General features: G+C 48.4%; 96 protein-coding genes, 7 tRNA genes and 1 pseudogene. 62 read left to right on the forward strand and 42 right to left on the reverse strand.

Going from position 1 to position 89,675, the window contains the following annotated elements; genetic code table 11:
• The 4 genes from NFS31_RS11315 to NFS31_RS11330 all read left to right on the forward strand — a co-directional run.
• The coding region (locus tag NFS31_RS11315) for a transposase (RefSeq protein WP_251494957.1) at positions 1-626 on the forward strand (626 nt) is incomplete at its 5' end.
• Between the two features lie 2 nt (positions 627-628).
• On the forward strand, positions 629-772 hold the full coding sequence (locus NFS31_RS11320) for a hypothetical protein (RefSeq protein ID WP_251494960.1): 144 nt from the start codon (positions 629-631) through the stop codon (positions 770-772).
• An 85-nt stretch (positions 773-857) separates the two neighbouring features.
• Entirely contained in the window at positions 858-1,748 is an 891-nt protein-coding gene (locus NFS31_RS11325) for a DUF3881 family protein (protein WP_251494963.1), read from the forward strand.
• A 425-nt stretch (positions 1,749-2,173) separates the two neighbouring features.
• Positions 2,174-2,247 (forward strand) — tRNA-Arg (locus NFS31_RS11330).
• Between the two features lie 213 nt (positions 2,248-2,460).
• Here the strand turns inward: NFS31_RS11330 and NFS31_RS11335 are convergent.
• Both NFS31_RS11335 and NFS31_RS11340 read right to left on the reverse strand, forming a co-directional pair.
• Positions 2,461-3,888 (reverse strand): site-specific integrase, encoded by a 1,428-nt coding sequence (locus NFS31_RS11335; protein ID WP_251494966.1) that lies wholly within the window; start codon positions 3,886-3,888, stop codon positions 2,461-2,463.
• 20 nt (positions 3,889-3,908) lie between these two features.
• A complete protein-coding gene (locus NFS31_RS11340; protein ID WP_251494970.1) occupies positions 3,909-4,118 on the reverse strand; it encodes a helix-turn-helix domain-containing protein in 210 nt (69 codons plus the stop codon).
• Positions 4,119-4,880: 762 nt separating this feature from the next.
• Between NFS31_RS11340 and NFS31_RS11345 the strand changes: the two genes are divergently transcribed.
• The 14 genes from NFS31_RS11345 (at position 4,881) to NFS31_RS11410 (ending at position 21,455) form a co-directional block, all read left to right on the forward strand.
• The gene (locus NFS31_RS11345; protein ID WP_251494972.1) at positions 4,881-5,084 is read left to right on the forward strand and encodes a hypothetical protein; all 204 of its coding nucleotides are present in this window, start codon (positions 4,881-4,883) and stop codon (positions 5,082-5,084) included.
• 11 nt (positions 5,085-5,095) lie between these two features.
• Positions 5,096-6,301, forward strand: a complete 1,206-nt coding sequence (locus NFS31_RS11350) for a hypothetical protein (RefSeq protein ID WP_251494974.1) — start codon at positions 5,096-5,098, stop codon at positions 6,299-6,301.
• A 311-nt stretch (positions 6,302-6,612) separates the two neighbouring features.
• Complete coding sequence (locus NFS31_RS11355; protein WP_331482596.1) at positions 6,613-7,968, forward strand: YqaJ viral recombinase family nuclease; 1,356 nt, start codon at positions 6,613-6,615, stop codon at positions 7,966-7,968.
• 36 nt (positions 7,969-8,004) lie between these two features.
• The gene (locus NFS31_RS11360) at positions 8,005-8,178 is read left to right on the forward strand and encodes a hypothetical protein (protein WP_251494977.1); all 174 of its coding nucleotides are present in this window, start codon (positions 8,005-8,007) and stop codon (positions 8,176-8,178) included.
• A gap of 4 nt (positions 8,179-8,182) precedes the next feature.
• Positions 8,183-10,459 carry an SF1B family DNA helicase RecD2 gene (recD2, locus tag NFS31_RS11365; RefSeq protein ID WP_251494980.1) on the forward strand — a complete coding sequence of 759 codons (2,277 nt, stop codon included), beginning with the start codon at positions 8,183-8,185 and terminating at the stop codon, positions 10,457-10,459.
• Positions 10,460-10,526: 67 nt separating this feature from the next.
• Positions 10,527-12,110 (forward strand): hypothetical protein, encoded by a 1,584-nt coding sequence (locus tag NFS31_RS11370; RefSeq protein ID WP_251494983.1) that lies wholly within the window; start codon positions 10,527-10,529, stop codon positions 12,108-12,110.
• Between the two features lie 53 nt (positions 12,111-12,163).
• Entirely contained in the window at positions 12,164-13,783 is a 1,620-nt protein-coding gene (locus NFS31_RS11375; protein ID WP_251494985.1) for a YodL domain-containing protein, read from the forward strand.
• 79 nt (positions 13,784-13,862) lie between these two features.
• Positions 13,863-14,825, forward strand: a complete 963-nt coding sequence (locus NFS31_RS11380; protein ID WP_251494988.1) for a Cas9 inhibitor AcrIIA9 family protein — start codon at positions 13,863-13,865, stop codon at positions 14,823-14,825.
• A 12-nt stretch (positions 14,826-14,837) separates the two neighbouring features.
• Positions 14,838-16,853: a PcfJ domain-containing protein gene (locus tag NFS31_RS11385; RefSeq protein WP_251494991.1), complete on the forward strand. Its 2,016-nt coding sequence runs from the start codon at positions 14,838-14,840 to the stop codon at positions 16,851-16,853.
• Positions 16,854-16,928: 75 nt separating this feature from the next.
• On the forward strand, positions 16,929-17,252 hold the full coding sequence (locus NFS31_RS11390; RefSeq protein ID WP_251494994.1) for a hypothetical protein: 324 nt from the start codon (positions 16,929-16,931) through the stop codon (positions 17,250-17,252).
• A complete protein-coding gene (gene ligA, locus NFS31_RS11395) occupies positions 17,253-19,268 on the forward strand; it encodes an NAD-dependent DNA ligase LigA (RefSeq protein ID WP_251494997.1) in 2,016 nt (671 codons plus the stop codon). It begins immediately after the preceding gene.
• Positions 19,269-19,362: 94 nt separating this feature from the next.
• Entirely contained in the window at positions 19,363-19,989 is a 627-nt protein-coding gene (locus NFS31_RS11400) for a hypothetical protein (protein WP_251495000.1), read from the forward strand.
• 142 nt (positions 19,990-20,131) lie between these two features.
• Positions 20,132-21,046: a ParM/StbA family protein gene (locus tag NFS31_RS11405; protein ID WP_251495001.1), complete on the forward strand. Its 915-nt coding sequence runs from the start codon at positions 20,132-20,134 to the stop codon at positions 21,044-21,046.
• 4 nt (positions 21,047-21,050) lie between these two features.
• Complete coding sequence (locus tag NFS31_RS11410; RefSeq protein ID WP_251495004.1) at positions 21,051-21,455, forward strand: hypothetical protein; 405 nt, start codon at positions 21,051-21,053, stop codon at positions 21,453-21,455.
• 14 nt (positions 21,456-21,469) lie between these two features.
• On the opposite strand, the gene NFS31_RS11415 is transcribed toward NFS31_RS11410, so the two are convergent.
• Positions 21,470-21,814, reverse strand: coding sequence for a helix-turn-helix domain-containing protein (locus NFS31_RS11415; protein ID WP_251495006.1), 345 nt, complete (start codon positions 21,812-21,814; stop codon positions 21,470-21,472).
• Between the two features lie 159 nt (positions 21,815-21,973).
• Here NFS31_RS11415 and NFS31_RS11420 point away from each other — a divergent pair, with 159 nt between their 5' ends.
• Entirely contained in the window at positions 21,974-22,312 is a 339-nt protein-coding gene (locus NFS31_RS11420) for a hypothetical protein (RefSeq protein ID WP_251495009.1), read from the forward strand.
• An 86-nt stretch (positions 22,313-22,398) separates the two neighbouring features.
• Here the strand turns inward: NFS31_RS11420 and NFS31_RS11425 are convergent, their stop codons facing one another.
• Positions 22,399-22,650, reverse strand: coding sequence for a helix-turn-helix domain-containing protein (locus NFS31_RS11425; protein ID WP_251495012.1), 252 nt, complete (start codon positions 22,648-22,650; stop codon positions 22,399-22,401).
• A gap of 124 nt (positions 22,651-22,774) precedes the next feature.
• Between NFS31_RS11425 and NFS31_RS11430 the strand changes: the two genes are divergently transcribed.
• Entirely contained in the window at positions 22,775-23,065 is a 291-nt protein-coding gene (locus tag NFS31_RS11430) for a hypothetical protein (protein ID WP_251495014.1), read from the forward strand.
• A 165-nt stretch (positions 23,066-23,230) separates the two neighbouring features.
• Here NFS31_RS11430 and NFS31_RS11435 read toward each other — a convergent pair whose 3' ends face one another.
• On the reverse strand, positions 23,231-23,668 hold the full coding sequence (locus NFS31_RS11435) for a DUF3879 family protein (RefSeq protein WP_251495017.1): 438 nt from the start codon (positions 23,666-23,668) through the stop codon (positions 23,231-23,233).
• Between the two features lie 256 nt (positions 23,669-23,924).
• Here NFS31_RS11435 and NFS31_RS11440 point away from each other — a divergent pair, with 256 nt between their 5' ends.
• From NFS31_RS11440 to NFS31_RS11575, 28 genes are all read left to right on the forward strand, one after another.
• Positions 23,925-24,578, forward strand: a complete 654-nt coding sequence (locus NFS31_RS11440) for a hypothetical protein (protein WP_251495020.1) — start codon at positions 23,925-23,927, stop codon at positions 24,576-24,578.
• Complete coding sequence (locus NFS31_RS11445; protein WP_251495021.1) at positions 24,571-25,245, forward strand: hypothetical protein; 675 nt, start codon at positions 24,571-24,573, stop codon at positions 25,243-25,245. The genes NFS31_RS11440 and NFS31_RS11445 overlap by 8 nt, the downstream gene beginning before the upstream one ends.
• Before the next feature lie 31 nt (positions 25,246-25,276).
• On the forward strand, positions 25,277-26,290 hold the full coding sequence (locus tag NFS31_RS11450; RefSeq protein WP_251495024.1) for a DUF5104 domain-containing protein: 1,014 nt from the start codon (positions 25,277-25,279) through the stop codon (positions 26,288-26,290).
• Positions 26,291-26,302: 12 nt separating this feature from the next.
• The gene (locus NFS31_RS11455) at positions 26,303-27,583 is read left to right on the forward strand and encodes a hypothetical protein (protein WP_251495027.1); all 1,281 of its coding nucleotides are present in this window, start codon (positions 26,303-26,305) and stop codon (positions 27,581-27,583) included.
• A gap of 36 nt (positions 27,584-27,619) precedes the next feature.
• Positions 27,620-28,126 carry an immunity 42 family protein gene (locus NFS31_RS11460; RefSeq protein WP_251495030.1) on the forward strand — a complete coding sequence of 169 codons (507 nt, stop codon included), beginning with the start codon at positions 27,620-27,622 and terminating at the stop codon, positions 28,124-28,126.
• A gap of 81 nt (positions 28,127-28,207) precedes the next feature.
• A complete protein-coding gene (locus NFS31_RS11465) occupies positions 28,208-28,624 on the forward strand; it encodes a DUF7674 family protein (RefSeq protein WP_251495033.1) in 417 nt (138 codons plus the stop codon).
• 462 nt (positions 28,625-29,086) lie between these two features.
• Positions 29,087-30,205: a hypothetical protein gene (locus NFS31_RS11470; protein WP_251495035.1), complete on the forward strand. Its 1,119-nt coding sequence runs from the start codon at positions 29,087-29,089 to the stop codon at positions 30,203-30,205.
• A gap of 108 nt (positions 30,206-30,313) precedes the next feature.
• Complete coding sequence (locus NFS31_RS11475) at positions 30,314-30,991, forward strand: hypothetical protein (RefSeq protein WP_251495038.1); 678 nt, start codon at positions 30,314-30,316, stop codon at positions 30,989-30,991.
• A gap of 28 nt (positions 30,992-31,019) precedes the next feature.
• Positions 31,020-31,613 (forward strand): hypothetical protein, encoded by a 594-nt coding sequence (locus NFS31_RS11480; RefSeq protein WP_251495040.1) that lies wholly within the window; start codon positions 31,020-31,022, stop codon positions 31,611-31,613.
• 48 nt (positions 31,614-31,661) lie between these two features.
• Positions 31,662-31,916 (forward strand): hypothetical protein, encoded by a 255-nt coding sequence (locus tag NFS31_RS11485; RefSeq protein ID WP_251495043.1) that lies wholly within the window; start codon positions 31,662-31,664, stop codon positions 31,914-31,916.
• Between the two features lie 5 nt (positions 31,917-31,921).
• Complete coding sequence (locus NFS31_RS11490; RefSeq protein ID WP_251495045.1) at positions 31,922-32,368, forward strand: Imm70 family immunity protein; 447 nt, start codon at positions 31,922-31,924, stop codon at positions 32,366-32,368.
• Positions 32,369-32,425: 57 nt separating this feature from the next.
• The gene (locus NFS31_RS11495) at positions 32,426-32,962 is read left to right on the forward strand and encodes a hypothetical protein (protein WP_251495048.1); all 537 of its coding nucleotides are present in this window, start codon (positions 32,426-32,428) and stop codon (positions 32,960-32,962) included.
• Between the two features lie 38 nt (positions 32,963-33,000).
• Positions 33,001-33,318: a hypothetical protein gene (locus NFS31_RS11500; protein WP_251495051.1), complete on the forward strand. Its 318-nt coding sequence runs from the start codon at positions 33,001-33,003 to the stop codon at positions 33,316-33,318.
• 57 nt (positions 33,319-33,375) lie between these two features.
• The gene (locus NFS31_RS11505) at positions 33,376-33,753 is read left to right on the forward strand and encodes a hypothetical protein (protein ID WP_251495053.1); all 378 of its coding nucleotides are present in this window, start codon (positions 33,376-33,378) and stop codon (positions 33,751-33,753) included.
• A gap of 84 nt (positions 33,754-33,837) precedes the next feature.
• Positions 33,838-34,719, forward strand: coding sequence for a DUF4299 family protein (locus NFS31_RS11510; RefSeq protein WP_251495055.1), 882 nt, complete (start codon positions 33,838-33,840; stop codon positions 34,717-34,719).
• Between the two features lie 14 nt (positions 34,720-34,733).
• On the forward strand, positions 34,734-35,495 hold the full coding sequence (locus NFS31_RS11515; protein WP_251495056.1) for a hypothetical protein: 762 nt from the start codon (positions 34,734-34,736) through the stop codon (positions 35,493-35,495).
• Between the two features lie 38 nt (positions 35,496-35,533).
• A complete protein-coding gene (locus NFS31_RS11520; RefSeq protein ID WP_251495057.1) occupies positions 35,534-35,824 on the forward strand; it encodes a hypothetical protein in 291 nt (96 codons plus the stop codon).
• A 21-nt stretch (positions 35,825-35,845) separates the two neighbouring features.
• On the forward strand, positions 35,846-36,616 hold the full coding sequence (locus tag NFS31_RS11525) for a hypothetical protein (RefSeq protein ID WP_251495059.1): 771 nt from the start codon (positions 35,846-35,848) through the stop codon (positions 36,614-36,616).
• Positions 36,617-36,653: 37 nt separating this feature from the next.
• Positions 36,654-37,571 carry an SMI1/KNR4 family protein gene (locus NFS31_RS11530; protein ID WP_251495061.1) on the forward strand — a complete coding sequence of 306 codons (918 nt, stop codon included), beginning with the start codon at positions 36,654-36,656 and terminating at the stop codon, positions 37,569-37,571.
• A 10-nt stretch (positions 37,572-37,581) separates the two neighbouring features.
• Positions 37,582-38,463, forward strand: a complete 882-nt coding sequence (locus NFS31_RS11535) for a hypothetical protein (protein ID WP_251495063.1) — start codon at positions 37,582-37,584, stop codon at positions 38,461-38,463.
• Positions 38,464-38,484: 21 nt separating this feature from the next.
• Positions 38,485-39,690, forward strand: coding sequence for an MraY family glycosyltransferase (locus NFS31_RS11540; protein ID WP_251495065.1), 1,206 nt, complete (start codon positions 38,485-38,487; stop codon positions 39,688-39,690).
• Positions 39,683-40,918: a tetratricopeptide repeat protein gene (locus tag NFS31_RS11545; protein ID WP_251495068.1), complete on the forward strand. Its 1,236-nt coding sequence runs from the start codon at positions 39,683-39,685 to the stop codon at positions 40,916-40,918. Before NFS31_RS11540 ends, NFS31_RS11545 begins: the two co-directional genes overlap by 8 nt.
• 29 nt (positions 40,919-40,947) lie before the next feature.
• Positions 40,948-41,604 carry a hypothetical protein gene (locus NFS31_RS11550; RefSeq protein WP_251495071.1) on the forward strand — a complete coding sequence of 219 codons (657 nt, stop codon included), beginning with the start codon at positions 40,948-40,950 and terminating at the stop codon, positions 41,602-41,604.
• A gap of 25 nt (positions 41,605-41,629) precedes the next feature.
• Positions 41,630-42,313, forward strand: a complete 684-nt coding sequence (locus tag NFS31_RS11555) for an SMI1/KNR4 family protein (RefSeq protein ID WP_251495074.1) — start codon at positions 41,630-41,632, stop codon at positions 42,311-42,313.
• A 140-nt stretch (positions 42,314-42,453) separates the two neighbouring features.
• Positions 42,454-43,152, forward strand: coding sequence for a hypothetical protein (locus NFS31_RS11560; protein ID WP_251495077.1), 699 nt, complete (start codon positions 42,454-42,456; stop codon positions 43,150-43,152).
• Positions 43,153-43,164: 12 nt separating this feature from the next.
• Complete coding sequence (locus NFS31_RS11565) at positions 43,165-44,550, forward strand: hypothetical protein (RefSeq protein ID WP_251495080.1); 1,386 nt, start codon at positions 43,165-43,167, stop codon at positions 44,548-44,550.
• A 46-nt stretch (positions 44,551-44,596) separates the two neighbouring features.
• The gene (locus tag NFS31_RS11570) at positions 44,597-46,039 is read left to right on the forward strand and encodes an SMI1/KNR4 family protein (protein ID WP_251495083.1); all 1,443 of its coding nucleotides are present in this window, start codon (positions 44,597-44,599) and stop codon (positions 46,037-46,039) included.
• Positions 46,040-46,104: 65 nt separating this feature from the next.
• Entirely contained in the window at positions 46,105-46,629 is a 525-nt protein-coding gene (locus NFS31_RS11575; protein WP_251495086.1) for a hypothetical protein, read from the forward strand.
• Between the two features lie 350 nt (positions 46,630-46,979).
• Here NFS31_RS11575 and NFS31_RS11580 read toward each other — a convergent pair whose 3' ends face one another.
• On the reverse strand, positions 46,980-47,354 hold the full coding sequence (locus NFS31_RS11580; protein WP_251495088.1) for a helix-turn-helix domain-containing protein: 375 nt from the start codon (positions 47,352-47,354) through the stop codon (positions 46,980-46,982).
• 488 nt (positions 47,355-47,842) lie between these two features.
• Here NFS31_RS11580 and NFS31_RS11585 point away from each other — a divergent pair, with 488 nt between their 5' ends.
• A complete protein-coding gene (locus NFS31_RS11585) occupies positions 47,843-48,259 on the forward strand; it encodes a sigma factor-like helix-turn-helix DNA-binding protein (RefSeq protein WP_251495093.1) in 417 nt (138 codons plus the stop codon).
• Positions 48,249-48,431, forward strand: coding sequence for a helix-turn-helix domain-containing protein (locus NFS31_RS11590; protein ID WP_251495096.1), 183 nt, complete (start codon positions 48,249-48,251; stop codon positions 48,429-48,431). The genes NFS31_RS11585 and NFS31_RS11590 overlap by 11 nt, the downstream gene beginning before the upstream one ends.
• A 119-nt stretch (positions 48,432-48,550) precedes the next feature.
• Here the strand turns inward: NFS31_RS11590 and NFS31_RS11595 are convergent, their stop codons facing one another.
• From NFS31_RS11595 to NFS31_RS11735, 29 genes are all read right to left on the reverse strand, one after another.
• On the reverse strand, positions 48,551-48,970 hold the full coding sequence (locus NFS31_RS11595; RefSeq protein ID WP_251495099.1) for a DUF6075 family protein: 420 nt from the start codon (positions 48,968-48,970) through the stop codon (positions 48,551-48,553).
• 59 nt (positions 48,971-49,029) lie between these two features.
• On the reverse strand, positions 49,030-49,404 hold the full coding sequence (locus NFS31_RS11600; RefSeq protein ID WP_251495102.1) for a DUF4313 domain-containing protein: 375 nt from the start codon (positions 49,402-49,404) through the stop codon (positions 49,030-49,032).
• A gap of 25 nt (positions 49,405-49,429) precedes the next feature.
• Positions 49,430-49,963, reverse strand: a complete 534-nt coding sequence (locus NFS31_RS11605; protein WP_251495105.1) for a decarboxylase — start codon at positions 49,961-49,963, stop codon at positions 49,430-49,432.
• 34 nt (positions 49,964-49,997) lie between these two features.
• Complete coding sequence (locus tag NFS31_RS11610) at positions 49,998-50,546, reverse strand: hypothetical protein (protein WP_251495108.1); 549 nt, start codon at positions 50,544-50,546, stop codon at positions 49,998-50,000.
• The gene (locus tag NFS31_RS11615) at positions 50,536-50,964 is read right to left on the reverse strand and encodes a DUF6809 family protein (RefSeq protein WP_251495110.1); all 429 of its coding nucleotides are present in this window, start codon (positions 50,962-50,964) and stop codon (positions 50,536-50,538) included. The genes NFS31_RS11610 and NFS31_RS11615 overlap by 11 nt, the downstream gene beginning before the upstream one ends.
• A gap of 62 nt (positions 50,965-51,026) precedes the next feature.
• Positions 51,027-54,077 carry an N-6 DNA methylase gene (locus tag NFS31_RS11620; RefSeq protein ID WP_251495113.1) on the reverse strand — a complete coding sequence of 1,017 codons (3,051 nt, stop codon included), beginning with the start codon at positions 54,075-54,077 and terminating at the stop codon, positions 51,027-51,029.
• Positions 54,078-54,098: 21 nt separating this feature from the next.
• Positions 54,099-54,998, reverse strand: a complete 900-nt coding sequence (locus NFS31_RS11625) for a hypothetical protein (RefSeq protein WP_251495116.1) — start codon at positions 54,996-54,998, stop codon at positions 54,099-54,101.
• A gap of 106 nt (positions 54,999-55,104) precedes the next feature.
• The gene (locus NFS31_RS11630) at positions 55,105-55,362 is read right to left on the reverse strand and encodes a hypothetical protein (protein ID WP_251495119.1); all 258 of its coding nucleotides are present in this window, start codon (positions 55,360-55,362) and stop codon (positions 55,105-55,107) included.
• Between the two features lie 47 nt (positions 55,363-55,409).
• Entirely contained in the window at positions 55,410-55,952 is a 543-nt protein-coding gene (locus tag NFS31_RS11635) for a sigma-70 RNA polymerase sigma factor region 4 domain-containing protein (RefSeq protein WP_251495122.1), read from the reverse strand.
• A 103-nt stretch (positions 55,953-56,055) separates the two neighbouring features.
• On the reverse strand, positions 56,056-56,895 hold the full coding sequence (locus tag NFS31_RS11640) for a hypothetical protein (RefSeq protein ID WP_251495126.1): 840 nt from the start codon (positions 56,893-56,895) through the stop codon (positions 56,056-56,058).
• Between the two features lie 55 nt (positions 56,896-56,950).
• Positions 56,951-58,021: a DUF932 domain-containing protein gene (locus tag NFS31_RS11645; protein WP_251495131.1), complete on the reverse strand. Its 1,071-nt coding sequence runs from the start codon at positions 58,019-58,021 to the stop codon at positions 56,951-56,953.
• Between the two features lie 33 nt (positions 58,022-58,054).
• Entirely contained in the window at positions 58,055-58,867 is an 813-nt protein-coding gene (locus NFS31_RS11650; protein WP_251495133.1) for a hypothetical protein, read from the reverse strand.
• Positions 58,868-58,994: 127 nt separating this feature from the next.
• On the reverse strand, positions 58,995-59,405 hold the full coding sequence (locus tag NFS31_RS11655; RefSeq protein WP_251495134.1) for a single-stranded DNA-binding protein: 411 nt from the start codon (positions 59,403-59,405) through the stop codon (positions 58,995-58,997).
• A 337-nt stretch (positions 59,406-59,742) separates the two neighbouring features.
• Positions 59,743-60,231 carry a hypothetical protein gene (locus tag NFS31_RS11660; protein ID WP_251495136.1) on the reverse strand — a complete coding sequence of 163 codons (489 nt, stop codon included), beginning with the start codon at positions 60,229-60,231 and terminating at the stop codon, positions 59,743-59,745.
• 6 nt (positions 60,232-60,237) lie between these two features.
• The gene (locus NFS31_RS11665; protein WP_251495137.1) at positions 60,238-60,933 is read right to left on the reverse strand and encodes a hypothetical protein; all 696 of its coding nucleotides are present in this window, start codon (positions 60,931-60,933) and stop codon (positions 60,238-60,240) included.
• A 53-nt stretch (positions 60,934-60,986) separates the two neighbouring features.
• Entirely contained in the window at positions 60,987-61,565 is a 579-nt protein-coding gene (locus NFS31_RS11670; protein ID WP_251495139.1) for a sigma-70 family RNA polymerase sigma factor, read from the reverse strand.
• Positions 61,566-61,581: 16 nt separating this feature from the next.
• The gene (locus tag NFS31_RS11675; RefSeq protein ID WP_251495141.1) at positions 61,582-61,995 is read right to left on the reverse strand and encodes a zinc-finger-containing protein; all 414 of its coding nucleotides are present in this window, start codon (positions 61,993-61,995) and stop codon (positions 61,582-61,584) included.
• A 51-nt stretch (positions 61,996-62,046) separates the two neighbouring features.
• A complete protein-coding gene (locus NFS31_RS11680; protein WP_251495144.1) occupies positions 62,047-62,265 on the reverse strand; it encodes a hypothetical protein in 219 nt (72 codons plus the stop codon).
• A gap of 308 nt (positions 62,266-62,573) precedes the next feature.
• The gene (locus NFS31_RS11685) at positions 62,574-62,795 is read right to left on the reverse strand and encodes a DUF6133 family protein (protein WP_251495147.1); all 222 of its coding nucleotides are present in this window, start codon (positions 62,793-62,795) and stop codon (positions 62,574-62,576) included.
• A 359-nt stretch (positions 62,796-63,154) separates the two neighbouring features.
• Positions 63,155-64,033 carry a hypothetical protein gene (locus NFS31_RS11690; protein ID WP_251495150.1) on the reverse strand — a complete coding sequence of 293 codons (879 nt, stop codon included), beginning with the start codon at positions 64,031-64,033 and terminating at the stop codon, positions 63,155-63,157.
• On the reverse strand, positions 64,030-64,962 hold the full coding sequence (locus NFS31_RS11695) for a type II secretion system F family protein (RefSeq protein ID WP_103242139.1): 933 nt from the start codon (positions 64,960-64,962) through the stop codon (positions 64,030-64,032). Before NFS31_RS11695 ends, NFS31_RS11690 begins: the two co-directional genes overlap by 4 nt.
• Before the next feature lie 3 nt (positions 64,963-64,965).
• On the reverse strand, positions 64,966-66,438 hold the full coding sequence (locus tag NFS31_RS11700) for a CpaF/VirB11 family protein (RefSeq protein ID WP_331482597.1): 1,473 nt from the start codon (positions 66,436-66,438) through the stop codon (positions 64,966-64,968).
• On the reverse strand, positions 66,371-67,243 hold the full coding sequence (locus NFS31_RS11705) for a hypothetical protein (RefSeq protein ID WP_251495153.1): 873 nt from the start codon (positions 67,241-67,243) through the stop codon (positions 66,371-66,373). The genes NFS31_RS11700 and NFS31_RS11705 overlap by 68 nt, the downstream gene beginning before the upstream one ends.
• A 28-nt stretch (positions 67,244-67,271) precedes the next feature.
• Positions 67,272-68,177, reverse strand: coding sequence for a Flp pilus assembly protein CpaB (gene cpaB, locus NFS31_RS11710; protein ID WP_251495156.1), 906 nt, complete (start codon positions 68,175-68,177; stop codon positions 67,272-67,274).
• 115 nt (positions 68,178-68,292) lie between these two features.
• Positions 68,293-68,778: a prepilin peptidase gene (locus NFS31_RS11715; protein ID WP_251495159.1), complete on the reverse strand. Its 486-nt coding sequence runs from the start codon at positions 68,776-68,778 to the stop codon at positions 68,293-68,295.
• Positions 68,753-70,450: a DUF8193 domain-containing protein gene (locus NFS31_RS11720; protein ID WP_331482598.1), complete on the reverse strand. Its 1,698-nt coding sequence runs from the start codon at positions 70,448-70,450 to the stop codon at positions 68,753-68,755. Before NFS31_RS11720 ends, NFS31_RS11715 begins: the two co-directional genes overlap by 26 nt.
• Positions 70,451-70,614: 164 nt before the next feature.
• Complete coding sequence (locus tag NFS31_RS11725) at positions 70,615-71,184, reverse strand: DUF6550 family protein (RefSeq protein WP_251495163.1); 570 nt, start codon at positions 71,182-71,184, stop codon at positions 70,615-70,617.
• A 236-nt stretch (positions 71,185-71,420) separates the two neighbouring features.
• Positions 71,421-71,936, reverse strand: a complete 516-nt coding sequence (locus tag NFS31_RS11730) for a hypothetical protein (protein WP_251495166.1) — start codon at positions 71,934-71,936, stop codon at positions 71,421-71,423.
• An 8-nt stretch (positions 71,937-71,944) separates the two neighbouring features.
• Positions 71,945-72,445 (reverse strand): DUF4320 family protein, encoded by a 501-nt coding sequence (locus NFS31_RS11735; protein ID WP_251495168.1) that lies wholly within the window; start codon positions 72,443-72,445, stop codon positions 71,945-71,947.
• Between the two features lie 323 nt (positions 72,446-72,768).
• On the opposite strand from NFS31_RS11735, the gene NFS31_RS11740 reads away from it, so the two are divergent.
• From NFS31_RS11740 to NFS31_RS11775, 8 genes are all read left to right on the forward strand, one after another.
• The gene (locus tag NFS31_RS11740) at positions 72,769-73,650 is read left to right on the forward strand and encodes a hypothetical protein (protein WP_251495171.1); all 882 of its coding nucleotides are present in this window, start codon (positions 72,769-72,771) and stop codon (positions 73,648-73,650) included.
• Between the two features lie 442 nt (positions 73,651-74,092).
• A tRNA-Lys gene (locus NFS31_RS11745) sits at positions 74,093-74,165 on the forward strand.
• 43 nt (positions 74,166-74,208) lie between these two features.
• Positions 74,209-74,463: a helix-turn-helix domain-containing protein gene (locus tag NFS31_RS11750; RefSeq protein WP_120423387.1), complete on the forward strand. Its 255-nt coding sequence runs from the start codon at positions 74,209-74,211 to the stop codon at positions 74,461-74,463.
• A gap of 52 nt (positions 74,464-74,515) precedes the next feature.
• A tRNA-Glu gene (locus NFS31_RS11755) sits at positions 74,516-74,588 on the forward strand.
• A 4-nt stretch (positions 74,589-74,592) separates the two neighbouring features.
• Positions 74,593-74,665: transfer RNA gene (locus tag NFS31_RS11760), tRNA-Glu, on the forward strand.
• 2 nt (positions 74,666-74,667) lie between these two features.
• Positions 74,668-74,792: transfer RNA gene (locus NFS31_RS11765), tRNA-His, on the forward strand.
• A gap of 1 nt (position 74,793) precedes the next feature.
• Positions 74,794-74,876 (forward strand) — tRNA-Tyr (locus tag NFS31_RS11770).
• 6 nt (positions 74,877-74,882) lie between these two features.
• Positions 74,883-74,967 (forward strand) — tRNA-Ser (locus NFS31_RS11775).
• 70 nt (positions 74,968-75,037) lie between these two features.
• On the opposite strand, the gene NFS31_RS11780 is transcribed toward NFS31_RS11775, so the two are convergent.
• A complete protein-coding gene (locus NFS31_RS11780) occupies positions 75,038-76,366 on the reverse strand; it encodes an AAA family ATPase (protein ID WP_016300346.1) in 1,329 nt (442 codons plus the stop codon).
• Positions 76,367-76,559: 193 nt separating this feature from the next.
• Between NFS31_RS11780 and NFS31_RS11785 the strand changes: the two genes are divergently transcribed.
• From NFS31_RS11785 to NFS31_RS11800, 4 genes are read left to right on the forward strand one after another with little or no spacing between them, the layout of a single operon-like run.
• Positions 76,560-77,570 (forward strand): nucleotidyltransferase domain-containing protein, encoded by a 1,011-nt coding sequence (locus tag NFS31_RS11785; RefSeq protein WP_251495173.1) that lies wholly within the window; start codon positions 76,560-76,562, stop codon positions 77,568-77,570.
• Positions 77,567-79,288: a ThiF family adenylyltransferase gene (locus tag NFS31_RS11790; protein WP_251495176.1), complete on the forward strand. Its 1,722-nt coding sequence runs from the start codon at positions 77,567-77,569 to the stop codon at positions 79,286-79,288. Before NFS31_RS11785 ends, NFS31_RS11790 begins: the two co-directional genes overlap by 4 nt.
• Positions 79,267-79,764 (forward strand): Mov34/MPN/PAD-1 family protein, encoded by a 498-nt coding sequence (locus NFS31_RS11795; protein ID WP_016300343.1) that lies wholly within the window; start codon positions 79,267-79,269, stop codon positions 79,762-79,764. Before NFS31_RS11790 ends, NFS31_RS11795 begins: the two co-directional genes overlap by 22 nt.
• Complete coding sequence (locus NFS31_RS11800; RefSeq protein ID WP_016300342.1) at positions 79,748-80,749, forward strand: SAVED domain-containing protein; 1,002 nt, start codon at positions 79,748-79,750, stop codon at positions 80,747-80,749. Before NFS31_RS11795 ends, NFS31_RS11800 begins: the two co-directional genes overlap by 17 nt.
• Before the next feature lie 87 nt (positions 80,750-80,836).
• Here NFS31_RS11800 and NFS31_RS11805 read toward each other — a convergent pair whose 3' ends face one another.
• From NFS31_RS11805 to NFS31_RS11830, 6 genes and pseudogenes are all read right to left on the reverse strand, one after another.
• Positions 80,837-82,435 carry a S1 RNA-binding domain-containing protein gene (locus tag NFS31_RS11805; RefSeq protein WP_251495178.1) on the reverse strand — a complete coding sequence of 533 codons (1,599 nt, stop codon included), beginning with the start codon at positions 82,433-82,435 and terminating at the stop codon, positions 80,837-80,839.
• Positions 82,436-82,505: 70 nt separating this feature from the next.
• Positions 82,506-84,491: a VirD4-like conjugal transfer protein, CD1115 family gene (locus NFS31_RS11810; protein ID WP_251495198.1), complete on the reverse strand. Its 1,986-nt coding sequence runs from the start codon at positions 84,489-84,491 to the stop codon at positions 82,506-82,508.
• 23 nt (positions 84,492-84,514) lie between these two features.
• Positions 84,515-85,636, reverse strand: a complete 1,122-nt coding sequence (locus NFS31_RS11815; RefSeq protein ID WP_251495180.1) for a hypothetical protein — start codon at positions 85,634-85,636, stop codon at positions 84,515-84,517.
• A 144-nt stretch (positions 85,637-85,780) separates the two neighbouring features.
• Entirely contained in the window at positions 85,781-86,443 is a 663-nt protein-coding gene (locus NFS31_RS11820; protein ID WP_251495183.1) for a DUF6100 family protein, read from the reverse strand.
• Between the two features lie 67 nt (positions 86,444-86,510).
• A complete protein-coding gene (locus NFS31_RS11825; protein ID WP_251495186.1) occupies positions 86,511-87,038 on the reverse strand; it encodes a DUF5697 family protein in 528 nt (175 codons plus the stop codon).
• Between the two features lie 103 nt (positions 87,039-87,141).
• Positions 87,142-89,604: pseudogene (locus tag NFS31_RS11830) on the reverse strand (VirB4 family type IV secretion system protein); the annotation flags it as partial.
• Between the last annotated feature and the right edge of the window lie 71 nt (positions 89,605-89,675).

An 89,675-nucleotide genomic window follows, 5' to 3' on the forward strand; every position in this document is an offset into this window, starting at 1 on the left:
TCCGATGGATTGGCTGCGATGCGGCATACGGGAATGACCATGCCTTTCTTGACGGGCTGAAACTGCCGGAAGGGGTATGGTATTTTGCGGCAACAAACGCAAAAGAGCAGGTATTTCCCGAATACCCTCAGATGTGTTACCCGGAAACGAAAAGGGGCCGCCCCAGAAAACATCCGGTATTGTCCACTAAGCCGGTATCGGTACGTGAAATCGCAGAGGACAGTTCCGTCCCCTGGGAAAGCGTTGTACTGGCAGAAGGAGCGAAGGGTCCGATCCTTGCAGAGAGGAAATATATGCGCTGTTATTCCTGCCGTAAAGACGGGAACCGCAGTTATGTGAAGCCGGGGCCGGAAATATGGCTTTATTTAAGGAAATATGCAGATGGGGAAGTAAAATATTTCGTTTCCAATGCCCCAGGAGGTCTGGCTGTCCAGGAACTGGACAGGGCAGCAACCTTAAGATGGCCCATTGAACAATGCTTTGAAGAATGTAAAAGCAACCTGGGAATGGGACATTATGAATGCCGGAGTTACCAGGGCTGGAAGCGTCATATGCTGTTTGTGATGATAGCGCATCTGTTTACGATTTATATACGGGAAATCTTTAAAAAAAAGAGATTCCATTGACCATGCCGATGGTAGTAAAGCTGATGCATGGAATTATAACCTATACAGTTACGAATATGAAAGCGATTGTATGTTACTACATACGCAGGAACCATTGTGCCTATCTGGCTCATAGAAAGACCACGCTTTCAAAAAGTTCGCTGTAGTACTAGGAATTGGTATAACAAAATTTGTGGCGAATGTATATAATACAGAAGAAACGGAAATTTTTGATAGAGGGTGAAAGAGAGAATGCATAAATTTTTGCGTGCTGCGGGATTCAGCATGTATCAGAAAAAGAGAGATATTAATATTTTGCTCCGTTGTCTTTCAAAGGAGGCGCGCTGCTCCAGGTGCTTCCAGATTGACAGGGAGACGAGTATTTATGAGTTAAAGACAGAAATTGCGGACGGGATTGGTATCGCAATGTATGGGGAGTTGGATGATAAGGATGAACTGGAGATCGAGTATTATTATCCATATCTGCTCAATAAAGAGGTAACTTCAAAGGCGGATTGTTCGATTCAGCGCCATACGGAAAAGGAGACTTATGCGGGGCTGCTGGATGAGTATAAGGTGGGGATCTCGCTTATTTTCTATTTGCTGAATCCGATTGAATACCGGGAGAGGCTGATGAAGGGGGACAGCAGGGCCAGAGTGGAATCGGCCAGTCTGTCTGCTTTTTCGGTGTATGGAAAAGTACTTCTGCCTGTCAATAAAACGGCAAGGCAGATTGAAAAGGCCAAGGTGGCGTCGCGTAACCGCGATAATCTCCTGGAGGCCGCTAAAAATGGCGATGAAGATGCCATGGAGTCGCTGACGATTGAGGATATTGATCTTTATTCGCAGGCTTCGCGCAGGGTGGTGAAGGAGGATATCTATTCGATTGTGGATACTTGTTTTATGCCCAGCGGAATTGAGTGCGATCAGTATTCTATTTTGGGGGAGATTAAAGATGTTGCGCTGAAGAAAAACAGGATTACCGGGGAGGAAATCTATGATATGATGCTGGAATGTAATGATCTGTATTTCAGGGTTGGGATAAATAAAATGGATCTTCTGGGAGAGCCGGCTATGGGAAGGCGGTTTAAAGGGAAGATATGGATGATGGGCACTGCGAATTTCAGGGACAGGAGAATTTGAGGATTGCGGGAATTTGTTGGGGGGATTATTGGTGAAGGTTTGTATGTGGATTTGGTGTGAAAATATGGATTGAAAGTTGGTATGAAATATAATATAAAAATTTATATCATATTTTTAAATTATACTTGCTTTATTTTGAAAAATAGATTATAATAATTCCGATATGGTTTAATTGAGCTTGTGAAATAAGAGATTTTTTTATAAAGTTTTTATTGTTCTGGGGCGCATGGTTTGGTTGAATAGAGTGATCGTTTCCTAGTTATCCCGCTCATCAGAGTCCGTGGAGGTAAAAAAGCTCTTTTCATAAACTTCATATCGTTCGAGTCCTCGTAGCTCAGCTGGATAGAGCACACGCCTCCTAATATCCCGGTCATCAAAGTCCGTGGAGGGTAAAAAGCTCTTTTCATAAACTTCATATCGTTCGAGTCCTCGTAGCTCAGCTGGATAGAGCACACGCCTCCTAAGCGTGGGGTCGGAAGTTCAAATCTTCTCGGGGACGCTGAAATGCCGTAACTTCAAGGGTTGCGGCATTTTTGTTCCTTCAGGGATTCCAACATAACCTCCTTTCGTGGCTGCATTTTCAATCTGCCGCCTGTGGGGATAGTCCTAAAAGGAATCGAACCCCCTGGCGGGAAAAACAAGGTCTGCTAATCATTTTGCTAATCTTTACTTTTATGTACTCCCGTTGCATCCCATGTTATCCTGTGTCGTATCATGCACCGAGCATCTTTTTTGCAAGCTGCGTCATGATCTGGTCGCCGTACTGTTCGATGAATTTCTGAGTGAAAGCGTCCATCGCCTGCGGGGAAGATTCCAGCTGTTTCATCATAACGTCCGGGTTGGGCACGGAGTCGCCCTCTCCCTGGAGGCTGCGCTCCACGGGGCACATATCGGGGTTGGCGTAAAAAGCCGTCTCAAATTTCTGTGCGTTGATCTTGCGGTCTTCGTCCAGGATATGCGCATAGATTTCCGTGATCATGTCAATCTGTGCATGGCCGGTATCTCCCTGGGTGGCTTTGAGATCCCCTTTGTTCAGTTTCAGCTTGTAGGTCGTGCTGGAGTGGCGCAGGGAATGGAATACCACATTGGGCAGGCCGGCAGACTTTTTAAGGCGTTCAAACTGGTTGCCGATGATGCGGTCCTCGCAGGGCCTTCCCGTTTCCTGAGCCAGTACCAGGTTGTAGTCTGTATAGTCCGACCCCATGAACTCTTTCAGCCTGTCCTGCTTTTCTTTCCAGTCGCGCAGGATAAGGGCAAGGGTTTTGGGAAGCCATACCTTACGGATGCTGCTTTCTGTCTTTGGTTTTTTCAAGACAAGCCTGGTGGATGATTTGCCGCCCATCAGCCTGGGGAATACAAAAAGGATATCCTTTTCCCCAAGTGCGTCAATCGCCCTCTGGTCAACACGGGTAAGTTCCTTTTCAATCCATACATATGCGTTATCGTTTGCAATGTCTTCATCTGCGATGTGGAGGCAGTCCCAGGTCAGACCGGTGATCTCCCCCATCCGCATGGAGCAGGCAAAAGCCAGATTGATTGCAATGTAGAGTTTCCCATCCTGGCAGTTGTCGAGAGCCTGGCGGATGGTATCCGCCGTCCAGATTGCCCGGACTTTCTTTTCCCGTTTCGGCAGGTCGGCATCCTCAAACGGATTTTTGCCGATGATATCCCACCGCACTGCCTGATGGAAAGCGCACCGGAGGAGCTTGATAATCTTTTCGATGGTGCAGGGCGTCACATACTCCGTTTTTGCATGACGATACGGAGTGTTTACAGGGGCTGTTTTCTGGAGCTGCTGGATATATTTATCCACAGTCCTTTTGTTGATGTCCTGGACAACAAGGTTTCCAATCAGCGGATTGATATAGTTGTTGATCAGCGCCGTATTGCTGGCATAGATCGAAAGGCCCCATTTCTTTTCTCCATAAAGATCAACAAACTCCTTTAAGAAATCTTCCACCGTTGTTGTATTGGGCGGGATAAAAGTTCCGTTATCAAGTTCGGCTTCCACCGCTGACTTCCTTTTCCTCGCCTCCGCTTTGGTGCTGAATGTTTCCCATTTCTGTCTTTTCTGCCCTTCCTGATCTGTATAGGTATAGACAACGGCATGTTTTTTTCCTCTTTTTTGAATTGATGCCATATATGCAGGCTCCTTTCCTGTTAAATGTTATTATCTCCATCAAGCCATTCGTCAAAGGATTTTCTGGAGATTCTCAGCTTTTTGCCAATACGAACTGTTTTGAATGCATTTGCAGAGCACAGTTTGTAAATGGAACGTTTGCTTACGCCGAGAATCTCTGCCGCTTCCGCAACAGAATAACTCCTTTTTTCCGAATCGGCATTTGGAATAGCGTTTCTATGTTCAGCCACAATGTCCTCCTTTCTGTGTGGCTGGAAAGAGCCTACGGTTTCTTACACATATATAACTTACGATTTTCAGCCAGCCACTGCAACAAAAAATAAAAACAACACGTTCTAATTCTAAAAAAATCAGTTTTTGTTTCCGCATGACACCCTGGGCCACTTCCTGCGCCGGAGTTCCCGCCGCGTATTTCCAGGCCGTGCTGTGCAGCGATTAAGCAGGGGCAGGCTTTTTACGGCAGGCCTGTCCCATACACCTGTATAACTCCCAGTACCATGCTGTGAAATTGTCAATGTACACTCTATGGCATCTTTTTCTGAATGACCTATACAATAATAAAATAGGGTGGAAATCATATATTTCTGCAAGAATCGAAAATTTTTTTAAATTTCTTTTAAACCATATACAGTTTCTTTTCATTGACTGATTCCATATCCTGTGCTACACTTCCATTGTAATTGATTTTTGTGCGAATTCATTTATGGAAATACAGCCGGAAACGTCTGTATGCGGTTTAGCCCCGCATTGCACACGCTGTTAAGTTTGTATGATTGTGCCAGCAGTATCACTACGTCCTGTGAGTGATATACCGCTGGTTTTTATTTTGGAAAATTTAATTATCTCTTTTCAGAGCAGGAATGACACGGGTTCACAGGAAACTGCGGACGCCAGGAATAAGAAAGTCATTCCTGCTTTTTTGCTGCCTGAAAGCCGGAAGGCATATAAGGATACAACAACATTCACAAGGAAGAAAGGAAGGTGGAGAGCGATTGCAGAAAGTAAGATGGCTGGATCAGGACTGTAACAAATGCGGCAGGCAGCTAAACAGCTGGGATGCCCGGTTATCAAAAACCCTGGCGTACAAATACCCGTGCTGTGAATCCTGTATTGCCGGGGAATATGATATGTCGGCAGAAAGGCTGCGGGATCGCATGGAAGACTATTTTGGTATGCGTCCCTGCCAGGGACTGTAAGGAGGAACAGAATGAGAGAAAAAGAACATGAGGAATACAATGCTCTGACAAAACGGCTGCTGGAGGAAGGATATAACGCAGAGCACCATCCGGACTATGTAAGGGTTGACGTACCCATGTGGCAGGAAAAGACCCTTGATAATTATGATGGGGGCTTTACCTATGAACGGCGGTGGATATTTGAGCAGACCTTTAAGACGCCCTGCGGCCTGCAGTGCAAAGGGCTCCAGTGCCACAGCAACATGAGTTACATGGGGATTGAGTGGACTTTTGAAAATGATATGGCTACCATCCACTGCCCTTATGAAAAGAAAGAATGTAAGCTGAAACATGAATATCTCCAGGAGCATGGCGTACTCCGGTATGACTGCGAGGTCCATATGACGGGGGAAGAATACTGTTATGAAGGGAGTGTGGAGCATATCCTGAAACTGCATGACGATGAGATACGGAGGCAGGAGATCAGCTTCGGACTGCAGAAGAAAGGACGTGTCTGCCGGGAGCATATGCGGTTCAACCGGGATACGCTGGAATGGGAGATGAACTATGACCCTTATGACTGCGGACGGAACAGGTGTGCAGGGATGTGCCCGGTTCTGGGGCATGAACTGGATAAGAAAAGGGGGAATGTATTTTATGATGTAAAGATATCCTATCTCAGAAATGACCTGAACGGCACGCTGTTTGAAGGACAGGTGGACACCCGGATCATCAAAGGAAAAAAGCTCTTTGACCATCCGGTAAGCATGGATATCTGTAAGATATGCGCCAGGCTCTGCCAGGACAGGATAAAGGAGAAAGTGCGGAACCACTATTTTACGGAACTCTTTTTTTCTGAATACCACGGCCGGTATTTTTCCTTTGAGATCCAGAACGTCCGTGCAGAGCGCAGGGAGAGCCGGGATCTGATGCAGGACCTGGAAGATATCCGAAATGGAATCCAGATCGTGCATGCTTCCGATATGGAAAAACGGGATTCAGAGGATAAAAGGGAGAGACGGCGGCAGTCACGGGAGTCCGCAGTCAGGCGCCTGGAAAAGAAACTGTTGGAGAACGGATATGAGAGCCTGGAGGAATACAGCACAGAGCGGCGCCATGCAGACAAATGGCTGGGGCCAGAAAGGATAGCGGAACTGGAAAAGATGCGCCAGCTAAAAGAAAAAGAGAAAAAAGAGCAGCCGGTACAGCTCTCGCTGTTTGATCTGGAAGTTTCATAAGATACAGGAAGATTTTACAGGATGCAGTGTATCTCATTAGATGATGTATAAAATAATTTTAAAAACACTATATATAGTATTGATTACTTGACTAAATCAATATCTTGTGCTAAACTGTCCTTGTAATTGATTTTTGTGCGTACCCGTATGGGAAATGCAGTCCGTTCAGACTGTATGCGGAATACTGTCCGCATTGCACACGCTGTTAAGTTTGTATTTTTGTGCCAGTAGTACCATTATGCCCTTTGGCTGGTGGTGTACTGGCTTTTTTATGTTAAGGGATTACTTTCCCTTTGAGAGCGGAAATGACTATGGTTCATGGAAATCCATGGACGCCAGGGATTTGGCAGATGGTCATTTCCGCTTTTTACTATTCTGTTGCCCAAACGCCGATTAAGGCTTTGAGGATAAAACATTTTAGAAAGGCAGGTAGAACGTATGAGTACAAGAAAGAAACAGGCCGGCAGGAGCTGGCAGAAACAGGCGGCAGGATACCCTTTCAGGGATATCGCTGCACAGAAAGCAGACAGCCAGTACTGGAAGAACTGTACCAGGATCCGGACAGTAAACTTCACGCACAGGGCCAGAAGGGGGGCGTGACCATGCCCGATACAAACATGGAAAGGGAAAGGCACAGCCCACAGGTGCTTGTGGATACGGAAGACCTTACCCGGGAAGAATGGCTGGACTGGCGCCGCCGCGGGATCGGCGGCAGTGACGTCTCTGCCATTATCGGGATCTCCCCTTTCCGTACCGCACGGGATATCTACTATGACAAGCTGGGTATTGCGGCGGTGGAGGAAGACGAGGGGAACTGGGTGGCCATGGAAATGGGCCATCTCCTGGAAGACCTTGTGGCAAAGATCTTTGAGCGCAGGACAGGGCTTGACATCTATCAGATCAAAAAGATGTTCCGGCATCCCCTTTATCCGTTCATGCTGGCAGACGTGGATTACTTCATCACCATGCCGGACGGGACGAAAGCCATCCTGGAGATCAAGACCACCAACTACAACGCAAAAGACCTCTGGTGGAAGGACGGCAGGGAGGCCGTGCCGGTCTACTATGAGGCACAGGGCAGGCATTACATGGCCGTGATGGATATTGACCGTGTGTTTTTCTGCTGTCTGTACGGCAACACGGAGGATGAAACGATTATCCGGGAGATCCACAGGGACATGGCCTATGAGGAAGAGATGGTATTTCTGGAACAGGAATTCTGGGACAGCTATGTGAAGAAACAGGTCCCGCCGCCCTACCTGGAGGACGGGGATGTGATCCTCGCCAGCGCCAGGCAGTATTGCGGCCGGGCAGACAAGGATGCCGATGCCATTGTCCTTAGTGGGACCATGCCGTCTACCCTGATGCGGTATATGCAGCTCCAGGAGCAGAAGAAACAGTCGGATAAGTATTCCAAAAAGCTGGAGGCCGATATCCAGAGGCTGAAAGCGATCCTGGCTGCGGAGATGGGGACCAGCTGCAGGGCTGTCTGCGATATGGGCGGGAGCCGGTACACGCTGACATACAACCCGGTCCGCAAGATGATGGTTGACAAGGACAACCTGATGCGGCTGAAACTGCAGTACCCGGAGATTTACGAGCAGTTTGTAACGGTATCGGAATTCCGGACCTTCCATGTAAAGGTCAGTTCCGTGGATGCCGCCTGAAAACAAAGAAAATGGCAGAGAAAGGGTAAAGTGAACATGAAAAGAAAAACATGGATACTGGGGGGCATAGGGGGATTTTTCCTGCTTCTCCTGATAAGGGATGCATTCCGGCTGATGCGCCTGGGATGTTATCTGGTACTGTATCCCCTGCTGGGCGCTGTCCTGGCAGTCATTGCGGGCCTGCTTATGTTATGGCTTTTATGGAGGTGAGAGAATGGGCATTATAGCAACGTATGACGGGAAGATCTTCCACAACCCGTCAAATAAATTCTGCATTGTCATTATGAAGACCGAAGATACTTCCGTCCCGGCACAGGCGAGGGATAAGAGACGGTATGGGGACCACCTGATTCGTTTCACCGCCGTGGGCTATGAGATCCCCATGACGGATGCCGTGGAGCTGGAACTGGACGGGGAATGGGTAAACGGGAAGTACGGCATGCAGCTCCAGGTGGAGCAGTGGCGTGAGGTCGTACCGAAAACAAAGGAGGGCGTGCTGAGTTATCTTGGTTCCGGCCTCATCAAAGGGATCGGGGAGAAAACGGCCGCTGAGATTGTGGCAAGGTTCGGCACCAATACGCTGGACGTACTGGAAAAGAACCCGGAACGGCTTTTAGAAGTCCGGGGGATAACGGAAAACAAACTGGAAGACATCCGGGCTTCTTTTGCGGAGAGCCGGGCGCTGCGGGATATCATGACGCTTCTGGCGCCCTTTAAGCTGACGCCGAAGACAGCCCTGAAGATCTACCAGTATTTCGGGCCGGCCTGTCTGGATATTTTGAAAAAAAGCCCTTTTGAGCTGTGCCAGATGCCGGGCTTTGGGTTCCGCAGGGTGGACGCCATTGTAAGGAAGACCGATAACCGTCCCCGTGACCCCATGCGGATCAGGGGCGCGCTCCACTGTACATTGGATGAGGCGAAAGGGAAACAGGGGCACCTGTTCCTGGGAAGGGAAGAGCTGCGCAAGGCAGCGTTTAAGATGCTGAATGAAAAGATCCCGCTTCCGGAAATGCGCGTGCGCCCGGAGGAAGTGGAGCAGGAACTGGACGTCATGATCTTAAGCGGCTCTGTGGTCTCCATGAGGGACAGCATCTACCATCCGAACGCCTTTGCGCAGGAGGATGAGACTGCCAGCCGGGTCGCAAGGATGCTGGCGGAGGAAAGGCCGCCGATGAAGGATATCTCTGCTGTCATTGAAACAGTCAGGGCGGAGCAGGGGCTTCGGACTTCCGGGAAACAGGAATCCGCAGTGCGGACAGCATTCCTTTATAACCTGTCCGTGATCACCGGTTCACCGGGTACGGGCAAGACGACCGTGCTGAAGATTATTTTGGAGGTTTACCGCAGGATTTATCCAGACGGGAAGATTGTCCTGATGGCGCCTACGGGCCGTGCAAGCCGCAGGATGGCGGAAAGCACCGGGTTTGATGGGGCGTGTACCATGCACAGCGGGCTCGGCCTTGTCAGTGAAGAGGACGAGGGCAGCCGGACAAAAAAGGAAGACAGCCTGGATGCGGATCTGGTCATTGTGGACGAGTTTTCCATGGTGGATATGTGGCTTGCGGGCAAGTTCTTTTCCGCACTGAAGAAAGGGGCGAAGACTGTCCTGGTGGGCGATCCGGACCAGCTGCCCAGTGTAGGCGCGGGGAATGTATTTAAGGAGCTGATCCAGTGCGGCCTTGTGCCAGTCACGGTGCTGGATGAGATCTTCCGCCAGGCAAAGGACAGCCTGATCGCCCATAACGCACGGTTCATCCATGACGGCAGCACCAAGCTGTACTATGGGAATGATTTTCAGTTCCTGCCCTGTGGCAGCCAGGCGGACGCGGCAGCGGCCATCATTGACAGATACTGTCAGGAGATTGAGGGGAATGGGATCGAGCATGTGCAGATCCTCTCGCCATTCCGGACGGAAGGGGCGGCATCCTCAGACCATCTGAACGCTGCCATCCGGGAGATCGTGAATCCGTTCCGGTCCGCAGAGGACGAGGTCCGTATCGGGCCAAAGACGTTCCGTGTGGGCGACCGGATCATGCAGACCAAGAACACGGATAAGGTGTCCAACGGCGACCTGGGATTTATCCGCTATGTGGAGGATACGCCGGAAGGGAAACGGATCGGCCTGGACTTCGGGGAGGACCGGAGCCTGGAATACAGCACGGAGGACCTGGTGAACCTGGACCTTGCCTATGCGACTACCATCCATAAGGCCATGGGCTCCGAGTACGATATTGTGCTGATGCCGGTGCTGAAAGCACACTACGTCATGCTCTACCGGAACCTTCTGTATACCGGGATCACCAGGGCAAGGAAACGGGTAGTGCTGGCAGGCGAAAAGAGCGTGCTGTTCATGGCCATCCACAAGAATGAGATCAGCAAAAGGAATACCCTTCTGGGAGAGCGCATCCGCCTGTATTACAAGGCTTATGCGAAAAGCGCCGGGATTGCGGTGCCAGAGTTCCTGGAAGAAAAACTGAAGGCAGCAGGTTAAAAATGGGATGCAGGTGCAGAAATCGCACGGGGTATCCCTTATTTATTTAATGAAAGGAGTTTTATCCATGAATAAGAATGAACAGACAGCAACCATGTATGAGAGCATCCCTGCGGTGGCAGAGCTTAACAAAGTGCCGGGGTTTAACCCGCTGAAACTGCTCCGCCGCATTATCTCCCCGGAAAACGGGGAGGAAATGCTGCAGCTGGATCTCCGCTATAAAAAGTTATGGTTCCGGCTTGCGAACCCCAAAGGCCGTATCCGCCTGAACGCCCTGCGCATCACGGAGCAGATGGCGATCTATGAGGCACAGGTCTTTCTGGAGCGTACGGATGAAAACCCCATTGGCAGCTTTACTTCCAGCTGTACGAAGGAAGAGGCGCCGGGAGGGCAGTATATCCAGGCGGCGCAGCATGCGGCTATGGATGAGGCGTTATCCGATGCAGGCTTTGGCATCCAGTTTGCCGATGTGGGCATGGACGCGAAAGGGAGCCATTACGGGAGCAGGGTTCCTTTCAATGGAATCTCCCAGAAGAAAGAAACAACTGCTTTGGCTGGCACAGCTGCGGTTTCCACAGAAGGGAAACAGCCGGATACGGCACCTGCCAGAAGTACGGTCACAGCGTTCCCGGCTGCAGCGGAAAAGAAAGAAACACCGCAGCAGGAAAAGCCGGCACAGACCTCCGGGCTGCCCATTCAGGGCGCAAAGGTGGCGGTAAATACTGGGCCTGCGGGAAACAGTCCGGCACAGCGCACAGATGCAGAGACAAAAGTTCCCCTTGAAACAATGACAGGGAATGGAAAGCCTGCAGCAAGTCTTCCGGCTGGTTCCCAGGGCGGTACAGAAAGCCTTCCGGCAGGCCCGGAAGAAAGCTTCGGAACGCTCCCGGTACAGTCCGGTGTCACGAAGAAGATGGAAGGGCAGCCTTTGTCTTCCACACAGGAACCGTCAGGACAGCCCTCTGCAGGATCAGCGCAGACCGTGGAAGCAGGTGGAGAAAGTAAAACGGAACCGTCAGCCAGGGTCCAGGAGCCGGCTGAAAACAGCAGTCTGCCGGTTGGACCGCAGACAACAAAGGTTCAAGGAACGGCGCAGCCTGCCGGAACCGGGGAACTGCCTGTAGGGGCAGGGGAACCGGAATCCCTTCCCGTACAGAAAAGCGCAGGAATGCCTGCGGCGGGAGGAACGGGGAACAGCCTTCCTGTTTCCGAAAGGAAGGATATGGAGGAAGATACAGGGAAAGCGGTACAGGGCATGATGGCGCTGTTAGGCGGGCAGAATATTTCCGCAGAGACGGCCACATCTTCCAGTGGAAATGCCGGAAGTGTTGAAAATGTGGGAGCCGGTTCCCCGGCATCAGAAGTCCAGGAGCTGCCTGTTTCCATGGAAACGGCACAGGAAAAAACAAACGCCCGATATACCCCGGATATGCCTGTGGAGGAGATCGTCAAGCTGATGACCTTTGAAGAAGCAGGAAAGGTGGTAGTGGATACCGGCGTCTGCAAGGGGCAGACCATTGCGGAAGTGGCAGAACGGCGCCCGCCCAGCCTGAAGTTCTATCTGTACGGCGGTTACAGGGGGGATAACAATATCCTCCGCGCGGCGGCCCAGATCATGCTGGATTCCCTGGCTGTAAAAAAAGCCGGGTAAAGGCAGGCAATGGAGAGCGCTAAAGGAGACAGCAAGGAAGGAGGGTGCAGGCAATGGGCTCGTTTTCACAGGATTTCCCGTTTGGGATCATGGATGTGGTGGAGCTGCTGCATTTGCGCATCCGGCGCAGGCAGGCGGACAGTGCCTATACGGACTGCCCGTTCTGCGGCGACCGGAGAGGAAAGATGAATGTCAACTTTGTCAAGAACGTGTGGCGGTGCAACTACTGCGGCGAATACGGGGGGATGCTGAACCTGTACGCAAGGGTCAACAATACCACCAATTCCGAAGCCTATCAGGAAATCTGTGACGCGCTCCAGGCGGGGGATACTTCCTGGGGATATGGGCAGGCAGAGAACATAAATTCCGACGCTGGGGTTCCGTCAGGGAGCCTTTGCGCCGGCAGCCAAAAGGAAACCGGGATTTCCCAGGCGGAACGTGTCGGCCCCCAGGAAATACACCAGACCTATTCCCTGCTGCTGGAAATGTTGTCCCTGACTTCCGCACACCGGGCGCACCTGCGCTCGGAGAAGCGGGGGCTTTCGGATGAACAGATCGACAGCCTGGGATTTAAGAGCACCCCGCCCTATTTTCTGTGCCGCTCCCTGACAGAGAGGCTGATTAAGCAGGGCTGTAAGGTGGAGGGCGTTCCGGGGTTTTATCTTCATGAGGGCGGATACTGGACCGCAAAGTTCAGCAGCCGTACAGCGGGCATCCTGATACCGGCCATCGGCATTGACGGGCTGATCCGGGGGATGCAGATCCTCCTGGACGTACCCTTTAAGGACAAGGACGACCCGCCGGAGAAAGCCGGGACGAAATATATCTGGCTTTCCTCCTCCACGAAAAATATGGGGGTCACATCCGGGAGCCCGGTGCATTTTATAGGGAACCCTTTTGCCCGGACCATCTATGTCACGGAGGGAATACTGAAAGCGGATATTGCCCATGTGCTGTTAAACCGTTCTTTTGTAGCGGTGGCAGGGGCAAACAATGTGGCGCAGCTGGGGCCTCTGTTCGCTTTGCTGGCACAGAACGGCACGGAACTCATTATCGAGGCCCACGACATGGACAAGTACAGCAATGAGATGATCGCAAAAGGAAGCTCCAAAATCTACCTGCTGGCAAGACAGCAGGGCATGGAGTGCCGGAGGCTGACCTGGAATCCCAACTACAAGGGGATTGACGACTGGCAGCTTGCGCTCCGGAGAAAAAAACAGCAGAAAGAAGGTGGAGACCAGAATTTACAGAAAGGCCGGGCGTTTTTTTGTCAGGAGGGAAAAGAACTGTCAAAGGAGACCTTGGATTTTCCCCACTGCAGATACAGGTTCCGCATTTACCAGCTTTGCTTTGACGCAGGCCAGGAGACCATCCCATTTGCTTTTAAGGGAATCCGGGATCTGCACAAAGCCGGGTATGAGCAGCCACCGGCTTCGGAATACCGGCTGGTGTGCGATTCGGAGCTTGCCTGCCCGGAAGAATGGAAAGATACGGAAATACTGGAACAGATTTCGGCATATTACGGAAACCAGGTGCCGGAAGGCTACAGAGGACGCCCCCTTGCATCTTCGGATGTGGTGGAACTGGACGATGGAACAGGCCGCCGCTATTTCTACATAGACGGCAGGACATTTGAACCTGTGCGCTTCTCCCCCTTTCTTGCGAAAAAATGAAAGGATGGAGGCGGACAGCGGCAATGGCATGGAATGGGATTACCCGCTCTATGCCTTTTTTGACGAAAGGAGAGCAGATATGAGTAGTGCATTTGAGGATATGAACATGGAAGTGTGTATGGAAGAAACCCCTTTTGAGGAGGCAGGAGATCCCGGAAAGGGAGAAAACGGGCTGCCCGATGGTTTTATGGACAGCATGGATGCGTTTGGGGAGAACCCCTTTGATTCAGACGGGCAGGAACCGGATGCGGCTTCTCTTCCGACCCAGGAAGAAACTGTTTCAGATGGAGCGTGGGAGGACGCAGAAGAAAGCGACGGCCCGGAAACCGATGGAGAAGAAGAAACTGGGGAGCCGGAAAATGAGAGAGAAGAAAACTCTGATGCGGAAGAGCAATCAAAGGATAAAAAACGTGCGGAGCATGAGGCGGCAGAGGCCAGACGGAAAGCGGAATGGGAGGCCAGGCAGCAGGCAAAGAAGGAAGCCGAACAGGTACAGCTTGCCAGACTGTCTTCCCTGAGTGACGAAGAAGTGACCGCACAGGCCATGAAACGTGTGGGAGCCGATACGGAAAGGCTTACCCGCCGGAATATGAAGGAGTGCGTATCAGAGTATATCCAGACTTTATGCCTGGAGGACCCGGATTTTTCCAGACTGACCATGCATCCCCGCAAGACCATGATCCACTGCTTTTTCTATATCAACCGGAAAGCCAGGGAGTTTGTGGAGCAGGAGATGAAGGATAATGATATCAAGCCGGAAAACGGCGTTTATGGAAGTGACGTGCCGGATGATCTGTGCTATCAGTGGGCGGAGGAATATTTCCGTGATCCGGACGCAAAGGAAGATCAGGAAAAGGAGGAGAAGTTTGTTCCCAAGGCATATAACGGAAAATCCAATGGGAAGGCCAAAAGCACAAAAACTGCGGGAAAGAAAAATACAGGGAAAGAGAAGAATGGGAAAAAGGAGGAAAAGAAACCGCAGGAGAAAGGAGCAGATGGCGGGCAGTTTGAACAGATGACTCTGGCAGGCATTGCAGGATAGGGGGAAATGCAGATGAAGATAAATAAAAGAGAATGCCGGAAATTTGCAGATCCGGGGTTGAAAATGAACCGGAATCACGGGCTGCTCCATGCGGAGGAAGTGAAGTACATTGTGCGGACAGCAGTGAAAAATATTGGTAAAAAACGGCTTCTGGTATTGTATATCTATCTGCGGGAGCAGGCGGCAGCAGGTAATTTTAAGCCTGTCTGGACCATGTTTCAGAGCAGGACAGAGTACGTCACTTTATGCCGCAGAGAGGATGGAAGCACCCGTTGGAGTGCGGCCGCCTTTTGTAACCTGCAGAGGGATTATGATTTCAGTAGGCGGTGTGCCTTTTATATGACCGGCGATGAGGAACGTGTGACAAAGTTTTGTAAACGAAAAGTCGCTAAAGGCTTTACCAGCCTGTATTTTTTGCAGAGTGACATCAGCGAAAAAAGACAGCGGGAGCGGAAATTAAAAAAGGAAAAAGAAATCCGTGAGAGAATGAAGGCAGTCCCTGCCCTTCCCAGAAATATCAGGAAGATGATTGACCGGGAGATTATGCCGCACTATCTTTTTTATTCTTATAACAGAAAGAGGACGGATATGGAGGGATTCTGCAGCGCATGTAAAACCGAAGTTCTTGTGACAGGCGTGAAACATAATGAAAAAGGGGTATGCCCTGCATGTAAGGCGAAGGTAACCTTTAAGAGCCGTGGAAAACGTGGGATGATCATTGACCGGGATACACTGCAGGTCATTCAGCGCACTTCCGGAAACGAAATTGTAGTGAGGTTCCTTAAAAGGTATTCTCAGTATGGGGATGAAAGGAAACCGTATATAAGTGTTTATGAGAACGCCAGGACATTCCTTTCCTGGGATGATACCGGGAAAACTTCCGAAGAATGCTATTATTACAGCTATGGAAACAGGAACAGCCTTACCCCGTGGCAGCCGGGCAGCCGCCCCGTATTCAGCAGGTGGCAGTACAGCTTTGAAGCTGACCAGACAGGTTTCCTATATGAGAAAAACCTGGATAAAGTGTTAAAAGGATCGCCGTGGCAGTATTCCCAGTTAAAAGAATTCTATCTGGCGGAAAAGGAACCCCTTTATGCCATCAGTTATCTGGTGCAGTACAAACGCTATCCTATGCTGGAGTATCTGGTAAAGCTTCATCTGTACCGCCTGGCTGAAAGTGTTGCGTTTGGCAATCATTATTATAGTTCAGATTCTGGTTTTAATCCAAATGGGAAGAATTTAAAGGAAGTGCTGGGGTTCGATAAAGCCCATCTCCCTATGCTGCAAAGGGTAAATCCGGGGCTGGGCCAGATGAAACTGATCAAAGCGCTTATTCATGCGAATGTGGAACTGGATGAAGAACTGCTGCGCTGGTGTGGAGATTATAGTATCAGCAGGCCAGAAAATATACTTGTTCCATTAAAGCATATGACTCCCTATAAGCTGGTGAAGTATGTAAATGAACAGTATGCCAGGTTTTGTAAAAAGAGCCCCTATCAGAGTAGCGGGTATTACCAAATGGAAGATATCCTGACAGATTACCGGGATTACCTGTGCATGAGCGAAGGGCTGGAATTAGATCTGAAAAACAGTTTCGTCCTTTTTCCGGCTGATTTAAAGAAAGCCCATGACAAGGTGAATGATGTTTCGGACAAAGAGCAGGCCCTGGTCTATGACAGGCAGATACAGAAACAGTTTGAGGAGATGAATCAGCAGTATCATTTCGTAAAATATGGGTTTGCGGTATTCCTTCCCCATACTGCAAAGGAGATTCTGGAAGAAGGGCAGAACCTGCACCATTGTGTAGGAAGCTATGTAAAGAAGGTTGTTAAGAGGGAAAGTACCATCCTGTTTGTCCGGAAAGCCAGTGAACAGAGTAAATCTCTCTGTACCGTTGAGATTCAAAATGGAGAATTGGCGCAGGCCCGTTGTTATGGCAATCAGGCCCCTTCCCCCGCAGTCAGGAGATTTCTGGATGTATGGGAAAAAGAGATTCTGCATGCCCCCGCACTTGCGGTTGCTGCGTAGGTAAGAAAGCGGATGTCTTTATGGCATCTGCTTTCTTTTTATAAAGTTAAACATTGAAACGAAAAGGAGATAAGTATGGTAAAAAATCTGAGCCAGTTGAAAAAGACTTTGAAGAAGGGAACCTGCTTCGAGATCACCGCCCACTGCCGCCCGGAATACGTGGGACAGAAACGGAAGGTCACGGTGGCAAATACCCAGGGGTTTTACAGTATCGTGCCGGAGGAACCGGGCTGCAAGGTCACCCTTGCCAACAACGGGAAGGGGTCTGTCCTCTGGTGGAGCAACGCCCCGTTCTGGGAATTTGAGAACGGGATCTGTAGTATATACTGCAATGATAAAGAACACACGGAAAAGTTTTTAGTTATGTCATTCCGCATCACAGGACAGGAGGTGGCTTAAATGGCACAGAACGCATGGGAAAAAATACAGGCGCTGACCGCACAGTTAAACCGGTACAGGGATGAATACTATAACAGCAATGCCCCATCCGCATCGGATGAAGTCTACGACAGAATGTATGACGAGCTGGCAGCATTGGAAATGGAAACAGGGATATGGATGACGGATTCCCCTACCCGGACTGTGGGGTTTCAGGCAGTCAGTGATCTTAAAAAGACAGACCATCCGATTCCGCTGCTCTCACTGAACAAAACGAAAAGCGTAGAGGAATTGGTTTCCTTTGCAGGGGAGCATCAGATCCTTTTGATGTTAAAACTGGACGGCCTGACGGTCAAGCTGACTTACGAGGACGGGAAACTGATTGAAGCTTCCACCCGTGGTGACGGGGATACCGGAGAAGTAATCACCCACAATGTCTGCGGCATTTCCGGGATACCACAGCACATTCCCTACAAGGAACGTCTGGTGGTGAGCGGGGAGGCTTTCATCCGTCCCAATGATTTTTTGAAGCTGCAGGAAACTCTGACGGACAGCAATGGTGAGCGTTACAAGAACGGAAGGAACCTGGCTGCCGGCTCCGTGCGCCTTCTGGATGCGGCAGTCTGCCGGGAGCGGAAAGTGATGTTCATGCCCTTTGCCGTGGTGGAAGGGTTTCCGGAACTGGAAACAAAGTCCCAGAAACTGCGGAAACTTCCGGAACTGGGTTTCCATGTCTGCAAATTTGTCATCAGCAAGCGGAAACTGACCTGCCAGGAGATGGCGGACGGCATTGCAAAGCTGCGACAGTTCGCAGAGGCCAGTGATATCCCCATTGACGGGATCGTGGCATCCTACAATGACATAGCCTTTTCCCGGTCTTGCGGCAGGACAGGGCATCACTACAAAGATGGGATGGCCTTTAAATTCGAGGACGAACTCCACGAAACAAAGCTGCTCTCCATTGAGTGGAATCCTTCCCGTTCCGGGGAGATTTCGCCGGTGGCGGTTTTTGAGCCGGTGGTGATAGACGGATGCGAGGTATCCAGGGCAAGCCTGCACAACCTTTCCTTTATCGAGGGGATGGAGCTGATGCCCGGCTGCCGGATACTGGTCAGCAAGCGGAACATGATCATCCCCCATGTGGAGGAAAATCTGGACCGCGGCCGCTTTGTCATGGGGCAGGCCGTACCGGAAAGGTGCCCCTGCTGTGGGGAGCCTGCCCGCATCCACGAGAGCCGTTCCGTGGAGAATGGGAAAGATAAGATTACTAAGACTCTGTTCTGCGACAACCAGAACTGTGAGACCAGGCGCCTGCGCCAGTTCGTGCATTTTGTCAGCCAGAAAGCTATGAACATCGAAGGTCTGTCCGAGGCCACTCTGGAGAAATTCATTGGAAAAGGGTGGATTCACACCTACATGGATATCTATGGGCTTGACAGGCACAGGAACGAGATTGTAAATATGGAAGGCTTCGGGGAGAAATCTTGGCAGCGCCTGTGGGATGCCATCCAGGGCAGCAGGAATACCACCTTTGAGCGGTATCTGATTGCAATGGATATTCCTATGGTGGGAAATACGGCCAGCCGGACCCTTGCCGGGGTGTTCCACAGTGACCTGGAGGAATTTGAGGACGCGGTGCATCACCAGTATGATTTTACGCAGCTCCCTGATTTCGGGGATACCCTGCACAACAATATCCATGAGTGGTTTTATGATGAAGAAAATCTGTATGTATGGGAGGTATTACAGCAGATGTTACATATCGAAAAAAGGACAGCGGAAAATAATACGGCCGCAGTAAGGGAGAATCCTTTTGTGGGGATGAATGTCGTAGTGACCGGAAAGGTGGAACCCTATACCCGCAGCGGCATCAATGAAAAGATTGAATCCCTGGGCGCCCATGCCGGGAGTTCGGTGAGCAAAAAGACGGATTACCTGGTCTGCGGGGAGAATGCCGGGAGCAAGCTGGCAAAGGCAAGGGAGCTGGGGATAACAGTTCTGACGCCGGCCCAGTTTTTCCAGATGGCAGGCGAGTGAAATACCCCTTAACAGGCTGCGGCCAGAAACAAGTAAATCATAGCATACGGGGGAGAGAAAAGAGGCTCTCCCCTGTTTGGAAGGAGGCTATAAGATGAATAACAGGACGATGATAAAACTATCCGCATCCGAGGACTGCATTACCCTGCGGACGTTCTCTAAAGATTGCCACTCTCCCCAGGGCTTTGTCCTTACGGAGAAAGAATTGCTGGAACTGGAAGAAAGAAGATATATGACGGTATCTGATATCCGCTCCTTTGCAAAAGTGTCATTACGGAAGTCTTTCGAGCAGGCGGAGATTCTGGAAATAGAATTTACCTGGCTCAGTGACGCAGGGGGAGGGAAGGTGTCCGGCAGGACGGAAACAGTACGGCTTTCCTATGAGAAATTTAAAGCTTCCATAACGCAGAGCCGGGAGAATAGCATGCAGATAAAGATGCTGTCCTTAGAGGAAAACGGCAGGCCAAAGATTGAGTTCCAGAGCAGAAGAAACCTGAAAGCAGTGGCGGAGACAAAGGCATTGCGGAAAAAACTGGGGAAGTTCCTGGCAGACCATTTCCTGAGATGGAAAGGCAGCAGGCAGATCACGGTGTATGATGATTTTGAACCGTACAGCTTTTTCTTCCAGGAACAGACGCCCTATGGGAACGGTATCTGCGGAGGTGTTATCCTCCACGGCCGGGAGAATCTGGAAAAGGCGTACTATGGGATACATACCTGACCGGATGGACAGGACAAGTTAAGGTGTAAAAAACAGGATACGGCAGAAATAATGCTGCCGGTCCTGTTTTTTTATTTTTGTTGGGAAATGCGTATCTAATGCGTAAGTAATAAGTATAAAGAAAAAAAGGAGATGAAAAACTATGTTAATTGCAATCGACCACGGGAATAAACAGATGAAGACGATCCACAGCAGGCCCTTTGTGTCTGGGCTAATGGAGAGCATTACCAGACCATTCGGCAGCGACATCCTGGAATACCAGGGGAAGTTTTACACGCTGTCAAACCAGAGGATTCCTTATAAGAGGGATAAGACAGAGGACGACCGCTTTTTTATCCTTACCCTGTTCGGAATTGCGGAGGAACTCCATTTAAAGGAGAGGTATGGGGAAGAAGTGGTGCATGTCTCTCTTGCAGTGGGGCTTCCGCCAGCACATTACGGGGCGCAGAACCAGTCCTTTATACGGTATTTTTCCAACAGGGGCATTGTAAACTTCCAGTACCGTGACAACCCGTATACCATCTATATTGAGGATGTGCGCTGCTATCCCCAGGCTTTTGCGGCGGCCGTGACCATGATGGACAGGCTGCTGGACAAGCCGAGGGTGCTTATCGTAGATATCGGCGGGTTTACGGCAGATTACCTGATGATGCGTTCCGGACGGGCGGATCTGAGTATCTGCGATTCCCTGGAAAACGGAGTGATCCTGCTCTATAACCGGATTCGGACGAAAGCAAACTCAGAATTTGACATCCTGCTGGAAGAAACGGATATTGACGGTATCTTAAAGGACGGTGAGAGCACCTATGCCCCGAAAGTTTCCTCCCTTGTGGAAAAGCTGGCGCAGGATTTTGTAAATGATCTGGCAAACAGCCTGCGGGAGCGCATGCTGGATCTGATGTCCGGCATGGTGGTATTTGTGGGCGGCGGCGCCATCCTTCTGCGCCGGCAGATTGAAGCTTCCGGGAAGGTGGGAAATGCTTTATTTGTGGAGGATATCAATGCCAATGCAAAGGGGTATGAATTTCTCTATAAGATGGAAACGGCAGGCAGGTGAGCTTATGGGTGGAAAGAAAGACCGGGAGCGGTTCAGTATCAAATTTAATGAAAATGATCCGGCCCATGACGCCGTGATACGTCTGCTGGAAAAACAGGGGCCGCGCAGCAAGGCGCAGTTTCTTGTGAATGCGGTCCTCCACTATATCAACTGCCCGGAAACACCGGATATTGCCATTCCCCAGACCATAGACAGGGCGGCAATCGAAGAAATCGTTGCGGAGATTCTGGCAGGGAAAGGAGATATAAGGCAGAACAGCTCCAGGTCAGATGCAGGCAGGGAGCATATGGAGGAACGGGGAACCATAGAACCAAAAAGGAGAACAGAGAAAGAAGAACCTCAGAAAGAAATGGATCAGGCAACCTTTGCGCTGATTGCAGATACCATGTCGGCGTTTCGGAGCAGCTAAAAAGCACAGGGAGGTCATTTTCCGCTCTGTGCTTCCCTTTCTTCCAGTGCCAGGATAAAACTGTTGATAATATCCTCCAGATGGCGGTATTGTATGGGAGGAAGGTCTGAAATTTTGGTGAGCAGTATGGAGTGGTCACTGGCATTTGTTTCACCAAGGAGCAGGTAGTCGGTGCTGATGTCAAGGGCGGAACATACCCGGATAATATTTTCCGGGCGGAGCGCTTTTTTGCCGAGTTCTGCCGAGGAAACAGTCTGCGGGGTGATGCCTGCTTTTTCTGCCAGTTCCTCCTGTGTCATGCGGAGCTGTTTCCTGCGGCCCAATATGCGGTTGCCGATCTGCCTTAATAAGTCATCCATTCCCTTGCCTCCTTGCTTGCTATGGACTAATTTTATCTGCTATGGCATAAATAATTAAGCGGTTATAGTTGATAAAACTCTCCTATGATATGTATAATGAGCAGTAAGGGTAAAAATATAAGGAAATGTGGAAAATATAACAGAAAAAGGAGAAGTGAAATGTTAAATGATGTATGGATGAAAATTGCCCAGTTTTTAGGAACTTTGAACGGGGAGAATGTAAAGCGTGAAAGCTATGTGCTTACCCCGGAATTTGAAGCGGCTCTGGAGGCATGGAAGGAAACGGAGCAGGAGTGGGAAGTGTTTCTGGAAACCCTGCCTGCAGAAGAGCAGGAGAAGGCAGAGGAAATGAAAGAGCGCCTGGAAGATTTTGCGTCTGCCCAGGAGAAGCGTGCCTACATTCAGGGCTATGCGGACTGCGTGCAGGCACTGTACCACATGGGGCTTCTGAAGGAAAATGAAGGGCTGAAATGGGCGGAGAAGATGGATATACATTGAGAAATGCCTATGGAAAAAAGGGGATTAAACTAAAAACGGCATAAGGAACAGGATACCATCTATAGACAGGCAGTGGCATCCTGTTTCTATTTTTCTGCCCCATCAATCAGATAAGCATAGCTGACGCCCAGCACCTGTGATAAGGCCCGAAGTTCAATATCTGTTACATACCGTTTGTTGGTTTCAATACGTGTAATTACATTTTTGTCCATGTCATAACCGGCAAGCTGCAGCTTATGGGCAAGATCCCTCTGAGAGAGTCCCTGCTGTCTGCGGAGTTCAATGAGCCGGCTGCTGACCAGATTCTTTTCTCCTGATGATCCTGTTGGTTTTGGCATAGTATCCCTCCGTCTGTCGAAAAGTGTCGAGAAGTTTGTCTCACTTTTTGCACCGCCACTATTGATTTTAGTTGAATTCCATATTAAAATCGGTTGTAAAAGTGAGACAAAAGGAGGATGTAATATGTTGAAGGAACAAATTTTTGATAAGATGAATGGATTTTTGACAGAAGGATTACTTTCGCTGCTGGAACCGTGTGCCATTGAGGATGAATTTGCCGAGGGAAAAGAGTGCTGCCTTCTGTATGAAGGCATCTATCGGGCAGAACGGAATCTTTGCGAGCGTTTTGGGGAAGATGAGAATGAAGATGTGGAAACTATTTTAAACAGCATGGAAAAGATCGCCAGAATACTCGCCATGAAGATGTATGAATATGGAAAAAATGAGTGTATGGTCAAGGCTGCTAACCAGTAATAGAAACATGGAATGGATCAGTAATGGTTCATTTAAAAAGAGCAGAAAAGGATATGGCCTGTCATAACAGGGGCTTTATCCTTTTTTAGTGCAGCGTTAGCTTAAAATAAAAAGGGGCAGCACCAAGAATGCTGCGCCCCATTCAGATATTTTGTTCCAAAGAAGTTATATCAGTATATCCACGCCCTGCTGATAACCGTCCAAAATGCTGGTGTCAAAAGGTTTTCCCCAGTCCCAGTCCGGGTCCTGTTGGTGGACGTATTCGCCCAGACGGGCAGCCTCGCTGTGAAACAGCTCATTCAGTGTCCAGGATGCACTGAGCCGTTGTTCCGGCGCCAGAGACATGGTGTAGTCCCGGATGACCTGGCTGATGTCCTCGCCATCGCTTACCCCGTAACCATTTTTCATGTGGTCGAAAGCCATCTGCCTGACTTGCTGTGCCACATCATTGTCCACGGGAACGATTTTCCGGTAATCACCTGCATTGTTCAGACTCATGCCGGGTGTGCTGTAGGGATTGACATGAGCTTTGCCCTGTGTTTTTTGAGAAATTTCACTAATCCGTTGATGCTGCTGATTTTGTACGATCTGCGTGATTGTCATAGAATAACCTTCTGTCTGATGTCTGTTAATATAGAAAACATGGCACTGCCGGCCTTTTGGGAAATTTTTAGTCTTATTTGTTATATCGGTATTTTGTGATAGAAGTTAATCATTCTGTCAAAAACAGAAACGGGAATGCTGTAAAGAATATCAAGGCACGCATGTAAACAGGGATTGTTTATGCCAGCTGGAAACATGCCCTGAATTGTGATAGAATACGGTATAGTAAAAAAGCGGATGTGAGAGGTGAGAACAGTTGAAAAACAAAAGGGATATGATCGGGATTTTTTTGATCTGCGTTATGATGATTTCTTTGGGATTGGCGTTTGATCCGGAGAAAGACCAGAGGTATCTGCCTTTTTTGATAGATATGGCTTTTGTGACGCTGATGTTCTTTCTTATGAAGATCAACCGGTTCAACTTGAAAAGGCAGCATAAGACCTTTTTCTTTTTCTTTGCTTCACTGGCGGAGATGCTGTGGCTCGGATGGGTTGGCGTGACATTAAACTGGCCGTTCACTTTGGGCTTTATGGGAGCGGTCTGTGCTGCATGGTTTCTGATAAACCTCGTCTATATCTATCTGCGCCAGAGGCGGGTGGTGGTCCGGTGGAACGCAGCCTATTCAGCCTGGAAGTCCGGGGGCAGCGCGGAGGAGTATCTGAAAGAGATGGAACAATGCGAGGCAAAGATACAAAACGATACGGGCATCATGCTTGTATATGGTGGCATTCCCTTGAACGATTATATCACGGTACATAAGATCTATTTGTTGAAAGAAATGGGACGGGATTGGGAATGCCTTGAACTTCTGAAAAGCACTCTGCCCAAAATCAAGAACCTGGAGGTGCAGAAAGCCCTTTCGGTAGCAGAAACGGAAATCACAAAGAAGGAGGCCGGACAACATGGATAAGATCGGGCAGCTTATTGAGAGCGGCTTTTTCGGCGGGATTGTAATTGCCGCTACATTTTCTGGAGCTGCTGTTTTTCTTTATCTGATTTATCGGTTGATAAAGTTCTTACAGCCCAAAGAGGTGCGGCAGGAAGAGCAGCGGATTCTTTCCCACCGTTTTTATAAGGTTTCCGGGCGTGGCAGGGTTTCTTATCTCATACTCTGCCTGGAAGAAGCCCTGTTGTTTTATGGACAGGATTTTTCCGCCTGGGAACGGATATTGCGGGAATTGTGGTCTGTCACGAGCCGTTCAGAGGGTGACTGGATTGGAACCTGGTTGGATTCCGTGGGGGAGCTGCTGTCCGACCGGATACTGACAACCGCCCCGCCATTTTCTGATGATATAAGAGAAATCCGGGACCTCTATACACGATTCGGCACAAAAATGATTCTTGTGAATGCTTTAATGGAGAATGCTTATACAATGGTCTGTGAATGGTCGCCTGACACGGTTGCCCATAATCCTGATTCGCTCCATTTCATAGATGAGGCGGAGGAAATGATGGAAAAATGGGGTGTGCCGCTCCCGGCAGATGAGGCCGTCCGGTTTCTTTTAACCCAAAAGGACTTTTCCCTTGGGAAGCCTTTTGACGGCCTGCGCCTTTCACATCTGTCAAAGGAATCTTGAAACAAAGACAAACAACCGTGGAGGAACTCTGATGAATACCAAACGATTTAGAATGATCATCCCACTGTCTCTTTGTGTGCTGCTCTGTGGCTGCCATGGCAACCTCATCGGAAACCTTTTAGCATCCGAACACACGGAGCTGCTTGTGGATGGGGAATACAAGCCGTTCAATGTTCCGAGAAACACAATGGAGGCGTTAATGAAGCTGGTAGAGGCGGAGGATGCTGATACCATTTATGAGGTTTTTTCTCTGGCTGTACGGGAAAATACAGAGGGACTTTACGGGCAGATTCAAGAGTTTATTCGCTTTGCAGAAGAAAATGTAACCGCCTGGGATTTTTTGTCGGGAACCGGCAAGGGGGATCGGCATAGCGGTGTTGCCACTATGACACGGGCCTCATTCTATACATTCAGCACAGACAGTGGAATCTATCGGTGCGACATTGGCGAGGTGCTGAAAGACACGGTAGAACCAAATTTAGTGGGCTTTTCTGATATAACGGTTTATCCCAATGAGTTATCCTGGGAATATGCGCCTAAAAAGCCAGTGGGCATTTACATTGTATACCGGATGGAGGATCAGCCGCAGGGAGCCATAGGAGGGCCGTATACCATGAAAAGGCTGGTAGAGCTTGCACAGGCGGGTGACACAGACGGCCTCTGTGAGTGCTTTTCTCTGTCGGCTAAGGGAACTGCGGAGGACATGCCGGAAAAAGCGCAGGAGCTGGCGGAGTTTCTGCGTGAACGCATGGCTTCCTGGGAGCATTACACCTGGACGGAGAATATAGAAATGTTAGATGGGGCAAAGGCTACCACACGGGAAATGTTCTTCTATCTGCATACAGACAATGGGCTGTACCGCTGCGATATCCGGGAGGTTCTGGAAAGCAGAGACCCGGCAGATGTCGGCGTTTCCAGCATTTCTGTTTTTCCCGCGCTGTACCCTGGGGAAGATCCAGAATATGAGGACGAAGCATACAAAGAATATTGTACCTGGGGACGAGACAACGCAGGTATTTTCATCGTGTACTGGCAGGATAACTAAGGGGGCTGTTATATGTCAAATGATTACAATACATCTCACAATGAAATCAGTCCTGAATTACAGGGAAGCATCCTGTGGGGCATTTTAGGAAGTGTCATCGGGATGATTGTCTGCATCCTGGTGATGCTGTTATGCTCCCTGTGCCAGATGGAAAGTTCCGGTATCATGCTCCAGCTTTTTGCGGGGCTGGTGATCGGGTGGTTCTACCGTCTGTTCCATGGGTGGCGTTCTAAAACTGCCGCCTATGTCACCGTGGGAGTCTGTACGGTATCGGCCAGCGTCCTCTGGGGAGTGCTGCTGGCTCTTCTGCCTGTTTTCGTTTCTCCGGATCCATTCACCGCGGCGGATTGGGGCAGGCTGTGGGGGAAGATCTGGGAGTTGCTGCTCTTGTGTGCAGGTCTGGGGATGATCGGCTTTTTCTTTACCAGAAAAAGCCTGCTGGCTTATGCGGACTGGAAAAGAGGCCCCTGGCATGTCGCATACGCAGGTGGAAATGGGTATTCCTACAATCTGCTCCCGGAAAAACTTCCTGCTGTCAATCCGCCAGCGTACTTTGCCTTACACAGCCGCTTTGCATCGGGAACCCGGCTCATCGTGGAAGGCAGCAGCCTCCGGTGGAGGAGGCGGCTCCGGAAAGACCGTATGTTTTCCGTCCGTGATATCGCCGGTGTGGTGCTGGGGCCGGGGAATGGCTGTAATGTACTCTATGGCAAGGACTATCAAGTGCTGGCTAAGTTTGCGAGCAGCATGGAACACGCGGACTTGATGTTCCTCTGGCTGCTCCAAAAGAAAGTCTTCATAGTCAATGCGCCTGCCGGATGGCGTTCCCCGGCTGAGGACAGCCCTGAGCCAAAACCAGTGAAATCTTCCATTCCTCAACAGCAATTCACTCTCCGTTTGAAACGCTCTGCCCGAATTGGATTTGCGGGAATGGGATGGTTCCTTTTATTGATTGGACTGGCTCCTTTCCTTGCAGTCATCTTTTCTACTGTGACCATAGCAGAACGGTCGGCGTTAATTATTGTTGGGCTGGTCACAATGGGGATAGGTATTGTCTGTTTACGGACTGGGACGGTGTGCCAAGTGGAAATAGACGGAGAACAGGTTCGGGTGGTTTCTCGGTTCGGGCGGACTAAGGAGTTTTCAGTAAAGGAAGTGTCCTCCGTTTCAAAAAGTTTGGGCTGGATTGTTTTGTATGACAGAGAATTTAATACACTGGCAAAAATTGATTCTTATCTGGAAAATCTTGATAAGCTAAAAGAGTATTTTGCGTTTTATGGGATAAAAATGTGATCCGGGATTTTATAAACATTTTGGGCGGAGGTGGCTATGATATCAGGAAATCCTTATAAATTTGCTGTTTTGAGCGGGGTTATAAATGAATGGAATCTTGATGATACTTTTGGGAATGGAGTTCTGCTTATCTGCATAAATGGTGACATCTATCCAAAAGAGATTGTAACAGCTACTCTCCGATGTGAGATTGAATACCTGAGACAGAAGTTAAGGAACGTTACAACAGACAAGCGGTTATATGTCTTGCCTCCACAACAGGCTTTTGCGGAAATTTACGATATTACTTTCCCAGAAGACACTCAAAATGATAATAATGATTGTTTTAATATAACCCCAGCTGCAATATCAGACTGTAACTGTTTTGTTTTTGCAGTCCGCGATGAAATAAATATAAGGATTTTAGCAAGTAAATTGACTTATGAAACGGAAAACTCCAGGCATAAATTAGAAAACATAAGCATAAGTGAAACTTTTCTTACAGCTGGAGAATTGGAGGAAGTGACAGCAGGTCTGGAAAGAATGCAACAGCCAGAGATGTAGACACGCTAATCGGATTTTGTTCGGACAGCTTAAACCTTTATCCTGTCCGGAACGTTGGAACAAAATGAAGAGGTAAAGGATATGTACTCTTATTCTGAAATAGTGAATGAGTTATTAAAGGAATTTCCAGAGATCAGCAGGCGTTATGCAGAAGAACTGGCATGGATTCAGGATACATTTCAGGATCAGGAAACCAGGGGGCAGACGATTTATTTTGACCGATGCTTCTGTGATTATATTGGCCGTCTGCTGGTGAGCGAGCGCCAGGATAACGTCAAGATAAAAAAAGTTTTTGTTTTTTTAGAGGACATGGCCACAAGTGAAGATCAGGAAGTTAAGAATCTGCTGCAGGTAACGGTTTTGGAATATCTCCGCAGCTGGTATCTGTTACAGAGGGAATCTGAGAAGTTGATGCAGCCAGAAACAAGGAAAATGTTTGATACTGTAAAAGGTTATCTGGAAGAGCCGGCAAAGGATGAAATCCCCGATCTTCTTTGAAACCAGCATTTATCTTACTGTTTCTTGTATCCATTCGGCATGAAATCATCATAAGATGGACGGTATATCGTTTTAATGCTTTACAAATCGGAAAATCCCTCCCTCTTGCGAGAACAGCAGATTTCTGCTATAATTACAATATATTTTTTAGAAAAGGAGCTTGACAAATATGATATCTTGTGTCATTCTTAAGCAAGCAAGCAAGCAAGCAAGCAAGCAAGCAAGCAAGCAAGCAAGCAAGCAAGCAAGCAAGCAAGCAAGCGGAGCGGTGCTATAACTATATAGCCCCGCATATTTGTTATGCTCAATTTTATACCGTCAACAGTGGCGCTCTTATGCCCGCAGGGAACTGCGTGGCGGGGAGCGCCTTTTTGTTTTGAATATAGGCGGTGTTCCATCAATTTGTCTGGAACGTAAATGCCTATATTTCAAACAGTCGGGAGGTAACAAAAATAGTAACAAATGGTTAAGAAAATATTTGCTGTTGGGATGGCCTGCCTGCTGGCTCTGTCGCTTGCGGGCTGTTATGAATACCGGGGTCCCTATACCAGAGCTGATGTAGAGGAATACCTGACAGGAAGATACCCGGATGAAACGATCAATATCCGGCAAGAAGGGCTTCAGACCTGGGAATGTTGGTTTGATGGATTGCCGGATGCGGTTTTCCAGGTCTGGGTAGGACAGGGCGGGGGCGATCCGGTGCCAATGCTCTATTCCCGGCTGGTTTCTGATGAAGCAGAGGTGATCCCAGCATATTATCTGGAGCAATATCAGAACGAGGGAGGCAGCTTAGACGCCTGGGAATTGTATGACGAAATTCTGGATACCAAATATACTTCTATCGCTGATGTCACCCCGGCTTTAGAACAGTTGTCCGCTTTTTACGATTGGATAGAGGGCAAGCCTCTGGCACAGTTGATGCCAAAGGGACAATTTAAGTTCCAGCCGGAACTGCCCTGGCGGACCTACTCTCCCCAGTTCCACAACTTTGAGGAGATGGTTGTCCATGGGCCGCAGGATGAACCGGAGGCGGTTCAGGAAGCCCTGGAGGATTCCGTAAAGAAATATTACGCCTTTTACCAGCTGCCCTGTGATGAATTTTCCCAGACAGAGTTGGAAGAATACGCAGTCAACGCCTGGCCTTGGAGTCCGAAGCCCAGAGTCCGACAAGGGGAGGTAGTTTTGCCGCCGGAGCTGTTTACCGGCATCGGCCTGGAAAGCGGCGTTATCAGCTATGGCGGCCTTTATACGCTGCTGGTCCGTCTGGATTTTGATGTGAAAGGAACGGCGGAGCATTTTACTGTCACCGGCGCAGATGGACATTCCTACGAATTTTCCTACAGCTTTTGGGAGGAAAAGGAGATGGACTGGGCCAATAACGAGACGATCACCCTGCCGGTATGGTATCATCTGCGGGACGGCTACCCTGTTGGAGTGGAGGACGAAACCGGCTGGATGTACCGGGGACCGGTGATTGGCCTCAAAGGAGGCTGGAACATTGACACCCATGACGGACACTTCCATTTTTATATGCCGTTTTTTGAAATTACCGGATTTAGTGCGTCCTGGGATAATGACTGACCTGTATCTTGAAATCTTAATCCTAAGATATGGTCCGCAAGGCCAGTATCATGGCGTTGACACTGGTGATTATTATACATGCATAAAGGATATGGAGCTGTGACAAATATGAAAAAATGCACAATAGGACTGTTTTCAAAAATTGTCACATTTCTGGTCTTTGCGGTTTTGTTTGTTCCACTGACGGGTATTGCCTTCTATTTTGCATTTATCTATCCACAGACACAACATAAGGAACGGCTGATATTTCTGGCTGGTTTAGTCATGTGTGTTGATCTTTTGGGTTATGCCATTTACCGTATGTTTTATTTGGGTCTGGTCTGGACGGAATATGATATGGAAAAGGCTGTTTTCCACTATTCCCGCAAGGAAGAATACCGGTTCCGGTGGGAGGAAATACCGGGGATCCATGTGCAGGCCGAGCGAGCGGGCGGTGGTTATATTTTTTATATCCAGGGAAAGAAGAAGCAGAGAAAGATTCCTTTGAACCGGCTTTCAAGAGGTTATAAGGATTTTGAAAAAACGCTGGAACTGACGGGAGTGCTGCACCGAATCGGCGCAAAGACGCAGGAAGAATTTAAGCGGGATGCGGAAAAGGTATTAGAACAGTATCAGAAATACCGGGAGACTTACCCCAATTCCGTACAGCCGAAGCCCGAAGGTGACTGTGTTGTGTGTCCGGACTGCCAGGGAAAGGGGCTGCTCCTTAAAAAACTTCCGTTGCTGAAGGTAGATGTGGGAAAGATCTGTAAGACCTGCGGCGGCTCTGGCTATCTGCCCCAATAATCACCATATTAAAAGACAGGGAGGATGAATGATGGGAATTTTTGATAAGTTCAAAAAGAAAAAGGAAGTAAAAAGACCAAACTTGATTGTCTTTGAAAAAGGAAATGTTGATAATGACTATGCGAATTTTGAATTGAAGATAAAGCCCCGGATTTCCATAGATGAGGATTTTCCACAGGAGGCATATCAGCTCCTTGCAGGGAGGCGAAAGGAAATGCTGGGGCAGATTGAAGAGATTATTTTCAGGAATTATCTTGATGAAACCAGTGAAGACCTTTCCTCGGAGGTTGGCTGTTTCCCCGATATCCGTTATTTTACGGGGAATTATTATGTTGTGTATGAGAGTTACGGTTTCACTTACCGGGACAAAAATTACCGTCCTTACCACATTAAAAACGGACAATATAGAAATGTAAGCTATAAAGGTAATGAACGACAGGAAAGCTATCTCCCCTTGGACAGCGATGAGATCACAAAGTATTATAACATTTTTATCCAGGTTGGGCTGACCGGAATGGAAAGCGGCCAGGAAGAAGATTATATGAGCCTCGATCTGGTTACGGAAATTGCTTCTCTGGAGGATGAGTTTGAGTTTGAAGTTTTATCTCATGGTGTAATGTAAATGAGAATAATCAGAATATAAATCTCGATTAAAAGGAATATATGAAGAATGAAAAATCAATATACTCGCTGGCAAACAAGAAGGAGAAGTCTTCCAGATCAAAAGAAAAGTGGGAATGGCTGGATACTTGGAAAGTCATGTTTAGCACTGCACTTAACATATCAAATATATAATCTTGCTGAGGAGGCGGAACAGCAAAAAGCGATTCTTCGGCTGATTGTTCCTCGGAAATGCAAATTAAGTCTGGAGTTAAAAGACTTTTTGAATGAACATAAATATGTAAAGGTAATTAGGAGGGATTAACTGGAATGGGGCTATATTTATGTATATTTGATGAAGATGGAGAAGATATTTGTGGAGTAGAAGTTGGACTATATAGATATTTTGAGGAATTTAGGAATTTAATTTCCAAATATACAAATAAAGGTTTAGGCTCCAAAATTCTTAAGCGCAAGAGCAAATTTACATTACCAATGACAACTTTACTAAATCATTCAGATTGCGATGGCAGTTGGAATGTTGATGAGTGCGTCCAGTTAAAAATGGAATTACAGGAAATTAAACAAGTATTTATGAATGAACCACCTGATTTATCAATAATCGAATTAAAGCAGGATATTTTTAAATTTTATGGAATAAAACCTGAAAATTTGTTTGAATGCTTTATTGATTCTGATTGTGAGTTTCTAATCGACAGGTTAATTGGATTATGCGATTTGGCAATTCAAGAAAACCGGTCGATTATGTTTCAATAACACGAAAGAGCCAGAAATAAGCATAAACATCAAGAGCACCACAAGGAGTATTTGACGATGAAAAAATGTATACCTCGTACATCTGACCGTATCATTACGGTTTTGGCAGCCATTGTGTGTGCAATCGCAGCATTTTTCGCTTTCCGTGAATTGCTCAATGGCGGACAGCCTCCGGTGGTATTTTCTGCTATGGGCATTTTACTTGGCAGTATTGCCATACATACGATCTGGCGCATGATCTATATGGGCAACTGGGGATTCTTCTACGATGATGAAAAAATCATTTTTGCATTGTCCCGTAAAGACCGGCGGGAGTTTCGATGGGAAGAACTTCAAAATTCAAAGACGAATATAGTTTATCCCTCCTCTCCTGCTGCATGGTATTTTTACTTTCAGGATGAAAAGAAAACAAGGAAGATTGCTGTTACGCCCCGCATGGCAGGCTACAATGAATTTGTAGACATGCTTAAGAAAAAAGGATTTCCCGCCCAAAGTCCTGGCGCTTTCAATTTTGATAAAAATGCCGCTAAGGATATTTTCCATGAGGTATTTGGAGAGGATTTTGGAAAAAGCAGCAAGAATGAGAGCAAATAAATATAGTTAAATATAAATCGGAAATTGAGGTGCATATAATGATTTTTCAAATGGCAAGTACATCAGCTTATGATGAGAATGAAGTTCAAGTATGTATTCTCGCTGAAAAAGGAGAAACAATTAGAATTGGAGACATTATTGCAATCCCAATGAATGACCATACTTTTGAACAACGTGAGATAATGGCTATGTATAGGGATAGAAAGAAGTGGGAAAAGGGTAAAGGCTTATTCTCTGAAATAAAGGAAGGTGAATGGGCGGAATGTATCATTCATAATATCCATTCAGGAAGGATTCATACAATCAGCGCGCCCTATGATGAAGACTTGTTAAAAGATGGTTGGGTATGCGGTTAAATGGAAGTGGGAGCAAGAGTAAGTAATTTTTCACACAACACAAGGAGGAATACATCTATGCTGCATTGGATTGCAATTATACTCGGAATTGCCTTTACACTTTTTCAACTTTTTTATGGTTTTATAGTAATATGTAGTTTGATAGAAAATACAGGATATAAAATCCTTAGCATTGTTTTTGGCATCTGCCATGCAATTTCACCGGTTTTGTTCGTATTCTTTGGCTATCAGTGCCTTTTGCGTAAGATAGCGCAATATGGCGTATTAAAAGCAGGTATCGGTATGGTTGTTTGTTTTACCATATATTTTGTTGCAGTTTCAGTTTGGAATAGGATTGTATTGGGGTATGTTCCTGAAACATGGAAGATAGGTCTTTTGACAGTGGCACAAGTGATTGTTTCAGCTATATTTATTTACGGCTTTTTATATTTTTAAGCAACATAACGAATATGCTGCATAGCTGTTAGATTTTTGATTCAAATATGTTTGTTTGCATAAATAGACGAGGGAGATTTTGCTATGGCATTTACTTTGCAGATCAGACAGAAGAAACTATTCGGAAAGACGATACTTGATATCCCATCGCTGGCTCACGCCTGCGGCTTTTGCTATGGTTCCAATAATGATTTTTATATCCTTCAGGAAAATGAGCAGAGCCAGGGAACCGCTGTTTTTTATAATCCTGAGCGTATAGGACGGGGGATCTTTTTTAATGGCGGCAAGGCCAGGGAAGGATATTATGAGATAAGCTATAATATCCCTACCACCAAGGCAGAGATTATGGATTTTACCAGGCTTGCAGGTGAGATGGAAAGGCGTCTGGGTAGAGTGGAAATGTACTGTGTGGAGGAAGATAGGGCTTTCAGCATCAGGGAACTGGAGCAGGGGATTGAGAATTTTGTCATGTTCAATCGGAAGTCACTGAACCAGTTTTGCGGGAATAAAGAATTTGGGAGCCATATCCTTACGCTGGCCAGGTGGCCTTATACGCTGACAGTGGACAAGGTAGCCGCATGGGAGGCATGTACAGATCTTTCAGACTTCGAGCAGACGCTGCATGATATTCAGGCATTGGATGTCTATTACGCAAAGCCGAGGCTTCTGCAGAAAAACGGTACAAAAGAGATAGGAGCCTTTTATGTCTTGACAGAAGAATGTGAGAGTGTTTTTCCTGTCCGTGTTGACGGGTTCCTGAATCTGAGTAAACTGAAAATAACAGAAGGGTTCGTCCAGTTTGTACTTTACAGTGAGAAGCGTGCGCTGGAGGGGATGTTCCCTTATGGGAGTTTTATTGAGGAAATGAGAAAGCATGATGGTGTCCGGCAGTTCGATGCGGACCATATCCTGATCCCGCCTATGACAAAAGCGGATCTGGAAGAACTGGCCGGGAAACTGCACTGAAAGGGAAGAACCATATGGACGGGGCATGGAAAGAAAAGCGGGAAACAGAAAAAGGAATCAAAGAATATATACAGGCCAGCGGCATGGGCCTGAGTAAAAAAGAAGAACAGGATTTTAAAGCCCTTGTTCTCCAGAACGAAGAAACGGCCAGGAAAGTATTCCGGGATTCAAACCATGTAGGAAAAGGGTATATTCTGATCTTCTTGAATTCGGAAGGAAAAGGCATCGATATTGCAAAAGAGGAGGCAGCAGCCTGGACTTGCCAGATGGAATTTATAAACAGCAGTGCTGTAGAAGAGCAGGCGTTCCGGTCCTGGCTTTCAGGAGAAACAGACGTAATGCCGGAAAGAATGCCTGCGAATAAATACATCATGGGATTTCCGTACAGAAAAAATGTGGAACTCTGTTATTTATCAAAGGTATGCACGTTTACAGAAAGGCTCGTGGCTTATGGGATAAAAAAGGGATATGTGGATATGGTACGGGGGCCAGTGAGGGAGATGTTGCGCGAGCTGGGAGCCGCTTACGCACACTCTTTTCTTGCGCATACAGTCCAGACATATCAGTTATCAGAAGAAGATATTATACAGATGTATTCTGCAGTCTATGCAGGGCCGGGAAAAACGAAAGTGGAAAAGGAGTTTTACCGGAGCTTTGTCTGTACATGGCTGGAGCAGGATAAAGACGGGTATATAGCGGCCATTGAAAAGATAAGTAAAGATATGCGGAAAAAGATATTTGCTGTGTTAAAAAGAGAGAACCTGTATACAGCATAGATGGTTTTTAAGGATATCGTGTGTGGAAAGGAAACGGCATGAAAATATTTGAAGGGTACGGCCTGTCGTTGCATAAAAGGGAGAATAATTATTATATCCGTTATATGGCTGGAGAAATAGTATCCTGGCTTGTTGAGATTAACATTACTCCAGAGGAGGCAAGGCAGGTACAAATCAGTGCAAGCCAGGCAAACGAAATAATATATAAATATCAAAACCAATGTTATGTTGAAACAGGAAGCTACTGGCGGAAAAGTGATTTCCTATCCCCGGAGGAAATGCGTCGGGAAGGATATCTGGTTTCAGAGGGAACACAACCTCTGGTTTAGAAAAATAAAGGGAGGGAATTTATGAAATACACTCTTGATACAGAGTTTTCATCACTGAACGGGCCAAAGGCGGCTAACTGGATGATGGACTTTCAGGATATAGCCCACGATGCTTTTGCGGACAGCAACAGCCATTCCCGGCTTTTGGGAAATCTTTTAATTCTGGAACCATATATGCACACACTTCGCCAGGGCCTGGCGAATCAGGGCAGGACGCTTCCGACTATTCTTCAAAAGGCGATTGATCCACTTTGGGACTATCTGGAGGGAAAGAAAGCAGTCTCTGATTTTCAGGACTTTGCCAATAACCTTTATGCCGCTACCCTTGATTATAATGTGGGGGAAGAAATAACCGAGGCACAGGCAGAATTTTCCAGGAACTTCGTAGATATCCCCTGGGGAAAAACCTGTGAATGGCAGATACTCACATGGCTTTCTACTCTTTTGATGGAAGTGGCCGCCACCTGCGGCGGACGGCTGGATTTTGAAGAATTTGAGGAATATGAACAGGAAATAGATTTTTCTGAAATGGATGAAATGCTGAATATGTTAGCGGATGCCAGCATTGAGCTTACTGGTACGCCACTCCAATCCAATAAAGCAGTAGACGTGATGAACGCATGGGAGCAGGTTTCCCAGACACCGCTGTTCCGGCAGGTTATAGAGCGCATTCAAAACGGGCTGAAAGCCGCATTGTCTGCTGTGCCGGAGCAGTATCCGGCTCTGCGGGAAGAATACCGCCGGTATACGATTCTTCCGAAAGAATATGCTGCAAAGCTGTTAGAAATTTGATTCATGGTATCAAAAGCAGGTGAAGGAGAACTTGTTTATGTTTTTAAAAAAAGAAAAACCTAAATTTGAAGTACGCCCGTTGTACTCAATCCGTGAGGAACTGGAACTGATCAGGGAGTTTTGCTGGCAGCCCAAACTGGAGGCAGGCAAGATCTACACTGAGGAAGAAATAGACGTAGTAGAAAAGCGGCTGAACTTTAAGCTGCCGCAGCCTCTCCGGGAACTTTACCTGGTACTGGGCGACTATATGTGCGATAAGAAAGATACCTGGTTCTGCCGCCCAGAGGAGCTCCATTGGAGCGGTAAGTATCTGTTGGTGACAGCCATGGAGAGAACCAATCGGGGCTGGGGAATCTACGGAAAAGACCCCTATCTCTCGGTGTATAACTGGCAGCGAAGCGGAGTCAACAGTTATGGCGAAGAGAAGGATGAAAAACCGAAATCAGAGGTGGTAAGAAAAAGCGCATACAATCAGTATTTCTCGAAAGCCTGCTTTTATTGGGATATTTTTATTATCCAACATGTGCTGGATAAGGTTTTGTGGGACTGGTGGAAGCTGCACAAAACCCGGATGACAGAGGAAATGTCTCCTTTTTACATCGGCTGCCTTTTGCCAAGACCTGCAGAAGAAATACGGAAAGTCCGTAAAAGGATGGAGGAATGGCTGATTCCCATTTCGTTAAAGTCTGAGCTTATTCGCGTAGAGCTGTACGGAAAGAATATGGGGCCGGAAGATTATATCGTCTATGCTTATACGGATCCGGAGAAAACCCTGCTGATCCTGTCCTTTAGCGCCCAAGAAAAATATGGGATGATCACTAAGGAGCCTGTTCCCTATTCCTTTGCAGAACAGGTGGAAGAAAAAACCGGGATGCTGTTTTGGTCCTGGAATGGGCAGGGCCGGGAACGGACGGAAGAAAAAGAAAAGGAGATGCAGGCGGCGGGCCTGTTTTAAAGGTGAAACTATGTACGCGATTGAAAAAGAATTAAAGATACTCCGGCAGTTCATCAGCCCGAAGTATATGGACGGTTTGAAAAAATGGAAATGCTATTCGGAGGATGAAATCCTGGCGACAGAAAAGCGGCTCCATGTAAAGCTCCCCGTTCCTATCCGGGACATTTACCGGCACATGGCAGACCTGTTAGTCACCAGCGGTTATCTGCGCCCATTGGAACTTCTCCACTGTGAGGGAAACTATCTGGGATTTTTTCTTTCTCCCGGAGAGGGAGATATCATTGGGATACAAAAGAGAAAAACTTCCGGCGACTTATACACATGGGAAGAAAATGACCCCAAAGAAATGGCCTGGGAATATGAGGACGAGCTGGAAACCGCCTGCGAAGCGGGGGACGATGATGGAAAGCGAAAGGCTGTGGCGGCTTATCAGAGTTATTGGAAAAAGCGGAATATCCCTTTCATCCATGCTCCTTTGAACATCCGTAAGCAGGACTGGGGCCTCCGATTTAACCGCAGCCTGGACGGATATGGATTATTTCTGGTAATCCATGCGATTCAGGAATGGGAAGAAATGACGCGGGACGAACATACTCATGAACCAACCTGCCTGTTCAGTGACTTTTTCCCTGCAAAGTTTTCAAAGGAATATTTCCAAAACATAGCAGATCGGATAAAGGATGATTTTATCCCCCTCTCGGATCATTCGGAACTGATAGATCTGGGCGATTTCCCTTTGCAGATGGCATATGTCCACAAAAATCAGGAAGCCTTGCTGGTTTTGGGTATAGAGCCAGTCTGTTTTATGCTGCTGACAAAGACGGCCGCAGGGAGAGGCTTGCTTGAAAGGGTTCAGGAACAGACTGGCCTGGCCTTTCATGTGGGCTTTTAGAAACAAGCCGTCAGGGGGCAGATGATGAGAAAAAATAACAGAACAGGAAAACGGCTGCGGCTGACACCTCTTATATTGGGAGGCTATGCTGTATTTCTGGGTTTTGGTCTGATAGTGATCGGGCTTGCTGAAATGAAGGAAGTGATCGGCATTGTCCGGCTCCTGATCGGGCTTGGCATGGCGGGCTTTGGCCTGCTGGGGATATGGGACGGGGTACGTGATCTGGTGGGGCCGGATCAAAGACATAAGCAGGCGCCGGCCAGCCAGTTTATCCTTACGGACATATCCGGAAACAGGACATCCAATGTTACGGCGGAGGCTTTACAAAAACAGATGGAAAGCCTGATGAGAAGTGATAAAGGGGGCGTTTTCAAACTTCAGATTCTGCCGCCTTTTGCTGTACAAGAGACAGGGAATATAAGCCAGATTTTCTGCATGTATCACCAACTTTTTAGATTAACAGTATTTTTGGACGAATCGAAAGGCGGATATGAATCGTACTATAAAAGCACAGGGTTTGACGAGGCGAAAGACTGGTTTGAAAAACTCCTGGCTGGCGGCGCTGATCTTTCGGGGTGGAAAAAAATAGAGAATGGATATGACGAGGAAGAGGAAAGCAGCGGGGAAGAGGACGCCGAATGGGAGGAAAACAGTATCTGTCCAGGCGAAACAGAGGACAGCCTGGAAGATACAGATGAGGCAGCAGAACCGGTTGCTGATTTTAACAAACCGGACTCTTTGAGAAATACAGAAGAGATTAGGGCGGGGAAAAGCGAAGCCGATACCCGGCAGACGGAGGAACACATAAAATCTTTCTGGCAGCAGCTTCAAAGGGAACAGAAAGGCCAAATGCGGAACTGGCGTCAGCTTCTGGTGATTTTTGGGGAGAGCTGGCATGATGAACACACCTTTTTCTCCGCCAGGGATGTGGAACTGGCCATTGACGGCATCCATGAGGGGAAATACACAAAGGTATTTCTGGAATGGGGAACACAGGCGCTTGATTTCTTTCCCGGCGTTCAGAATGACCTGATGGTGATCTGGTGCACCAATAACACAGGAAAAGGGAATACCAGGTTTCTGGCGAAAGAAGGAACCGTGACGCAGGTGAAATTCTGGCTGGTCAACTATTTGAAGTCTGGTATTTTTGAAGAAATGAGCGGTTGGGCTGATATTACTGACCAGATAGAAAAAGCAAACAGAAAGGGAAAAAAGAAACATGGGTAAGTATTTTAGCGATGTGGTGGATAAGGCCATTGAAGACCTCTATTATTGCTGTAATAACGACAAGGCAAAAGCGGCGGCGGACGCATTATTGTCTGCGGCAAAGGACGGGGATGGGGACGCCTGCTATTTCCTCTCCCGCTGCTTTTCCGGCCCATGTTACAGCTGGGAATACCACCCCTTTGAAGAAAACGAGGCGGCGGCCTATGCCATGCTCCATCAGGCCATCTCCCTGGGCAGCGCCGCTGCGGTTCTGGGGGCGCTGCGTATGGATTTGCTGACACCGGAGTTTAAGGAGATTATGCCCTTTGACAGTATAAAAGAAGCATGGGATGTAATCTATGAAAAAGCCGAGAACGGATGCGCATTCTGCCAGTACATGATTGGGAACACCTATTATTATCTGGACATTATAGAGATTGAAGATCATAAGGAAAGTGACTTCGCAAATAAGGGAGCCTGGAATGCATGGAAACAGCAGCAGATAAAACAGTGCCTGCCCTGGTTTGAAAAGTCATTTTCCGGAGGCATGATTCTGGCGGGGCGGAATTACTGCCACTATTATCAGTATGGCCGGGGAGAATACATTCCGCCGGAGCCAGAAAAGGCAGTTTCTATCACACGCCAGGGCGCAGAAAGGGGCTACCCGGAGTGTATGTATGCCTACGCCCATTATCTGGCCTATACAGAGGATAACGATAAAGACGCTCTTCCCTGGGCGCTGAAAGCGGCAGAGGCAGGACATCTCTGGAGTTGGCATATCATAGGGGATATTTACTGGAACGGCAGGGTGGTGGAGCGCAGTTTGCCCTATGCCCTGGAGTGCTACAAAAAGACTGCCAGCTATGGTAACGACAGCTATGCCTGCCGACAGTTGGGACGTTTGTATTTCAACGGCTGGGGTACGGCTGTGGACTATGCGCAGGCGGTTCAATGGCTGGAGAGAGATAAGGAGCCGGAAGGTATCAAATATGATCTGCTGGGAATCTGCTATCTGCTGGGGCGCGGCTGCCAGCAGAACCCGGCGCGGGGAAAAGCATTTTTGGAGAAAAGTCGGGATTCACCCTACAAAAGCTATGGTCTGGGAATGATGTATGCTGAGGGAATCGGCGTACGGGAGGATATAGAAAAAGGTGTTGAGTATCTGAAGGCGGCAGGAAATTACGGGCCGGCAATCGAGGCGCTGAAACATTACAAGAAAAGCCTGTTTGGAGTCTGGCGGAGAAAATAAGAACATTTAGAAAAGGAGGCGGATTGTCCATGAGCTATTCCTTAATGATTGCGCCTTTCGATTTTGCTAACCATAATAAAATTGCAGCGCAACAGTTTTTTGATAATTACGCATTTTTTGAGCTGACACCCAAACGAGCTAAGGAATATTTTTTGTGGTTTAAGAATGAAATCCCTAACCGTATCACTATGCTCTGGGAATATATGAAAGAGGAACGTCCGGAAAGCCAGCCTTTTGATTATTCGCCGGAATCGTTGATTCCGTTATGGGATTGGTATGAAACAAAAATCAAACAGATTCCCCAGACGAGGAAAGAAATTGAGTACAATGTTTCAAGATATCCGAAGTGGATGGAGGAAAATGTCCGAAAAATAACCATGAAATATACAGATGAAACATTATCCCTTGCGCTGGATATTTCTATCTATCTTGGGGAAACAGTCATAAAGAATTATCCCAATCTGTATTGGGGGCATTTTGCGAGGCCGAAGCGGGAACTCTTTGTCAATAAACCTGTGATAATGAAGTTGAAAAGCAAGCTAAAGTATTTTCCTCCCAGCCAGACTGTATTTGTGTGTATGATAAAATCCGGAAAAGACCGTGACAAGAACCGAATATATGACTTATACCGCTATTGGGAGGATGAATTTGATCCAATAAACCCCAGTTACTGGGATAGTTGGTAACTATGATTTATCAAAGGAGGCTTTTATGACAGCAGCAAAAAAGTATTTGGAGACATTGAGAAAACGTGAACCGCAATTATGGGAAGAACCATTAAAAGAATCTGTCCTTACGGAGAGTGATTTATCAGAGATTGAGAAAGGACTTGGATATAAGCTGCCAGCGCTCTACCGTGAATTTTTGTTAAGCTATAAAATGCCAGGTGACATTACTGTACTTGTTTCTTTTTGCGGAGATTCCTTTGCCTGTTCATGGAGCAAAACCTTTTCACGGGAGAAAAATGGCTATGTTCCCCGGCCCGAATTTGACATTGGCCCAACGGTTGAGTTCGAGTGGCATAATATTCAGGGAAACAGCGGAACAGAATTTTTGAAGAACCTCCAGCAAGAACAGAAAACACAGGATGATTGCCCTTGCTTTTTGGAGGCAGGATTTATCGGGCTTGGAAAGGTTTACGGATATCTGGTGTATCTGGATGTGGTAAACGGCGGCGTTGTCACGATACATGAAGAGGGCGTATATGACATGATGGGCGCCGGGGTAAAATGGAACAGCAAATCGGAAGTAAGGAAGTATATGGAAACACGGGAACTTTATATCTGTAAGGACTTTCATGATTTTCTCCGTTTTGCCTGTACTGGTGACTTTCTTGACGAGGATGAAGCAAGATTCCCCACACAGGAGGAATTAGAGCAGGATTATTCCTGTTAACAGATTGGAGAACTTCGGCATGCCACTGATCATTCCAGGAAAACCGCAAATAGATTTTTTCCTGCGGACGACAAACAAATTAGTTCCGGAATTTCCGATCCGGGAATTGTTCGGAAAGAATCTTCCAAAGGAGTTAGGACATGGATTATGAGCAGTTTATCACAGAGATACAGAAATATTGGGATCTGCGTAAAAAGGGACTGAAAAAGCAGGCAAACAGCTTTCTGTTCTCATTTACAAAATCTTTTAAAGAAAATGTGCCGGATGCGGATGCAGAAGCTGTTTTGTTTCAGTTTTGCAGAGAATACCTGGACGAGATGAAATTTCCGGGGGATGCGTTTCCCAGACGCCACCTGCCATTTCAATTAACAAAGCTGCTTGACGATTATTTAAGCCGTGAATGTGAGAAGAATCAGATGCCGCAGATGCGGTGGGCATACCAGATTTTTGGAAACATTTACAATCCCCACGATCCAAAGCTGGAACATGATTTTTATCCCATCCTGGAGCGTGCATACATGCATGAAAAATGTGATCCGCAGACGGTTCAGCTCTATTTCAGGGAGCAGCTTGATTCCTTATGGTGGGGGCAGCATCATTTTCCGGAGAGCATCCGCATTACAAAAGAGGAATTTGAAAATATTGTAGGTGTAGCAAAGAAAATCCTTTCAGAAAAAACAGTAGATCCGCAGCTTGTGGAAGAGTTTGAGTATTACATGAAATTGTATCAAATCTATTTTGAATGGCAGAACAATAACAGGAACGGCGATTTTTACGAGTTGTGCAGGAAGGAAGGACTGGCGTTTGAAGGAGTCCCCGTGATTTATTATAAAAAATAGGAAGGCGGCGCCATGATATCAGAAGAACTGAAAAAAATCAAATCGTTTGGCAGCAACATGGAAAGCTCCGTGACACCGGAGGATATTGCGGACAAGGAAAAAGAACTGGGGGTTATGTTGCCCCAGGCTCTGCAGGATTTTTATTTTACCTTTCATGAAAATGATCCAGTTTTTTCGGCAAAGAACCGGTTTATTCCTTTGCATGAGCTGAAAAGAACGAAGCGTCACCTTATCGGTTCTCAAGATGTTGAAGTAATTACATTCTATACTTACGGGATCTGGGGAGTTGGAATCAGGAAGGAAACCAATGCCCAGGACATCCATGATCCTTATACCTATACATATTACAACAATCCGAAAAACCAGAAACAGAAACAGGCATCTATATGCAGATCGGGTTATCGGTTATCTTCCTCTCTAATGGGGTGGGTTAGCGCACAACAACTTTTCAGCCAAAACAGTATTGGCAGGATCGATCCCAAAGGACTTGCATACAATGACCGGAACGCTGTCTTAAAAATTTTTCATATGTTACCCATCGGACAGGCAGAAAACAATATAGGGAGGGCCTGTTCAACGAAGGATTCTGCTCTCTATGGGTTTATTGATTTTGGAATGCGGTGTGTATTTGTATCTGCGGGCAGTTCCGGCCTGGTTAAAGACTTTATGGAGAATATCCATGTGGGATTTGAATGGTATAAACTGGATGGGAAATTTATTGAGAAAACACCGGCCCCACATAAATCAATCAGGAAGAGGGCGCTTTTGAGTATAGAACCAGCCATGGAAACACTGAATCATTTCATAGATATGATAGATTTGCAATCGCAGGAGCAGGAAATTGTGGAGGCGGAACAGCGGATCAGAGCTGCCATACCTGAACCGCTGAAAGAATTGTACCGCCGCATTCCGGGAAATTATCTGAATGCCCCGAATTGCTTTATTTTACCGGGGCGCCTTAAAAATGAAGAGGGAAAAATACCGTTTTTATCAGGCGGTCAGGGCGTATTTGATTATGCCTTTGAGCATTTATCGCCGATTGTTTATCGTTCGGAAATGGATGGTTCGTGGAGCGAATATGGCATGATAGATGGATTTGTTATAACGCAATTAGCCTGGAACATTATGAACAGAGAAGATCTGGGCATTGTTTTGGCAGAAGTCCCGGAATATTCAAAACAATCTTTAAGTACAAGGGGAGCATTAGGGAAAGTTTTAGTACCCTACTTTCAGGATTTGACAAGGGAGAATATGCAGCAGCTGTATTGCTCTCCTGAAAATGATATCATTGTTCTCTATGATAAGCAGTTGAAAACCCTGTATGCAGCAGCTGTTGGTGGAGAACCGCTGCGGAATCTGGAGAAAGTCACTAAAATAAAGTTGAGTTGGCTGACATAGAAATGCTTTTAAAATATTTTTCAGGAACAGATGGAGGTACATTGCGGTGATACAGGCGGAATTATATAGGATAAAGTCTTTTGGCAGCGATATGAAAAGTACGGTTACATTGGGGGATATTGCAGACAAAGAAAAGGAACTGGGATTTACGCTGCCCCAGGCTCTGCAGGAATTATATCTAATCTTTCATCCAGATGATCCTGCTTTTACGGAAAAGGGAAATCTGATTCCACTTGAGGAATTAAAAATTTACAAACGTGTCTATTGGACAGATTCCATCATTACGATCCTGCCTTTTTGCCGGCATGAACGGTACGGCTATGGCTTTGAAGTAAGCCGGTATCACAAAAGCAAGGGTACTATGAGCCGCAATGATCCGGAAGATCCGCAGATGTGGGGGCTTTATGTGCTGCCGGAAACACGCAAGGAAGAAAAGCATTTGGAGGGCCGTGAAGTGCCGTGCAATCAGTCAAAACTCTCTCAATGGATCATGGAATGGCTAGGATACCAGCAGACCTTGGCGCAGCCCAGCGTGGCAGCCGTCAATAAGGATAAGGTGGAAAGTTATTGGAAAAAAATGTGGGAGCATCTTCCGAATACGTTTTATCATGTTCCTCTGGAGCAGCTTTCCAGCCACAGAACAAATTTTAGCGTAAACTTTGTGGAGGAACCATCCAGGTTTTTATGCGGAAGTATTCTTTATTCAGGGACGGCCTATTTTGCTGGCAGGTCCGATAAGGAACTGGAACAGCTTATGAAACAGATGGGATTCAAATATGTCTGGATGAAAAGCCAGGACGGGCATCCTGTTTTTAATTCGGCTCCACCCCAGCCGCCGCAGGAACGGGAACTGAAATCCATTGCCCCGGTATTACAGTTTCTCTGCAAATTTGCCGGGATTGAGGGAAAGGGGGCGAAAGAGGAAAGTATCCGGCGGGCAGAAGCCCGTCTGGGGGGTTCACTTCCACTGCCATTGGAAGAATTTTATCGTTGTCTGCCAAGTAGATTTTATCACAGTTATAACGTGGTTCGTCCTCTTTCCGGATTGAAGCAGACAAAGGATGGAAAACTGAACTTTCTCACAGAAAATCAGGTGGTGTATCACTGGGCGGCGGAATTGAACAGCCCGTTTCTATACCGCCGTGCCAATGACGGTGTAGGCCAATGGAACACATATGGTATTTTAGATGGTTTTCTTGCAGCGGAATTTTTGTGGATGCTGGCTTGTGATGAAAAATTGAATCTGGTCCTTTGGGAGCTTCCAGATTTTGAGCCATCAATGTTGTCTGAAGGCGGGAAGTTGAGTCCATACCTGTCTTCCATTGCAGGTATTACGGATCAGATCGCCGCAGGCAATACCCGGAGGCTTTACCAGGCCATGGATGGGCAGGCTGTTGGGCTTTATGACAACGAAGAAGGTACGTTTTGGTTTGTGGCAAAGGATGAAACGGTGCAGGAACGATTGGAAACAATGATTGATATTTTCTAGTAAGGAGGTTTTTATAACAACAGCAAAAAGTATTTGAATTTATTGAAAGAACGTGAAGTCTAATTATGGAAGCAATCCAGATAAAACAAACAGATAAAAGGAGAGATTTTATTATGCTGACAGTACTAATTGTTACATTGTTTTTTGTAGGTGGTATAGCGCTCATTGTTTGGTATTTGAAATCATTTTATGCTGAACGTGATAACCGGGCAAAAAAGGCGGCGGAACACCGTAGTAAACATGGCGGAGAAAGCATTTTAGAGTGGAACGGAAACCTTGCCGATGGTGCGCCAGATGCAGAGTTTGGAAAATTGATTGTGGAGGTTCCGAAAAAACGGGGAGATGGTGCAGCCCGTTTTTATGAAAAGGGCATGGTATTGGAAAAGAAGCGGCTGCCCTACTCGGAAATTAAAGATGTGGTGTTTGTAGCTGCCACATCAGATAAAAAGTTCACTTTGAAACAGGCTGCAAGAGATATGGGTGTTTTATGGATATACCCCAAAAAGGGAACTACGATTGGACTAAGGGAAATGAATTATCAATTTGATAATGAAATCATGGAGAAGATCAAACAAGGGCTTGGTTTTTAAGTAGAGTTTTTCCATAGTGTAATAACTGCTAAAAAATACATACTGATGGTAGAGATAGCATTTTTTATCCAACAGAAAGATTTGAACAATCGGCCTTCACATGGGGCATGGAAAACGGCTTATTATAGAAAAGAATGTGATATGCAGCCCGACATAAGAAAACCGACATAAACAAAGGAGAAGATTACGGCCTACAAAACAGGCACAAAAGGGGAATTATAAATAAAGGTACACTTAGCTGAAACTTATAAAACAACAGGAATGAAAACAAAGTTTTCATAAGGCATGACACAGAAAAGCCAGCGGCACAGATACCAGTCTGATCTGCTGGCTTTTCTGTTTTTTACATACTACGTTTGTTTGCTTTTTGTATCAGGATACATAACAGAGGCATTGTTCTCTGCAAGGGCGGAAGCCGTGGCCACCAGGACGGACAAGGCTTTTTCATCACAGAGCGGGAGCAGCCTTAAAAGTGCCTGATATGTAGAGGCAGTCCGGTCATGGCTGTCCTGGAAAATGCAGTCATCTGCAGAGATATCCAATGTCCTGCAGATATGGTAGAAATTTTCAATGCTTGGGGAACAGCGGCAACGTTCCAAATCCTTCTGAAAGGATAGGGAATGTTCCAGTAATTCTGCACATTGCGCCTGGGTCAGATGCTTTTTCTTTCGGGCTTTCTTCAAGGCGGCGCTGAAAACTCTGGCATCATTGATAGATAAAGACATTGCGGTCACCTCCTAATAGTAGTGTATTGGCATACCTTATAAAAGTAAAAATGGTATAGACATGCTAAAAAGTAGAGCAATAAACTACTAGGCATCCAGACATCTGGTGAACAAAAAAAACATGGTTCATCAGGGTTTTGTTTGGGTGCCTTTTTGCGGCCATGGGAGAGGTACATGGTCTGTAAGTGGGGAATTTTCATAAGCTGGGCACCGGCGGGGGGATTGCGTTAAAAAAATCATAAGCTTCCAGTGGGCATCCTACACCCTCTATAGTAGTTTTATACGCTACTTTTCGGAGGAAAAGGCCCATTTATATCAAAAGAACGATTATCTATGCAATAAAGCAGATAATAGTTCTTTTCTTATTGTATTAAAAAAATTAAAGCAGATAAATCTGTTTTTCCGCAGGAAATCTATTGTCAGATGCCGGTCACCTCCAATTCCAAACTTTTTGCAGCAAAAAGTCTGGAATTGAAGGAGGAAAAGCCATGTGGCAGAAAAATAACGGAAAGAGTGAAACGGAGATCTTACAGAATCAGTTTACGGCATATCTGGCAACCGCAGTACAGCGCCGCAGGAACGATTATTTACAGCAGCTGGACAGGCGCCGGCAGATTGAGAGCCTGACCGAAGATTTCCTGTTTATGCCGGAGTGTGGTGTAGAACAGGATATGCTTCTGGGGCTGCCTGTTCTCATGCAGCTGGAGGACAGTGCGCTTCTCTGTGCGCTGAAGGAACTGAGCGAGAGGGAGCGTTACATATTCCTTGCAAGGGCGTTGGATGGGAAAGGTTTTGAGGTTCTGGCAGAGGAAACGGGATTGGGATATAAAGGCGTATCAGCGGTTTATTACCGGACGGTACAGAAGATCAAAAGAAAGATAGAGGTGATGAAAAATGAATTTTAAGGAAATGCTTTTGCAGGCGAAAGCCAGCAGGGAGTCAGCAATCATGGCTTTACTGGAGATGTATAAGCCGCTTCTGGTCAAGTATGCGATCATCAATGGAAGGTTTGATGAAGATCTGTACCAGGAGTTATGTATCACACTGTTAAAGTGTATCCAGTTATTCCGGATGTAAGGAGCAGGCGGCAGGAGAGGGGGATTTTCCCTCTCCCTGCTGTCTGTCCTTTTGATTTCTGTACCTGTGCAGGGCGGCTGTATGCCCGTGGCCGGGTATCCAATGGCTTTGCATTTTTCTTATGCAGATGCTGTATACTCCGGATAACGGATTTGAACCGCCTGCCAGAAGTAGGGGGCATAGGAACAGCAGAATAAATCCTCCGCTGCATATCGTCTGCATTCGTCCAGCTGCTCCTCTGGGGCCTCATAATCATGAACACTGGGCGTGTGGTTACAGTACAGGCCGAAAGCCATTCTGATGACCCTCATGCTTCCACTGGTCTGCCAGCCCTCCCGAAGACATTCCGTTTTTACGCTGCCTGTGGCAAAATCATAAATACGGTCAATGTTGCGTCTGGTATCACTGCTGATTCCAAGGCAGTAGCAGAGAGCGTTATGATAAACGTCTGCCTGCCTTACCCTTTTGAGGCTTTCATAATAGAAGCTTTTATGTTCTTCACAGATAAAAAGGATATTTTCTTTATTAGGTTCACTCATAATCTGTCTCCTGTTCTTTCATGTAATCATGGACATACCGGTTGTCACGGCAGTGGCTTTTATGAACCATATCTTTTTTTCCAGCCATGAAGGTAAGCGCAGTACCCTTCCGGATCAATTTCCTGTAATCTCTCTGGGCGGAACCGGTATTCTGGGTATCGACAGTATCCGCTCCCGGCATATGTTCCGGTGGGAACCGCCAGCCCATGCCGTATGATCCACGCCAGGATTTCTTCGCCGTTATTGTTGGTGTCGATAAAGGCGCAGTTTTGAGGCCGGACAGAATCCAGATTGACGGTCAGGACATTCCAGGGTTCCGGTTCCCCGTTCTCCCAGGAAGTCATAGTGACAGCAAGGTTCCCTTCCATATAGGAAGTGATTTTCAGCTCAATCTTATAGGTGGTTCCATATTTCTCCAAATCAAATGTTTTCATATTGTTTCCTTTCTGTGTGCCTGTATTATGCTGCTGTTTTTGGCTTGTCCTGTGCCGGGAGGAGGATTACCCCTTTTTCCACCTCTGCAGGCGTCCATGCGTTGTTTTTCCACATACAGCCGCTTGCCACATTGTAAAACTTCGGGGCTTTGGGCGGATTCCCAAAGCATTCATCATCCAGATACAGGCAGATATGTCTGTCATAAAAAGGGATAAGGGCCTGGCGGATCTGTTCTTTCAATGACAGGGCAAGCTGGTCGATTTCTGTAATGTCCTGCCGCTTAAAGGCAGCCGCAGAAATCTTTTTCAGGATGCCGGACTGGTCAACGGTTGACTGAATCAATGGCTGTGCTTCCTCCATAAAGTCCACACGGATACGGATATTCTCCAGTGTGACCTGTTTGACATAGGCCGTGGCCGTGGCGCTGATGTTCTGCCGCAACTCGTCAAAAGGCTTTTTATATTTCGTCTTCAATACTTCCAGGGATACTGCGTCAAGGTTTCTTTTTAAAAGGTCAAGATATTCTTCCAATGCATTTCGCAATTCGCTGCTTTTCATATGGATACCTCCAATCCTGTAAAATATTGTTTTCCTAAAAATCGTCCTCCCAGGGGGACAAGATATCTCCGGCTGGGGATGGGGAACTTTTTTCTGTCTCTGTCGGCTCTGGCTGTTTTGCTTTTGCGTCCTCTGCTTTTTTCTCTGCTGCATTTTGCTGTCTGCGGATAGTGAGTGCCAGGGCTTCTTCCCCAACATCATCCGAACGCTGTTTCTTTGCCCGCTTTTTACGGCATTTTTCCACAGCGGCAGCATAATCGTAGCCGATGGCAGTCTGGAATTTCTCCGCAATCTCCCTTAATTTTCCGGCCTGGTACTCATAGGTGGCCTTGTGGAAACCGGTCAGGTGCCACTGTTCGCACACCAGATCCAGCATACGGGTGTAGTCCATAAGGGCGTTGATAGTCTTTAAGATGTCGCCATAGCAGGTTTGCAGTTCGTGGGAGCCATCCAGATCCACATAGGAGAGTGTAAGTTCCTGTTTCAGATATTCCTCTACCTCCATGTGGTGTGCCAGCACCGGCTCATAGATTTCCCTGGGAAACTCCGGCATGTTTGTGGATGCAGTGTTCTCATTGTTCATCCGGTTCACCTCCTGCCTGTGGCGGCAGAGCGGTAAGCCCGCTGACGATCATCTGGACGGCAGTGCGGTATCCACAGCAGTAGGATTGTTCTGCTATGGCGCTGTCTCTTTCGGAAACTGCCGTCTGGTACTGTTCAAAAAGCCTTTGGGACTGGCCCAGGGCAGGCAGCAGCGCTTTTTCTGCCTCTTTGACGTTCTGATCCAGCCTGGAAGGAACCGTAACGCATCCGTAAATGTCAGGCTCATAGTTCCCGTAAAACAGGTTATGTAAAAAGTCAGGCTCCCCAGTTTCTGCCAGCCGTATGGCAGCAGGGACAGGTTTTGAAAGGGCCGTGGCAATATCCCGGAGGGCTTTAATCAGTTCTGGAATCTGTTGGTTGAAAAAGATAGTACCCATTTTTGTTTCGTGAAAATTCATCTGTGATCCTCCTTTCGCTGTTCTGCCCGTGTGATAGGGCAGAGTGCTGTTTCTGCGGTACTTCATGCAATCTTCTGCTCGCCCCAACGGATTTGGAGCGCTCCGTTTTCATCCCGCTCCTGACGCATCAGGAGGGAGAGAAGGTCATAATCCACACTGAACCGGTCATAAATCTCATCCAGGTCTACATCCTGTCCCTTCATAAACAGGTTCAGTTTTTCTTTTGCCAGCACCATCTGCATCAGGTTGGATTCAATACTTCCGGCATAGGTGAGGAAGTAAATGTCCTTTTGTTCCGTTGAGGTATACCGGATGAACCGGAAATAGAACTGGCTCATGCCGGAGTTGTTGTAATGCAGTTCCGGTATGATGACTTTGTTGACGTAATCAAAATTGACGCTGGATGGGAGGCTCTGCTGGGTGCAGAGAAGTATCCCGTTCCCGCTGTCCTGCAGTGTCTGGCGAAGCGCCCGTCTTTTGGCAAAGCTGGTGTTGGCACCGGTTACCACAAACAGGGGGCGGTCCGGCAGGTATTCCCGCAGTGCCTTTTCATAAGATTCCAGTACGGTAACGTGCCGCACTCCGATGGCAATGATCTCATTCTCCCATTCGGCAGCCATCTCAACAGCGGCCATGACCTTTACCGGGGTATCTCCCGTGTATTCCTGTACCGTATCCGGGGCGGCGCTGATGCGCAGGAGAAGCACGATCTGCTGGACCAGGCGCATCATGGAATCCTTCCTGGAATTGCCTGTGGAAGAAAAATAGTTATAGCGCATCTCATAAAATTCATGGATTGCTTTCTGGTAGACTTCTTTTTCCTCTGGCGGAAACTGGAGCAGCAGCTGATGGATCTGCTTGATATCCTTGCATGACACCTCCTCAAAGGTCCGTGTAATGACTGTTTTTCCTAAAATATCACTGAGGATATCGGCGTTGTAGATGTCCTGGGTGCGCTTCTCCATGCCGAATACAGTAATCTTTTCCGGTAGGTGGGAGGATGCAAACAGGGAATATCCTTTTTTGTAGGCAGGGATTGGCTGTCCGAAATAAGGATTGATGTCATTATCCGGCTCGGCATCCGTATCGCTGTCCTTATTATGGTGATAAATATATCGGTTCCAAGAGATCATGTTGACGGAATTGTTGTAGAGCAGTTCCAGCTGTGGGGCAAATTCCGAAATGTTGTTCCTGGTGCTGGTTCCCGTGGTGAGCAGCTTCATCCGGCAGCGGCGGAAACAGGAGAGCACTGCCTGGCTCCTGGCGCTGTTAGGGTTGGAAATTTCATCACTCTCGTCCAGTATGAGCTGGATGTTCTGGTGCAGGCGTTTCATGTGCCTCCGTAAATGTTTTTTATAAGCGCTTACTTTGTTCAGTGTCAGCAGCACAAAATCTCCGGGTCGGACACGTTCCAGGTCCGCCAGGCGTTTGATGAATATACAGGGCAGGTCATAATTTGCCAATACCACGTCCCAGTTGTTGCGGATGGAGATGGCAGAGGATACTACCCACGTGCTGTGTACGTTCTGGTTCTGCATCCGGTATAATCCCGTTGCAATGCCGGCCAGGGTTTTTCCGCTTCCCTGCTCCCACTGCAGCAGCGCATAGCGTTTCTGGAGGGTAAGGTTGATGTCATGCCGCTGGATTTCATTCAAGCGGATTTCTTCCATACGGGAAGAATCCCACAGTGAAAAATCTTCCAGCCACTTGGCGATAGCCGGATCTTCATCCATTTCTGCATAGGGCATATTCTGTATCTCATATTCTGCCCGTTTCCTGCAAAGCAGCCGTTCATAGCCCGGATAGGACTCCGGGGTGTTTTCAAGAACTGCCTGATATACTGGCACAGGCAGGCGTTTGCTGTCCTTGATCTGCCGACGTGTGGCTGCACTGTACCCTTTATAGGCAAACTCGCCTTTTCTTTTGACAAGACGGATACAGTCTGTTTCCGGTATGGGGTTCTGTTTTTTTAACGCTTGCCGGAGATAGGTGAGTACCTGCTTTTCCGTAAGCTTTCCCCGACACCATTGTTCATAACTCATGTTGTGGGGCTGGTGCTGGGTGTAAAAACGGTGTAGGTATTCACAGCACCTGGCATACAATGGCCTGGTAATCGGATGTGTCCTGATATGGTACAGGAGCTTTTGGGTCTGGTATCTGAAATCACCGGATGTCTGGCGTGACTTTGCCAGCTCCAGCAGGATTTTTGACTGGTTATTTTCCAGCGCTGATTTGGCAAAGGCCAGTATTTTCTGATAGATAGATTCTGCGTCCTCCTGAATATCAAAATCTTCCGGCAGGATGTAATCGGATTCTGTCCGGTATGGGCGGGGAGTCCACCCCTGGTCAGTGGTCTTTTTCTGCCAAAACTGCAGCTTGGTAGGGAAACGGCTGACGCCCAGGTGAGAGAAGGCGTTATCCGGAAACAGCACCTGTCCCAGAAAACTGAACTGCCTCTCCATCTCCCGGATCTGCCCCTTGTCAGTAAAGTCATCTGCCAGAAAAGACTGGGGTACGATCAGCCCAAGGATTCCCAAAGGCTTCAATACCTCTGCTGCTTTCAGGCAGTAGTACATCTGGGAGGGGATCTCCCTGCCGCTTTTGGTCCACCACTTTAAATGAAAGGGCGGATTCCCCACTACATAATCAAACCGTGTCTCCGGCTGGCAGGTGCGGATATCCCGGCACTCCACCGTTGCTTCCGGATAAAGGAACTTTGCCACCTTCACGGCCTTTACATCCAGCTCGCATCCATAGATGTTGGCCTCTGTGGGGATAAAGTTGAAAAAACTCCCCATGCCGCAGGTAAGGTCTGCCACTAGGTCATGTTCAGACAATTTCAGGCAGGCCGTAATAAATTCACACAGGCGGGGCGGCGTAAAGAACTGGCCGTTTTCAATCTCTTTTTTTGCCTCGCTGTATGCATGGTAATTCTCGTAGTCCGCCCGTTCCAGACCATGAAGGCCGCCATCGCCGGTATAGGCATTATAGATATCCTCCGGGCTGATGGAGCATTCCCCACAGCGGCCACTGTCGATCAGGTACAGGACTTTTTCATTCAGTATTTTTCGTTTATCCTGGGGGATGGATTCCTCCTGATAGGCATATTTCATTCGTATCACCTCGCTGATTGTTTAATATATGGTTTTCAGATAATCCTCTATAAACTGGTATGCATGGGCTTCACTGGTAAATTTCAGATCCACTCTGCCGTTTTTGAACATCCGCAGGGACTGGATTTTCACGCAGTCATTGAACTCATAAACATTGAAAAAATGCTCTTTACGCTTGATGATCTCAGATAAGCTGTTTGGCGCGGAGCCGAAGTCTCCTGTCTCAAAGTGGGAGATTCCCCGCAAAATATCCTTTGTCTTATCCATTAGTTTCCAGGTATCACTTATACGGCTAAATACAAAGCTGCATGCGTAAAATGTAAGCTGTATGACTGTTTTCTTGTGCTCAAACATGGGGCGTCCGTCAGAGGAATCCCAGGCAGCCCGATGGCACTTCCCTTTAAGTTCATGTATTGCCTGTTCGGAGAGAGCCCGTCCTTGCGTCTGGAGAAAGATCTGCTCAAGAATGTCCGCATAGTTTAGTGTCAGGCATTGAAAATCCTGCCTGTATTTTTTCATTTGTTCCTTATAATCCTCTGCCCCCTTGTCGGTTGGCTCCTGTGGAATGAGATTTTTAATCACATCATTCACATTTATGGAAAAGTGGTAAGTATCTTCAAAATAAGAAATTATCCGGCATATAAAGGTGGGGTGCTGAAAATGAATCTGCTGCAGGATGTCTTGATTAGAAAGCTTCAGCCCCAGATCTGTAATAAGGTAAATATTGAAAGGCACTCCTATTGGAGTCAGAAGTTTTTTCTGCTGTTCCTGCATATCATTCCAGAAGAATTCCAGTTCCATCAGGGCGTTTCGGGCGCTGTCATAAGCTGCCTGATTTGCCACGCAGAATATCCGGTCAGTTTCTGAGATGCGGGTATCTGCTTTCATTTCAACCTGTTCAAATTTGGTGAGTAAATCCATAAAAATCCTCCTTTTTCATAAGAAAAGGCCGTGGTTTGGATACGCCACGGCCGGAACATGGAGGCAGCCAGCACAGGTGCGGCTGCCACAGTTGCTCAAAGTCCATTTACGCACATGCGGCCAGTCTCACAGGGAGCGGACTCATGGCCGCCAGCGGAAAAGGGCTCATAGACAGATGATAATGGGTATTCCTGGTTTCAAAATGGATATTGTCTTCGGTCTGCTCGTGCAGGGCTACCACATTGGATGTCCGATAGACACTTCCCTCAGCCGCAAATACAGCAGGCTTTCCGATAGTGATCGGGAACAGGAGCGTTCCGCAGAGCATTACTTTTTTCTTTCCTTCATTATTTTTCTTTTTCATTCTTACTGACCTCCATTCTACTCAGAATTAAAATGGGAACGGCTGCGTTATCCATAGCATATTTCCAGGAGCACGCTGCGTACCTCTTCCAGAAGTTCCTGGACACGTTTCATGGTTGTGTTCTGCTGGCGGGCGATATCACGGTCATTGTAGCCGCAGGTTTTCAGATGCACGATGTTCATCTGCTGCCTGGATACCCGCTTTGCCAGATCATGTAGGAGCAACTGTTCTTCCAGTTGACGCATAAGTGGATTTGGGGACGCTACAGTTTCTTCTAATGCGTAACCAGTGTCATCGTAGGGATTGGTGTGTAAGCTCAATACCAAAGCATTATGTTTCGCAGTTTTTTTAGATCTGTAATAATTTGATACAGCACCGTTCATCAATCTCCATGAAATAGTGGTAAAAGAGTATTGCCTTAGTCTCGGTTCTGTCAAATAACAACGAACAGATCGAAGATAGGCAAAAATAACAACATCATAAAACTCATCTACAGATAATTGTTTTTTCCGAAGAAACTTATATACCAAATCATGGTGTTCGGCAGCAAAAAGACGTTGCTCAGGGGTTAATGGTACTTCACACTTCATAAAAATTTCCTCCTTAAAATGCGAAAAGGACTCCCCCGGTAAATAACCGAGAGAATCCTTTCCATACGTTTCATATAGCGCTATGCCATATTGGTTTCATTGATCAGGCGGGCAGGGCTTCACGTTCCCCATCAAGGGGCTGTCCGTAGTTAAACTTTGCGCCTCCGTTTACAGGCAGGACTTCCACATTGCCGCTGCCATAATCGCAGCCATCGTCATGCTGGGTTTCATTGACAGCCGCACGCTGCTGGAGCATCATGCGGATCTGCTCTTTAAAACCGTCTGCAAACTGCCGGATCTGTGCCAGTTCTTCCCCGCTGAAATCGTACAGGCGGCGGAAGGTGGCAACACTATAATCATCCTTGCCGTTGCTCATTTTTTTAAGCCCGATCTGCACCACGCTGCCATAAGTTGCACGGCGGCGGAGCATGAAGGACTGGTTCATGAACTCGCGGAAGGGTTTCAGGCTGGTGGGCGGTAGGGTCACCTGTAACGGCATGAACTCACCGCTACGGAGCAAATAGAGCACACGCATATTCTTACAGGCCTTGCCGTTTCCTTCTGCAGCAGAGCCAAATTTGTTCAGGGCACAGGCAGCACAGGAGCCGCCAGGTTCTCCAATCCCCTGTTTGCCATCCACGGAAGAGCAGAGGGGAGTGGCGGTGTCATCATACTCGCTGCCTTCCGGCCAGTAAGCATTGTTGGGGAAATTTGAGAGGATGACACCTACCAGAGTTTTTTCATAATCCGGGCTTTCCGGATCGTCAGAGGGAATCTCAAACTGCAGTGCGCCGCCTGCCGGAATCTTGATCCGGGGGAAGCTCATCTGCAGGCCGTCCATATCCTCCGCCAGTTCTTCCTGGGTAAACTCGCCTTCTGGTATAGCTGCCGGGAGCATAAATGTTTTCTGTTCTGCCAAAGCGTTGTTCTGATTGTTATACATACTGTTTTCCTCCTTAAAAATGAAATTGTGTTGTAATGGTATCAAAATGGCTGCGTCAGGCGGCCATCTGGTTGATCCGTTTCCACTGGTGGGCCGGCATGGAGAGAATGTTATAGCCGATGCTCTCCAGCTGGGTGGCCCTGTCATAGTTCTCCACATCCTGGCTGTGCCGGGTGACTGCATTGGAAAGCCCGTACAGCGTAAGGTCTTTTCCTTCGATCAGATGCTGGAGGATGCCTTCCCCCTCATCGTCTGTGATGTGGAATTCCCGGCTGGCCAGTTTGACGATACCGGGAACATCTTTGGTGTTCATTTCCGCCTGGGTCGCATTCTGCATCAGGCCGACCACCTGGGCAAAACGAGCCTCTTCCACGGCAGCCCTGACGGTATCCTGGATTTTCAGGATAAAGGCTTTGTCGTCCGCAGCCAGCGTCTTTTCCGAATAGAGCTGGAAGTTATCTTCCATGTCATTGACACGGCCCACATGGTTGCGGCGTGTCTGTGCGTCATTGACGATCATGCCGTTGCTGCATACCAGGCGGTAGACAAGGGGCTGGATAGTGACAGCTCCCATGCCGGTCTCGCTGTTGGAGATGATGACGCCGGCCTGCACAATGTCCCCAGGCACAACCTCCGCTTCCAGGCGGGGGTTGACTACCTTTATATACATCCGGCTGTCCGTGATCTGACAGCTTTCAAAGCGTGCGCCCTTCATGCGCCCAATAATGGGAAGGACTGCCTGGGCGATCTCCATGTTATCGATCCGCCGGTAACGGTTGCTAAGGAAAGCCCTTGCAGTGCCTCCCATGGTACGCAGAAGCCGTTTGGACGGGGAATGCTGGAGCCAGGCGTTGACATTTGCGGCCAGAAGCTCCGGCTTTTCCGTGAGCATCCGGTCATAATAAGGCGCAGGGATCTTCAAGTGGGTTCCAAACTGCCGGTGGGCAATGGTGTTGACCTGCATGGGTTCCACCGGTTCGGTGTTCCCGTCAAACATGTGGAGATAGATCTGGGAGTCATAAGGCTCCATCTGCAGGCTCCGGGTATCCACCAGATAATCCTCCTTCATGCTGTTCTGCCGTGTGATCTCAGCGGCCATTTCGTTCAGGGTAAGACCTTCTTTCATTCGTGTTCAGCTCCTTTCTTGTTGTGTGAGGGCTTACCAGGAGATCTGGATGCCCTTCGCTGTGACCTCAGCCGCCAGCCCGTTGCGTTCAAAAACCTGTAAAAGCCGTGACCAGTACGTCTTTTCCGGAAAGCCGGCAAGGTGCTCTTTTGCCACCTCCTCCGTGTCCTCCTCGATACAGATATCACCGTCTTCATGGATTGTGAGACAGCTGTGGCCGCGGGAATTCAAGTCTGCCACAAGAGCCTCCAGAACCTTCCGGCCCTGGACCTCGTACCAGATCTGAGGGTCCACCGGCTGCTTGTTGGGCGGGACAGTATCTTCCGGCCCTCCGCCTCCGGCTTCCGAGAGCGGGACCATCTTTAACATGTTGCAGGTGATGGAGGCGTTTTGGTCCACGCATACATCCGCATGGTCAAAATCCGGGATTCCATAAAGGCGGATGCGCCCGGTCCCTCCTGCCAGCACCAGTTTTTCCGGCCTCTTTTCGCACCATTCCCAGCGCACGTCAGGATATACTGCCCGGAGATAGGCAGAGATCCGGTGGTTGACATGGCGGAGCAGGAGCAGTTCCATTTCCGGGGATTCCATAGCCGGAAGGTCAAAAGGCTGGGAGCCAGTGATTCCTTCTGCCAGCCGTTTCTTTGTAAGCTGTTCACGCATCCTGCGGCGTTTCGCCTGCTGCATACAGGGCCGTAAAAGCACCGCAATAATCCACAGCCCCCAGAGGAAGAATACCCCGATCAGGAGCCAGGTCTGCCATGCTCCCCTTATGAGCGCCAGTATAGCGATGACTGCACCCACAAGGATGCTGATGCTGCCCCACAGGGCTTTGTCACTTTTCATTTTTTTACCATCCTTTCTTTGTCTTTGTTAAAAGTAACCTACATGCACAAAAAAAGAGGAACCATACCGGCCTTTCAGGTTCATTCTGAAAAACCGATAGGGTTCCTCTTTTGGCGCCGGAGCGGATTCACTCCGGAAGGGATTCGCGTTCCCCATCCAGTACCTCCACAGGGGGAGGGGCGGCGTCTGCGGTCCCGGGTTCATCTGGAAAATCGGCGGAGCCTTCTTTGGAAATGCGCCCTGGAAGAAATCCGAAATTGGATAGATAGATCTTCAGGATTTTTGCCCGTTCCTTTACATGGCCTGCGGTACAGTCCACCAGCTGCTGTGTGCCGGTGATCCACAACCGGCTGTCTTTTTTAACACCAAGCCGGACAAGGCGGGATACTTCATCATCCCATGCCCATACCTGGTAATACTGGAACTGGCCCTTGCCTGTCTGCTCGGTAAAACCGAAACAGACATAGGTGGAATCCTTCTGGCTCTTTTTGGGAACCAGGTCATTCTCCACACGTCCAAATGCAAAAATCTGTGCCATAACACTCCTTTCTGCCACTGGCCTTATTATCTATAAAAAAAGTGCCAGCGGGAATCCGGCCCGGATGGGCGCAGTAATACCACTGACACTTATATACAAACTTAACAGCGTGTGCAATGCGATTTCTTCATCGCCGTACAGACAAGCCTGCCTGCAATCCTACAAGGATACGCACAAAAATCAATTACAAGGTAAGTATAACACTATATCTGGTGGCTGTCAAGTTCATAAATACTATATATAGATATTTGGAGTGGCAAAATACAATATCTTGTAGCCGGAAGCCCCGGAGATTGTGCACAGGGCTTCCTATGTATAAATAGGGATCAAACTGCTTTTATTCTGTAGTATCCTGATTATTTATTTCAGGCAGATTTCCCGGCAGGCTGGAATCGTAGCCTAAAAACAGGTCCGTGGAGAGGGAAGCGTCCAGATATTCGCTACCCAGGGATGGGCGGGAGGCTCTCCGGAAATAAAAGCAGTAACACCCGCCCGTCTTTATTTTTACCTGTTTCCCCAAAAGCAGGATAATGGCGGCTCCCTGACGGTCCGTAAGCTCTATTTTGCGATACCTGCGTAAAGGCAGGGATGTAACGGCAGTGCAGACTCCCGTGATGGTTTCATAATCCCCGCGCAGGATCACGACCAGAAGCCCGGCGCTGCGGAACAGGCAGCCGCCGAAGATGATGCCGCTTAAAATCAGCAAAAGCCGGTCATGGGAGAGGAAAAATACGATAGCGGCGATGAAAAGGCTGCCGATCCCCATGAACAGGATCAGAAAAACTTTCAGCCGGAGGGTAAAAGGGGCGTTCAACCATTGTTCCATAAGATGTCATATCCTTTCAAAAATAATCTGCTGGCGCAGGTACAGGTTCGCGACCGCCAGCGTGACCGCCTGGCTTTCGGAGGAGAGCCGCATCATGCAGCTGATGTTGTCGCTGGTGGTGTCCGCATCGTCATAGAGCCCTTCCAGGATGCTTTCCTCCGTAGGGAGGGAGCGGATATCCTTTTCCATGCACCGGATCAGTTCTGCAGTGGAGAGTAGGGCCTGCCTCGCAAGGGCCATGACCTGTTTCTCGTTTTCGGTACGCTGGTCACGACGGAAGAGCTTTCTGGCAGAGGAAAAGGGCACATGGTTTACAAGAGTCAGTTTCAGGAAAGACAGCATCCTGAGCAGGGCAGAACCGTCTGTGGGAATGATGTACATGGAGGAGAGCAGGTCATAAAGGGCGTCATATTCCGTTTCCCCTTTCCCGCAGACCAGCAGGCCCCTTGTCAGGAGCCGTTCCACGCAGTCCTTCCAGGAACGGCCTACGATATCTTTCTGTACCGGTAAAGTCGCCGTATAGAGCCGCCCGATTTCCTCCATACGGGCAATCCGCCAGTTCAGGCAGCTCCAGATGACCATTTCCTGCATATCGACCATATATTCTTTTCCCCCAAGGACAATAACGGGGCAGTAGCGCCGGCATCCGTTTGTCCTGCGCTCAAAGCGGCCAGCAGCAGTATAAAGTGTTTTTAATGTCATGAGAAGTCCTCCTTTTGCTTATCAGACATAGATCGAATCATTTATTACGATGCTTATAAAATACTGGATAAAAATTTACGGTTATTTCTAAGTTTGCAGGCGGCTCGGGAAATCCATGCGCTCACATGGGATGATGGTACGTCATATAATTGAGCAATATCAAAAGTACTCATGCCACCAATTTTTAACTTAAGAGCTTTGATTCCGAGTCTGGCAACGCCTTGGTAGTTTTTTTCAACAGACGTGAGGAGATCCAAAGTTTCTATAACGCTTATGCGGGCATTAAAGTTATCAGTCTGCTGAAGCAGAGCACCATCAACGGCCAAATCTCCATATTCATCAATGACTAAAGGACTGAAATGACGCTGCCGGGCACACATCAATCTGCAATAGGAAAGCAGGCCATTGCGCACTACCCGTTTGGAATAGGTAGAAAACAATATACAAGAAGAATTGTAGGTGGCAGCCGCATGACACAGCCAGATGCAGCCCTCCTGATATAAATCTTCATATTCAAATCCATAGATATTTTTATTTACATGGATACTTTCTGTGATAACCAAGGTTACAATATATAAATGAGTTTTCACCAGCATTTGCTGTTCTTCGGTCAGGGGGATATCCCGTTTCATAAATGCTCACCTCTTTTCAGGCTGCCATGCCGTCAGGCTTTACAGGTGGACGGCACAGGGAAATAACCTTCTCACACATCTGTTCTGAAAACATACCGATATGGGCCTGGCTTTCATCAAGGCCCAGCTTTGTCTGGAGCCATACATAAACGGCCCATTTGTCCATATGCCGTTCTTTCTGCAGCCGTTTTAAAGCCTGGTGCGCCAGGATGCGTTTCTGGCGCAGGCTGCGGTTTGCCATAGTCCCCATAGGTTTCCGGTTTTTCTTATGGGCGCTCACATAGGAGTCACAGGCAGGCCAGCGGGAGCAGACATACAGATAGCTCCCCCGGTCAATGGTATTCGCCCCATAGACGGAACTGGCAGGCCGGCAGATGGCCGGGGCGCCGCAATAAGGGCATTTCAGGTTATATTTTTTCATGGTTTTCATTGGTCAACTCCGTTCCTGCCATCCATGGCAGTTTTGCTTGTCTCCCGTATTTTAAAGGCAGCGGCATTGATGGGAAGTCTGGCAGAGTTCCAGCAGTGGGCAGTCTGTGGAAGATATGGTGTGCCACTCAATATACAGGCCGTATACGGTTTCAAAGGTCTGCTTTCCCAAGACAGCCCGGCATTCTTCCGGTTCGATGGACTCCCCGGATATCTGCTTTAAGACTTTTGCAGGCATAAGGATGGGAGAGCCGTCCGCATCCACAGCCATTAGGAATCCGCCGCAGGGCGGGGATTGGCCGTGGGGACAGACTGTATGCTCGCACTTGATAAACAGGGCGTTATGCCAGCATCCGCGTACTGCTTTTAAAAAGGGATAAATATTACAATGTTGTTGATTCAATTTCTTTCACCTCTCTTATGCTCTTTTCTCAATCCTGAAATGGTCAATTTGAGCCGGAAATTTCTAAAATTTTTATAAACTTCAATGATTTCTCCAGAAAGTTTCTTATACAAATAAAAAAGGAGGGCCAGCCGCATATTTCTGCGGTCTGGCCCTAAAACTTTTATTCCGTTGTATTAACCGAACAGCCCTTCGATCTCCCGCGTGATCCTGGGGATGACCGTATCATTGAAGATCAGCGTCAGGGCTGCCAGCAGCAGGGCACCCAGCACAACGGCAATGATGATCTTCACAGCATCCGAGATATAGAAATCCCCACGCTGGTTGGAGACTGCCATCCGGGCACGGTTGAGGAAATGGTTTGCTTTGCTACAGATACAATTTTTGATTTTTCTCATAGAAAACCTCCTGTTAAAATATGGATGATTTGGTATTGCTGTATGTATCAGGTTTAAGGGCATCGGATAAGCTTTTTCCGGCTGGCATTTCTGCGCATGGGCCTGTCCGGATAGGAAGCAGGCTTCTGAAAAAGCTGGTTCCGGAACCGGTGCCTGTCTGTTGCTGTCAGCGGGGACATGGCATGTTTTCTGTGTTTTTTCATGGCAGCTCCTGTCTGTAATCGCACCTGCCGGAGCAGGACGAATCGTAATCGGTTGTTAAATAAGTTGTATGGATTTAAGAAAAGCCGCTGGGATACAAGCTACCACCCCCTTAAATTTGCTGTGTAATGGGCTTGTGGCAAAAGGCTGCCCTGCCCTTATCCAAAGAAAGCGCCAAGGGAACTTAAAACCTCCGTGCAAAGGACGACCAGATAAATAATCATGATGCAGATCAGCATCATCATGGAATAACGCTGGATCTTTTTCGGCCGTTTGGCAGCTTCTTTTTTCAGGTTGTTCTGCTCGATCTGCCGCATGTCAAAGCAGATCATCTTAAAGTACATCCGCTGGTCATCCCCGCGCAGGACACCTACCAGGCCCCGCACCACATCCGAGAGCATGGGACTCCCGATACGGGTTTCAAAGCGGATCAGGGCGTTTTCATAGTTGCCGGTCTTCATGTCCGCAATGGTCTGGTCCAGCTCCGCCCCGAAGTCCCGGCCTGCCACTCTGCGGTAAGAGGTGAGTATCTTCAGCACATCCCGGTCATTTTCCAGGTTCTGCCCGATGGTCAGGGCAAAGCGGGGGATCTCCGCTTCTATGAGCCTGCGCCTCTTTTTTACAAAATCGAAAGCCGCATAGTAGGTGGAGAACCAGAGCGCCACGGCAGTCCCGATCAGGACCGGCACAAACAGCGGCATCAGGAACGCCATGGGGAGGGCGCAAAGCCCTACGGCCCCGGCAGTTACCCAGGCCCTTGCCGTGTATACTTCCGGTGTCAGTTCCAGCCCGGCGATGGCAAGGGCCGCCTGCAGCTTGTTCCGCTTCAGCCGGTCCAGGCGCAGGTAAGGGGCAAACAGCTTTGCGATTTTGGTGATATACACATCCAGGAGCTGTTCGTTTTTAGCGCCCTTTTGTTTCTTTGCCAGCATCATCATTTTGGATGTCCTCCTGGTAGGGATGTCCGCAAAGGCCGTGGACAGGTTATAGGTGGCAAAACCGAACAGGATAATGGCGATCAGTGTTAACAGGGTCATGTTCCGTCACCTCCGTATTCAATGGGTTTGCTCAGCTTCATGATCTGCGTGAAGGCGAACAGGATGATGGCCGCGCATATGGCCAGGGCAATCTTTCCCGGCGTGGTGTAGATCAGGGTATGGAACCAGTCTTTGTTCAGGAAATACAGCAGGGGCACGTTGGCGATCACCAGGAACATCATGGTAATGGCTTCACGCCGGGGGCCCTGCATCATGGCCTCCAGTTCCGACTGCACCACGCGCACATCGGAAAATTTCTGCACAATGGTGGGCAGCGTATTCTTCATGGAACGGTCTGACTGGCACTGGATCAGGATATTGGCCCACTCATGGAACACCCGGTTGGGTATCTTCATCTTTAATGAGTTGATGGCGCTGGTCATGTTGGCGTTGATCAGCTCACTCTCATATACGAATGCCTCAAAGTTTGCCTTTATCGGCTCATTGATATAAGGCAGGTTCTCCCTTACAGAGCGCAGCAGGTCCTCCGTCCGCAGGTAGGAAGTGGTGACGATGGAGATGGCGGTCTCCAGCTCCTCGTTGAGATGTTTCTTATAGCTGGCTGCCGTGCTGCGCAGATACCATATGGGCACCAGGGAAAAGCCCAGGCCTAAAATGGGGACCAGGTACACGTTGCCTATCAGCAGCGCCAGCACCGCCCCTACCGCAAAAAGGATCAGGGTCAGCCGGGTGACTGCCTCATAACGGTCGGCCCGCCCGGTATCCTTTAAGATCTGCTTGATCTCATAGTCCTGGTTGAAAAATCCCCTGGCCGGCGTCCCCATGAGCACGTTCAGCTCATCCGACAGGGTGGCGGTCTTTCTCCCGGTGTTGAAGATAACGTCCGTGAAATCCCGCGGGCGCACCTGAAAGAGGGCCAGAAGGCCGGCGCTCAGCAGGGTAAAACAGATAAGATAGATCCAGTGCAATGCTCACACCTCCTTTCCTGGCGGCTGTTTTGCGGGGGCCCCTTTACGGGGAGGGGCGCTGCCTAAAAATTCCTGAAGCTCTTTGTGGGAGATGCCGTTGTCCAGCAGCCGTTTTTCCAGTGTCCCGGACATGGCCTCCATCTTGCGGTGGCGTCCTACCACATGGGCGGCCCCGTGTTCATCAGTCACGTTGTCCACTACTTCATATTTATAAAGGGAACGGTACATCAGCTTCCCGTCCAGGTAGTCCTCCCCTTCAATGATCTCCATGATCTTCCGGGAACGGTCTTCCAGCTGTTTGGTGAACACCACCACAGGGTATGCCTCCACCATGATCTGCATCAGGATGGAATCGTCCATGCTGTACTTCCGCTTGGCAAGGGTCATCATACGCCGGTAGGTGCTCTCGCAGGAATTGGAGTGGATGGTGGTGCAGACCGTGTGGCCGGTACGGGAGCTTTCCGCCGCCGACAGGCTCTCTGCCGCTGACCGCATCTCGCCCACGCCGATCACGTCCGGGTGTTTCCGCAGCACACGCTCCAGGAGGAAGTCCTGGTTGATGTTCATGGACGGGTTTTCGTGGGGCCTTGTGAGCAGGTGGACCACGGAATTTAAAATATTCCCGTCTTCATCCCGTTTCACCAAGTCAAACTCCCGGCTGCCTTCCTCTATGGTGATGAGGCGGCGGTTGTTGGGCACGTTGGATAGGAGCCATGCCATGATGGTAGTCTTCCCGGAACCGGTGGAGCCGGCAATGCACACGGAAACCCCGTAGCGGATGCAGGCGGTCAGGAAGTGGAGCATCTCCGGCGTGGCACTCCCGGAATCCAGGAGCTTTTCCTCGGACACCGTATTCTGGTTGACGATACGGATGGAGGCATTGATTCCCACTTCCGAATCCACGATGGGCGTCTTATCCACAGAGATACGAATGTTCTTGTCCAGGAAGCCGATGACCGAGGGCATGGTGTCGTCAATGACCATGCCGCAGGCGTTCAGCATCCGCCGCACCACGTCAATGGCGTGCTGGGGGGAGGAAAACCGGTCCGGGATCTTGATGCTGCGCCCGCTGTTCATGATGACCTCGATATCGTTGTAGGCGTTGATGTTCACCTCCTCCACACCCGGCTGGTAGATCCATTTCTTTAAGAAGGAGTAGCCGGCCATATCCTCATAAAGCCTGGCGCACAGCTGCTCGGTGGTAAACCCCTTGATGGTGTACTTGCGTTTCACCAGGTACTGCACCATCAGCTCTTTTAACACAGTGACAGCGCGTTCCGAATCATTTTCCCCGGCGCCGGCTATGGTGGAGGCGTGGTTTTCGGAAAAATAGCGCTGCACATCCTCCAGCACCTGCTCATAGGTCAGGTCGCTGTTCTCCGTGGGGGCAAAGAAAATATCATTTAAGTTATTCATCGCTGTCTGCCTCCCTGTATCCGTATTCGTATCCACCCTCTTCGTCCGGCGCCTGTTCATATTCCTCCTCTGGGTACTCCCCGTCTTCGTATCCCGCTTCATAGGCATCCTCTTCCTGCCGCTCGGCAAGCTCCATCTGTTCCAGGGCTTCCAGGATCTTATTTAAGGAGGCGGTATATTTGGAGTTGCAGTATTTGATGGCCTGGAACATGCCCCCTTCGGTGGCGCAGCGGTCGATCTCCTTCCCGTAGGGCAGGAGGCCGTCAAAGCCGCCGATGATGTACCCCATCTCTTCAAAGGCGTGGAAAGGGCGTGCCATTCCCGCAAAGGTCATGTGTTCATGGTAGTGGAAGCGCCCGTCCACCAGCAGGGGCTGGTGGGCTTTCAGGTAATTGATGCCTTTCAGGTCCGGGGTCACGATACGGAGCACCAGGTCGCCGGATTCGATGGCGGCAGGCGTGAACACGTTGGTCATGGCGGAGCCGCAGTCCAGGATGACGTAATCCACCAGTTTCTTTGCCGAGGATATGAGCTGCAGGGCCATCTGGTAGTCCGTTTCCGGATAGCTTAACGGGTTCTCCCCGGCGCAGTATCCCATAAGGCCGATATAGGGGTAGTTCTTCAGAACCGTCACATGGCTGGCCACCTGGGATGTGTCGATCTCCACGCTGGTCAGGACCTGGCCGATGGAGACGGCTGTGGTGGTGATCTGTTCCGGGAGCCATACCGGGAGCATGGGGATGCCGGGCTCCCCGCTGATGATGATGGCTTTTCGTTTGTCACGGGTCAGCGCTTTGGCAAGGATGCAGCAGAACATGGATTTGCCGCTGCCGGGGCTGCCCCAGACCGTGATTGTTTTGGACATGGAAACCATTCCTCCTTTCTGCCTGCGGTCAGGTCTTGTTTTCTTCCTTGTCTCCTTCTTTATCAGGGGAGCTTTCCCCACTGGTTCCGGATTCTTTTCCCGATTCTTTTTGTTCCCCAGAGGCAGGTTCTTCCCCGGTTTCTCCCGCAGCGTCCGATTCCGGATTTTCTGCTTCCCCGTCCCCGGCCATTTCCCCTGTTTCTTCATCGGAAGGATCCGGGAAGTAGATCTCCTGCAGGATCACATCCTGCTCTGCCAGGAGTTCCTCTGCCAGCTTTTCATTGTTACGGGAGATCAGGGCTACATGGGCCACCCCGTCATTTTCCAGGGAGGTGATTACCCGTGCCTGTTCCGGGCTGGCAAGTACCGTGATGGTGGCGGACTGCTGTTTTTCCTCATCCTCCACCGGCTCCTTTGTGTTGTCCACGTTGACGCCTTTGGCATCCGTGACGGAAAGCACCCGGACGAAACGCAGCTCCGGGACTTCCTCCGCCGCATCCAGGAAATGGTATACCCGGATGATGTCATTCGGCTGCAGCTTGTCGGACAGGCCGGAAGCCAGCGTTTTCACAGTCAGGGAGATGGCCACCTTCCCGGAGGGGATGCTGTTTAAGGCCACGTCCGAGGATACCGGGACGGTGCTGGTCTTGGAGGCCAGGATATAATCCCCCTGGGATAAGTCCGCCGTGGCATAGAGCCCTTTCACATCTTCAAGGGAGTGGGCGATATTGGGGGGAAGGTTGTAGCTCCCTACCTCCACGGTCTCCGTATTGTCTGCCGAGAGCTGTTCCCCTTTCAGCACGGGTTTTGTGACCCGGACGATCTCTGTCTTGCCGTTGGTCTGCTTCGCAATGGTGGGCAGGGCGACAAAGGCGATAACGGCTGCCAGCAGGATGCTGAGCAGGCCGAAGATAAAGCGGTTATTCAGTTTCATGTTCTCACTCCTGTCATATAAAGTGTGGCATCTGTCTGTCAGCCCTGTCAGATAAAACAGGTGCTGGCCTTATGCGCTTCTACGATACGCAGCGCAATTATTTTGGAAGATGCGGTTATAGGATTGCAGTTATGGTAACGGCCAGGCTCCCGGCCATCAGGAACGGCACAAAGGGAAGGGAAAGCATCCCCTTTTTCCGCCCTGCTGCCAGGGAAACACAGGCCGCAAGGCCGGAGGCAATGAGCAGGACGGCCAGCATACGGGAGGGGCCGTAGATAAGGCCCATAACCCCGGCCAGCTTGATATCCCCGCCCCCGATCCCGGCGCCTTCTTCTGACACCAGTGCGGCGGCCAGCAGGACCAGGAAGCCGGCTGCTGCCCCGGTAAAAGAGAAAAGGAATAAAAGCGGCAGGAGGGCGGTTCCGAAAAGCCCTGCACGTACCAGGGGCGCCGCAAGCGCAAAGGGGAGGAAGAGCAGGAGCGCCCGGCCGGGCACCCGCCTCTTTTTCAGGTCATATGCGGCAAATCCAGCGATGCACGCAAAGGCCATCAGTTCATAAAGGAAAATAGGGCCGCTATTCACGGTTGGTATACCAGTCATCAAACACGCTCTGGTGGATGGTGATGTAGTCATCCAGGTTGACCGAGAGCATCCCGTCCGGCGTCCATGCGTCCCATACCTGGGTATACACCACATAGCTGGTGCTGTCCGGGAACCATACAGGCGTGAAATGCACGGTGCGCCCGTAGGTGGAGAACTCATTGGGCTGGAAGGTGAACCTTGCGCTGCGCCCGCTGGAGACGCGCTGCAAAAGCCGCAGGTAAGTCCTGTACTGGAATTCCGGGAATACGGAAAAAGCAGTCTGCGGGTTGCTGTGGTGCCCGTCCGGTGAGTTTGTGGATAACACGGCCCGCACTTCCGTTTTCACGCCGTAGCCGCTCTTCATGTCCTTCCCGTTGGCGGTGGGGACGATATCATCCGGCATCAGGGTCATAGTCCCGCTGATGGAGGCCGAATAGCCGGTATAGTCATACTCCCAGTCTCCCCGGTCTACCCAGTGGCCGTCATCTTCCCCGTGGCTGCACCATTGCCAGTCCGGGACCCAGTAACAGCTCCACACACCCCAGTTCGCACTGAGCTTCTGCGGATTGGAGGGGAGTGCGGGAACGGAATAGCCGGGGTTCACGTCCGTTGCCAGGGGATCGGGCGGTATCTTTTCGTTCAGGTCCACGATCTTCGCCACAAAGGTATCCTGGGCGGTGAAGCCCCTGCTCAATGACACCGTGATTGTGATGGTCTGGGGCGTATCGGGCGTATGCCATTTCACCCACACCAGCTGGGAGTCATTGGCTGGTATGACAATGTTCCGGACGGTGTAGCTCCTGCCCATGATATGGAACGTGACCGTTGCCGGGTTGTCCGGGGTAAGGCGCCCGCCTGTCCGCAGACGGATGGCAGTGATCACATCCGTATCCACCCGGTATTCCACGTCCGGCGCCTCGATCTCCCCGCCCGGTTCTTCGGTCTCTTCAAACCAGACAATGCCGATCCCAAGGGCGCTGATGATATCCCCGTTGGACTGTATCCCGCGTCTGCCGCCGGTCCAGGCGGGAAAGCCCAGGTCGCTGTACTCCAGGAACAGGGAGAGGGGGAGGTTCTGGAAAGCCACCGAGGGCAGCTTACTCCGCAGGGACCCTCCGGAAAGCTGGTCGTAGAGGGCGGCTTCCGTTGCCGTAAAAGCGTATTTTGTGCCGTTGAAGGTCACATAGGCAATGGGCTCCAGCAGGATCTTGTACTGCCCTGAGAGCATGCTCTCGTAATTTACCCCTGTGGCATCGGCTACCATCATGCAGGCGTATTCCGAACAGAAATAGCGTTTGATGGCTTCGATGGAGGCGGGCCGGCTGTTGCTGTTGATGATGGCCGGCATGGAATAGGCCGGCTGCAGGCAGTTGTAAGGGACGCCGGACTGCAGGGAGAGCGAAACCCCGTCCCGGTACTGGATCTTGTTCACTTTGCCAAAATGGAGCATCGTGGCTGCCTGGCTTCGGTTGGAGAAATCCACGGGCGTGCTCACGGCGGAGCCGGACTGGGCATCCACCACCGTCACCCGCACACCGTCGTTGCCGGGAGACCAGAAGTTGGTGGAGGTGCCCTGGTTCATGTTTCCCCCGCCGCCATCAATGTTGCCCTGTCCGGAAGCGAAAGCCTGTGCAGGACACAGGCAGAACAGGAGGGCGGCGGTGCAGAGGAGGGCATAAAAGCGTTTCAAACAATATCACACTCCAATCTTTTTCTATAAAAAGAAAACCGCCATTTCTGAGGCGGTTTTCCGGTTTCAATATTCAGTTGTATATGCAGCTGCCGATATCTGGCTGGGAACTCATTCAGGCAATCCCTGTAAGTATCATGCGGGGATAGAGCCTGCATGGGCTGTCAGTTCCCCATGTTCCCGACCATCTTGTTAGGATCTCCGCTGCTGTCCACAGTGGCCTGGTTGACCTGTCCGGGAACAACCCACCCAAAAACGGGATCGTATACAGCCCCGTTTTCATTGGTGGTGCCGGCAGGAGGCGTACTGTCCTTTCCGGTATCTGTGGAAGAAGGGGCTGTTTCCGGGGCCGGGTTCACGGGATGGTCCTCACCAGGGTCCGTGATGACAGTCTTGCTTTCCGGGGGCGGAGGCGGTGTTTCCTCCTTTGTTTCCGTGGGAACGAAGTCAACTACAACTTCCTGCTCTGATTCCTCTGCCACTTTGGGGTAATCTTCCAGCTTGTCCGCTGCATTGTTCTGGTTCTGGATGCTGCTGTCTACATGCTCCCAGGAGCCTTCCGTGGCATCCGGGGTATCCTTCCATTCCTCCTGGACGGCATCTGGGGGCTGCCCATCCGGCAGGAAGGCGGTCTTTGTATCCCGCCCCACAAGCCAGCAGGCGGCGAGGATGGCGATGCAGGAAACAGAAAGGACGGTCACGAGGAACCCTTTGGACTTTAAAAATTTTTTCATATAGCAGTCATCTCCTTTTTGGCTTTATATAAAAAACTTACGAGTAAACGGAGCCTTTCCCAACATGAATTTCAAAAATTTCCATTTTTTCCCCGATAGTATCCGATAAAGCGAAAGGTCAAGAATCCGGCAAGGGCCGTGAGAAGAGTGGTGAGGATAAATTTTTTAGATACAAACAGTTTCTTCATAAGAGGTAAGCTCCTTTCATAGTTGGCTGCTGCCTGTTATTTGGCAGACTAAAATTTGGTGTTGTGGTAACCGGTCAGCTCCACGGGCCGGGTGATGGCAGGGTAGGAGTGGCCGAACATGTAGATATAGAACTCGACATTGCAGGTGAACACATACTCCACCCGGTCGCCTGTCACATGGAACGCGAGGCTGATGTCCCTTACCTGGTAGTCATCCGTGGAAAGGGGGACCTTGCTGGCGAGCCCGTCTGTCACCATGTCCTCCAGCATGGCGGTATAGTCCCCGCTGGAGTAGAGGGTATTTAAGTATTCACTGAAGTTGGTCTCCCTCTGGGAACGGTAGGTGTCCGCATAGATGCTGGCGCTTAAATTGTTCAGCTCCATCTTTGCGCCATTGCGGATGTTGATGCAGGTGATGCGGATGGAGGCATACAGCAACAGGAAGGCGACCAGCATCACAATCCCTACCACAAAAAAACAGGTAAAGATAGAAATATCCCCACGGTCATTCCGGAGGGGATTCCTGCCTGCGCTGCCTTTCATACGTTGGTACGGTTTTTTCATACGCCACCTCACTTCCAGTAATGCTCGCTGACGCCGGCGCCCCTGGAAACAACCGTGATGTTCACCAGGTTGAAGTTCCAGAAGCCGCCCAGCTTTGCCCTGCCCGTGATGGTGATGTAGAAGGGGGTCCCCAGCTGGATGGCCCGGCTCATGCCGGACGGGGTGGGCGACTTGTAGGAGGCGTCAATGGAGTAGGAAATGTTTTCTGCCCCTTCAATCTGGGAGCAGAGGAAGTTAAAAAGCTGTTCTGTCTCTCCATTGACACCCCCGGAAAGCTGGATCTGCTTCACCATCTGGTCTGCACAGTGGTCCAGTTCCTGTTTGGTGGAAATGATGCTGAACAGGTCCAGGATGAATGCCAGCAGGAGCACCGCTATGAAGATGAACACCACCGTACTGAAATAGTTGACATCGCCATGCTCACTTTTCAGTATGGCCGCCAGGTTCCTGCCGGCCCTGCTCTTCTGAGGGGACGCCCTGCCGGCTGCTTTGGACATTGTTTGGGACAAAGTAAAACCACCGCCTTTCTGACGAAAACAGCCGTCTCCCGGAATGGAAAACGGCTGCTTTACATATTTTTGACTGTACCAAGTATAGCATGGATGCCTTTACGGGGAAAGAGCAGAACCGTGCCAATGTTGTGCCGATGGTGTGCCAATTAAAATGGGAAAGAATTTTAAGGCAAAAAGCGGGTTAGGAGAGTTCCGCGGCTGTCAGCAGGAAAGCAAATTGTAATTTTCGCTTTTTTATGGTAAGATAGGAAATAAGAAAGACTGCGCTGCAAATAGGATAGACAAAAATGGAAACAATAGGATAGAGGTGTCTGCATAGAATGGATCAGGAAGTAAAAAATATATCATCTGATGCTGAAAAGAAGCCGGAGCAGGTGGCAAAATATACCGCAAAAGACAGCGTGTTCACTTCGCTCTTCCGGGAGCCGAAATATCTATTGCAGTTATATCAGGCACTGCATCCGGAAGACCATGAAGCAACGGAAGACAGCATCAAAAATGTGACGATCACAAATGTACTGTTGGACCAGTATTATAATGATGTGGGTTTTCAGATCGGGAAAAAAATCGTCATTCTGGTAGAGCAGCAATCGAACTGGAGCATCAATATTGTGGTACGCTGTCTGTTATATCTTGCCCAGACTTATCAGGAGTATTTTGAGAGTACCAAACAGAATGTGTATGGGAGCAAAAAGCTGGAACTTCCAAGGCCAGAGGTGTACGTCATTTACACAGGAAACAGGAAGACGAGGCCGGAGTATCTGTATCTGTCAAAGGAGTTTTTTGGCGGGGATGACAGTGTGCTTGATGTAAAGGTCAAAATGATCTATGATGGAAAAGAGGGAGATATCATCAATCAGTATGTGACCTTTACAAAGATATATAATGAGCAGGTGAAACTGCATGGAAGGAGCAGGGAAGCAGTCCTGGAGACAATCCGCATCTGCAAGGATCAGAATGTACTGAGCGAGTATCTGTCAGGGCGTGAAAAGGAGGTTGTGGATATTATGATAACGTTGTTTAATGAAGAATATATTTTAAAGACTTATGTGGAAAGCAGAGAAAAGGAAGCATCTGAGAAAACAAAAATTGGGACAGCTCAGAAATTGTACAAAAAAGGAAATACCATAGAGGATATTGCAGATACTCTTGATGTCTCTGTGAAAGAAGTGGAACAGTGGCTTGGACTTGTTAGAGCTTAATGGCATTGTTACCATATAATTTATATAATCTAAAACAGCTGGTGGAATATGATTATATATTTTTTGTCTTATCATGTGATAGATTTTGTTGGATAGAGGTCTCCCCACAAATTATATTACTGGTATAATGACAATTCCAAGAATTAGTGTTATAGTGATTACAGTTAGAACAAAGCGGACCGGATGAGTCCAGAAAGGAAAGAATCATGGCAACAGTTAATTTCGCAGCGAATGTTTTCGCATATTATCTGCATAGCGAACATTATGAGGCACTGTTCAGTAAAGAAAAAGAACAGAGTCTGGTTAAAATGCGCTCATGTAAGGTAAGGAAACGGCGAAAAACTGTGTGATATCCGGAAGGCAGGATTATAAAGATCCTGCCGGAAGCAGAACATGGATTTGTGTACCGCTTATCTTGTATGAGGTAGGCGGTATTTTTTATGCTCCATTAGCTCAGATGGGAGAGCACTCGACTTTTAATCGAGTGGCCATGGGTCCGAGTCCCATATGGAGCATGACCGCCTGGATATTGAATTTTGATAACAGGAGGTGAAAGGCATGGTAAATCTGCCAACCATAGATATGACGGGAACAGGACAGAACATCAACAGGCTGCGGAAGCAGGCAGGATTGTCCGTAAAGGATTTACAGGATATTTTTGGTTTTGCCACACCGCAGGCTATATACAAGTGGCAGCAGGGCGCAGCTCTGCCCACCATAGATAATCTGGTAGTGTTGGCGGCAGTCCTGCAGGTACGACTGGATGATATTCTGGTCATAGATGCAGCGGCCCAGATGCAGATTGGAGCATGATATGGAAAAGAAAGAACATTGTTGATTCGCAGGCTGAAAATGCCTGCGGCAAGGTCCCCTGGTCTAAAGGTCAGGACACCGGCCTTTCAAGCCGGAGGTATTGGGTTCAAGTCCCATGGGGATCGTTATGGCTCCTTGGTCTAAAGGTCAGGACGCCGGCCTCTCAAGCCGGAAATGATGGGTTCAAGCCCCACAGGAGCTATTGTGGCTATAGGACAATGGTAGTCCGGCAGATTGTGGCTCTGCTTATGGGGGCGCAAGATGTCCGGGGGACATCTGTTCTGCGCCGACCGGAGCGGAGCGTAGATCGATTCCCCCTGGTCACCCCATGGATGGGTATGCCTAGTGGCGAGGGCAGCGGACTGTAAATCCGTCACAAAGAAACACCGCAGGTTCGAGTCCTGCCCCATCCACTTTCCGTTTGCGTGTCCGAGTGGTCTATGGTGCCACCCTGCTAAGGTGGTGTGCAGCAACGCACCGAAGGTTCGAATCCTTCCGCAAACGCTCTGACATCAATTTTTCTACTATTTTCTGCAAAAGAGATTGTACTATCAAGTTTTCAAGAAAAATCTTATTAGTTAGTCTTTAAACCTAATGTAGATAAAAGTGAAACAAAATTTATAGCTATTGGTTCTGGGATGCCTTGATATTTTCCACTCATGTATTGATCTCTGATGTTGGTATTCACATGAATTTTATTATCATAATAGGTTATACATTGTATTTCTTTATCCCCATCTTCTAATTCATTTATCACATAAATGCATTCCTTTGGAAGTCCAGATTCCATAAGCAGGGTATTATGTGTAGTCATAATTAACTGACCTGAGAGATTTTCATAAAGAGAGTTTACAAGGCTCTGTACCAATAAATCATGTACACCAGTGTCAAATTCGTCAATTATTGCAACAGAGCCTTTAACGACCACAAGCATAAATGGCAGTAATTGTAAAAGGGACTGTGTACCCGTTGACTCCATAGAAAATTCTATTGATCTTTCATGTCCAGCTATCAACTTTGTTTGCATTAGCTGATAGTGAATAGTATTTTCTTTAGCAGTACGTTTGTAAAATACCTTTTTAATATCCCGATTTGTACTTTTGAAAAAGATGTTTAGCATGGCTTCGCTTCTATCTAATAAAATTTCATCTTCTTTAGAAATAGTACCTTCATCAAAATCACCAAATATTTCATGTGGCAATCCAATAATACCTCTTTCCTGACGACTGCCAAATTTGACCTTACAAGATATCCGAGAAAGAAATTCCATGATATAATCAAAATTGTCGGTTAATTGCTCCTTGATATATTCATCTGCTTTATCTTCAGATTCATGCATTAAAATAGAAAGCAGAGAATGTTTTCCCCAGTATTTAGAGCAAGCTAATTTAATTTCTTGATATGCACTTTTTTCAAGAAATATTTTGGGACTAATAGTAATTTGTTCTGGAGTAATATCAAAGTATACCCCCTTATTTTTAGTAAGAATGTATTCTAAGCGTTCATGTATAATTTGGGAATCATTAGTCTCTAATAAATAACGACCACTCTTTTCATGTATACGGAAGCCGAATTCCATAGACATGGAATCTTCAGAAGCAACCATTTTATTCTCACGAATCAATGTTTCAATATCCTTATATCGCATTTTAAAAAAACGTGCAAATTCTTCATTGCTTAATGAATCCGGTTCTTCAGAAAGGATTGATTGCATGATATCTCTAACATCCATAGTTCTCAAGGTCTCAGATAACATAAAAAAAGCAGAGGCTAAGTTTGATTTGCCAATGCCATTTTCACCATATAGTAAAATCAACCTTTTAGGATTTCCCTTTTTGTCAAGAAGATTAAATTCTATATCTCCAAAAGATTTGAAGTTTTTTAGTCTTATATATTCAAACATGGTATATACCTCCACTATCATTATACCACAAAAAACAAAATAATCAAGAATGTTTTTCTTTTATTTGCGAAAAAATTACGAATACAGATAAAAAATATGTTGAAATATTGGAAAAAGCATGATATGATTGGATTGTTAGCAAACAACGGCAACGAGTGCCAATATATTTTATGTGCAGGAGGTAACAAAACATATGGTAAATGTTCAATCAGAATTTCTTACTTTTCACGACAAAATTAAACTTTCGGAAGAAAATCAAGAATTGCGCAATAAGCGTGATATTCTATTAAATAAACTGAGGAAGAATATTTCTGATAAAGCAGCATCTTTTACAACTTTTAATCAGGGAAGTTATGCTATGGGGACAGGGATCAAGCCAGACGATGGGGATTTTGATATTGATGTAGGTTTGAAGTTTGATATAGACCATGATGATTATTCGGATCCGGTTCAAGTAAAGCAGTGGGTAAAGGATGCTTTAGACGGTCATACAAAAAGTGTAAAGATACGGAGGTCTTGCGTTACTGTTACATACCAAAAAGACAAAGAACCGATATATCATGTCGATTTTGCGGTTTATGCAGCCAATAATGCGGACAAGCAAATGTACATTGCGAAAGGGAAGGAATATTCCACAGAAGAATATCGTATCTGGCAATTATCTGATCCGCAAGAGTTATTAAATTATCTGAATTCATTATATGATGATTCAGATGATAGAGCGCAGTTTAGGCGTGTTGTACGCTATATGAAAAAATGGAAGAACCAGCATTTTATTACTTCTGGGAATAATGCTCCAACAGGGATTGCACTGACAGCATTAGCATGTAGTTACTTTACGCCGTATTATTCAAAGGATTTTTTGACAAATAAAAAGGCGTATGATGATTTTAAGGCGCTGAAAAGATTAGTTAATAATATCCAAAATGCTTTTAATCTTACATGGGATAGTGATGATGGATGTTTTTATCGAACAATAACACAATCATTACCAGTTCAACCAGGAAATAATTTATTTGAAAAGATGTCGAACAAGCAAATGAATAATTTTTATAACCAGATTTCTGCAATGTATTCAAAACTCACAGAAGCAGAGGGGAAAAGCAAGAAGTCAGAAGTTTGTCAACTTATGATTGATATTTTTGGAGAGGCATTTCCTGCTGCTGTAGATCGCAGCTATGTAGGAACGTCTGAATCAGCATGATGGAAATCGCACAGTTAGAAAATCTTATAGGTAAACTAAATTATGAGAGACATGTTTTCTTTGAAATACTGCCGAAACAATCGACAGTATTTCAAGGAACTATAGTATTGCCAAATGAAAAATTAGTTTTAAAAATAGACTTCTCCAACTATTTTCCTTTGGAGTTTCCTATTTTCAGTATAGAAAATGCACAACGGTTTTATCCTCATGTTGATAATGCAGGGAAGATTTGTCTCTTTGATGATTCATCTCTCTTGATACAGACTGATATGCCAGATCAGATGTTATTAGATGCTTTTGATAGAGCCGTAGATATATTATGTATTGATCCGGAAAGTTACGAATACAAGACAGAAGTTGCGCGGGAATTTAATGCTTATTGGGCAGAAGTATCAAAGATGATATTATACACAAATCTTTCTTCATGTATGGGAAAAGAATATCAAAATTTATCAGTAGTTCGAGCCGAAAACAGATTGCTTGTTTCAGAGAATATTGTGGATTCTGAGTGCTTGTTAAAAAATAATTTTGGAGTGTCTCTGGAAAGAAAATCAAATATTGATTGCCTGCTAATACGATTGCGTTCATTTTGTATTCCACCAATACAAAAGATGTATACTTGGAAGTGGTTAAGAAATTTTATAACAAAAAATATTACAAGTAGCCAGAAAAAAGCATTTAATCTTTTTCTGACTAGAAAGAGACGTATATTTAACCAGTTTTTAATATTATCAATTCCTTCAGAAAACCAGGACATTATTGTATCATTTCATATTTTCTGTAAGAATAGTCAATTTAGAAAAATAGAAAAAATGATTAATTGCACAGTTACGCCTGTGACAACCAGACCCATAGATTATAATTTTCTTTTAAAGCGGTGTGGCGAAAATATAAATCTGGCTGAGAAATCGGTTCTTTTATTAGGCTGCGGCTCAGTAGGCAGTTATGTTGCTAGTAATCTTTGTCAATCAGGAATTTGCAAGCTTGATATTTTAGACAAAGACATTTTGAGTGTTGAAAATGTATACCGACATCTTTTGGGCTTTGATGTTGCCACAAAGAGAAAAAATAAGGCAGATTTAGTAAAGGAATTTTTGGAAAAGCAATATCCATATGTCGAAATAGATTCATTGAATTTTATAGACCGTAGTGTAGAAAGCTTTATACGAGATGTACAGCGTCTAAAAAACTATGATTTAATCATTTCAGCATTGGGCGAACCAACAGTTAATCTAGAGCTTAACAGAATTTTATATGATAAAAATGTAAATGTTCCATTTGTTGTCTGCTTTAATGAACCTTATGGTATTGGTGGACATGTTATTGCAATAAACAATTCCTCTGGTGGCTGCTTGAGATGTATGTATACAGATTTGATCTCTAGTGATCTTGTTCCTTTCAGAGCTAGTCTTGTTGCACCAGGTCAGAATTTTAAAAAGAGTCTATCAGGATGTGCTGGATCATTTGTGGAATATAGTGCTTTGGATAGCCAGCAAACAGCACTTCTAACAGTTCGTTTGTCATTGGAAGTTTTGACTGGACAGTGCAAGGAAAGTACTCTTATATCATGGATTGGCTCGGAAGATAATTTGATAAATAATGGGTTTGAAGTTTCAGAATATTATGAGCATATTAGCGGTCAAAGTTATTGCAGTATCACAAGGAAAAATATACCCATAAATGAAAGGTGCCCTATATGCTCAGAAAAACAGGATTAAGAATCAAGACCCCCAGCATGGCTATTTATATAGAAGAAAATATTTTATTAGAAATTAGCAACTATCAGAAACAGAGGCAATTCAAACTGGAGTCTGGAGGAATCATAATAGGATATTATGATTCCTCAGAAAGTGCTCTTAGGATAACAAATATAACATGGCCGCAAATAGATGATATTTGTGGTCGATATAGATTCATTCGTAAAGAAACGGGTCATCAAGAAATAATGGATAGGCTATGGGAACAATCTGGATATAAGAAAAGTTATTTGGGAGAATGGCATACCCATAATCAACGCAGACCAATACCATCACTCATAGATTGTAATAACTGGAAAAATATCTCTAAGAGACAGCATAATTTCAACCAACAATTTTTTATAATAATTGGAACTATGTGTTCTGGAATATGGATGACTGAAGACAGAAAGATACAGAAAGTAGGAGAGTGGGATAATAATGGAACAATTATGTAAACTATACAAAAAGTATTATTATTTGATTTTTACACTACTTCTTATTTTATTTTTAATTTCGCTTGGAACAGGTGAAAATTTAAAGAAAATAGAAATTGGAGAGGTATCAGCAATTTATAATACTATAGTGGCTTTTGTACCCGAGAAATATTTGATGGCTTTACAAAGAATAAGTTTTCCAATTGGAGTCTTATTGGTAATATCTATAATATTATTTGCATGGAAGAAACGAATGAATGTTCTGTGTCATGTATCATTAGCACACGGAATGGCTCCGCTATCTCCTAATGTAAAAAAAGAATATTATATAAAGGAAGAGAATTTAGACATTGTAGGGTATTCTTACCCTAATGATCTTCATCAGATTATTACAGAACAGGATTCAGCAATAAAAGATTTTACTGCTACAAAAGGGATACATAGTTACTATGGAATAGCTCATACTCCGCTAGTTTTTAGAGCCGGATATATGTATGGGGATCAGCAAGAAATACATTTGTTTCACAGAGCGCATAATAATAGTGCAAACTTTGAAGAGTGGGATACTTCTGCAGATACAAAATGGGAAACAAGTTTTAGAGAGATACAAGAAGAAAATAAAAGTTGTAAATCAAATAATTTGATTGTTGCAATATCTACATCATTAGAAATTAAAAACATAGAGATAGCCTCTATCACAGATACGAAATGTCATATTATTAGATTTCAACTTCAAACTTTAGAATTTGATATAATTGGAAATTATGCACAAGCAGAAAATCTTCGAAAGCAAATTTTATCAAAAATAAGAGAAATCGTTAAGAAATATGATATTCAATGTATTCATATGGTAATCTCATCATCAGTAGCTTTTACATTTTTTTTAGGTGCAGGGTTCAGTTCTCAACATGACCCTAATGTTATTGTTTATCACTATGATAACGGAAAATATATATGGGGAATTGATATGAAAAGAAATGGTTCGGATGCCGTAATAATTCCGTGAGTGTAATCATAAAGTATAAGAAGGTCATTGCAACATTAAGTTATCAAAAAACAATAATGTTACAATGACCTTGTCTTATATAAAATATCACAGATTCTGCCGGATAATCCGTGTAATGATCCCCACAGCCACACCCCGTTCTTCATCAATCCGGGTGACGGCAAAGCTCACATCGTCCTTCTTGCCGGGAGTCCGGTAGTCATAGCAGGAGTGGGCCACAGCGTTCACGCCATTGGACAGCCGGATATAGACCACGCCTTTATGTACGTCCGTGACCTTGCCGGCATACTTGCTCTGGATGCGGCATTTTTTCAGGTTGTCATGGTTGGTGTTCTGGGACACGCTCTTGATGTCAGCCTTAATGCCCATATCCTCCAGACTGTCACGGCGCACGTTCAGGATGCGCACAAGCACCTGGTCGCCCACGGAAAAACGCTCATGGGCATCCCCAATCCACTCCCAGGCTAGGTCGCGGGCCATGATGGAGCACTCCACCCCGAATACCTCCACCCGGATGACCTTCTCTGCCACGGCGATCACACGGGCCTGGGCAATGCGGCCCTCGTAAATGCGGTACATGCCTGCCGCATCCGTATCCAGATAGAAGGTCTGCCGTTTCCTGAGCATGGCTTCCTTCCGGCTGGCGACCACGCTGCGGGTTTTGGAATCAATGCCTTTTACGATAAAGTCAATTTCCGCCCCCAGCATGTTGCCGAGGATCTTGTTCTGACGCAGCATCAGTTCTGCGTATTCCTGCCCGGAAGGGCTGCGGCCTACATTGATCATCATCTCCTTTAAGGGGATCACGATCCGGAAGCCCTTATAGTCTACAATGGTGATGGTCTTGCCGTTGTCCGTCTGCTCAATCCCGCCGAGCTGCCCGGTAAGGATACGTCTGGTACGGTAGGCATTGTGGATCTCATGCCAGATGGCATCCCCGCGGGATTCTTCCGTCTCCACTTCCCCGCGTACCTCCAGTGTCAGTACCGGGGCCTCATCCTTCCTTCCTCTGGCGGCGGTACGGCGGGAGGGGGATGCTGCAGGGGGAACCGCAGTTCCGGCTGTGTCTTCAGCGGAGGGGAAAGGCGTATCTTTCAGCCCGGATTCAGTGGGTTCTGTTTCTTCCTGGGGAATGGTTTCCTCCGCTTTCTCTGCGGCATCATCGGCCAGCCTGCTCTTATCGGTATCAGCAGCGGCCGCCAGGGGATCGGGCACGCTGTCAGCTACGGCTTCCATGCCCTCCGGCGTTTCTGTTTCTGCTTTTTGGGAATCCCCGTCCATTTCTGCGGAGGGTTCCTCTTTCTTTCTACGGGTGGTGCGTCTGGTCTTTGCAGAGGCGCTGCCTGTTTCTGATAAAGCTGCCTGTTCCGGCTGTGCTTCCCCGGAAGCATCGTTTTCCCCGTCAGCGCCATGCGTGGTGCCGGTGCCCTCGAAACTTTCCGGTTCATCTCCAAAAATTTCTTCCTCTGTAAGTTCCGGGAGATCCCCTTCTGCCAGATCCGGTGCGGCAGCCGGTTCCTGATCCATGCTGCCAAGCAGCTCATTTAAGTCCATGCCGTCCCCGTCCGCTTCAGGCGGCGTGCCCTCTCCGGGGAAGGCTTCGGCCTCTGTACCCGTTCCGTCCAAAGGGTTGTTTCCTTCCATAGAAGGGTTTTCCAGTTCCATAAGTTCTTTTTTTCTTGCCATGTGTTTACCTCCATAGTGTTGTTGTTCTATTTCACAGCCCCAAAACGGGCCGTTCTATAGCAGTTGTATTTCAGGACATGATGGAATCCTTGTCCGCAGATACGATCCCGGCAGGCGTGCCGGAAGATACGGCAGGGGCAGCCTTTCCCGGTCCGGATGCCGGAGGGGACGGCGCTTTCTGCTGTGCGCCAGGTGCCTTCACCGCCCCTTTTCCCCCAGGCTTTGTTCCTGCTTTTGGGGCGGGCTTTGATGCTGCTTTCGTTGTCTGTTTTGGTGCCTGCTTTTGGGGTGCCGACTTCGCCGGTTCCAGTGCGGCAGCGGCCTCCATTTCCAGGCGCCTCCACTCCGGGATGTGGGCGGATGCCTTGCAGGAGCGCAGCAGGGGGTATTCCGGGTGTTTGGAATAATCCATCTTGTCCACCTTTAAGGTTTTCTTTCCCCGGATGATGATAAGCGCCTCGTCAATGGGCAGGCGCAGCACTTCATCCGGCGTCAGCACGGGGCGTTTCCCCACGCCGCTGGTTTCCCGGTATTCTGGCGTGTAGTTGGAGATCCGCCAGGTGCCTAACTGTTTGGACTTGCTGGAGACCGCCACGCTGGCAAGCCCGGTGCGGGAGGACACAAACTCCGCTGTCAGGGGATCAGTACAGCCTAAAAAGAGCTGGACATCACAATTCCCCAGAATCTCCTGCCAGAGATTTAAGGGATACCGGTTCTGCAGCCCGGCAAGGTTCTGGAACACGCAGGACATGGAGATGTTCCGGGAGCGGATCACGCTCAGGCGCCGGGAAAGGTCCGGGATGGTGCCGCAGGCGGTCAGCTCCTCTCCTAAGACATGGACGGGCACGGGGAGCCGGCCGCCCTCACAGTTTTTGTCCGCATACCGCACTAACTTGATGAACACAAAGGACAAAAACAGGGATGCCAGGAAGTCAAAGGTGCTGTCCTGGTCGCTGGTCACGAGGAAATAGGCGCAGGGCTTCTGGCCCAGTAGTTCCAGGTCGATCTCATCCCGCGCGGTGATCTTCTTGATCAGCTCGGACTGGAACACCTGCAGGCGGCTCCCCAGGCCGATGATGACGCCGCTCCGCACGGAATCGGACGCCTGCTTAAAAAGGCTGTAAGGGGCCTTGGCCGGATGGTTGATGGGAAGCACTTCAAACAGGCTGTTCAGGGCGGTTTCCGAGTTTAAGGTGATGAGCTGGTAGACCTGGCCCATGTTCCGGTTCTCCGGGGGATAGCCCTTATCCACATACAGCACCAGCGCTTTTAACAGGTTCATTTCTGCGGAATCCCAGAAATGGTCCCCTTTGCCGCCGCCTGTGGTATTTTTGATGATGACGTCCACGAAAAGCTGTGCCATCAGTTCCTGCCCCTCCACTTCACTGAGGCAGTTCCAGGAATCCGAGTTTTCCGGATTGACCAGGTTGAACACACGGACTGTATAGCCCTTGTTACGCAGGTATTCGCTGGATTTTTCGTACAGCTCCGATTTCGGGTCGCAGATGACCAGGGATTCCCCGCGGGATACCCCCTGTAAAATCCGGTTCATGCAGAAGGAGCGTGTCTTCATGGAGCCGCTGGCGCCGTAGACTGCCAGGTTGCTGTTGAGCCGGGTTTTCTCCGGCACGCAGACCGCCTTCCTGTCCAGCATCCCCAGGACGATCCCCTGATACCGGCGCAGGTCAGCCACCAGTTCCAGGACGCCGGCCATCTCCTTCCGGCTCATCCAGCCGGAGGTGCCGTAGGTTCCTTTGGCAGAGTAGGTGAAATTCCGGTCCTCGTCATATTCCCCGGTATCGCTGTACCCGATCCGCATGACGAAAAGGAGCAGTACGGCCAGCAGCCCGATACAGATAAATATCCCGTAGATCCCGTATGGCGGGTGTACCGCCGCGCGGAGGCAGGCGGACAGGCCGGGGGATGCGGGCAGGGGGGAAGTGCCATCCCCCGGATAGCCGCCCCTCTGTTTCCAGAGGGCGTAGTTGCCGATGAACTGCCCCAGGTAGCCGCCCGCATACAGGACGGCAAGGATGGCAATGGGGGCAGTCACCAGCCCTTTCAGTAATTTTTTCTTGTCTATGGGAAAAACCTCCTTTCAAATTTTTCAAAGCTGATGGTGGAAAACTCCACCTGTCTGCCGCAGAAGCGGTGGAGAACTTCCTTCTGGAAGTCAAAACAGACCAGGGTTCCCGTCCGTTCCTGCAGCTGGAGCGCCGTGTGGAAACGGTTGATGCGGGGGATGTCCAGGAAATAGCCGAACAGCACCGGGCTGCCGTCCCCGTCCAGGGCGTCATGTTCTATGGGAAGCCCTGCGTCCTTTGGGGAAAGCCCCTGCATCAGCATGCGGTTCAGTTCCGTTATCTTTTCCGGGCTGCACAAAAGTTTCAGCAGCGTATCCCCGTAATGGTCATTGGTCAGGTAATAAAAATGTTCATAGTTCCCGTCCAGAAGGAAGAAACAGCGGGTATGGCTGTCACTCTCTGACATAATCTGATAAAAAGGCTCCAGCGTGTCGCTAAACAGCAGGCCGGCAGCCTCCGTTCGGGCGTATTGCAGGGCCATCCGCTGGTGGCAGAGGACCATTTTCAGGAGAACCTGCGCCCGCTGTTCTGCCCGGTAGTCCCATTTTGCTGTATATGGTCCGCTGTTATAGGCAAGGAAGATGCCGGACGGGGTAAGGAGCACGCCAATCATCCGGGAGCTTCGGATCTTTACCATATCGATCCCCATTTCTTTGATTTCACGGGAGCCATAAAAGGCAGGGGATTTCAGGACAGGCACCGGTACAGCCTCCGGTAAAAAAACAGGGGGCTTTTCATCACGGAAAACTGCGGCCCCTGCGTTCAGCATGGCGGCATAGGTCTCCGCTGTCCGGTGCAGCCGCATCCTTCTCGTTACTTCGCTTCTGATCCGGTTGGTATCCGTGTCCCCGGTAAGGTAAAAAGAAAACCGTTCGGGGTTCTCTGCCAGGAGCCTGCCTTTTGCCCGTCGTCCCAGACGGAAACCACGCAGCCTGTCTTTGTAGAATACCCGGAGCAGGCCCTCCTTTTTCAGCGAAGTTATGACCGCCTCCTTATAACTGGGACTGCCGGGGATGCGGGGGAGGAGGCTGGCCGGGAACTCACCGCAGATGGCGGCCAGTTCGAGCAGGCAAAAGCCTAATGTGTCCTGCCTGGGGAATGTGCCCTTATCGGACATAAAAAGATCACCTCCTTTTCCGGTTTTGTACCGGGGCGGCTAAAGACTTCGGTAAATAAAACTCTGTCAGCCGCAGATAAAGTCCAATAAATACAATATTTTTTCCCATTCTGGCTGTATGGGGTGAAAATGGTGCCAAAACCATTAAAAATCCGATATGGATTTCAGCTCCTTTTCCCGTCCGGAGAGCCATCCTGTAAAGCGGCTTTTCTCCATGATATAGATACGGGTGCCGTCCTTATCCCCAAGCTCCGTGGTATTGTAGGCGTCACATAAAAGCCCGCTGTCATCCGCCATCACATACAGGGCGATGGTGTCCAGGATCTGTTTCTGCTGCAGGTTGTCATAGTCCAGCAGGCACCAGTCCGGCAGTTCATGGTCATACACATGGGAGATGCAGACCACACATTCCCGGAAGTGTGGCATGGGATGTTCTTTTGCGTACTGTCCCAGTGTTGCGTGGAGCGGATCAAGCAGGAACAGGCTGCTCTGGCGCATTTTTTTCTTTGGGAGCAGCCGTGGAAGGGCTACCTCCAGGATGCCGTTTTCATAGCTGATCTCAATGCCATGCACTTCCCCGGCTTTCACAAGGTACTCTGCCTTGGGGACAGAGGTGGAAGCGTAAAGGAGATTTCTGAGCTGGCAGGCGATCCCTTCCGCTCTTAAAGCGGCTTCGGTTGACATAGTTTCATAGTTTTCGGGATACCTCTGGATATCCAGGGAATCCATGGCGCAGATGTTGTTGTTCAGCCGTGATAAATTGTTCTGGATATCTGCGATCCGGCGTGAGATAATCTTTCGGTCCAATTACATCCCTCCTTTGGATGTTGTAATATAGCTGCCCTGCAATATAGCGGTCAGGGCATGGATTGTTTTATGTTGATTTTTTGTAGTAACTTACATTCCCGCTTCCATCCACGGTACAGAATCCGGTTATCCCCGGAAATTCCAGCAGGGGGATCTGCCCAGGCTCATCCACCAGTACGATACGGCGGCCGCCGCTGTCACGGCTCTGGCGCAGGGCGTGGGTGACAAGCGCCTCCTGCCCGGCCGCCGCATGGACGATCTCATACAGTTCGCCACCTGAGAAAAAGGCAATCTTTACGGGGAACTCACTGCACGAGTGGTAGTCCGCCCTGTCAATAAAATCAAGCAGTACCCATGCCGCCCGCACCATGCCGGGATCAGTTTCCGCCTTTTGGTTTCCGTATGGAAAATATCCACCGGTGTCTGCCTGCCGGGTGCGCCCCTGCCTGGCCAGGTGGGAGAGCAGGTTTCTGGTGACATCCTCCCGGCCAGGGTAGAACCGGCATAATTGTTTTTCTGTCAGCCCCGGATACATGGATATGATCCGGAGCAGTTGCGTGGCTTCCCCGCCATACAGGTCTGCCCTGGTCTTCACTGGCGCCACCTTCCTTTCTGTAAATGCGTAATCTGTGCGTATAACGGACGTATGGGAAAAGGGATTGTGTAATATATGCGTATACGGTGCGTAATCCGTTCCCTTATCCGGCTTCACTCTGCCGGCGCATCCGTTCCACGATATCCTTTAACTCCCTCCGGTCCGTGGTGATCAGGTCTTTCTCCAGGGGGCTCGCCTTGAACTCCACCATGATGTTATTGTTGTTGGTGCTGATCAGGCCGTTGCCCCGTTCAAAGTGGGTGACCTCCATGACCTCCGCATCGGAGAGGTGGAGGGCGCTCTGCACACGCATGGCCTCGTCATCCTCCAGGTTCAGGATGATCTTGGTCTTGGAGTTGTTAATGATGCCCTTCCCGAACCGCCCTTCATCCAGGTTAAAGAAGTCATTTAAGTCCTGGCTGGCACAGACGGCGGAGCCGCCATAGCCCCGGATGGTTTTGAAAATCTCCAGCACGAAGTCCCCGGCAAGGCGTGTACCCGTGGCGCCGGCGCCGGATAAAAGCTGCCAGCACTCGTCAATGAAAATGGTCTTTTCCTCGGTACGGTCTTCCTTTGCCCGGTCCCAGACAAAATCCAGTGCCACGAACATCCCCACGGTCAGCAGGTCCCCGGTCAGGGAAGAGATATCCAGCACGGTATATTTGTTATCCAGGGACACGTTGGTCTGCTGGTTGAAGGTGCTGGCGGAGCCGTTCACCAGTCGGTTCAGGATATTTGCCAGCCGTTTTGTAGCAGCTGATTTCTTTAAAATCTCGTAGAGGTCGCCCAGTACCGGCATTTCCCGGTATCGTTCCGGGTTTTGGGGGTCTGCCAGGGAAGCGTTGTCATGGGTGATGCCCTTCTTGTTGTAGGTATGGATCAGGGCCTCGTCCAAAAGCTGGCGCTCCTCATGGTTCATGTCCGGGATCAGCAGGCTGAAAAAGATATGGAGCCGCTGGATCTTCTCCGCCAGTTCCGAGAGCTGGATGTCGGGGCCGTCCAGCAGTTCGTTGACGGTGCGGTCCACCTGCCGGATCTCCATCACATTGATACAGTGGGGGCTTGCCGGGGAGACCTGGATGAACTCGCCGCCCACATTGGCGCAGGCCCGGTGGAACTCATGCCCTTTTAGCGGGGCAATGATGAAAATGGGGATTCCCTTGCGCCGCATCCGCAGGGCCATGAGCTGCATGGTGAAGGTCTTGCCCGCACCGGAAGTGCCCAGGATCGCCATGTTTGCGTTTTTGTAGACAGCAGAATTGAAGATATCCACAATAATTAAGGAACTGTTGTATTTGTTCACACCTAACAGGATACCGTTGTCATCGCACATCTCATAGCTGGTGAAGGGGTAGCAGCTTGCGGCGCCCCCGGTAAGGAGGTTGCGTTTGCTGCGCTCATACAGCCCCTTTTCCACGGATACCAGGGGCAGGGCGGTCAGGAATGCCTGTTCTTCCCGGAAGTGGCAGGTGGAGACCCGCATGTCCTGGGAGAGCAGGAGCTTCTTCATCTCGCTGACCTTCCATTCCAGGTCCTCTTCATTGGGGGCCGTAATGGTGACCAACAGGTTCATAAAATAAAAATCCTCGTTGTTGGCAAGCCCTTCCTTCAAAAAGTAGCCGCTGCGGATGGCGCTGTCGATATCGTCAAAATCCGTGTTGGTATCGCTGGCGTCCTTGATCCGGGAGCGGTTGATGCGGAGCTGCTGGCCCACCTTCTGGATGATGCGCTCCTTGGGCTGGCGGGAGAGGAACATGTCCAGGTCGATCCCGTCCCCGGCATTGACCATCAGGCTGAGCCAGCCGGCCGGCACATGGGTCTTATAGCCGTCCGAGGGGATCAGCAGGTAGGCGAAATAAAGCCCGTCAATGCAGATGTAGCGCCCGTGGGTGAAGTCAATGCCTGTGGGGGCGATGAACTCCCCGGCAGGGATATGGTCGATCTCCGCCTCCCTCCCGTTTGCCAGGTACTGCGCCACCACCTCTTTTGCCCGGACGGGGAGGGGCTTAGTAGCGCTCTCATTCCGGCACAGGAGGTTATAGAGCACGTCTATGGTGAACTCGTCCTCGTTGTCCGGCAGCACCACTTCATTCCCGCACTGGCGCAGGTAATTGGAGGCGGTGTGGACGGCGGACTGCAGGGAGCCGATGGCTTCCCCTTCCTCGTCCGTGCGCCTTGCATTGCTCCAGGGCTCGTATTCAAAGACCAGGAAGAACCGGCGCGTGACCGCCTCGCGGGAACAGATCTGCTGGATGAACTGCAGGTAATCCTCCTGCATCAGCCGGCACTGTCCGTTGGTCTCCTGGGCCATCTCCCGGCGCACCGTCTCCATGTGGCGCCCGATATCCGCACGGCGGGTCAGCACCTTGAACTGGAGTTTTACCGGGCTTATCTTTAAATAGGAAACAAAGGAATAGATGATGCTCCTCTGTTCCCTGGCGCTGCGGAGCAGGAAGTTGATGGGGATCACCTCCACCACCTTCACATACCGGTGGTCTTTCGTGTAGATGACGCCGTTTTCTATCCTGCTGATGGGCAGGTAGTCCGCCACCGGGTTTAACCCGGATTCTCGAAAACGTGACGATGAATTTTCGCCACACTTAGCCGAACCACCTGAATTTTATTGACAAAACCACC

It is taken from the genome of Otoolea muris (assembly GCF_943193115.1).
GTDB lineage: Bacteria > Bacillota > Clostridia > Lachnospirales > Lachnospiraceae > Otoolea > Otoolea muris.

What these genes read in the sequence shown, in the direction of transcription:
- NFS31_RS11320 (WP_251494960.1), top strand. Translation starts at nt 629, where the DNA reads ATGCCGATGGTAGTAAAGCTGATGCATGGAATTATAACCTATACAGTT.
- NFS31_RS11325 (WP_251494963.1), top strand. Translation starts at nt 858, where the DNA reads ATGCATAAATTTTTGCGTGCTGCGGGATTCAGCATGTATCAGAAAAAG.
- NFS31_RS11335 (WP_251494966.1), bottom strand. Translation starts at nt 3,888, where the DNA reads ATGGCATCAATTCAAAAAAGAGGAAAAAAACATGCCGTTGTCTATACC.
- NFS31_RS11350 (WP_251494974.1), top strand. Translation starts at nt 5,096, where the DNA reads ATGAGAGAAAAAGAACATGAGGAATACAATGCTCTGACAAAACGGCTG.
- NFS31_RS11355 (WP_331482596.1), top strand. Translation starts at nt 6,613, where the DNA reads ATGGTTCATGGAAATCCATGGACGCCAGGGATTTGGCAGATGGTCATT.
- NFS31_RS11360 (WP_251494977.1), top strand. Translation starts at nt 8,005, where the DNA reads ATGAAAAGAAAAACATGGATACTGGGGGGCATAGGGGGATTTTTCCTG.
- recD2 (WP_251494980.1), top strand. Translation starts at nt 8,183, where the DNA reads ATGGGCATTATAGCAACGTATGACGGGAAGATCTTCCACAACCCGTCA.
- NFS31_RS11370 (WP_251494983.1), top strand. Translation starts at nt 10,527, where the DNA reads ATGAATAAGAATGAACAGACAGCAACCATGTATGAGAGCATCCCTGCG.
- NFS31_RS11375 (WP_251494985.1), top strand. Translation starts at nt 12,164, where the DNA reads ATGGGCTCGTTTTCACAGGATTTCCCGTTTGGGATCATGGATGTGGTG.
- NFS31_RS11380 (WP_251494988.1), top strand. Translation starts at nt 13,863, where the DNA reads ATGAGTAGTGCATTTGAGGATATGAACATGGAAGTGTGTATGGAAGAA.
- NFS31_RS11385 (WP_251494991.1), top strand. Translation starts at nt 14,838, where the DNA reads ATGAAGATAAATAAAAGAGAATGCCGGAAATTTGCAGATCCGGGGTTG.
- NFS31_RS11390 (WP_251494994.1), top strand. Translation starts at nt 16,929, where the DNA reads ATGGTAAAAAATCTGAGCCAGTTGAAAAAGACTTTGAAGAAGGGAACC.
- ligA (WP_251494997.1), top strand. Translation starts at nt 17,253, where the DNA reads ATGGCACAGAACGCATGGGAAAAAATACAGGCGCTGACCGCACAGTTA.
- NFS31_RS11400 (WP_251495000.1), top strand. Translation starts at nt 19,363, where the DNA reads ATGAATAACAGGACGATGATAAAACTATCCGCATCCGAGGACTGCATT.
- NFS31_RS11405 (WP_251495001.1), top strand. Translation starts at nt 20,132, where the DNA reads ATGTTAATTGCAATCGACCACGGGAATAAACAGATGAAGACGATCCAC.
- NFS31_RS11410 (WP_251495004.1), top strand. Translation starts at nt 21,051, where the DNA reads ATGGGTGGAAAGAAAGACCGGGAGCGGTTCAGTATCAAATTTAATGAA.
- NFS31_RS11415 (WP_251495006.1), bottom strand. Translation starts at nt 21,814, where the DNA reads ATGGATGACTTATTAAGGCAGATCGGCAACCGCATATTGGGCCGCAGG.
- NFS31_RS11420 (WP_251495009.1), top strand. Translation starts at nt 21,974, where the DNA reads ATGTTAAATGATGTATGGATGAAAATTGCCCAGTTTTTAGGAACTTTG.
- NFS31_RS11425 (WP_251495012.1), bottom strand. Translation starts at nt 22,650, where the DNA reads ATGCCAAAACCAACAGGATCATCAGGAGAAAAGAATCTGGTCAGCAGC.
- NFS31_RS11430 (WP_251495014.1), top strand. Translation starts at nt 22,775, where the DNA reads ATGTTGAAGGAACAAATTTTTGATAAGATGAATGGATTTTTGACAGAA.
- NFS31_RS11435 (WP_251495017.1), bottom strand. Translation starts at nt 23,668, where the DNA reads ATGACAATCACGCAGATCGTACAAAATCAGCAGCATCAACGGATTAGT.
- NFS31_RS11445 (WP_251495021.1), top strand. Translation starts at nt 24,571, where the DNA reads ATGGATAAGATCGGGCAGCTTATTGAGAGCGGCTTTTTCGGCGGGATT.
- NFS31_RS11450 (WP_251495024.1), top strand. Translation starts at nt 25,277, where the DNA reads ATGAATACCAAACGATTTAGAATGATCATCCCACTGTCTCTTTGTGTG.
- NFS31_RS11455 (WP_251495027.1), top strand. Translation starts at nt 26,303, where the DNA reads ATGTCAAATGATTACAATACATCTCACAATGAAATCAGTCCTGAATTA.
- NFS31_RS11460 (WP_251495030.1), top strand. Translation starts at nt 27,620, where the DNA reads ATGATATCAGGAAATCCTTATAAATTTGCTGTTTTGAGCGGGGTTATA.
- NFS31_RS11465 (WP_251495033.1), top strand. Translation starts at nt 28,208, where the DNA reads ATGTACTCTTATTCTGAAATAGTGAATGAGTTATTAAAGGAATTTCCA.
- NFS31_RS11470 (WP_251495035.1), top strand. Translation starts at nt 29,087, where the DNA reads ATGGTTAAGAAAATATTTGCTGTTGGGATGGCCTGCCTGCTGGCTCTG.
- NFS31_RS11475 (WP_251495038.1), top strand. Translation starts at nt 30,314, where the DNA reads ATGAAAAAATGCACAATAGGACTGTTTTCAAAAATTGTCACATTTCTG.
- NFS31_RS11480 (WP_251495040.1), top strand. Translation starts at nt 31,020, where the DNA reads ATGATGGGAATTTTTGATAAGTTCAAAAAGAAAAAGGAAGTAAAAAGA.
- NFS31_RS11485 (WP_251495043.1), top strand. Translation starts at nt 31,662, where the DNA reads ATGAAAAATCAATATACTCGCTGGCAAACAAGAAGGAGAAGTCTTCCA.
- NFS31_RS11490 (WP_251495045.1), top strand. Translation starts at nt 31,922, where the DNA reads ATGGGGCTATATTTATGTATATTTGATGAAGATGGAGAAGATATTTGT.
- NFS31_RS11495 (WP_251495048.1), top strand. Translation starts at nt 32,426, where the DNA reads ATGAAAAAATGTATACCTCGTACATCTGACCGTATCATTACGGTTTTG.
- NFS31_RS11500 (WP_251495051.1), top strand. Translation starts at nt 33,001, where the DNA reads ATGATTTTTCAAATGGCAAGTACATCAGCTTATGATGAGAATGAAGTT.
- NFS31_RS11505 (WP_251495053.1), top strand. Translation starts at nt 33,376, where the DNA reads ATGCTGCATTGGATTGCAATTATACTCGGAATTGCCTTTACACTTTTT.
- NFS31_RS11510 (WP_251495055.1), top strand. Translation starts at nt 33,838, where the DNA reads ATGGCATTTACTTTGCAGATCAGACAGAAGAAACTATTCGGAAAGACG.
- NFS31_RS11515 (WP_251495056.1), top strand. Translation starts at nt 34,734, where the DNA reads ATGGACGGGGCATGGAAAGAAAAGCGGGAAACAGAAAAAGGAATCAAA.
- NFS31_RS11520 (WP_251495057.1), top strand. Translation starts at nt 35,534, where the DNA reads ATGAAAATATTTGAAGGGTACGGCCTGTCGTTGCATAAAAGGGAGAAT.
- NFS31_RS11525 (WP_251495059.1), top strand. Translation starts at nt 35,846, where the DNA reads ATGAAATACACTCTTGATACAGAGTTTTCATCACTGAACGGGCCAAAG.
- NFS31_RS11530 (WP_251495061.1), top strand. Translation starts at nt 36,654, where the DNA reads ATGTTTTTAAAAAAAGAAAAACCTAAATTTGAAGTACGCCCGTTGTAC.
- NFS31_RS11535 (WP_251495063.1), top strand. Translation starts at nt 37,582, where the DNA reads ATGTACGCGATTGAAAAAGAATTAAAGATACTCCGGCAGTTCATCAGC.
- NFS31_RS11540 (WP_251495065.1), top strand. Translation starts at nt 38,485, where the DNA reads ATGATGAGAAAAAATAACAGAACAGGAAAACGGCTGCGGCTGACACCT.
- NFS31_RS11545 (WP_251495068.1), top strand. Translation starts at nt 39,683, where the DNA reads ATGGGTAAGTATTTTAGCGATGTGGTGGATAAGGCCATTGAAGACCTC.
- NFS31_RS11550 (WP_251495071.1), top strand. Translation starts at nt 40,948, where the DNA reads ATGAGCTATTCCTTAATGATTGCGCCTTTCGATTTTGCTAACCATAAT.
- NFS31_RS11555 (WP_251495074.1), top strand. Translation starts at nt 41,630, where the DNA reads ATGACAGCAGCAAAAAAGTATTTGGAGACATTGAGAAAACGTGAACCG.
- NFS31_RS11560 (WP_251495077.1), top strand. Translation starts at nt 42,454, where the DNA reads ATGGATTATGAGCAGTTTATCACAGAGATACAGAAATATTGGGATCTG.
- NFS31_RS11565 (WP_251495080.1), top strand. Translation starts at nt 43,165, where the DNA reads ATGATATCAGAAGAACTGAAAAAAATCAAATCGTTTGGCAGCAACATG.
- NFS31_RS11575 (WP_251495086.1), top strand. Translation starts at nt 46,105, where the DNA reads ATGGAAGCAATCCAGATAAAACAAACAGATAAAAGGAGAGATTTTATT.
- NFS31_RS11580 (WP_251495088.1), bottom strand. Translation starts at nt 47,354, where the DNA reads ATGTCTTTATCTATCAATGATGCCAGAGTTTTCAGCGCCGCCTTGAAG.
- NFS31_RS11585 (WP_251495093.1), top strand. Translation starts at nt 47,843, where the DNA reads ATGTGGCAGAAAAATAACGGAAAGAGTGAAACGGAGATCTTACAGAAT.
- NFS31_RS11590 (WP_251495096.1), top strand. Translation starts at nt 48,249, where the DNA reads ATGAATTTTAAGGAAATGCTTTTGCAGGCGAAAGCCAGCAGGGAGTCA.
- NFS31_RS11595 (WP_251495099.1), bottom strand. Translation starts at nt 48,970, where the DNA reads ATGAGTGAACCTAATAAAGAAAATATCCTTTTTATCTGTGAAGAACAT.
- NFS31_RS11600 (WP_251495102.1), bottom strand. Translation starts at nt 49,404, where the DNA reads ATGAAAACATTTGATTTGGAGAAATATGGAACCACCTATAAGATTGAG.
- NFS31_RS11605 (WP_251495105.1), bottom strand. Translation starts at nt 49,963, where the DNA reads ATGAAAAGCAGCGAATTGCGAAATGCATTGGAAGAATATCTTGACCTT.
- NFS31_RS11610 (WP_251495108.1), bottom strand. Translation starts at nt 50,546, where the DNA reads ATGAACAATGAGAACACTGCATCCACAAACATGCCGGAGTTTCCCAGG.
- NFS31_RS11615 (WP_251495110.1), bottom strand. Translation starts at nt 50,964, where the DNA reads ATGAATTTTCACGAAACAAAAATGGGTACTATCTTTTTCAACCAACAG.
- NFS31_RS11620 (WP_251495113.1), bottom strand. Translation starts at nt 54,077, where the DNA reads ATGAAATATGCCTATCAGGAGGAATCCATCCCCCAGGATAAACGAAAA.
- NFS31_RS11625 (WP_251495116.1), bottom strand. Translation starts at nt 54,998, where the DNA reads ATGGATTTACTCACCAAATTTGAACAGGTTGAAATGAAAGCAGATACC.
- NFS31_RS11630 (WP_251495119.1), bottom strand. Translation starts at nt 55,362, where the DNA reads ATGAAAAAGAAAAATAATGAAGGAAAGAAAAAAGTAATGCTCTGCGGA.
- NFS31_RS11635 (WP_251495122.1), bottom strand. Translation starts at nt 55,952, where the DNA reads ATGAAGTGTGAAGTACCATTAACCCCTGAGCAACGTCTTTTTGCTGCC.
- NFS31_RS11640 (WP_251495126.1), bottom strand. Translation starts at nt 56,895, where the DNA reads ATGTATAACAATCAGAACAACGCTTTGGCAGAACAGAAAACATTTATG.
- NFS31_RS11645 (WP_251495131.1), bottom strand. Translation starts at nt 58,021, where the DNA reads ATGAAAGAAGGTCTTACCCTGAACGAAATGGCCGCTGAGATCACACGG.
- NFS31_RS11650 (WP_251495133.1), bottom strand. Translation starts at nt 58,867, where the DNA reads ATGAAAAGTGACAAAGCCCTGTGGGGCAGCATCAGCATCCTTGTGGGT.
- NFS31_RS11655 (WP_251495134.1), bottom strand. Translation starts at nt 59,405, where the DNA reads ATGGCACAGATTTTTGCATTTGGACGTGTGGAGAATGACCTGGTTCCC.
- NFS31_RS11660 (WP_251495136.1), bottom strand. Translation starts at nt 60,231, where the DNA reads ATGGAACAATGGTTGAACGCCCCTTTTACCCTCCGGCTGAAAGTTTTT.
- NFS31_RS11665 (WP_251495137.1), bottom strand. Translation starts at nt 60,933, where the DNA reads ATGACATTAAAAACACTTTATACTGCTGCTGGCCGCTTTGAGCGCAGG.
- NFS31_RS11670 (WP_251495139.1), bottom strand. Translation starts at nt 61,565, where the DNA reads ATGAAACGGGATATCCCCCTGACCGAAGAACAGCAAATGCTGGTGAAA.
- NFS31_RS11675 (WP_251495141.1), bottom strand. Translation starts at nt 61,995, where the DNA reads ATGAAAACCATGAAAAAATATAACCTGAAATGCCCTTATTGCGGCGCC.
- NFS31_RS11680 (WP_251495144.1), bottom strand. Translation starts at nt 62,265, where the DNA reads ATGGCTGTGGATGCGGACGGCTCTCCCATCCTTATGCCTGCAAAAGTC.
- NFS31_RS11685 (WP_251495147.1), bottom strand. Translation starts at nt 62,795, where the DNA reads ATGAGAAAAATCAAAAATTGTATCTGTAGCAAAGCAAACCATTTCCTC.
- NFS31_RS11690 (WP_251495150.1), bottom strand. Translation starts at nt 64,033, where the DNA reads ATGACCCTGTTAACACTGATCGCCATTATCCTGTTCGGTTTTGCCACC.
- NFS31_RS11700 (WP_331482597.1), bottom strand. Translation starts at nt 66,438, where the DNA reads ATGAACAGGCGCCGGACGAAGAGGGTGGATACGAATACGGATACAGGG.
- NFS31_RS11705 (WP_251495153.1), bottom strand. Translation starts at nt 67,243, where the DNA reads ATGTCCAAAACAATCACGGTCTGGGGCAGCCCCGGCAGCGGCAAATCC.
- cpaB (WP_251495156.1), bottom strand. Translation starts at nt 68,177, where the DNA reads ATGAAACTGAATAACCGCTTTATCTTCGGCCTGCTCAGCATCCTGCTG.
- NFS31_RS11715 (WP_251495159.1), bottom strand. Translation starts at nt 68,778, where the DNA reads ATGACTGGTATACCAACCGTGAATAGCGGCCCTATTTTCCTTTATGAA.
- NFS31_RS11725 (WP_251495163.1), bottom strand. Translation starts at nt 71,184, where the DNA reads ATGAAAAAATTTTTAAAGTCCAAAGGGTTCCTCGTGACCGTCCTTTCT.
- NFS31_RS11730 (WP_251495166.1), bottom strand. Translation starts at nt 71,936, where the DNA reads ATGAAAAAACCGTACCAACGTATGAAAGGCAGCGCAGGCAGGAATCCC.
- NFS31_RS11740 (WP_251495171.1), top strand. Translation starts at nt 72,769, where the DNA reads ATGGATCAGGAAGTAAAAAATATATCATCTGATGCTGAAAAGAAGCCG.
- NFS31_RS11750 (WP_120423387.1), top strand. Translation starts at nt 74,209, where the DNA reads ATGGTAAATCTGCCAACCATAGATATGACGGGAACAGGACAGAACATC.
- NFS31_RS11780 (WP_016300346.1), bottom strand. Translation starts at nt 76,366, where the DNA reads ATGTTTGAATATATAAGACTAAAAAACTTCAAATCTTTTGGAGATATA.
- NFS31_RS11785 (WP_251495173.1), top strand. Translation starts at nt 76,560, where the DNA reads ATGGTAAATGTTCAATCAGAATTTCTTACTTTTCACGACAAAATTAAA.
- NFS31_RS11790 (WP_251495176.1), top strand. Translation starts at nt 77,567, where the DNA reads ATGATGGAAATCGCACAGTTAGAAAATCTTATAGGTAAACTAAATTAT.
- NFS31_RS11795 (WP_016300343.1), top strand. Translation starts at nt 79,267, where the DNA reads ATGCTCAGAAAAACAGGATTAAGAATCAAGACCCCCAGCATGGCTATT.
- NFS31_RS11800 (WP_016300342.1), top strand. Translation starts at nt 79,748, where the DNA reads ATGGAACAATTATGTAAACTATACAAAAAGTATTATTATTTGATTTTT.
- NFS31_RS11805 (WP_251495178.1), bottom strand. Translation starts at nt 82,435, where the DNA reads ATGGCAAGAAAAAAAGAACTTATGGAACTGGAAAACCCTTCTATGGAA.
- NFS31_RS11815 (WP_251495180.1), bottom strand. Translation starts at nt 85,636, where the DNA reads ATGTCCGATAAGGGCACATTCCCCAGGCAGGACACATTAGGCTTTTGC.